A 109,399-nucleotide genomic window follows, 5' to 3' on the forward strand; every position below is an offset into this window, starting at 1 on the left:
CGAAGTCACCAACGACGCCTGGACCGACGGCGCCCAGAACCACCAGCCCGAGCTCGAGGGCGACTACGAGCTGCGCAAGGCCGCCGCCATCCGCGCCTATCACGAGTGGCTGCCCACCCGCGAGCAGCAGCCGCTGAACCAGATCTACCGGCGCTTCGAATTCGGCGACCTGCTGACGCTGCACATGATGGATACCCGCATCATCGCGCGCGAGCGCCAGCTGTCCTATGCCGATTACCTGCCCGCGCTGCTGGGCAATCCCGATCCGCAGGCGGGCCTGGCCGACTTCCTGGCCAGCTTCGCCGCCGACGCCGCCGCGCCCGCCCGCCAGCTGATCGGCCCGGCGCAGACCCAATGGCTGCAGGAAGGCCTGGCCGCCTCGGGCGCCACCTGGCAGGTGCTGGGCCAGCAAGTGCTGATGGCGCCGGTGCACCTGCCCCTGCCGGTGCTGCTGGGCCTGCTGGCCTCGGCGGGCGAGCTGGGCGGCGTGACGCCGCCGGCCGGCCTGGTCGTCGACCCGGCCACCTACGTCGCGCTGTTGCAACGCCAGATGCAGGGCGACCCGACCCTGACGCCGCGGGAACTGGCGCTGCTCTCGCTGCCCTGCCTGCCCTATAACCTGGATTCCTGGGACGGCTACTGGGCCGCCCGCGAGACCGTGCTGCGCATGGCCGCGGCGCTGGATCGCAACCTGGTGGTGCTGGCCGGCGACACGCACAATGCCTGGGCCAGCGACCTGCGCGATATCGCCGGCAATGCCGTGGGCGTGGAGCTGGCCACTTCCTCGGTTTCCTCGCCCGGCTTCGAGGAATACCTGGCCGGCGCCGGCACCCCGCAGGAGCTGTCCGCCCTGGTGCGCATGCTGTCCAACCTCAATACCCTGCCGGCGGCCCAGCGCTGGGCCGGCACGCTCAAGTACGCCGATACCAGCCAGCGCGGCTACATGGTGGTGACCGCCACCCACGCCGAGTTGCGCGCCGACTGGCACTACGTCAGCACGGTCAAGGACGAGCAGTACACGGCCACGCTGGGCCACAGCCTGCGCACGCTGCCGGGCGCCGGCCAGCGCACGCTGGTGCCGGCCTGAGGGCGCTGGCGGTCTGGCGCGGCGAAAACCGCGCAAACCAAGCTACAATTGCGGATTACGCGCGCGGCGGGCCATGCCTGCCCCGCGCGTCGTGCGAGGGTGGCGAAATTGGTAGACGCACCAGGTTTAGGTCCTGACGCCGTAACAGGTGTAGGGGTTCGAGTCCCCTCCCTCGCACCATCGCAATAGTTTGCTGATCTCGTTTCTAGGTTGTTCGGATGTGCGGCCCGTGTTAGACCACGCACATTGGAAGAGTTTGCGAGATCGCCGATGCTAGTTCTGAAAGACCGGTCGCCGACACGCCTAGTCTGCCTCTTTCTGCGCAATATCGGCTCGGGACGTTGCAGGTGGGAAATCTCGATACAGAAGACGGGCCCTGCGCGCGCCAGCGGCGAGCGTACCCAGTGGATCGTTTCCGAGCGCGTCTACAGCCTGCCTTCCGAAGCCCTGGCCGACGGTTTCCAACGATTCGACGAAGAAATCGCCAGGCAGCCCTAGCCCGGCGGGGCGCGCCGGCGCGCGCAAGGGGCGGCTTTGCGCAGCCCCGCGCCGGCGAATGCCCCCGGGGCCGGTCAGCCGCCCGAGCCGCTGCCCGACGTGCCCGTCCCGCCGCCCGTGCCGGCGCCGCCGCCCGTACCCGAACCGCCACCCGTACCGGAGCCGGCGCCCGAGCCCGACGCGCCGCTGCCTGCGCCACCGGTCGTGCCGGAGGTGCCCGCGCCCGTGCCGGAGCCGGAGGTGCCCGCGCCGGGACCCGAGGTCGTGCCGCCGGTCCCCGAGGTGTCGCCGCCCATGCCTGGCGTGCTGCCGCCGGTGCCGGTGCCGGTGCTGCCAGTCCCAGTGGTGCCTGTGCCAGTCCCAGTGGTGCCAGTCCCAGTGGTGCCTGTGCCAGTCCCAGTGGTGCCCGTGCCGGTAGCGCCCGTGCCGGTGCCGCCGCCGGTCGTGCCGGTCGAGCCATGGGTGCCCGTGTCGTTGCCGTGCGCACCTTGGCCGCTGGCGGAGGTCTCGCCCGTCCTGTCCTTGCCGGTGCCGCCCGCGAGGACCGGGCCTGCGCCGGCCAGCGCAAGCGCCGCGATGGCGCCAATGATTGCCTTGTTTGCTTTCATGTCGTGCTCCCTTGGGGCGAGGCGCCATCAGGCCGACCTCGCCAGTGCCGGGGCAGAGCAGGATGCTTTGCCCGAGACCCATGGTAGGAGCGCGGGCGCGCAACGGCATTTCGAGCGGTGTCCGCATCTTGCGGCAACTGCAGCCGCGCGGCCGCTCGCCGGGCCGGGGCCGGCGAACCCGATGGAATCGGCAATGACTTTTACAGCAAGGCTAGGCCTGGGCCTCGTAGCGGGCCCGGATCTGCACGGCCAGCTTCTCGCCGGCCTGCCGTGCGGCTTCGGGCGTGTCGAATTCGTCCGTGCGCAGGGCCTCGTCGCCGCTGTCCACTTCGTGGCGGGCGCCCATCACGTCAAGGCGGGCCTTGTACGTGCCGCCGGCGGTCGGTTCTACCGTTACTTTCACTTCCACGCTCATGGCCGTCTCCTATAGGTCTCTGCGGCCCCAATTTAGCCCGGGGCCGGCCCGCTGTCTGTTTCAGCACGCCCCGATGGTGTCAATTTGCTGCAGGCCTGGCAAGCCCCGGGCGGCGTCGGCGCCGCGCCGCACCGAGGCGGGCGGGGCGCGCTTGCGCCTGCATTCTGTTGCACGGCCCGCCAACGCCTCGCGCTACGATCCGTGCAAACAAGCCGGCTTATGCAACGAAGGGAGCACCGATGTTCGATTTCCAGGCCTGGGCGCGCGCGTATCTGCGACCCGTCTTCGGCGATCATGCCGAGATTTCCTTCACCGGCTCCTGCGAAGCCACCGTGGCATGGGCCGTCACCTACGAAAGCGGCGAGATGCGGCGCTACGAAGCCGTGCTGCGCCTGGACGAAACCCTTTACCAGCACCTGCAGCAGGCCGACGAGGACGAGCGCGCCACCCGGGGATTGGCCATCAACGCCTGGCTGCTGCGCGAGGGCATCGCGCCGGGGCATGTTCCGCAATCGGCCAGCAGGCTGGTCGTGATCGGCAAGGGCGCGGCCGGACTCTAGGCCCTGGCCGCGCGCGCCCTCAACTCTATACAATGGCGCCGCCAGGGACGGCGCGCCGCGCCTGTGCCTTGCGCCTTGCGACGGACCGACCATGAACCACCAGACTCTTCAGTACCGGACTTTTGTCTCCCTGCTGATCGCGGTGTCGCTGGGCCTGCTCTGGGTAGTGTGGCCCTTCATCGGCGCGGTGTTCTGGGGCGCCATCCTTGCCATCATCTTCGTGCCCCTGCACCGGCGCATGCTGCGCAGCTTCGGCCACCGCCGCAACCTGGCCGCGCTGGCCACGCTGCTGGTGGTCCTGCTGCTGGTGATACTGCCGGCCGCCCTGATCGCCGGCGCGCTGGTGCAGGAAGGCACCCAGGTCTACGCCCGCATCCGCTCGGGCGAGATCGATTTCGGCGCCTACTTCCAGCAGATCTACGAAGCCTTGCCCGGCCCGGCCCATGCGCTGCTCGAGCGGTTCGGCGTCACCGACCTGCCCACCATGCAGCAAGAGCTCTCGGCCCTGGCCGCCCAGGGCAGCCAGTTCATCGCGGCGCAGGCGCTCAGCATCGGGCAGAACACCGCCCAGTTCCTGGTCAGCTTCGGCGTGATGCTCTATCTGCTGTTTTTCCTGTTTCGCGACGGCGCGGGCTTGTCGCGCCGCATCAAGGACGCCGTGCCGCTGAGCGAGGAGCACAAGCGCCATCTGTTTCGCAAGTTCACGACCGTGGTGCGCGCCACCGTCAAGGGCAACGTGGTGGTCGCGGTCACGCAGGGCGCGCTGGGCGGGCTGATCTTCTGGATCATGGGCATCCAGGGCGCGCTGCTGTGGTCCGTGCTGATGGCTTTCCTGTCCTTGCTGCCGGCCGTGGGCGCCGGGCTGATCTGGGGGCCGGTGGCCATCTACTTCCTGGCTACCGGCGAGCTCGTGCAGGGCCTGGTGCTGATCGCCTACGGCGTGCTGGTCATCGGGCTGGTGGACAACATCCTGCGGCCGATCCTGGTGGGCAAGGACACCCAGATGCCCGATTACCTCGTGCTGATCACCACCCTGGGCGGCATGACCATCTTCGGCCTGACCGGCTTCGTGGTGGGCCCGCTGGTGGCGGCCTTGTTCATGGCGATCTGGGACCTGTTCGCCACCATGAACGAAAGCACCGAATAGGCGGCCAAGCGGCCGCCGGCTTGCAACCGGCGTGACAAGAGATTAAGCCTGCCGCCGGGCCGGCTCCGCGGTCCGCGGGGCGGGACTCATACGCCTACCCAATGACACCGTTTATCACAGGCCCGGCGCGGGCCCTTGGCTATCTTGGTAGCGCCGCTTTCGGCAAAACCAGGACGCAGGCGAGGGCACGCATGGATCTATCTGTTCGCGAGAGCGCCGGACGCAAGGCCGTGCTCAAGCTTTGCGCCCACCGGGGCAGCGGCTATTACTGGGAAGTGGACGTGACCGATGCGCGGCCCGGCGTGCCGGCCGAGCGGCTGCGCTCGTCCGACCGCTACGCCTCGGCGGCCAAGGCCGCCTCCGAGGGCTTCAAGGTTTTTAATTCGCTGGCGCGGGAGGCGGCCAACTCGCCGGCCGCGCCGGCGGGCCCGTTCGCAGCGTCCGCTGCATAATCCAAGAAGGAGCAGTCATGTTGAGAAAGGCCATACTCGCTATGCTGGTCGCCGCGTCGGCAGTCGCCGCCGGCTGCAACACCGTCGACGGCGCGGGGCGGGACATCGAGCGCGGGGGCGAAAAAATCCAGGGCGCGGCCAACCGCTAGGCCGCCGTCCGCGCGCGCGAAACGCCTGCCGGCCGCCTGGGCCGCCCCGATGCTCGGGCGCGGCCCAGGCGGCTTTCAGTTTCCGGTAAAATGACCTGTTACGCACCCGCGCATGCCGATTGCATAGGCCGTCCGCCTGTTTATTTTGCTGCGCCGCCGGCCGGGCGTGCCGGGCCAGGCGGCAGCGCGGGAGGCCACTTCCGCTGATCGTCGCGAAGTGGCGGTCTTATCAATCCTCGCGCAAGCGCGATCAATTCTGGGAATAGGTTTTTCATGCAGCCTGTGGTTGAAACTCTCTCCGGCCTCCAGCGCCGCGTTGATCTGGCCGTCTCGCTGGCCGATGTCGAAAAGGAAGTGCAGGCGCAGCTCAAGCGCGTGGCCAGCACCGCCAAGATCCAGGGCTTTCGCCCCGGCAAGGCGCCGCTGTCGCTGATCGAGCGCAGCCACGGCCCCGGCATCCGCTATGACGTGATCAACAGCCAGGTCGGCCGCGCTTTCGAGCAGGCCATCGATGCGTCCAAGCTGCGCGTGGCCGGCACGCCCAAGCTCGAGCCCAAGACCGAAGGCGTGCCCGAGGGCACCCTGGCGTTCTCGGCCGAGTTCGAGGTCTATCCCGAAGTGCAGCTGCCCGACCTGTCCACGCTGGAAGTCAAGCGCGCCGTGGCCGAAGTGGGCCCGGAAGAGGTCGAGCGCACGCTGGGCATCCTGCGCAAGCAGCGCGCCCAGTACGAGAGCCGCGCCGACCGCGCCGCCCAGGACGATGACCGCGTCACGCTGGACTTCGTCGGCACCCTGGACGGCGTGCCCTTCGAAGGCGGCAAGGCCGAGGACTTTCCCTTCGTGCTGGGCCAGGGCCGCATGCTGCCCGAGTTCGAGACCGCCGTGCGCGGCATGAAGGCCGGCGAGACCAAGACCTTCCCGCTGGCCTTCCCGGCCGACTATGCGGGCCAGGAAGTGGCCGGCAAGACCGCCGAGTTCGCCATCACCATCAAGGACGTGGCCGAACCCGTGCTGCCCGAGCTGGACGCCGAGTTCGCCAAGTCGCTGGGCCAGGCCGAGGGCGACATCGAGAAGCTGCGCGCCGACATCGCCGCCAACCTGCAGCGCGAGGTCAAGCAGCGCACCCAGGGCCGCACCAAGACCAGCGTGATGGACGCGCTGGCCCAGGCCAGCACCTTCGAGGTGCCCAAGGCGCTGGTCGAGAACGACACCCAAAGCCGCATCGCCTCGGCGCGCGAAGAGCTCAAGCAGCGCGGCGTGCCCAATGCCGAGTCGGTGCCCATCCCCGCCGAAGCCTTCGCCGGCGAATCCGAGCGCCGCGTGCGCCTGGGCCTGGTGGTCTCCGAACTGGTCAAGCAGGCCCAGCTGCAGGCCAAGCCCGAGCAGGTGCGGGCCCGCATCGAGGAATTCGCGCAAAGCTACGAGCAGCCCGCCCAGGTGGTGAGCTACTACCTGTCGGACCGCCAGCGCCGCGCCGAGATCGAGGCCGTGGTCCTCGAGGACAACGTGGTCGAGCACGTGCTGTCCAAGGCCAAGGTCACCGAGGAAAAAGTGCCGTTCGACCAACTGATGGGAACCGCCTGATGCGACGATTCACCGATTTCTATGCGTCCTTGTACGGTGGCGAGTCGGTGACGCCTACCGGCCTGGGCTACATTCCGATGGTCATCGAGCAGTCGGGGCGCGGCGAGCGCGCCTACGACATCTATTCGCGCCTGCTCAAGGAGCGGGTGATCTTCCTGGTCGGGCCGGTGCATGACAACTCGGCCAACCTGCTGGTGGCCCAGCTGCTGTTCCTGGAGTCCGAGAACCCCGAGAAGGACATCTCGTTCTACATCAACTCGCCGGGCGGTTCGGTCTATGCGGGCATGGCCATCTACGACACCATGCAGTTCATCCAGCCCGAGGTCTCCACGCTGTGCACCGGCCTGGCCGCCAGCATGGGCGCCTTCCTGCTGGCCGCCGGCCAGAAGGGCAAGCGCTTTGCGCTGCCCAATTCGCGCATCATGATCCACCAGCCCTCGGGCGGCGCCCAGGGCCAGGCCTCGGACATCCAGATCCAGGCGCGCGAGATTCTCGATCTGCGCGCCCGCCTGAACCGCATCCTTTCCGAGCGCACCGGCCAGCCCATCGAGCGCATCGAAGTCGATACCGAACGCGACAACTTCATGTCGGCGGAAGATGCGGTATCGTATGGATTGATCGACAAGATGCTCACCAGCCGGGCTCAGGAAACCTGATCCCGCGGTTGTCAACGCGGGCGGACCGCGGTCCGCGCCGCTCAACCCCATTTTTAGACGCATATGCCCGAAAAGAAAGGATCGGCCGACGCCAAGGTGCTGCATTGCTCTTTCTGCAACAAGAGCCAGCACGAGGTCCGCAAGCTGATCGCCGGCCCGTCGGTGTTCATCTGCGACGAGTGCATCGACCTTTGCAACGACATCATCCGCGAGGAAGCGCAGGCTTCGGCGCGGGCGGCCATACGTTCCGAGCTGCCCACCCCGGCCGAGATCAAGCGCTTCCTGGATCAGTACGTGATCGGGCAGGATGCGCCCAAGCGCATGCTGGCCGTGGCGGTGTACAACCACTACAAGCGCATCCGGCATGGCGAGATCAAGGGCGACGAGGTCGAGCTCTCCAAGAGCAACATCCTGCTGATCGGGCCCACCGGCTCGGGCAAGACGCTGCTGGCCCAGACGCTGGCCCGCCAGCTTAACGTGCCGTTCGTGATGGCCGACGCCACCACGCTGACCGAAGCCGGCTACGTGGGCGAGGACGTCGAGAACATCATCCAGAAGCTGCTGCAGAACTGCAACTACGATGTCGAGAAGGCCCAGCGGGCCATCGTGTACATCGACGAGATCGACAAGATCTCGCGCAAGGCGGACAACCCGTCCATTACCCGCGACGTCTCCGGCGAGGGGGTGCAGCAGGCACTGCTCAAGCTCATCGAGGGCACGGTGGCCTCGGTGCCGCCGCAGGGCGGGCGCAAGCATCCCAACCAGGACTTCGTCCAGGTCGACACCACCAACATCCTGTTCATCGTGGGCGGCGCCTTCGACGGGCTGGAGAAGGTCATCCGCGGCCGCACCGAAAAATCCGGCATCGGTTTCTCGGCCTCGGTCAGCACCAAGGCCGAGCGCTCGGTGGGCGAGATGTTCGCCGAAGTCGAGCCCGAGGACCTGATCAAGTTCGGCCTGATCCCCGAACTGGTCGGACGCCTGCCCGTGGTCGCCACCTTGCGCGAGCTGGACGAGGACGCCCTGGTCAGCATCCTGACCGAGCCCAAGAACGCCCTGGTCAAGCAGTTCCAGAAGCTGTTCGCCATGGAAGGGGCCGAACTGGACGTGCGCCCGCAGGCCCTGCGCGCCATCGCCCGCAAGGCGCTCAAGCGCAAGACCGGCGCGCGCGGCTTGCGCTCCATCCTTGAATCCGCGCTGCTGGACACCATGTACGAACTGCCCACCGTAGGCAACGTCAGCCGCGTCGTCCTGGAGGACAGCGCCATCGAAGGCAGCGGCAAGCCCTTGCTGATCTACGCCGACGAGGCTGCCGAGAAGGCGCCTGCCAAGGACGCCGGCCACGGCAAGGTGCGCGACGCGGCCGCCTGAGGCCTGCCCCGCCCGAGCCCCTGCCGCGGGCGGGCCCCGGCGCCGCCCGGGCCGGCGTGCCGGCGGCGTTTTCCATAATGCAAAAAGACCACAGCGGTGGGCCCGACAACCCTGCCTGCGGCAGGGTTGTTGGCCTGCGGCACAGCCCGGAACTTGTTTTTTGGGCTATCGTCTTCATATGGGACGTATGACCGGAATGCGGGCGTCGTCGCCCGGCCCCTCCCGCTTCCGAAACGCTGCAATTTCTTGAAGGAAGCCCATCATGTCTGCCAGCCAGACCCTGCCCTCCGAACCGATCGACCTTCCGCTGCTGCCGCTGCGGGACGTGGTCGTGTTCCCGCACATGGTCATTCCCCTGTTCGTCGGCCGTCCCCGGTCCATACGCGCGCTGGAAGCCGCCATGGAAGCCGGGAAAAGCATCATGCTGGTGGCCCAGAAGTCCGCCGGCAAGGATGACCCCACTCCCGAAGACGTCTACGAGATCGGCTGCGTCGCCGGCATCCTGCAGATGCTCAAGCTGCCCGACGGCACCGTCAAGGTGCTGGTCGAGGGCTCGCAGCGCGCGCGCATCACCCGCGTGGACGATGCCGAGTCGCATTTCAGCTGCGAGGTCGTGCCCATCGCGCCCGAAGCCCAGGCCGGCGCCGAGACCGAGGCCCTGCGCCGCGCGATCGTGGCCCAGTTCGAGCAATACGTAAAGCTCAACAAGAAGATCCCGCCCGAGATCCTGACCTCGCTGGCGGGCATCGACGATGCCGGCCGCCTGGCCGACACCATCGCCGCGCACCTGCCGCTCAAGCTCGAGGAAAAGCAGAAGATGCTCGAGGTGTTCGGCACGTCCGAACGCCTGGAAGCCCTGCTGGCCCAGCTCGAGACCGAGATCGACATCCTCCAGGTCGAAAAGCGCATCCGCGGCCGCGTCAAGAAGCAGATGGAAAAGAGCCAGCGCGACTACTACCTCAACGAGCAGGTCAAGGCCATCCAGAAGGAGCTTGGCGAGGGCGAGGAAGGCGCTGACATCGAAGAGCTGGAAAAGAAGATCCAGGCCGCCCAGCTGCCCAAGGAGGCGCGCAAGAAAGTCGATGCCGAGCTCAAGAAGCTCAAGCTGATGTCGCCCATGTCCGCCGAGGCGACCGTGGTGCGCAACTACATCGATACGGTCATCAATCTTCCCTGGAAGAAGAAGAGCAAGGTCAACAATTCCATCGCCAACGCCGAGAAGGTGCTGGACGACGACCACTATGGCCTGGAGAAGGTCAAGGAGCGCATCCTCGAATACCTGGCCGTGCAACAGCGCGTGGACAAGGTCAAGGCGCCCATCCTGTGCCTGGTCGGCCCTCCCGGCGTGGGCAAGACCTCGCTGGGCCAGTCCATCGCCCGCGCCACCAACCGCAAGTTCGTGCGCATGGCGCTGGGCGGCGTGCGCGACGAGGCCGAGATCCGCGGCCACCGGCGCACCTATATCGGCTCGATGCCGGGCAAGATCCTGCAGAACATGTCCAAGGTGGCCGTGCGCAACCCGCTGTTCCTGCTGGACGAGATCGACAAGCTGGGCATGGATTTCCGTGGCGACCCCGCCTCGGCCCTGCTGGAGGTGCTAGACCCCGAGCAGAACCACACCTTCCAGGACCACTACGTCGAGGTCGATTTCGACCTGTCCGACGTGATGTTCGTGGCCACCAGCAATACCCTTAACATCCCGCCGGCCTTGCTGGACCGGATGGAGGTGATCCGCCTGTCCGGCTATACCGAGGACGAGAAGGTGCACATCGCCCGCGAGCACCTGCTGCCCAAGCTGATGAAGAACAACGGCTTGAAGGAGCAGGAACTGGCGGTGGACGAATCGGCGATCCGAGACATCGTGCGCTACTACACCCGCGAGGCGGGCGTGCGCGCGCTGGAGCGCGAAATCGGCAAGATCTGCCGCAAGGTCGTCAAGCAGCTGCTCACGCAGTCGCAGACCACCGAAACCGGCGAGGTCCGCAAGGCCGAGACGCCCGTCAGCCAGGTGCTCGTGACCGGCGAGAACCTGCATGACTACCTGGGCGTGCGCCGCTACACCTTCGGCATGGCCGAAAAGGAAAACCAGGTGGGGCAGGTTACCGGCCTGGCCTGGACCGAGGTGGGCGGCGACCTGCTGACCATCGAGGTGGCCGACATGCCGGGCAAGGGCGTGATCCAGCGCACCGGCTCGCTGGGCGACGTCATGAAGGAATCGGTCGAGGCCGCGCGCAGCGTGGTCCGCGCCCGGGCCCGCCGGCTCGGGTTTGCCGACAGCGTGTTCGAGAAGCGCGACATGCACGTGCACGTGCCCGAGGGCGCCACGCCCAAGGACGGTCCTTCGGCCGGCATTGCCATCACCACGGCAATGGTCTCGGCGCTGTCGGGCATTCCGGTGCGTGCGGACGTGGCCATGACGGGCGAGATCACCCTGCGCGGCGAGGTGCTGGCGATCGGCGGCCTGAAGGAAAAGCTGCTGGCGGCGCACCGCGGCGGGATCAAGACGGTCCTCATTCCCGAGGAAAACGTCAAGGACCTGGCCGAGATCCCGGACAACGTCAAGAACCACCTGGAAATCGTGCCGGTGCGCTGGATCGACCAGGTGCTCGAGCGTGCCCTGGAGCGTGTGCCCGAGCCGCTGCCCGAGGAAGAGGTCAAGGCCGAACCGGTCGTGGCCGCCGCCAAGGGCAGTGGCGACACCGATACGGTGATCAAGCACTAGCGAGGCCGTCCAAGGCCGCCGGCAGCCGCTCCCCCCAAGGGGGCGGCTGCCGGCAGGCTGCGCGAAGGGTCGCCAGCCGCGCCGTCGGGCGCAGGCAGGAAAACATGGAACAGGAAGGTAGCGTCCGCCTGGACAAATGGTTGTGGGCGGCGCGATTTTTCAAGACGCGTTCGCTGGCGAGCGCAGCGGTGGAGGCAGGCCGGGTCCAGGCCAACGGCGCCCGGGCCAAGCCTTCGCGCGCGGTGCGGCCAGGTGATCGCCTGGCCATCGTGGGCGTGCAGGAGCAGTGGGAAGTGACGGTGACCGGGCTGGCCGACAAGCGCGGCTCGGCGACCGTGGCCCGTGGCCTGTACGAGGAAACGGCATCGAGCGTGGCTGCCCGGCAGCAGAGGGCGGAGCAGCGCCGGCTATGGAGCGAGCCGGCCCAGGGCCGGGCGGGCCGCCCGACCAAACGCGAGCGCCGCGACCTGGACCGCTACAGGCAAGGTTGAACCGCATCGCAGCAGTGCCGTTCAGGTGCAGGCTCAGTGCAGCGATTGGGTGCGAATCAGGCCCACCGCGATGCCCTCCAGGGCAAAATCCTGTCCGGGCCGGACCTCGATGGGCGAGAAGTCGGGGTTTTCGGCCAGCAGCTGCAGCTTGCCGCCTTGGCGGGACAGCCGCTTGACGGTGACTTCGTCGTCCAGCCGCGCCACCACGATCTGGCCGTTGCGCGCTTCGCTGGCGCGCTTGACGGCCAGCAGGTCGCCTTCGAGGATGCCGGCATCGCGCATGCTCAGGCCGCGCACCTTGAGCAGGTAGTCGGGCGGCTGGTCGAACAGGCCGGGATCGACGCCGATTTCGCGCTCGACGTGTTCGGTGGCCAGGATGGGGCTGCCCGCGGCCACGCGGCCGACCAGCGGCAGCATCAGTTGCGCCAGCGCCGGGTGGGGCAGCATGGCCTGCACCGGTTCGGGCCGCTCGGCGACCAGGCGGATGCCGCGCGAGGCGCCGGCGGTCAGCTCGATGGCGCCCTTGCGGGCCAAGGCCTTGAGGTGGTCTTCGGCCGCGTTGGCCGAGCGAAAGCCCAGCGCTTGCGCGATCTCGGCCCGCGTGGGCGGAAACCCGGTACGGGCCACGGCCTGGCGGATGAGATCGAGGATTTCCTGCTGTCGGGCAGTCAGTTTGGTAGCCATCGCGAATCGCACTGTATATGTATACAGGCTCGATTGTGACCGAGGCTGCCAGGCTTTGCAAGCCTTCGGTACCGGCGCGGCGGGCCGCCGCGCCGGGGCCGGGCCTACTGTTTCAGCACGGCGGCGATGGCCTTGGCCACCGCATCGATGTTGCCGCTGTTCAGGGCGGCCACGCAGATGCGGCCGGTGGGAATGGCGTAGACGCCGGACTCTTCGCGCATGCGGCCCACCTGCTCGGCGCTCAGGCCCGAGTAGGAGAACATGCCGCGCTGCTTGAGGACGAAGTCGAAATCCTGCGTGACGCCGTGCTCCTTGAGCTTGTCCACCAGCTGGCGGCGCATCAGCCGGATGCGCTCGCGCATGCCGGCCAGCTCTTCGTCCCACAGCTTGAACAGTTCGGGCGAGTTCAGCACCGCCGACACCACGCTGGCGCCGTGCGTGGGCGGGTTGGAGTAGTTGGTGCGGATGGTGCGCTTGAGCTGGCTGAGCACGCGGGCGGCTTCTTCCTGGCTGCCGGCGACCACCGTCAGCGCGCCGACGCGCTCGCCGTACAGCGAAAAGGACTTGGAGAAGGAGGAGCTGACCAGCATGGTCATGTCCTGGGCGGCCATCCTGCGCACCACCGCGGCGTCCTGTTCCAGCCCGTCGCCAAAGCCCTGGTAGGCGATGTCCAGGAAGGGCACCAGCTTGCGGGCCTTGACCGCCTCGATGATCTGGCCCCACTGGTCGAGGGTGGGATCCACCCCGGTGGGGTTGTGGCAGCAGGCATGCAGCACCACGATGCTGCCTTCGGGCAGGGCGCGCAAGCCTTGCAGCATGCCCTCGAAGTTCAGGCCCCGCGTGGCGGCGTCGTAGTACGGGTAGGTGACCACCTCGAAGCCGGCGCGCTCGAACAGCGCGCGGTGGTTCTCCCAGCTGGGGTCGCTGATGGCGACCTTGGCGCCGGGCATGATGCTGCGCAGGAAGTCGGCGCCGATCTTGAGCGCGCCCGTGCCGCCCAGCGCCTGGGTGGTCAGCACGCGGCCCTGCGCGGCCAGGGGGGAGTCCTTGCCCAGCAGCAGCGCCTGGGCGCCCTGGTTGTAGCCGCTGATGCCTTCGATCGGCAGGTAGCCGCGGGCCGAGGCCGACTCAAGGCGGGCCTGCTCGGCCCGGCGCACGCTTTGCAGCAGCGGGATGCGGCCCTGGTCGTCGTAGTACACGCCCACGCCCAGATTGACCTTGCCGGGGCGGGTATCTGCGTTGTATTGCTCGGTCAGGCCGAGAATGGGATCACGGGGGGCGAGTTCGACGGAGGCGAAAGGAGAGCTCATGAACGGGATGGAGGTGGACGCGTACAGGACGCAGGGGGATAATGAGGGGTTTACCCTTACGCAGTCTAGCATGAGCGATAGCCGATTCGTAGACTACCCGGGCAGCCCCTTTCACCTGTACCAGCCCTATCCGCCGGCGGGCGACCAGCCCGGCGCGATCGCCCGGCTGGTCGAGGGCGTGCGCGACGGCCTGATGTGCCAGACCCTGCTGGGGGTGACCGGTTCGGGCAAGACCTACACCATGGCCAACACCATCGCGCAGCTGGGCCGCCCGGCCCTGGTGCTGGCGCCCAACAAGACGCTGGCCGCGCAGCTGTATGCCGAGATGCGCGAGTTCTTCCCGCGCAACGCGGTCGAGTACTTCGTCTCTTATTACGACTACTACCAGCCCGAGGCCTACGTACCCACGCGCGACCTGTTCATCGAGAAGGACTCGTCCATCAACGAGCACATCGAGCAGATGCGGCTGTCGGCCACCAAGAGCCTGCTCGAGCGCCGCGACACCGTCATCGTGGGCACCGTCTCGTGCATCTACGGCATCGGCAACCCCGCCGACTACCATGCGATGGTGCTGATCCTGCGCGCGGGCGACCGCATCGGCCGGCGCGAGGTGCTCGCGCGCCTGGTGGCCATGCAATACACGCGCAACGATGCCGACTTCACCCGCGGCACTTTCCGGGTGCGCGGCGAGACCATCGACATCTTCCCGGCGGAAAACGCCGAGCTGGCCCTGCGGCTGACCCTGTTCGACGACGAGGTCGAATCCCTCGAGCTGTTCGACCCGCTGACCGGCAAGGTGCGCCAGAAGGTGCCGCGCTTTACCGTCTATCCGGGCTCGCATTACGTGACGCCGCGCGATACGGTGCTGCGCGCGATCGAATCGATCAAGCAAGAGCTGCGCGAGCGGCTGGATTTCTTCGTCAGCCAGGGCAAGCTGGTCGAGGCCCAGCGCCTTGAGCAGCGCACCCGCTTCGACCTGGAGATGCTGCAGGAGCTGGGCTTTTGCAAGGGCATCGAGAACTACTCGCGCCACCTTTCGGGCGCGGCCCCGGGCGAGCCGCCGCCCACGCTGATCGATTACCTGCCGGCCGACGCGCTGATGTTCATCGACGAGAGCCACGTCACCATCGGCCAGCTCGGCGCGATGTACCGGGGTGACCGCTCGCGCAAGGAAACCCTGGTGCAGTATGGTTTCCGGCTGCCCTCGGCGATGGATAACCGTCCGCTCAAGCTCGAGGAGTTCGAGGCGCGCATGCGCCAGTGCGTGTTCGTCTCGGCCACGCCGGCGGCCTACGAGCAGGAGCATTCGGACAACGTGGTCGAGCAGGTGGTCAGGCCCACCGGGCTGGTCGATCCGGTCGTGCAGGTACGGCCCGCGCGCACGCAGGTCGACGACCTGCTGGGCGAGATCAAGCTGCGCGTGGCGCAATCGGAGCGGGTGCTGGTCACCACGCTGACCAAGCGCATGGCCGAGGACCTGACCGACTTTCTCAGCGAGCATGCGGTCAAGGTGCGCTACCTGCATTCGGATATCGATACCGTCGAGCGCGTGGAGATCATCCGCGACCTGCGCCTGGGCGCGTTCGACGTGCTGGTGGGCATCAACCTGCTGCGCGAGGGGCTGGACATCCCCGAGGTGTCGCTGGTGGCCATCCTGGATGCCGACAAGGAAGGCTTCCTGCGTTCGGAGCGCAGCCTGATCCAGACCATCGGCAGGGCGGCGCGCAACCTGAACGGGCGCGCCATCCTGTACGCCGACCGGGTCACCGACTCGATGCGCCGGGCAATGGACGAGACGGCGCGCCGGCGCGAGAAGCAGCTGGCCTTCAACGAGGCGCACGGCATCGTGGCGCGCGGCGTCAGCAAGGCGGTGCGCGAGATGATCGACGGCATCGTGGCGCCTCACTCGGCCGCCGGCGAGCAGGCCGACCTGCCGCTGTCGCTGCTCAGCGACGAAAAGGCGCTGGCCCGCGAGATCAAGCGGCTGGAAAAGCAGATGCTGGATCACGCGCGCAACCTGGAGTTCGAGCAGGCGGCCGCCGCGCGCGATGCCCTGAACCGCCTGAAAGAGCAGGCGCTGCTGGGGCCGGGGGCGCAGGCTTCGGTGGAGTAGGGCCGCGTCTGTGCACAGAAATGGTGCATGTAACAGTCCGTGTGGTGCAGCAGGCTGCGGAAAGTGGGTTTTTGCACTGCACCGCGACGGCCCGCATCCTGGGCCGCAACGCGGCTTTTTTGCTTTATGAATTTTTTAAGTCACTTCCAAGTCCCTGTTTTTAATAGGATTTATGCTTATTCCAGGGTCGGGCCCCCTTTTTGCGCACCTGCAAAAAAAGCTTGCCTTGTTGCGGGTTTTCCCGCACACTTATGGACATGATGACCAAGGTTCTTTTCGTTTGCATGGGTAACATCTGTCGCTCGCCGAGCGCAGAGGGCGTGTTTCGCCATTTGGTTGCCGACGCCGGGCTTTCCGACGTCGTCAACGTCGATTCGGCAGGCACTCACGGCTTCCATGTCGGCGAGGCGCCGGATGCGCGCGCCCTGGCTGCCGCCCGCAAGCGCGGCTATGAAATGACGCGCCGCGAGGCGCGCCAGGTCCGCCCCGAGGACTTCCGGGAATTCGACCTGATCCTTGCCATGGACTGGGAAAACCTTGCCGCCTTGCAGCAGCAATGTCCCAAGCAGTACCAGCACAAGCTGATGCTGCTGATGCGCTTTGCCAACGAATTCGAAGAGGCCACCGTGCCCGACCCCTACTACGGCGGTCCGGAAGGCTTCGGCAAGGTGCTCGACTACCTGGAAGACGCCTGTCAGGGCGTGCTGGAGCTGGTCCGCAAGCGGGCCACCCAGTACCAAGCCGCCTGAACCAGCGGGCGGCCAGGGCGCCGGGTCTTCCGGCGTCCCGCCTCGAACGCGCTACGGCGCGTTTTTTATTGGCTGCGTACCCAAGCAAATTAGTCGGGAATTTGCTATACTTGAGTCAATTGCTCAGGTATTGGGCGGGCAGGGCGCGGAATCGTGCTCCTGCCGTTTGAAAGGAAAATCCCATGCGGCTGACCACGAAAGGGCGCTTCGCCGTTACTGCCATGATCGACCTGGCCCTGCGCCAGCACAGCGGGCCGGTCACGCTGGCGGCGATCAGTCAGCGCCAGAACATCTCCTTGTCCTATCTCGAACAGCTGTTCGGCAAGCTGCGCCGCCACGAGCTGGTGGAAAGCGTGCGCGGCCCCGGCGGCGGCTATTCGCTGGCCCGCCTGGCCCGCAACGTCACCGTGGCCGACATCATCTTCGCCGTGGACGAGCCCCTGGACGCCACCAGCTGTGGCGGCAAGCGGGACTGTACCAGCGGCAACGACGGCAAGCCGGGCAAGTGCATGACGCACGAGCTCTGGGCCACCCTGAACCGCAAGATGGTCGACTACCTGGATTCGGTTTCGCTGCAAGACCTGGTCGACCAGCAGCGCCTGCGCCAGCTGCAGGAAGCCAGCCAGGAGAAGGCCTGCTCGGTGCGCATGGACCGCATCGGCCCGGCCGCCGCCAATCCCTCTACTGCCGCCGAGCGCCCGCGCGCCGCGCGGGCGGCTGCCTGAGCGATACGGCCGCCGAATCGAAAAAGCTAGGAGCATGAACATGACGACTCGTCCCATCTATCTCGATTATTCGGCCACCACGCCGGTCGATCCGCGCGTGGTCGACAAGATGGTGCCGTGGCTGTTCGATAACTTCGGCAACCCTGCCTCGCGCAGCCATGCGCTGGGCTGGGCGGCCGAGGAAGCCGTCGAGCAGGCGCGCGCCGAGGTGGCCGCGCTGGTCAACGCCGATCCGCGCGAGATCATCTGGACCTCGGGCGCCACCGAGTCCGACAACCTGGCCCTTAAGGGCGCGGCCAATTTCTATGCCGAGCGCGGCAAGCACATCATCACGGTCAAGACCGAGCACAAGGCGGTGCTGGACACCTGTCGCGAACTCGAGCGCCAGGGCTTCGAGGTCACCTATCTCGACGTGCAGGAAAACGGCCTGCTGGACCTGGCCGCGTTCGAGGCGGCGCTGCGTCCGGATACCATCCTGGCCTCGGTGATGATGGTCAACAACGAGATCGGCGTCATCCAGGACATCGAGGCGATCGGGCAGATCTGCCGCGACAAGGGCGTGATCTTCCACGTTGATGCCGCCCAGGCCACCGGCAAGGTCGCCATCGACCTGCAAAAGCTCAAGGTCGACCTGATGGCCTTCAGCGCCCACAAGACCTACGGGCCCAAGGGTATCGGCGCGCTGTACGTGCGCCGCAAGCCGCGCGTGCGCATCGAGGCGCAGATCCACGGCGGTGGGCACGAGCGCGGCTTTCGTTCCGGCACGCTGGCCACGCACCAGATCGTGGGCATGGGCGAGGCCTTCCGCCTGGCCCGCGAAGAAATGGCCACCGAGAACGAGCGCATCCGCATGCTGCGCGACCGCCTGTGGCGGGGCCTGTCGGGCATCGAGGAAATCTACGTCAACGGCGATCTCGAGCACCGCGTGCCGCACAACCTGAACGTGAGCTTCAACTACGTCGAGGGCGAGTCGCTGATCATGGCGATCAAGGAGCTTGCCGTCTCCAGCGGTTCGGCCTGCACGTCGGCCAGCCTGGAGCCTTCGTACGTGCTGCGCGCCCTGGGCCGCAACGACGAGCTGGCGCACAGCTCCATCCGCTTTACCATCGGCCGGTTCACGACCGAGCAGGAGATCGATTTCGCCGCGCAGCTGCTTGCCAGCCGCGTGGGCAAGCTGCGCGAGATGTCGCCGCTGTGGGAAATGGCCCAGGAGGGCATCGATCTGAACTCGGTGCAGTGGGCCGCCCACTGACCGCGCGCACAAGGGCCGGCCGGCGCATCGCGCGGCCGGCCGCCACTCTGGCTTAGGAGAAACATCATGGCTTACAGCGAAAAAGTACTGGACCACTACGAGAACCCCCGCAACGTCGGCTCCTTCGACAAGAGCGAGGCCAATGTCGGCACCGGCATGGTCGGCGCCCCGGCCTGTGGCGACGTCATGAAGCTGCAGATCCGTGTCAACGACCAGGGCATCATCGAGGACGCGCGCTTCAAGACCTACGGCTGCGGTTCGGCCATCGCCTCCAGTTCCCTGGTCACCGAATGGGTCAAGGGCAAGACGCTGGAGCAGGCCATGGCCATCCGCAATACGCAGATCGCCGAAGAGCTGGCCCTGCCGCCCGTGAAGATCCACTGTTCCATCCTGGCCGAGGACGCCATCAAGGCGGCCGTCAAGGACTACCAGGACAAGCATGCGAGCTGAGCCATGGCTGTGACCCTTACCCAACAGGCGGCCGACCACGTGGGCCGCTACCTGCAAAAGCGCGGCAAGGGCCTGGGCCTGCGGCTGGGCGTGCGCACGACCGGGTGTTCGGGGCTGGCCTACAAGCTTGAATACGTCGATGCGCCCGACGAGCATGACCAGGTGTTCGAGAGCTTCGGCATCAAGGTGTTCGTCGATCCCAAGAGCCTGTCCTACCTGGACGGGACCGAACTGGACTACGCCCGCGAGGGGCTGAACGAAGGCTTCAAGTTCAGCAACCCCAACGAGAAGGCGCAGTGCGGCTGCGGCGAATCGTTTACGGTGTAGCCTCTTGGCCGACGACCATTTCAGCCTGTTCGGCCTGCCGGCCCGCTACGCCATCGACCCCGTTCGGCTCGAACAGGCATGGCGCGAAGTCAGCGCGCGCGTGCACCCGGACCGCTACGCCACGGCCAGCGCCGCCGAGAAGCGGGTCGCCATGCAATGGTCGGCGCGCGCCAACGAGGCCTACCGCGTCCTGCGCGACCCCCTGCAGCGCGCCCGCTACCTGTGCGAGACGCGCGGCGTGGACTTGCAGACCGAGAGCAACACGGCCATGGCGCCGGCTTTCCTGATGCAGCAGATGCAATGGCGCGAGGCGCTGGACGAGGCGCGGGACAGCGGCGATGCCGGCGCCCTGCGGGCGCTGCACGAGGACCTGCAAGGCGCCCAGGCGCAGATGCAGGCGCAGGTGGCCGAGCTGCTGGATGCGCAGGACGATCCCCGGCAGGCCGGCCAGCGGGTGCGCGAGTGGATGTTCCTCGAGCGCCTAGCCCAGGAACTGCGCCAGGTCCAGAACCAGAACGCATGATCGACGCGACGGCCCGCCAGCGGCCGCGCTAGCCGCGGAGGCGGCCGGCGCCCGGCAGGCCGTTGCGCTAGAGGAACTTTATGGCTTTTCTGCAGATTTCCGAACCGGGCGAATCGCCGGCTCCGCACCAGCGCAAGCTTGCCGTGGGCATAGACCTGGGCACCACGCATTCGCTGGTGGCGGCCGTGCGCAGCAGCGTGCCCGAAGTCCTGCCCGACGCGCAGGGCAGGGTGCTGCTGCCCTCGGCGGTGCGCTACCTGGCCGACGGGGACAGCCAGGTCGGCTACGAGGCCCTGCAGGGCCAGGCCGCCGATCCCCTGAACACCATCGTCTCGGCCAAGCGTTTCATGGGACGCTCGGCCCAGGACGCCCGCGCCAGCCGCGCTCCCTACGAGTTCGTCGACGGCCCGGGCATGGTCCGCCTGCGTACCGTGCAGGGCGAGAAGAGCCCGGTCGAGGTGGCCGCGCGCATCCTGGCCGAGTTGCGCGAGCGCGCCGAGGCGACGCTGGGCGACGAACTGGTGGGTGCGGTGATCACGGTGCCGGCGTACTTCGACGATGCCCAGCGCCAGGCCACGCGCGACGCCGCGCGGCTGGCCGGCCTGAACGTGCTGCGCCTGCTCAACGAGCCTACCGCCGCGGCCCTGGCCTATGGGCTGGACCACGGCTCCGAGGGCATCTACGCGGTCTACGACCTGGGCGGCGGCACTTTTGATATCTCCATCCTGCGCCTGTCCAAGGGCGTGTTCGAGGTGGCCGCCACGGCCGGCGACACGGCCCTGGGCGGGGACGATTTCGATGCGGCCATCGTCGATGCCTGGGTCGCCGAACATGCCGGGCTGCAGGACGCCATCGCCGATCCGCACGCCTACCGCCCGCTGCTGCGCGCCGCCCGCGCCGCCCGCGAGCGGCTTTCGCAAGCGCCGCAGACCGATTACGAAGCCAGCCTGCCCCAGGGAAGGCGCATCACCGGCACCTTGACGCGCCAGGCCTTCGAGGCCCTGGCCGAGCCGCTGGTGGCGCGCACGCTGGCCTGCGTAAACCGGACCTTGCGCGATGCCGGGCTGACGCCAGCCCAGGTCAAGGGCGTGGTCATGGTGGGCGGGGCGACCCGCATGCCGGTGGTGCAAGCCCGCGTGGGCGAGCTGTTCGGCCAGGCCCCGCTGACCGACCTGGATCCCGACCAGGTCGTGGCGCTGGGTGCGGCGGCGCAGGCCAACCTGCTGGCCGGCAACCGGGCGCCCGGCGAGGACTGGCTGCTGCTGGACGTGCTGCCGCTGTCGCTGGGACTGGAAACCATGGGCGGGCTGGTCGAGCGCATCGTGCCGCGCAACAGCACCATCCCCGTGGCGCGGGCGCAGGAGTTCACCACGTTCAAGGATGGGCAAAGCGCCATGAGCATCCATGTGGTGCAGGGCGAGCGCGAGCTGGTGTCCGATTGCCGCTCGCTGGCGCGCTTCGAGCTGCGCGGCATCCCGCCCATGGTGGCGGGGGCGGCGCGCATCCGCGTGACCTTCCAGGTCGATGCCGACGGATTGCTGGGGGTGACGGCGCGCGAACAGAGCACCGGCGTGGAGGCTTCGGTGACCGTCAAGCCTTCGTACGGCCTGAGCGACGAGGAGGTGGCGCGCATGCTGGCCGATAGCGTCAGCCAGGCCGACAGCGACGCCCGCGCGCGGATGCTGCGCGAGCAGCAGGTCCAGGCCCGGCAGCTGGTGCAGTCGGTGCAGGCCGCGCTGGCCGCCGACGGCGACCTGCTGTCCGAGGCCGAGCGCCTGCGCGTGGACCAGGCGCTGCAGGCCGCGGCCCAGGCCCAGGACGAGTCGGACGCCGAGCGCGTGCGCGCGCTGGTCAAGGCCTTGTCCGACGCCACCGAGGATTTCGCGGCGCGCCGCATGGATCGCAGCATCCGCGCCGCGCTTTCGGGCCGCAAGCTCGACGAACTAGGCTGAAGAACCATGCCCAAACTGACCGTACTGCCCCATCCCGAAATCTGCCCCGAGGGCGCCGTCATCCAGGACGCGCCCAGCGGCGAGTCGATCTGCCGCGTGCTGCTGGATAACCACATCGAAATCGAGCATGCCTGTGAGCTGTCCTGCGCCTGCACGACCTGCCACGTGATCGTGCGCGAGGGCTTCTCCTCGCTGGAGGAAGCCAGCGACAGCGAGGAAGACCTGCTGGACCGCGCGTGGGGGCTCAGTTCGACCTCGCGGCTGTCCTGCCAGGCGCGCATCGCCGACGCCGACCTGACGGTGGAGATACCCAAGTACACCATCAACCACGCCAAGGAGAACCACTGATGAAGTGGACCGACACCTATGCGATCGCGCAGGCCCTGGCCGAGGCGCATCCGGACGCGGACCCGGCGCAGGTGCGCTTTACCGACCTGCGCGCCTGGGTGCTGGCCTTGCCGGGCTTTTCGGACGATCCGGCGCGCTGCGGCGAGAAAATCCTGGAAGCCATCCAGATGGCCTGGATCGACGAGGCGGACTGAGCGGGCCGCGCCCGCAGGCGGTAGGCGGCTAATGCCACCGCGGCCCGCACGCACGGTATCATCGGGGCCTGCTTCCTTCCTGCCACCGACTACCGTGCGCCCATGACGACTCCTGCCTTGCGCTTTGGCCTGGCCGCCAACCGGCTGCATCACGAAACGCCCGACGCGGCCCTGTTCAAGTGGCTGCGTGCCTGTTCCGACACCATCCGCCAGCTGGGCATCCAGCTGCATACGGTGGGCCGCACCCATGACGCCATCGAGCGCGAGGGCATGCTGTCGGGCTACCCCGGCCTGATCCGCTATCCCTACGGCCGCGAAGGCGGGCTGATGAAGCTGGTCGCGCGGGTCACGCAAGGGCGCGAGGGCGTGGCGCCTTTCGACGGCGCCATCTACCTGATCGATCCGGTCGATCCTTCCTCGATATTTCCCGAGGCGCTGGCGCTCAAGCGCCAGTGCATCACGCACGGACGGCCTTTCATCTCCACGCTTGCCGGGGCCATCGAATGGATGGCGGTCGAGCGCATCCACGCGGGCCTGCCGCCCAGGGGGGCCGAGCAGGGCCTGTTCGATTTTTCCGGCCAGACACTGGCCTTGATCGCGCACGATGCCCTGAAGGCGCAGATGGTCGATTTCGCCGCCGATCATTTCGACCTGCTGTGCCGCTTCGAGCGGCGCGTGGCCACGGGCACCACCGGCGGCCTGCTCAACGACCTGGCCTGGTCGCGCGGCTGGCCGCGCGAGCGGCCCTGGGTGCAGCGCTACCTGAGCGGCCCGCTGGGCGGCGATGCGCAGATCGCCGAGCTGGTGCTCGAGCGGCAATGCCAGCGCGTCATCTTCTTCGAGGATCCGCACGTGGCGCGCCAGCACGAGGCCGACATCCAGTTGCTCGAACGGGCGGTGCGGGTGGTGACCGAGACCGCCACTTGCGCCACGTCGGTGGACGTGGCGCGGCGCTGGGCGCAGGCGGTGCAGAAGCATTCTTGCGCGCCGCGATGAGCGCCCGGACCCTGTACTGGCGCCGGCTGGATACCGAGGGCCTGGAGCGGGTGACGATCGCCTGCGATGGCGACGCGCTGCATGTCCAGGCCAGCATCATTGCGATCGAGGACGGGGGGTTCCAGCTGGACCATCAATGGGTGCTGTCACCCGACTGGTCGGTGCGCAGCCTGTCCGCCACGCGATGGGGCGGCAAGGGCCAGGCGTCGCTGCGCGTGCAAAGAACCGACGCGGGCTGGTCGGTCGATGGCCAGCCGCGGCCCGACCTGGACGGCGCCGAGCAGGTCGATTTGTCCGCGACGCCCTTGTGCAATACCTTTGCGCTGCGCCCGCTGATGCGCAGCGGCGAGCGCACGCGGGAGCTTGACGTGGCCTACGTCGATGCGGCCACGCTGCAGGTCACCCGCTCGCGCCAGGCCTATGACCGCCTGGACGACGGGCGTTTCCGCTATCGCGACCTGGGATTGTTCGCCGGCTTCCAGGCCGTCCTGCAAGTCCAGGACGAGGGCCTGGTCCGGCGTTACGAAGGCCTGTTCGAACAGGTGCTGTAGCAGGCCGGCCAGGCGCTCCCGCTTCATTCGACCTTGATGCCGGCCTCCTGGATCACGCGGGTCCACTTGGGCACTTCGGCTGCGACCAGCTCGAAAAAGGCCTCGGGCGTGCTGGCCACGACCTCGACGCCCTGGTCGCCGAACAGCTTGACCACGTCGGGCTGCCTGATCAGGCGCGCGATCTCGGCATTGAGCTTTTGCACCACGGGCGGCGGCGTCTTGCCCGGCGCCTGGATGCCGAACCAGACGTTCACCTCGTAGCCCGGCACCCCGGCCTCGGCCACGGTGGGCAGGTCGGGGAACAGCGGCGTGCGCCTGGACCCCGTGACCGCCAGGGCCTTGAGCTTGCCGCCCTTGATGTGCTGGCTCAGGTTGGGGATGTTGTCGAACAGCGCGTCGATCTCGCCGCCCAGCATGGCCACCACCGCCGGCGCGCTGCCCTTGTAGGGTACGTGCGTCATCTCGGTGCCCGTCATCTGCATGAACAGCTCCATGGACAGGTGGTTGGAAGAGCCCGAGCCGGTCGAGCCGTAGTTGAGCTTGCCAGGATGCTTCTTGGCATAGTCGATGAACGCCTGCACGCTGTCGATGCCCAGGCTTTCGCGCACCACCAGGATGTTCTGCGTGCTGCCGGCCCAGATCACCGGCGCGAAATCCTTGAGCGCGTCGTAGTTGAGCTTGCCGCCGTACAGCCCCGGCAGGGCGGAAAAGGGCAGCGGCGTGATCAGCAGGGTATGGCCGTCGGGCTGCGCGGCAGCCACCAGGTTGTTGCCGATCAGGGTGTTGCCGCCGGGGCGGTTGTCCACCACCGCGGAAATCTTCCAGCTTTTGGACAACCGGTCCGAGACGGTGCGCGCCAGTGTGTCGTTAAAGCCTCCCGGCGGATAGGGCACCACGAAGGTGATGGGCTTGCTGCCCGGGAAATCGGCCGCCGGGGCCTGGGCCTGCGCGGCGTTCGCCGCCAGCAGGGCCACGCCCGCCGCGGCCAGGGTGCTTGCCAGTTTGTGCCATGCCATCGCTTGTCTCCTTTGGGCCTGGAGGCCCTTTTTGCTTGTTCGGATGCGTGCAGGGCGCGCGCCCTGGCCTGACTTCAGAACTTCACGACATAGCCCGGCCCGTCGATGGCCGGGTATTGCTTGAAAAGGTCCTCGTCGATCTCCAGGCCGATGCCGGGTGCATCGGGCGCCTGTACGCAGCCGTCCTGGCCGACCTGGAAGGTGCTGCCGAACATGTCGCGGAAGGGATTGAAGTGCGAGACGCAGGCTTCGAAGTAGCCGGCGTTGTCGATGGCCGACAGGAAATGCAGCGTGGCCGCATGGTTCAGGCCGGTGGCCGAGCTGTGGGCGTTGAGCGGGATGCGCCAGGCCGAGGCGATGGCGGCGATGCGCAGGGCCTCGGTGATGCCGCCGGTCTTGGACAGGTCGGGCTGCCACACGCCCACGGCCCCGGCTTCCAGCATTTGCGCGAATTCGTAGCGGGTGTAGTGGTTCTCGCCGGCGGCCAGCGGCACCAGCGGCGTGATGCGCGCGGCCTCGCGGTACGAGGCGAAGTCGTTGCAGGGAAAAGGCTCCTCCAGCCAGCCGGCCTGGATCTCGGCCAGCACCGGCATGACGCGCCGCACGTCGGCCAGCGTATAGGCCGTATTGGCGTCGGTCAGGATGTCCACATCGGGCCCCAGTGCCTGGCGCACCGCCCGCACCCGCGCGATGTCCTGGGCCACGGTATCGCCCAGGCGCAGCTTGACGGCCCTGTAGCCCTGAGAGACGTATTGCCGGGCTTCCTCGGCCAGCGACTCGGCGGGCTGGTAGCCCAGGGCGATGCCGCCGGCGTAGGCGGGGATGCGCCGGCGGCTGCCGCCCAGCAGCTTGTACAGCGGCATGCCGGCGGCCTTGCCGCGGATGTCCCACAAGGCCATGTCTATGCCCGAGACCGCCAGCGCCGCCCCGGCGCCCAGGCCGTGGCTGGCCAGCTGCATGCGGTGCACCCGCTGCCAGGCGCCCACGCAATCGGTCGCTTCCATGCCTTCGAGCAGCGGCGCCAGGGTGCCCTGGATCAGCGCGACGATGGCCTTGGGGCTGCGTCCCGGGTGGGCTTCGCCGTAGCCGGTGATGCCTTCGTCGGTTTCCACCTTGACGACGATAGCGTCGCGCTTGAGCGTGCTGCCCACGCCCATGACCACCGTCTTGCCTTCGGGCAGCCGGTAGGACAGGGCGATGGCGGTGATGCGGGTGATTTTCATGCTGTCTCCTGGGTTGGGTCTTTTTGCTTTCGGTTCTTCCCGCCGGCCCGCGTCATCGATTCATCCGAACACCTCGGGATTGACGACGTTGTGCGGGCGTTCGCCGGCGACCAGGGCGAGCGCGGTCCGCACGGCCATCATTCCCATGGCCGCCTCGGATTCGCGCGTCACGCCCGCCAGGTGCGGCGTGAAGATGACGTTGGGCAGGCCGCGCAGGGGGCTGTCGGCCGGCAGCGGCTGGTGCGCAAAGACGTCCAGCACCGCGCCGCCCAGCCGTCCGCTGGACAGCGCCTGGGCCAGCGCCGCCTCGTCGACGACCGCGCCGCGCGCCACGTTGATCAGCAAGGGGCGGCGCGTGGCGCAGGCCAGCGCCTTGGCATCGACGAGATTGCGCGTGGCCTCGGTCAAGGGGCAGGCCAGCACGATGAAGTCGCTTTGCGCGAACAGCCCCGCCAGCGTCATGGCCTGCACGCTGTGCGGCAGCTTGCCCGGGCTGCGCGTGTGGGCGGCCACCCGCATGTCCAGGCCCAGCCGGGCCTTTTGCGCGACCCGCTCGCCGATGGCGCCGTAGCCGACGATGCCCACCGTCTTGCCGGCCAGTTCGAAGGTCTCCTGGCCGGCGCGCGAACGGGCCTCCCAGTTGCCTTCCCGCACCTGGCGGTCGTAGCGGTGCAGCCCGCGCGCATGGGCCAGCATGGCGGCCACGGCGTACTCGGCCACGGAGTTCGCATTGACCAGGGGGGTGCGGGCCACGGGAATGCCACGGCGGGTGGCCTGGGCCACGGGGATGAAGTCCAGGCCCACCCCGTGGCGCACGATGGCCTTGAGCGTGTGGGGCGAGTGGAGCAGGGTGTCGGGCAGCTTGCGCCGCACGATGAGCGCGTCGGCGCCGTCGATGTGCGCGCGCAGCCACGTTTCGGCGGCGGCCGCGTCGAGGCCGCGCGGGATGGTCTGCACCTGGGCATGCCGGGCCAGCTCGGCGTGGGCCTCGGCGTGGATGGGATCGGTCAGCAGCAGTTTCATGGCCCGGCCGTGGCGGCGGCTTTGTTGTTGTAATACCTATTTGTATTACGAATCTGCCGCGTGTGCGGCATTCCGCCCTCAGGGATTACCCGCGCAGTGCCGGCTGCGCGGGGTGGCCGGCGCCATGCCGCCAGGCCGGGGGCTCAGTCCTCGCGCCGCAGGTGCGGGAACAGGATCACGTCGCGGATGCTGGCGCTGTCGGTCAGCAGCATGACCAGGCGGTCGATGCCGATGCCGCAGCCGCCGGTGGGCGGCATGCCGTACTCCAGCGCACGGATGTAGTCGGCGTCGTAGTACATGGCTTCCTCGTCGCCGGCATCCTTGGCCTGCACCTGGGCGCGGAAACGTTCGGCCTGGTCTTGCGGATCGTTCAGCTCGGAGAAGCCGTTGGCGATCTCGCGGCCGGTGATGAACAGCTCGAAGCGCTCGGTGATGCCGGGCTGGGTGTCCGAGGCGCGGGCCAGCGGCGAGACCTCGAGCGGATAGTCGATGATGAAGGTGGGCTTCCAGAGCTGCGCTTCGGCGGTTTCCTCGAACAGCGCCAGCTGCAGGGCGCCCAGGCCGGCGCGCTTGAGCACCGGGCCTTCGACATCGGCGCCCAGGCGCTTGAGCTCGCCGCGCAGGAAGGCCTCGTCCTGGAGCTGCGCCGGCGCATAGGCCGGCGCGTACTTGAGGATGGCCTCGGTGATCGTGAGCCGGTCGAAAGGCGAGGCCAGGTCCAGCGCCTTGCCCTGGTAGGCCAGCTGCGCCGTGCCGGCCGCGGCGATGGCCGCCTTGCGGATCAGCGACTCGGTGAAGTCCATCAGCCAGCGGTAGTCCGCATAGGCCGCATAGAACTCCATCATGGTGAATTCGGGGTTGTGGCGCGGGCTGACGCCTTCGTTGCGGAAGTTGCGGTTGATCTCGAACACGCGCTCGAAGCCGCCCACGACCAGGCGCTTCAGATACAGCTCGGGCGCGATGCGCAGGAACATCTGCATGTCTAGCGCATTGTGGTGGGTGACGAAGGGCTTGGCCGCCGCGCCGCCCGGGATGGGATGCAGCATGGGCGTCTCGACCTCGAGAAAGCCGGCCTCCAGCATCTGCTGGCGGATGCCGCCGATGGCCTTGCTGCGCGCCTCGAAGGTGCGGCGCGTGTCCTCGGTCATGATGAGATCGACGTAGCGCTGCCGGTAGCGCAGCTCCTGGTCGGCCACGCCGTGGAACTTGTCCGGCAGCGGGCGCAGCGACTTGGCCAGCAGGCGCGCGCTGGCGGCGTGCACGGACAACTCGCCCTTGTTGGTCTTGAAGACGGTGCCCTCGACCGCGATGATGTCGCCGATGTCCCATTGCTTGAAGGCGGCATAGGGCTCCTCGCCCAGCGTGCCGCGCTCCAGGTAGATCTGGATCCGGCCGCTGCCGTCCTGCAGCGTGGCGAAGCTGGCCTTGCCCATCACGCGCTTGAGCATCATGCGCCCGGCGACCTTGACCGTCACCGGCTCGGCCGCCAGCGCCTCTTGCGCCTGCCCGCCGTAGCGCGCATGCAGCTCGGCCGCGTGCGCATCGGGCGTGAAGTCGTTGGGATAGGCCACGCCGGCTTCGCGCAGCTTGGCCAGTTTGGCGCGCCGCTCGGCGATCAGGCGGTTCTCGTCCTGGACAGGAGTCGGGGCGGGCGTCGGGTCGGTCATGATGTCGTGAACAAGGGAGAAGAAGAGGTCAATCGTAGTTGCGGATGTCGTCGATCTCGGCCTGGCCGAAGTCGTCGCGGCGCAGGTAGGCCGCGATGCGCGCGGCCACCTGGGCCGGCGCGCTGAGCTGGCCGCGCGCGTGCAGCTCGGCAAAGCGCGGCTGCACCGGCACGCGCGCCGGGTCGCTGTTGCGGATGCTGGCCTGCATGTCGGTGTCGACCACGCCCGGCGCCAGCGAGACGGCGCGCACGCCGTTGGCGCGCTGTTCGGCGTTCAGCACGCGGGTATACATGTCCAGCGCGGCCTTGGTAGCGCAATACACGCCCCATGAGGGCTGCGGATTGCGGCCCGCGCCGGAGGAAATGTTGAGGATGCGGCGGTTCCTGGCGCGGCCTTCGGTCGTGGCCAGAAAGCGCGCCGTCAGCAGGATCACCGCCGTGACGTTCAGGTTGAAGGCCGAGGCGATGGCCGGCCCGTCGGTCAGCTGCGGCGCCAGGGCCAGCGGCTGCACCATGCCGGCATTGTTGATCAAAGCGTAGCTGGACGCCGATTCGGGCAAGGCGGCGGCCACTTTCTCGGCGCCCACCACGGCCTTGAGCGGATCGGACAGGTCCGCCGCGATCTGCAGCAGCTGCGCGCCGCGCTCGCGCGCCAGCTTTTGCAGCGACTCGTTGGGCTTGCGCGAGACGGTCACCAGCAGCGTGTCGGCCGCGAGCAAAGCCTCGGCCAGCGCCGCGCCCAGTCCGCGCGATGCGCCCGTCAATACGATTACCTTGTCGGTCATGCTGTCCTCCGGAAGGGTCGTGATGCTCGTGTCCGGGCAGCCCGCGCAGGCGCGCCGCAGGGCGCGCGCCGCGGCGCGGCCGCTTCAGACGCCCTGTTTCAGGCTGGCCTGGATGAAGGCATCCAGGTCGCCGTCCAGCACCTTCTGGGTGTTGGAGATTTCGACGTTGGTGCGCAAGTCCTTGATGCGGCTCTGGTCCAGCACGTAGGAGCGGATCTGGTGGCCCCAGCCCACGTCGGTCTTGGCATCCTCGAGCTTTTGCTGCTCGGCCATGCGATTGCGCATTTCCAGCTCGTAGAGCTTGGACTTGAGCATCTGCATGGCCTCGGCGCGGTTGCGATGCTGCGAGCGGTCGTTCTGGCACTGCACCACGATGCCGGTGGGGATGTGCGTCAGGCGCACCGCCGAGTCGGTCTTGTTGATGTGCTGCCCGCCCGCGCCGCTGGCACGGTAGGTGTCCACGCGCAGGTCGGCGGGGTTGACCTCCACTTCGAAGGATTCGTCCACTTCGGGGTAGACGAAGACGCTGGCAAAGGAGGTGTGGCGCCCGCCCGAGGAGTCGAAGGGGCTCTTGCGCACCAGGCGGTGCACGCCGGTCTCGGTGCGCAGGAAGCCGAAGGCGTATTCGCCCTCCAGCTTGATGGTGGCGGACTTGATGCCGGCCACTTCGCCCTCGGATTCTTCCAGCACTTCGGCCTTGAAGCCCTTGCGCTCGGCGTACTTGAGGTACTGGCGCAGCAGCATGGAGGCCCAGTCCTGGGCCTCGGTGCCGCCGGCGCCGGCCTGGATGTCCACGAAGCAGTTCAGCGGGTCGGCCGGGTTGGAGAACATGCGGCGGAACTCCAGCGCCTCGAGCTTTTCCTGGAAGCCGTCGGCATCCTGCTCGATCGACAGCAGGGTGGCGTCGTCGCCGTCGGCCGAGGCCAGTTCGAACAGCTCCTGGGCGTCGGCGATGCCCGAGCCCAGCGCCTTGAGGGTCTGGACCACGTCCTCCAGGCTTTTTTTCTCGCGGCCCAGGTCCTGCGCGTGCTTGGGGTCGTTCCAGACGGCCGGGTCTTCGAGCTCGGCGTTTACGACCTGCAGGCGTTCGGTCTTGGCATCGTAGTCAAAGATACCTCCGCAGTTGCAGTTCGCGCTCGGCGTAGTCGCTCAAGCGGGCGGCGATCTGGTTCTGGCGTTCGGCTTCCATGAAAAAATCCTGTCTTTGCTTGTTTCGGGTCAACTGCGTAGTTTAGCGCGGGCAGGGCGCGCCTTACGCCGGCTGGGCGTGCTCGACCACCAGCTGGACCGACACGCGGCCGTTCCATTCGTTCTGGTCCAGCCGGTACGCCACCTGCAAGGATTCCGGCACGCCCTCGGCGCGACCGAACCAGATGGCGTCAAAGCGCTGGTGGCCGCGCTCGAGCGAGAGCTTCAGGTGTTTTTCGCCCACCAGGCGCTGGCCGCGGACGTAGAACTCGTCCAGGAACACCGGCGCGGCAAAGCCCGAGCCCCAGACCTGCTGCTGCAGCATGGCCGCCATCTCGACGTTGGCATAACCGGATTCGAGCGAGCCGTCGGTCTCGAGCACGGGCTCGAAGGTGCTGCGGCCGGTGAGCTCGCGCACCGCCGCCTCGAAGGCCGGCTCGAAGGCGGGCAGGTCGTGGCGGCCCAGCGTCAGGCCGGCCGCCATGGCATGGCCGCCGAACTTGCGGATCAGGCCGGGGTGGCGCTTGGACACGAGATCCAGGGCGTCGCGCAGGTGCACGTCGGGGATGGAGCGGCCCGAGCCGCGCAGCTCGTCCTCGCCGGCCGGGGCGAAGGCCAGCGTGGGCCGCCAGAATTTCTCCTTCAGCCGCGAGGCCACCAGCCCCACCACGCCCTGGTGCCAGCTCTGGTCGAAGACGCAGACCGTGGCGCCGTCCCTGCCGGCGGCCTGTTCCATGCTGGCCAGGGCCTGCTCGCGCATCACGGTCTCGATGCTGCGGCGCTCGCGGTTGATGGTGTCCAGCTCGCGCGCCATCGCCAGGGCCTGGGCCTCGTCGTCGGTGGTCAGGCAGGCGATGCCCAGGCTCATATCGGCCAGGCGCCCGGCCGCGTTCACGCGCGGGCCCAGCGCAAAGCCCAGGTCGAAGCCGCTGGCCGCGCGCGGCTCGCGGCCGGCCACGGCGAACAGGGCGCGGATGCCCGGCTGCATGCGGCCGGCGCGGATGCGGGCCAGGCCCTGGCTGACCAGCAGGCGGTTGTTGGCGTCGAGCTTGACCACGTCGGCCACGGTGCCCAGCGCCACCAGGTCGGCCAGCGCGTCCAGGCGCGGGCCGCCGTCGGGCGGGTAGACCCCGCGCCGGCGCAGTTCGGCGCGCAGGGCCAGCATCTGGTAGAAGATCACGCCCACCCCGGCCAGGTTCTTGGACGGAAAGCCGCAGCCCGGCTGGTTCGGATTGACGATGGCCAGCGCGCGCGGCAGGCGGTCGCCAGGCAGGTGGTGGTCGGTGACGATGACGTCGATGCCGGCCTGGGCGGCGGCCTGCACGCCCTCGACGCTGGCGATGCCGTTGTCCACGGTCACGATCAGGTCCGGCTTGCCGCTGGGGTGGCGGCAGGCCAGCTCCACCACGGCCGGGGACAGGCCATAGCCCGTCTCGAAGCGGTTGGGCACCAGGTAGTCGACCGTGGCGCCCATGGCGCGCAGGCCGCGCAGGGCCACGGCGCAGGCCGTGGCGCCATCGCAGTCGTAGTCGGCCACGATCAGCATGCGCTTGCCCGCGGCGATGGCATCGGCCAGCAGGCCGGCGGCGTGCTCGACCTGGGTCAGGCCCGAGGGCGGCAGCATGGCGTTCCAGCCGCTGAGCACATGGGCCGGATCGGTCAGGCCGCGGGCGACCCACAGGCGGGCCAGGAGGGGGTGTACGCCCGCAGCCGCCAGCCGGGCGCAAGCCTGGGCGTCGGCGGGGCGGACGGTCAATCGGGGAGAGACCACCAGCGATTCCAATTCTGTTTGCGTCGCGGCAGCCAGCGCAGCAGCGCCGGGCCATGCACGGGGGTGAGTTGCACGATGCGGCCGGCCCCGGACAGCACCAGCGGCTGGTCCGGGCCGGGGGGATGCTGGCCGCGCAGCGCGGCCTCGACCTGCGCCAGCGCGTCGAGCCAGGCGGCCCAGTCGCCGGCGCGGTGCGGCGCCTCCAGTTGCGCCAGCACCGGATCGTGCAGCGGCGCGAGCGGCCACGGCCGTGCGCCGCCGTAGAGCCACAGGCCGTTGACGGGCAGTTCGCCGCGCGCCTCGCGCGCCTGGTTGACCGGGTGTTCGTGCCAGGCCATCTGCACTGCGTTGAGCAGGCGCCGCCACGGGCGCATGGCGGCGTCCTGCGGCCACCAGTCGTGCACCGCGTCGGCGGCCACGGCGGCCGGGCTGGCGCTGGGCGGGGCCATGCCCTCGGGCAGGGCCATGCGCCAGCGCCCAGGCGCCAGCGGCTCGGCCCGGAACGGCGAATCGTCCAGCCAGGGCCGGGCGGCCTCGAACAAGGCCTGGTCTTCCTGGGGCGACAGGCGCATGGCGCAGGGATCGGCCAGGCGGGCACGGTCGGTGCCGATGGCCAGGTGAACCAGGTCAGCCAGCCAGACGGGCGCGTCGGCGTGCCCCTGGCCGGCGGCCCCTGCGCCGGCCTGCGGCGGGGCGGCCGCGGGGGAAGGGGGCCGGGCCTGCGCGCGCAAGGGGCCCAGGCCCGCGCCCAGACGCTGGCCGGCTTGCGGGGCAAAGCCTGCGCGCTCGAGTTGCCAGGCCTCGGCCGGCGTGCAGCCCAGCGCATGCGGATCCATGGCGCGCGTCTGGGCGCGGTAGCGCTCGAAGCAGTCGAGCAGGGTGGGGGCCAGGTCCGGCAGGCGCTTGGCCAGCTCGGGGGCGACCGGGGCAGGGGGCAGGGCTCCCGGGATGAATATAGGCATGGGGGCGATTGTAGTGCGGCCCGGGCCGGGCCTGTCGCACGCCGTTGCAAGCGGGGTGGGATCGGGCCGCAATGGCGGCCCGACTTGATGCCATAATGCGCCGGTGCTGAAAATACCTTTCGAATTCTGGATCGGGGCCCGCTACTCGGACCTCTCGCGCATCCTGCAGCTGCTGCTGCGCTGCACCGGCCTGGCCTGGCTGCTGCGCACGGCCGCCCGCGGCATTCCGGCCTTGCGCCGCTCCGGCCTGTCCGACTGGCTCGAGAGCATGCACGCGGCCCAGCTGGCCCGGCGCCAGCGCGACGGCTTCGTCTCCTTCATCGCGGTCAGTTCCATGGCCGGCATCGCCCTGGGCGTGGCGGCGCTGATCGTGGTGCTTTCGGTCATGAACGGTTTTCAGAAGGACGTGCGCGACCGCATGCTGTCGGTGCTGCCGCACATCGAGCTGTACGTGCCGGGCGCCGCGCCCGAGCACATCCTGGCGCAATGGCAGGCCCTGGGCGAGGCGGCCCGGCAGAATCCCTCGGTGCGGGCCGCCGCGCCCTTTGTCGCGGCCCAGGGCATGATCGTGCGCGGCCAGGCCCTGCGCGGCGTGCAGGTGCGCGGCATCGACCCGGCCACCGAAGGCGCCGTGTCGGACGTCACGCACCAAGTCCGCGCCGGCTCGCTCGATGCGCTCAAGCCCGGCAGCTTCAACGTGGCGCTGGGGCAGGACCTGGCCGCCGCGCTGGGCGTGTCGGTGGGCGATACCGTGATGCTGCTGGCGCCGCAGGGCACCGTCAGCCCGGCCGGCTTCGCGCCGCGCATGCGCCAGTTCACCGTGGGCGGGATCTTCTCCTCGGGCCATTACGAATACGACTCCAGCCTGGCTTTCGTGGACGCCCAGGACGCGGCCCGGGTGTTTCGCGACACCGGCACGGCGGGGGTAAGGCTGCGCGTGGCGGACATGCAGCGCGCGCCGCAGGTGGCGCGCGAGCTGGCCGGCGTGCTGCCCAACTACGTGATGGCGCGCGACTGGTCGCTGAACAACCAGACCTGGTTCGCCGCCGTGCAGACCGAAAAGCGCATGATGTTCCTGATCCTGGCGCTGATCGTGGCGGTGGCCGCCTTCAACCTGCTGTCTTCGCTGGTGATGGCGGTCAAGGACAAGCAGTCGGATATCGCCATCCTGCGCACCTACGGCGCCACGCCGGCCGAGGTGGCCCGCATCTTCCTGGTGCAGGGCGCCACCATCGGCGTGGTCGGCACCTTGCTGGGCGTGGGCGGGGGCATGGCCATCGCCTACAACATCGAAACCATCATTCCGGCCATCGAGCGCCTGCTGGGCATCAACTTCATCCCGCGCGAGATCTATTTCATCAGTTCCCTGCCCTCGGACCCGCGCCAGGGCGATATCGTCACCATCGGCGTGACCTCGCTGGCGCTGTCGCTGCTGGCTACCCTGTACCCGAGCTGGCGCGCCTCGCGCCTGGAACCGGCGCGCGTGCTGCGCTACGACTGAAGGCCGCTCCATGATCAAGAAGACCCGCGAGCCCGATCTTGCCGGCGTGCCCGGCGGCCCCGTGCTGCAGGCCTTGGGCGTACACAAGGTCTACGACGAGGGACCGGCCCGCGTGCGCGTCCTGGAGGACGTCAGCCTGGCGGTGCAGGCCGGCGAGATGCTGGCCATCGTCGGCGCATCGGGCTCGGGCAAGAGCACGCTGCTGCACGTGCTGGGATTGCTGGACCAGCCTACCTCGGGCTCGGTGCGGGTGGCCGGCGTCGAGGCGGCTGCCCTGTCCGAGTCGCAGAAAAGCGTGCTGCGCAACCGCAAGCTGGGCTTTGTCTACCAGTTCCATCACCTGCTGTCGGAGTTCACCGCGCTGGACAACGTGGCCATGCCGCTGATCGTGCGGCGCATGCCGCGCAGCCAGGCGCGCGAGCGCGCCCGCGAGGCCCTGGCCAAGGTAGGCCTGGCCGCCCGCGCGCTGCACGCGCCCGGCCAGCTCTCCGGCGGCGAGCGCCAGCGCGTGGCGCTGGCCCGCGCGCTGGTGGGCGAGCCGGCCTGCGTGCTCGCCGACGAGCCCACCGGCAACCTGGACCGCCACACCGCCCAGGGCATGTTCGACCTGCTGGTGCAGGTCAACCAGGAACTGGGCACGGCGTTCGTCATCGTGACCCATGACCTGGATCTGGCCGGACGGGCGGGCAGGAGGTTGACGATGGCCGACGGCAAGCTGGGCTGACGGCCTGGGGCGGGCTCCTGGGCCCCGCCCCTGAAATCTCCGGCCCCGCAAGATCTCTCCCCCAAGCCGGCGGGGCAGAAGGACGCAAGAACGGCCAGGCCCCGCCAATGCTATGGTGCCCGCATGCTCATCGACACCCACTGCCACCTGGACGCCGCCGAGTTCGACCCCGACCGCATGCAGGTGGTCCAAGCGGCCCGGCAGGCCGGCGTGGCCGCCATCGTGATTCCGGCCATCGCGGCCTGGAACTTCGATACCGTGCGCGAATTGGCGCACGCAGTCCCCGGCGGGGCCTATGCCCTGGGCATACATCCGCTGTTCGTGGCGCAGTCGCGCGACGAGGACTTGGAGACGCTGCGCCGCGCGATCCAGGCCAGCCTGGCCGACCCGCGCTTCGTGGCCATCGGCGAGATCGGGCTGGATTTTTTCGTGAAGGAGGTGGCCAGCGGTCCGGCGCGCGAGCGGCAGATCGCGTTCTATCAGGCCCAGCTGCGGATGGCCCAGGATTTCGGCCTGCCGGTGCTGCTGCACGTGCGCCGCTCGCAGGACATCCTGCTCAAGCACTTGCGCCGCATGCGCGTGCCCGGCGGTATCGCGCATGCCTTCAACGGCAGCGCGCAGCAGGCGCAGGCTTTCATCGACCACGGGTTCGCGCTGGGTATCGGCGGGGCCATGACCTTCGAGCGCGCCTTGCAGATACGCCGTCATGCCAGCGGTTTCGGCCTGGAGCACCTGGTGCTGGAGACCGACGCGCCGGACATTGCGCCAGCCTGGCTGCACGAGCCGCACCGGCGTAATACGCCGGGCCAGGTTGCCGGGGTGGCGCAGGCCCTGGCCGCCTTGCGGCAAGTGCCGCTCGAGACGGTGATCGCCGGCACGGGCGCCACCGCACGGCGCGTGCTGCCGCGCCTGGCCGGCGCGATCCGGGAGATGTGACCGGGCTGTCCATGCGTAGGTTTGCGCGGGATGGGCCGATCCGGCCTGCGCACCCGCGGGCCCCTGACTGGCCTAGCCTGTCCGCTATTTGGAGCGGATTTCATGGGATTGCGCCTTGCCCTGGCGGGCTTCGTGGCGGGCTGCGCCCTGGTGCAGACCCTGGGCCGGCTGCCCGCGCCTGGACCTTGGCTGGCGTTTGCCGCGGGGCTTGCCGGCGTGTGCTGCGGCGTCCGCGCGCGGGAGTTGCGCGGCGCGGCCTTGCTGGGCATGGGCGTGTCCCTGGGCCTGGCCTGGGCGGCGTGGCAGGCCCAGGCGCGCCTGGCCGATGCCTTGCCCGAGGACGACGCGGGCCGGGTCAGCCGCGTGCTCGTGCAGGTGGCCAGCCTGCCCCAGGGCGATGACTACGAAAGCCGCTTCCAGGCGCGGGTGCTGCATGCCCGGCCCGCCGGCGTGCCGGCGCGCATCCAGGTGAGCTGGTTCGCGCCCGGCGCGGCGCGCCTGCCGCAAGGCCGCGCCCCTGGCGCGGCCGGCGCACCGCTGCCGCGCATCGTGCCCGGACAGGTCTGGCAGATGTCGCTGGTCATGCGCCGGCCCGCCGGCCTGCGCAATCCCTCGGGTTTCGACTACGAGGCATGGGTGTTCCAGCGCGGCGTGCGCGCGCTGGGCACGGTGCGCGGCCAGCCGGTGCTGCGCGCCGATGCGCCGCTGGAATCGGCCGCCGTGGCCATCGAGCGCCTGCGCTGGCATCTGCGCGAATCGATGCGGCAGGCGCTGGGCGATGCACGCTACGGACCGGTGCTGATCGCGCTGGCCCTGGGCGACCAGGCCGGCGTGGCGCAGGCCGATTGGACCACCTTCAACCTGACCGGCATCACCCACCTGGTGTCGATCAGCGGCACGCATGTGACGCTGGTCTCGGCCTTCTGCGGCCTGCTCGCGCTGGGGGCATGGAAGCGCCTGCATTGGCGCGGGCGGGCCCCGGCGCAGCACGTTCCCGCGCAGGTGGCCGGCGCCTGCGCGGCCCTGCTGGCGGCCGGCGCCTATTGCCTGGTCGCCGGCTGGGGCATCCCGGCGCGGCGCACTTTCTTCATGCTGGCCGTGGTGGCGCTGGCGGCAATCGGGCGCGTGCCCATGACGCCCTGGCGCGTGCTGCCGGCGGCGGCGGCGCTGGTTTGCCTGCTCGACCCCTGGTCGCCCCTGGCGCCAGGATTCTGGCTGTCCTTCGGCGCGGTCGCCGTGTTGATGCAGGCCGGCGCACGCGCGGCCAGCGAGCCGGCCGCGCCGAGCCGGGCCGGCCGGCTGGCGCAGCGGCTGCGCGCGGCCGCGCGGCTGCAATGGCTCATCACGCTGGCGCTCACGCCGGTGCTGGCCTACCTGTTCCAGCAGGTGCCGCTGGTGTCGCCGCTGGCCAATGCCATGGCCATACCCGTGGTGGGCATGCTGGTCACGCCGCTGGCCTTGCTGGCGGCGCTGCTGCTGCCGCTGCCCGGGCTGGCCGTGCCGGGCGCCTGGGCCGCCTGGGCCGGCGAGCGCCTGTTCGCCGGGATGATGGTGCCGCTCCAATGGCTGGCGGACCTGGACTGGGCGAGCGTGCCGGTGGCCGCCGCGCCGTGGCCCTATCTGGCCCTGGCCTTGGCCGGCATCGCCTGGGCCTTGCGCGAGCCGGGCTGGCCCGCGCGGCCATTGGGCTGGGTGCTGGCCTTGCCCGTGCTGCTGTGGAGCCCGGCGCGCCCGGCGCCGGGAGAATGGCGCATCACGGCCGTGGACGTGGGGCAAGGCGCCGGCGTGCTGGTCGAGACGGCCACGCATGTCCTGCTGTACGACGCGGGGGTACGCTACGGCGTGGACAGCGACGCGGCGCAGCGCGCCATCGTGCCTTTGCTGCGGGCCCGCGGCATCGGCGCGCTGGACGTGCTGGCCGTCTCGCACGCCGACATGGACCATGCGGGCGGCGTGCGCAGCGTGCTGCAGGCCCTGCCGGTGCGCGCCCTGCACAGCTCCTTCGACGTGGGGGCCTATCTGCGGCGCGAGACCCGCCTGGGCCAGGCGCGGGATGCGCCCCCGCGCCTGCCGCCGGTCCAGCGCGAATGCCTGGCGGGCATGTCCTGGACGGTGGACGGCGTGGTGTTTTCCTACCTGCATCCGGCCGAACCGGCGGCGCAGCGGCGCGACCCGGACCGCAATGCCCAGAGCTGCGTGCTGCACGTGCAGGGGCGGCACCATTCGGCGCTGCTGACCGGCGACATTCCGGTGCGCCAGGAGGAGGCGCTGGTGGCGCGCGGGCTGGGCAAGGTCGATTGGGTGCTGGCCGCGCATCATGGGGCGGCGACTTCCTCGGGCGCGCGGCTGGTGCAGGCGGTGCAGGCCGCGCATGTCGTGGCCCAGGCCGGCGCGGGCAATCGTTTCGGGCATCCGGCCCGCGCGGTCGAGCTGCGCTGGCAGCGCGCCGGCGCGGTGTTCTGGCGCACCGACCGGCATGGCGCGGTGACCGCGCACTCGCGCGCCGGGGGGTTGGCCGTCAGCGCCGAGCGCCTGGCCAGGCCGCGCTACTGGCAGGGCCGCTAGGGCCGGTTGACAGGCCCTGGGGCCGATACAATCGCCGCAATAGCCCGAGCAAGGAAAGCCAGCGATGTCCGAACCCCGCCTGCACAGCGTCACCTGCGCCAGCCCTGCCGGCCTGCATCGCATGGCCTATTGGGAGTGGGGCGAGCCGGACAACGACCGCGTGCTGCTGTGCGTGCATGGGCTGACCCGCACGGGCCGGGATTTCGACGCCCTGGCGCGCCGCATGGCGCCGCATTTCCGTGTGGTGTGCCCGGACGTGGCGGGGCGGGGCCGTTCCGACCGGCTGCGCGAGCCCGCCTTCTATGCCGTGCCGCAATACGTGGCCGATATGGTGACGCTGCTGGCGCGCCTGAACCCGCGCCAGCTGGCCTGGGTGGGCACGTCCATGGGCGGGCTGGTCGGCATGGCGCTGGGCGGCTCGGCCGCGCTGGCGCGGCGCGATCCGCGGCCGGCGCCGCATCGCCCGGGCCCGGCGCTGGACGATGCGGGGCTGCGCGTGGACCGCATGGTCATCAACGACGTGGGGCCGAAGATGGAACTGGCGGCGCTGGGCCGCATCGGCCTGTACGTCGGCCAGCCCCTGGCGTTCGACAGCTTCGAGCAGGCGGTGGCCCATACGCGCGAGGTCTCGGCCGGGTTCGGGCCGCACACCGAGGCCCAATGGCGCGAACTGGCCGCCCACACCTATGTATCCGACGGGAGGCGCTGGCACAAGCACTACGACCTGGCGCTGGCGCGTCCCTTCGCCTTGCCCGACCCGGCCGGCGCCGTGGCCGGCGAGCTGCTGCTGTGGCGCTGCTACGAGGCGCTGGACTGCCCGGTGCTGCTGGTGCGCGGCGCCGAGTCCGACCTGCTGTCGGCGGCCACCGCCCGCCAGATGCTGGCCCGCAACCGGCGCGCGCGCCTGCTCGAGTTCGCCGGCGTGGGGCATGCGCCCACCTTCATGCAGGAAGACCAGCTGCAGGCCGTGAGCGCATTCCTGCTCGAACCTTAGCCGGCGCCGCCGGCCGCGCCTTGGCGCGCCAGAACCCATCCCCGGAGCCATCATGAACCTAGCCAGCGGCATTCCCGCCGGACTCCTGCAAACCTTGCAAAGCCGCCAGCCCACGCTGTGGTGCAATCCCGCCTACGAGACGCTGCCTTTCCCGGCCTTGCCGCCCGATGCCGGCTCGCCGGCCCAGGCCCAGGCGCGGCTGGCGCGCCACGCGCCCGTGCTGGGCCGCCTGTTCGCCGAGCTGGCCCAGGCGGGCGGCCGGATCGCCTCGCCCTTGCTGCCGGTGCCGCGCCTGCGCGAGGCCTTGCTGCCGGACGGCGCCGATGCGGGCGCGTGGTTCGTCAAGGCGGACCACGCCTTGCCGGTGGCCGGTTCGGTCAAGGCGCGGGGGGGCTTTCACGAGGTGCTGTGCCTGGCCGAGCGCCTGCTGCAAGAGGCCGCCGGCCCCGGCGGGCGCCTGCCGGCGCTGGACGAAGAGGCTGCCCGCACGCTGTTCGCCCGGCACACGGTGGCGGTGGGCAGCACCGGCAACCTGGGGTTGTCGATCGGCTTGATCGCGCGCGCCCTGGGTTTTCGCGCGGTGGTGCACATGTCGGCCGATGCCAAGCAATGGAAGAAGGACCGGCTGCGCGCCCGCGGCATCGAGGTCGTCGAGCATGGCGGCGATTATGCGCGCGCGGTGCAGGCCGGCCGCGAGCAGGCCCGCCGCGATCCCCATGGCTATTTCGTCGACGACGAGCATTCGGCGGCGCTGTTCATGGGCTATGCCGCCAGCGCCGGCGAGCTGGCCGCCCAGCTGGCCCAGGCCGGCAGGCCGGTCGATGCGGAGCATCCGCTGTTCGTCTATGTGCCCTGCGGCGTGGGCGGCGCGCCGGGCGGCATCACCTACGGCTTGAAGCAGCATTTCGGCGCACACGTGCATTGCTTCTTTGCCGAGCCGGCGGCCTCGCCATGCATGCTGGTGCAGCTGGCCAGCGGCGGCGACGCGCCGCTGTCGGTCTACGACATCGGCCTGGACAACCGCACCGAGGCCGACGGCCTGGCCGTGGGCCTGGCCTCGCCGCTGGTGGCGCCGCTGATGCGCGCGCTGGCGGCCGGCATCTTCACGGTGGCGGACGAGCGCCTGTTCGTGGACGCCGTGCGCCTGCACGACGCCCACGGCGTGCTGGTCGAACCGTCGGCGGCCGCCGGCTTCGGCGGGCCGGGCTGGCTGCTGCGCAGCCAGGCGGGTCGGGCCTTCGTGGCCGGACGGGGCCTGGAGCCGGCCCTGCCGCGCGCCACGCACGTGCTGTGGAGCACCGGCGGCTCGCTCGTGCCCGCGCCCGAGCACGAGCGCTTCCAGGCGCGCGGGCGGGCCTTGCTGCAGGCCGGCGCCGACGCGCAGTGACGCGCCGCCGCGCCGAAGGCCTACAATCGGGAGCATGCAAGATACCCGCGGCCTGATCTTCGACCTGCATTGCCACTCCACGGTGTCCGACGGCCTGCTCGCGCCCGAGGACGTGGCCGCGCGCGCCTGCGCCAACGGCGTGGACGTCTGGGCCCTGACCGACCATGACGAGGTGGGCGGCATCAAGCGCGCCGCCCGCGCCGCGCGCGAACTGGGCATGCGTTTTGTCAGCGGGGTGGAAATCTCCGTGACCTGGGCCAACCAGACGGTGCACATCGTCGGCCTGGGCCTGGACGAGGACGAGCCGCAGCTGGTGCAGGGCCTGGCCCAGACCCGCGCCGGGCGGGTGCGCCGGGCCCGGGAAATGGGCGAGCGCCTGGCTGCCATGGGCATGCCGGGGGCCTACGAGGGCGCCTTGCCCCTGGCGGGCAATCCCGACCTGATCAGCCGCACGCATTTCGCGCGCTACCTGGTGCTAGCCGGCTACGCGCCCGACGTGCAGACCGTTTTTAACAAGTACCTGGGCGATGATTGCGAGGGCCACGTGCCGGTGCGCTGGGCGTCGCTGGGCGATGCGCTGGGCTGGATCCACGGCGCCGGGGGGCGCGCCGTCATCGCCCATCCGGGCCGCTACAAGTACACGCCGGTGCAGTTCGCCGGGCTGTACGAAGAGTTCCGGCAGCGCGGCGGCGAGGGTATCGAGGTGGTCACCGGCAGCCACCGGCCCGAGCAGTACCGCGAATACGCCGGCGTGGCCCGGCACTACGGTTTCCTGGCCTCCTGCGGCTCGGATTTCCACGGCCCGCGCGAAAGCCGCCACGACCTGGGCAGCCTGCCGCCCTTGCCCGAAGGCCTCAAGCCGGTCTGGCACGACTGGTTCTAGGCACTGCCGCGCCGCCAGGCACGGCGGGCGAGCCCTTTCCCTACTCGATCACGACATGAACAAAGCATTTGTCAAGGAATCCGACCGCGAGGACGACGAGGACCTGCCCGAAGGGCTGGCCTTGCCGGCCGGCACGCGCAACTACATCACGCCCCAGGGCTACGAGCGCCTGCGCAGCGAGCTGGCGCACCTGATGAACGAGGAGCGGCCCAACGTGGTGCAGATCGTCTCGTGGGCCGCCTCCAATGGCGACCGCTCGGAAAACGGCGACTACCTGTACGGCAAGAAGCGCCTGCGCGAAATCGACCGGCGCATGCGCTTTCTGACCAAGCGCCTGGATATCGCCGAGGTGGTGGACGCCAGCCTGCAGCCCAACCGCGACCAGGTGTTCTTCGGCGCGACCGTGACCTACCTGGACCGCGCCGGCCAGGAGCACACCGTCACCATCGTGGGCGTGGACGAGGCCGAGCCCCTGGCCGGCAAGATCAGCTGGATATCTCCCGTGGCGCGCGCCCTGATCAAGGCCCGCGAGGGCGATACCGTGACCCTGCGCACGCCGGCCGGCATCGACGAGCTGGAAATCGTGCAGGTCAGCTACCCGGAGCCCGCCTCCGGCTGAGACGGCGCGCTCAAAGGCTCGCCCGCGGAACCCAGGAAGGGGGCCGCACGCCTGCGCGTGCGGCCCTTTTTTCGTCATACAACATGACGGGTAGACAATCAATACACGTATTCCATCAATATTATTGTCTGACAATAATACTAAAATGGGGCTGTTTCTTCTGCCTACGGAGTTCCCCGATGACACGCGAGTACGCCCCCAAGAATCCCCAGCTTTTCGAACAGGGCCTGGCCACGCGCCGGGAAGTGCTGGGCGGCGAGTATGTCGATGCCTCGATCAAGAACGCCACCGACTTCAACATCGACATGCAGGAGCTGGTCACGCAGTACTGCTGGGGCGACGTCTGGAACCGCCCGGGCCTGGACCGCAAGACCCGCTCGTTCCTGAACCTGGCCATGATCACCGCCCTGAACCGCCCCCACGAACTGAAGCTGCACGTGCGCGGCGCGCTGAACAACGGCCTGACCAAGGACGAGATCAAGGAAGTGTTCCTGCAGGCGGCCATTTATTGCGGCGTGCCGGCAGGCATCGATTCCTTCCGCGTGGCGGCCGAAGTCTTCAAGGAAATGGACGCCTGAGGCCAAGGAGCTTGCGATGAAGCGCATAGGAATGATCGGCCTGGGAATGATGGGCAATCCCATGGCGCACCTGCTGCACGAAGCCGGCTATGCCCTGGTCGTCAAGGACGCCAGCGCGCAGGCCGAGCAGGCGTTTCTGGCCGCGCACGCGGGGGCGCAGGCCGCGGCCGCCGAGCAGGCCTTCGCCGAGTGCGAGGCGGTGGTGACGATGCTGCCCAATTCGGACATCGTCGATGCCGTGGCGCAGTCGCTGATGCCGCAACTGCGGCGCGGCGCCTGCCTGATCGAGATGAGTTCGGCCGACCCGAACCGCACGCGCGCGCTGGCCGGCCGGCTGGCCGAGCGGGGCATCGACCTGATCGATGCGCCGGTCTCGGGCGGGGTCAAGAAGGCCCGTTCGGGCCAGCTGGCCATCATGGTCGGCGGCGATGCCGCGGTATTCGCCCGGCACCGCCCCCTGCTGGAGCGGCTGGGCACCTCGATCACGCACGTCGGGCCGGTCGGCGCCGGCCATGCCTTGAAGGCCTTGAACAACTACGTGTCCGCCGCCGCCATGATCGCGACCGCCGAGGCGATCCAGGCCGGCCAGGCCTTCGGCATCGACGCGGCCACCGTGGTGGACGTGATCAACGCCTCGACCGGCAGGAACAACACCACGGAGAACAAGGCGCATCAGTTCATGCTCAACGGCGCCTTCAATTCCGGCTTCTCGCTGGCGCTGCAGGCCAAGGACGTGGGCATTGCCGCCGCGCTCGGACCCAGCCTGGGCCTGCCCATGCACCTGGCGCAGAAGGTCGGGGCGATGACGGCCCAGGCCTCGGCCGAACTGGGCCCGGCCGCCGACCACACCGAACTCTACCGGTACGTCGGCAAGCCCTAGCCGCGGCGCGTTCCCACCATACCTACTACAAGGAGACACAGATGCGCATTTCCCTCAAGGCCTTCATGGCCGGCGTACTGGCGATGGCCTCGGCCGCCGCCTTCGCCTTTCCCACCCGGCCCGTGACCCTGGTCGTGCCTTATGCGCCGGGCGGCTCGACCGACGTGCTGGCGCGCGTGCTGGCCGAGGTGCTGGCCCAGGACCTGGGCCAGCCCGTGGTCGTGGAAAACGCCGCCGGCGCCGGCGGCACCATAGGCACCAGCAAGGTGGTGCGCTCGCCCAAGGACGGCCATACCGTGCTGCTGCACAACATGGCCGTGGCGACCGCGCCGGCCCTGTACAGCAACCTGACCTTCGATCCGGCCCGCGACCTGGAGCCGGTGGCCATGGCCGGTGACGTGCCCATGATCCTGGTGCGCAACAAGGACTTTCCGCCCTCCACGGTGCAGGAACTGATCCAGGCCATGAAGGACAAGCCCGGCCAGGTCAATTTTTCGCATGCGGGCATCGGCGCCACCTCGCACCTGTGCGCCATGCTGTTCACGCAGAGCACCGGCACCACGGCCACCATGGTGCCGTACCGCGGCACGGGCCCGGCCCTGCAGGACCTGATCGCGGGCAACGTGGACCTGATCTGCGATCAGCCCGTGGCCACCGGCCCGCACATCAAGGCAGGCGCCTTGCGGCCTTATGCCGTGGCCACGCGCGAGCGGCTGGACATCCTGCCCGAGGTGCCGACTTTTGCGCAGGCTGGCCTGCAGGGGTTCGAGCTGGCTGTCTGGCACGGGCTGTACGTGCCGCAAGGCACGCCGGCCGAGGCGGTCGAGCGCCTGAACCGGGCGGTGCGCGCGGCCTTCGGCAATGCGGCGCTGGTGCAGCGCCTGGGGGAAATGGGCGTGGTCGTGCCGCAAGGCGAGCGCCTGTCGGCGCAGTTCCTGCGCCAGCACACCCAGGCCGAGATCGCGCGCTGGAAGCCGATCATCGAGCAGGCGGGCGTGAAGGCCGAATGAGCGGGTGCAGGCCGGATGCGCGGCTGGCCGCCGGGTCGGACAGCGCAAAGCCGCCCTGGATCGAGGCCCAGGCGCCCAGCGTGCCGGTAAAGACCTTGCTGATCGAGCCGATTTCGAAGAGCGTGCCGTCGTCCACGGGCCGGCCGTCCAGCTTCGAGGCCAGGCCGTAGTTCAGCACGTGGGCCTGGCCATCGATGCTGACCGCCACCGCCATGCCGGGGATATCGTGCGCGGCCATGAGCGGGCGCACGACGCTGTCCACGGCGGCGCGCACGGCTTGCGGCGTGGCGCCGGCACAGGCCCCGGCGGCGGCGCAGAGCATGGCTGCGGCAAGGCCGGATCGCAAGGCGAGGGTCTTAAGGGCGGCCATGTTTTCAAGCGCCTGCGGGAGTTGGGGGTACACAAGCCGGGCCGGGTGCTGCCGGTCCGCCTGCACGACGCCTGTATTTTATATATCGATCGACATAAAATAATCGGCATGCAGAACGAGGCGCCGATGGGTTCACCGCGCAAAGCCGGCCAGGCATCGCCGGCCAAGGAGACCGCGGCTCGCCGCAGCCGGGGAAGGCCCCGTGCGTTCGACCGCCAGGCCGCGCTGTCGCAGGCCATGCGGCTGTTCTGGTGCAAGGGCTATGAAGCGACTTCCATCGCCGATCTCACCGAGGCGATGGGGATAGGCTCGCCCAGCCTGTATGCCGCCTTCGGCTCCAAGGAGGCGCTTTATGCGGAGGCCCTGGCGCATTACCGCGAAACCTACGAGCAGCTTGTGTGGGCCGGTTTTTTTTCGGCCGGTACCGCCCGCGACGCGGTCCGGGCCCTGCTCATGGATTCGGCCGCGGCCCTGACCGGCTGCCTTGCGGACATTCCGCGCGGCTGCATGGTGACGCTGGCCGCGGTAGGCGACCAGGATCACCCGGGACTGGGCGAGCAGGTGCGCGCGGCGCGGGCAGTGACGCTGGAGCGCCTGAAGGCGCGCCTGGGCGAGGCCGTGGCTGCTGGCGAGCTGGCGCCCCAGACCGATGTCCATGCCCTGGCCCGCTTCGTGCAGGCCCTGCAGAACGGCATGTCCATCCTGGCCCGGGACGGGGCGGGGCGGGCCGAGCTGCAGGCCGTGGCCGAACTGGCGATGCTGCGCTGGGATGCCCGCGCCGGCGGGCGGGGCCGACGGCCTGCCGCGGCGCGGGCGTGAAAGCCTGGCGGCGGCCAGGCCGGGGTCAGGTATTCAAGCCCCCGTCCACCGTGAGGATGGCGCCAGTGATCTGCCGCGCCGCGGGGCTGGCCAGGAAGACGACCGCCGCGGCCACGTCCTGCGGTTCGCCATAGCGGCCAAGCGGCATCAGGGCGCGCTGCAAGTCGGCGAACTCGCCCTGGGCGGGGTTCATATCCGTGTTGGTCGAACCGGGCTGGACCAGGTTCACGGTGATGCCGCGCGGCCCGAGCTCGCGGGCCAGGCCTCGCGTGAGCGACTGCAGCGCCGATTTGGTCGCGGCATACATCGTGGCGCCTTCCCCGACGATACGTTCGGCCAGGACCGAGCCGATGTGGATGATGCGCCCGCCTTCCTTCAGGTGCGCGATCGCGGCCTGCGAGGCGAGCACCGGCGAGCGCACGTTGACGGCCAGCAGCGCATCGATGTCGGCCACGCCGATGTCGGCGATCGCGCCATAGCGCGCGATACCGGCGTTGTTCACCAGTATGTCCAGGCCGCCCAGGCGCTGGGCGGCCTGCTCGACCGAATCCCTGGCCGCCGCCGGATCGGCGCCGTCGGCCTGGATGGCCAAGCCCTGGCGGCCTTTGTCCTGGATCGCGCGCACGACCTCGGCGGCACGGTCGGCCGAGCGTTCGTAGGTAATGGCCACATCCGCGCCCCGGTCGGCGAGCGCCACCGCGATTGCGGCGCCGATGCCGCGCGATGCGCCCGTCACAAGGGCGCGCTTTCCCTGCAGTTCATTCACGATGATTCCTTTTTTGTATCGAACGACACAGAAATGGTAGGGAAGGGAGACGCGGCGTGTCAACTATTTTTGTGTCGTTCGATATAAAAATATCCGGGACAAGCCCCAAGGCAAGGCCTCACGGTGCCGCCACCTGCACGATCAGCTTGCCGAAGTTCTTCCCTTCGAGCAGCCCGATGAAGGCCTGCGGCGCGTTCTCCAGGCCGTGCACCACGTCTTCGCGATAACGCAGCCTGCCTTCGGCGACCCACGGCGTTGCTTCTTTCAGGAAGTCTTCTTCCAGGCCGAAGTCGAATACGATGAAGCCCCGCACGGTCAGGCGCCGGCTCAGGATCTCGCGCATCGTCACGGGCAGCCTGTCCACGCCGCGTTGGGGCTCGTCATGGTCGTTGTAGTGCGCGATCAGGCCGCACACCGGCACGCGGGCGAAGTCGTTGAGCAGCGGAAACACCGCGTCCCAGACCTTGCCGCCGACGTTCTCGAAGTACACGTCGATGCCATCCGGGCAAGCGCGGGCCAGTTGCGCGGCGAAATCGGGGGCGCGGTGATCCAGCACCACGTCGAAACCCAGCTCGTTCTTCACGAATTCGGCTTTCTCTTTGCCGCCGACGATTCCTACCGCGCGCGCGCCCTGGATTCGGGCGATCTGCCCGACCGCCGAACCTACCGCGCCGCTGGCCGCGGCCACGACGACCGTCTCGCCCGCCTTGGGCTTGCCGATTTCGCGCAGGCCCGAATACGCCGTCAGGCCTGGCATGCCCAGCACGCCCAAGGCGGTGGAGGGCGGCGCGGCCTGCGGATCGAGCTTGCGCAGGCCCTGGCCGTCGGACACGGCATAGCGCTGCCAGCCGGCATACGCCGACACGAGCTCGCCCTCGCGCCACGAAGCATGCCGCGACTGGGCCACGCGCGAGACCGTGCCGCCCACGATGACATCGCCCAGCGCCAGCGAGGGTGCGTAGGACTTCAGTTCGCGCATGCGGCCGCGCATGTACGGATCGAGCGACAGGTACACGGTCTCCAGGAGCAGCTCGCCCTCCTTGAGCGCAGGCACCGGCACGGTTTCGATACGGAAGTCGCCGGGCTTGGGCGCGCCTTCGGGGCGTGCGGCAAGGACGATACGGGTATTGGTCTTGGCGGTCATGGGTGGCTCCTGTTTCTGGCTGGGCTGTGTGCGCGGAGAGTTTTTTCCGGCGATTCATCGTCATGGTAGGGAGGGCGCAGCCATATTGGTAGACTGATATCCAATATTTCAGACTTAATAGAATAATGATCTCCGAGGCTTTCGATCCGGCGCTGCTGCGTACCTTCGTCGCCGTGTGCAGGCACGGCAGTCTCAGCCGCGCAGCCCAGCAGTCCGGCCGTGCGCAGTCCGCGCTGAGCACGCAGATCCGCCGGCTGGAAGAGCGGGTGGGCAAGCGGCTGCTGCATCGCACCGGCCGCGGCGTGGTGCCGACGACGGAAGGGGAGATGCTCCTGGGCTATGCCCAGCGCATCCTCGCGCTGGGCGAAGCGGCGGCGGCCCGGCTGGGCGAGCGTGCCCTGCATGGCAACGTGCGCGTGGGCCTGTCCGAGGACGTCGCCATCGCCGCGCTGCCCGCTGCGCTGGCCCGCCTGCGCCGGTCTTGCCCGGACCTGCACCTGGAAATCGTGATCGACCACAGCGACGCGCTGGCCCAGGCCTGGCAGGACGGCGTCCTGGATATCGCGATCGGTGCCTGCTCGGCCTTCAGCGCCGACCCGGTGCAAGCCTGGATGGTCGATCTGCAGTGGGTCTGCGCCATCGACGAAGCGCCCGATCCGGCGCGGCCGATCGACCTGATCGTCTATGCCGAGCCCTGCGCCTGGCGGCGGCTGATGTTCCAGACGCTGGCGAGCGCGGGACGCGACTTTCGCGTGGCCCTGACCAGCCACAACATCGGCGCCATCTGCGCCGCGGTGGAGCTGGGCCTGGGCGTGGCGCTGCTGACGCCCGAAGCGGTGCGCCCGAACACCATGCGCGTGCTGCCCATTGCCGATGCGGACGGCCACGGCTTGAGCGTGCGATACGGCCTGTTTGCGGGCAAGCGTGCGACGCCCTGCAGCCGCGCGCTGCTGGCGCTGCTGCGCGAAAGCCTGCAAAGTATCGAGCCGGCATTCGTCCGGCAAGGCTGAGCCGGCCCGGCGGCAAAAAAAGACTCGCCGCAGCGAGTCTGCCCCCCCGGGGACGCCGGGCGCGTTGTCGATGCCGCGCCCTGGCCGTTGTGCCTGCCTATTTGCCGCGCGCGGCGATGTCCTTTTCGGCCTGCGCCACCAGCGCCTCGCCGATCTGCTTCTTCCATTTATCGTAGACCGGCTTGGTGGCGGCCACGAAGGCGGCGTGCTGCTCGGGGGTCAGTTCGGTGACCTGCACGCCGTTGCCGCGCGCCTCGTCCAGCAGCGAGGAGTCCTCGGCCGTCATGCCCTTGCGCGCGATCTGCACCTGTTGCCTGCCGGCGTCGATGGCGGCCTGGCGCACGATTTCGCGGTCCTGCTCGGACCAGGATTGCCAGACTTCCTTGTTGACCACGAAGATCAGCGGGTCGGCGACGTAGTTCCACATGGTCATGTATTTCTGGCCCACGGCATGGAGCTTGGCCGCGGCGATCACCGACATGGGGTTCTCCTGGCCGTCCACCGCGCCCGAGGCCAGCGCCGGCTGCGCGTCGGCCCAGCTCATCTGGGTGGGGTTGGCGCCCAGCGCCGTGAAGATGTCGATGAACAGCGGCGAGCCGACCACGCGCAGCTTCAGGCCCTTCATGTCGGCCGGCGAGGCGATGGGATGGCGCGAGTTGGTGACCTGGCGAAAGCCGTTCTCGCCCCAGGCCAGCGGCACCACGCCGGCCTTCTCGACGATGGCGAACAGCTGGCGGCCCACTTCGCCTTGCGTCAGCGCGTCGATGGCGGCATGGTCGGGCATCATGAAGGGCAGGGCGAACAGGTTGAGCGCGCGGATCTGCGGCGACCAGTTGATGGGCGAACCCACCGCCATGTCGATGACGCCTTGGCGGATGGCGGTCAGCTCGCGGGTCTGGTCGCCCTGGACCAGCGAGGTGCCGGGATACAGCTTGATGTTGATGCGCCCGTCGGTGCGCTCGCGCACCAGGTCGGACCAGATCTCGGCGCCCTTGCCCCAGGGGAACTGGGTGCCCAGCACGATGGAGAGCTTGTATTCGGATTTGTAGTTCTGCGCCTGGGCGGGGGCCGCCAGCAGCGCCGCGCCGGCGCACAAGGCGGCGCCAAGCAGGGATTTGAGCGTCTTCATGATGGGTGTCTCCTCTTTCTTTTGTCCAGCGTTCGTCGGTAGATGTCGTTCGGTTCAGTATCCCAGCGTGCGGGGCAGCCACAAGGCCAGCTGGGGAAAGGCCAGCACGGCGGCCAGCACGGCCAGCATGGAAAGCAGCAGCCAGCCCACCCAGCGGAAGGTCGATTCCATGGGTACCTGCGCGATGCGGCAGGACACCATCAGGTTGACCGCCAGCGGCGGGGTGAACTGCCCCAGCGCCACCTTCAGCGTCAGCACCACGCCGAACCATACCGGGTCCCAGCCGTAATGCTGGGCGATGGGCAGCAGCAGCGGCACGAAGATCAGGAAGATCGAGATGCCGTCCAGGACCATGCCCACAGCCATCAGCAGCAGGATCAGCAGGACCAGCACGCCCGTCTCGCCCAGGCCCGAGCCCACGATGGCGCGGGTGATGGGATCGATCAGGCTGAGCGTGGACAGCGACCAGGCGAAGACGCCGGCCAGGCCCACCACCAGCAGGATCACCGCCGAGAGCTCGGCCGATTCGCGCAGGATGACGTACAGGTCGCGCAGGCCGATGCTGCGGTAGACCACCATGCCCACGAACAGGCCGTAGAACACCGCCACCACCGCGGCCTCGGTGGGCGTGAACCAGCCCAGCCGCATGCCGCCCAGGATCAGCACCGGCGCGGCCAGCCCCCACGAGGCGGCCATCAGGCTGGGCCAGAAGGGCGGGCGCGGCAGGTTGCGCTCGAGCGCGCCCATGCCGTGCCGGCGCGAGAGCCAGACGGCCGGCACGATCAGCGCGATGCCGGCCAGGATGCCGGGCACCATGCCGGCGGCGAATAGCGCCGGGACCGAGGCCTGGGGCACCAGCACCGAGTAGACGATGAAGGCGACCGAGGGCGGGATGAGGATGTCGGTGGCCGCGCCGGCGGCCACCACGCTGGCCGAGAAGGGGCCCGGGTAGCCGGCGCGACGCATGGCCGCGATCATGACCCCGCCCACGGCCGCCGCGCAGGCCGGCCCCGAGCCCGAGATGCCGCCCAGGAACATGGCCACCGCGATCGATATCAGCGGCAGCATGCCCGAACCGCGGCCCACCACGGCGGTGGCGAAGTCCACCAGCCGGCGCGCCACCCCCGAGCGGTCGAAGATGGACCCGACCAGCACGAACATCGGGATGGCCAGCAGCGGGTATTTGGCCACGCCGGCATAGAAGTTCTGCGGCACGGCCAGCAGCCCGAACCATTGCACGTCGTGGTTGGCGATGGCGATGGCCAGCGCGCCGGCCGCGCCCAGCGAGACGGCCACCGGCACGCCGATGAGCATCAGCCCCACGAAGGCCGCGAACAGCAGCGCGCCGATCATGGCCGGGCCCGCAGCAGGCGGCGCAGCGAGCCCAGCGTGCGCAGCGCGATGGCGGCCGACAGCGCCGGCAGCCAGATCGAGTACCACCAGGTCGGCACGCCGATGGCCGGGCTGGTTTCCTCGTAGATGTATTCGTCCCAGACCAGCCGCGCCGACAGCACGGCCAGCAGCACGAAGAAGGCCAGCACCACGGCCTGGCTGGTCACCGCCAGGCGGCGCCGGCGCGCATCGCTGCCGCCGTCGGCCAGGGCCTCGATGCGGATGTGCTGGTTGCGCACGAAGGCCGAGCAGGCGCCCACCATGGTGACCACGATCATCAGGAAGATCGATACTTCCTCGGTCCAGGCGAACGAGCGGCTGCTGAAGTAGCGCACCAGCACGTTGGCGAAGGTGATCAGGGCCAGGGCGGCCATCGCGGCCACGGCCAGCACGTCCTCGATGGCCAGCGGCACGGAAACCTTGGGTTCGGGGCGCGCGGGCGCGGCGGTGTCTTGCGCCCGGTCCTGGGCAGGCGGGGGTGGGGGCATGGGCGGGTACGGCGTCTGTCTCGGTGCTTCTTGTCGGCTTTATGGCGCGCGGGCGGGCGATGCGCCCGGCGTGCCAGCATGCTAACGCCGGGCACCGTCCGCGCGCCCCCGTGTTTTCCCGCAGGCAGGCTAAAATCACTGGTTTCTCCTTCCCCTGCCTGCGCGCGCCCATCGTGTCCGTCTCCATCCTGCATCTTCCCGGTTCTTCCGTCCTGTCGCCTTTTCGCCGCGCGCGCCTGCTGGCCAGCCTGCAAGGGGCCGGCCTGCCCGTGGCCGACATCGCCGCGCGCCACGAGCATTTCGTCTGGACCGACGGCGAGCTGGCGCCGGCCGAGCGCGAGCGGCTGCAAGGCCTGCTGGACTACGGCACGCCCTACCAGGCGCACGAGCGCGAGGACCAGGCCCTGGTGCTGCGGGTGATCCCGCGCCTGGGCACGATCTCGCCGTGGGCCAGCAAGGCCACGGACATCGCGCGCAATTGCGGGCTGGCGCGGGTGCGGCGCATCGAGCGCGGCGTGCGCTACGTGCTCATCGCGCAGCGCGGGCTGCTGGGCGGGGCCAAGCCGCTGGACGCCCAGCAGCTGGCCCGCGCGGCCGGCCTGCTGCACGATCGCATGACCGAGACCGTGGTGGACGCGGCCTTCGACGGCCGCGCCCTGTTCGAGCCGCTGGCCGGCAAGCCCATGCGCACCGTCGACGTGCAGGCGCAGGGCCGCCAGGCGCTGGTGCAGGCCAACCTGAGCCTGGGCCTTGCGCTGTCCGAGGACGAGATCGACTACCTGGCCCAGGCCTTCGGCGAGCTGGGCCGCGATCCCACCGACGTCGAGCTGATGATGTTCGCCCAGGCCAACAGCGAACACTGCCGGCACAAGATCTTCAACGCCCAGTGGGTGATCGACGGCCAGGACCAGCCGCACACCCTGTTCGGCATGATCCGCCAGACCCACGCGGCCCAGCCCGCCGGCACGGTGGTGGCCTATTCCGACAACGCCGCCATCATGGAGGGCGGCCCGGCCCAGCGCTTCTACGCGCAGCCGCCGCAGGCCGGCCAGGCGCCGCGCTATGGCCGGCGCGAGGCCACCGTGCACACCTTGATGAAGGTCGAGACGCACAACCACCCGACCGCCATCGCGCCGTTTCCGGGCGCCTCCACGGGGGCCGGCGGCGAGATCCGCGACGAGGGCGCCACCGGCCGCGGCTCCAAGCCCAAGGCCGGCCTGACGGGCTTTACCGTCTCGCACCTGCGCCTGCCCGGCGACGTGCAACCCTGGGAGGCCGACCACCACGGCCTGCCCGAGCGCATCGCCACGCCGCTGTCCATCATGATCGACGGCCCGCTGGGCGGGGCCGCCTTCAACAACGAGTTCGGCCGACCCAACCTGCTGGGCTATTTCCGCACCTTCGAGCAGACCGCGGGCGGCACCCGCTGGGGCTATCACAAGCCCATCATGATCGCCGGCGGCCTGGGCAGCATCGATGCGGGCCTGACCCACAAGAAGCGCATTCCGCCCGGCGCCTTGCTGATCCAGCTGGGCGGGCCGGGCCTGCGCATCGGCATGGGCGGGGGCGCGGCCTCGAGCATGGGCGTGGGCAGCAACACCGCCGAGCTGGATTTTGATTCGGTGCAGCGCGGCAACCCCGAGATCGAGCGGCGCGCGCAAGAGGTCATCGACCGCTGCTGGCAGCAGGGCGAGGACAATCCCATCCTGGCCATCCACGACGTGGGCGCGGGCGGCTTGTCCAACGCCTTCCCCGAGCTGGTCAACGATGCCGAGCGCGGCGCGGTCTTCGACCTCAAGCGCGTGCCGCTGGAAGAGTCGGGCCTGTCGCCGGCCGAGATCTGGAGCAACGAGTCGCAAGAGCGCTACGTGCTGGCCATCGCGCCCCAGGACCTGGCCCGCTTTCATGCGCTGGCCGCGCGCGAGCGCTGTCCCTACGCCGTGGTGGGCATCGCCACCGAGGCGCGCCAGCTGCGCGTGCTCAACGGCGCGGCCGGCGCCGACGCCAAGCTTTTTGCCGCGGTCGATGCCGAACTGGCCCGCCTGGGCGCCACGCCGGCCGGGCAGCCGCCCGGCGCCCAGGGCGGCGCGCCCGGCCATCCGGTCGACGTGCCCATGAACGTCATCCTGGGCAAGGCCCCGCGCATGACGCGCGACGTCAGCCGCGCCCCGGGCGCGGGCGCGCCCCTGGACCTGACCGTCATTTCGCTGGACGAGGCGGCCCGGCGGGTGCTGCGCCATCCCACCGTGGCCAACAAGACCTTCCTGATCACCATCGGCGACCGCACCGTGGGCGGGCTGTGCAGCCGCGACCAGATGGTCGGCCCCTGGCAGGTGCCGGTGGCCGATTGCGCCGTGACGCTGGCCGACTACGACGGCTTCAGGGGCGAGGCCATGGCCATGGGCGAGCGCACGCCGCTGGCGGTGCTCGATGCGCCGGCCTCGGGCCGCATGGCGCTGGCCGAGGCGCTGACCAACCTGGCGGCCGCCGACGTGGCGCGCATCGAGGACATCAAGCTGTCGGCCAACTGGATGGCCGCCTGCGGCGTCAGCGGACAGGACGCGGCGCTGTACGACACCGTGTCGGCCGTCAGCCAGCTGTGCCAGCAGGTCGGCCTGTCCATCCCGGTGGGCAAGGATTCGCTGTCGATGCGCACCTCCTGGCAGCAGCAGGGCGAGCAGCGCCAGGTGATCGCGCCGGTCTCGCTGGTCGTCACCGCCTTCGCGCCGGTGGCCGACGCGCGCGCCAGCCTGACGCCGCAGCTGCGCACCGACCAGGGCGAGACCGTGCTCATCCTGATCGACCTGGGCCGCGGCCGCCACCGCATGGGCGGCTCGATCCTGGCGCAGGCCTTCAACCAGGTCGGCCAGACGGTGCCCGACATCGACGCACCCGACGAATTGCGCGCCTTTTTCGTCACCATCCGCGCGCTGGCCGAGCAGGGCGTCATCCTGGCCTACCACGACCGTTCGGACGGCGGGCTGTATGCCACCGTTTGCGAAATGGCCTTTGCCGGCCACACCGGCGTGTCGGTCAACCTGGACATGCTGACCTTCGATGCGCAAAGCGCCGATTGGGGCGACTACAAGATCCGCCCCGAGCAGGTGGCGGTGCAGCGGGCCGAGGCCACGCTGCGCGCCTTGTTCTGCGAAGAGGCCGGCGCGGTCATCCAGGTGCCGGCGGCCGAGCGCGACGCGGTCATGCAGGTGCTGCGCGCCGCCGGCCTGTCGGCGCACTCGCACGTCATCGGCGGCCTGAACGAGCGCGACGAGATCGAGTTCTACCGCGACGGCCACAAGATCTGGGGCCAGCCGCGCGCCGAGCTGGGCCGCATCTGGAGCCAGGTCAGCCACGGCATCATGGCCGCGCGCGACAACCCCGACTGCGCCCAGGCCGAACTGGACGTCTGGAACGACCGCGACGACCCGGGCCTGAGCCCGCGCGTGCCCTTCGATCCGCAAGAGGACATCGCCGCGCCCTACATCGCCAGCGGCGCGCGCCCGCGCGTGGCCATCCTGCGCGAGCAGGGCTGCAACAGCCAGGTCGAGATGGCCTGGGCCTTCGACACCGCCGGCTTCGAGGCCTGGGACGTGCACATGACCGACCTGCTGGCCGGCCGCGTCGACCTGGCCGACGTGCAGGGCCTGGTGGCCGTGGGCGGATTCAGCTATGGCGACGTGCTGGGCGCGGGCGAGGGCTGGGCGCGCACCATCCGCTTCAACGAGCGGCTGGCCGAGCAGTTCGCGGCGTATTTCGCGCGGCGCGACACCTTCGCCCTGGGCGTATGCAACGGCTGCCAGATGATGGCCGCGCTGGCGCCCATGATTCCCGGCGCCGAGCACTGGCCGCGTTTCACGCACAACCAGTCGGCCAAGTACGAGGCGCGCCTGTCCATGGTCGAGATCGCCCAGTCGCCCTCGCTGTTCTTTGACGGCATGCAGGGCGCCCACATCCCCGTGGCCGTGGCCCATGGCGAGGGCTATGCCGATTTCTCGCAGCAGGGCGATCCCGGGCGCGTGCTGGCCGCGGCCCGCTATGTCGATAACCGGGGCGCGGCCACCGAGGCCTATCCCTACAACCCCAACGGCAGCCCGGGCGGACTGACCGCGGTCACCACCGCCGACGGCCGCTTCACGGTGATGATGCCGCACCCCGAGCGGGTCACGCGCAACGTGATGATGTCCTGGGCGCCGGCCCGCTGGGGCCAGGCCGACAGCGGCGGCCCCTATTCGCCGTGGATGCGCATGTTCCGCAATGCGCGGGTGTGGCTGAAATAGCAGGGTAGCCCGCCCCAGGCGCCCACGCGCCGTAACGGTGCGGGCATGCCCGTCATCATGCACCGCTGGCGTGCGCAATGCGCGCCAGCTTTGTTTTTTCCCCTTGTGCCGCGTTGGCATGCAAATTGCTTGGCTTTTATGCAAGTGACTTGCATGCATTGCATGTCGCTTGTGCTGCCGGCGCCGCCGGTACGCCATCCATCGCACAAGGGGAAACATCATGAGCTTGTCTCGTCGCGTCGCAGGCGTGCTGGCCGCGCTGCTGGCGGCATTGCTGCCGGCCGTGCCGGCCCAGGCCGCCGACCTGCTGGAATCGATCAAGAGCAAGAAGGAAATCGTCGTCGGAACCGAGGCGCAGTTCGCGCCCTTCGAGTTCGTGCAGGACGGCAAGATCGTGGGCTATGGCCCGGACCTGATGAACCTGATCCTGCAGGACTTGCCCGGCGTGAGGGTCAGGCAGATGGATGTGCCCTTCCAGGGGATCCTGCCGGGCCTTGCCACGCGGCGTTTCGATTTTGTCGTCACCTCGGTGACCATGACCAAGGATCGCGCCGCCAAGTTCGCCTTCACGCTGCCCATCGCCGACGCCACCACCGCGCTGGTCAAGCGCCAGGGCGATGACACGATCCAGGCCGCGCCGGACATCGCCGGCAAGACGGTGGGCTCGCAGGCCGGGTCGGCCCAGCTCAAGGCGCTGCAGGAGTATGCGGCCAAGCTCAAGGCGCAGGGCAAGCCGGCGGTCAACATCCGCGAGTACGTCAGTTTCGACGAAGCCTATGCCGACCTGGGCGCCGGCCGCGTGCAGGCCGTGGCGCAGTCCCTGGCCAACCTGGCCACGCTGGTCAAGTCGCGTGGCGACGTCTACGCGGTGATCGACACGCCCATCGGCCCGAAAACCTATTTCGGCTGGGTGGGCAGGCAGGACGCCGATAGCGCCTCGCTGGTGAAGTTCTTCAGCGACGGCATCGCCAAGGCCAGCCGCGACGGCACACTGCAGGCGCTGCAGAAAAAGTGGTTCGGCTTCACCATGGACGTGCCCGTGGACGCCGTGCCCGAGCCCCAGATCTGAGCCCCGGGCCGGAGCGAACGCGACATGAACGCCGCCACGCTTGCCGAAAGGCTGTCCGCCTACCTGCCAGTGCTGCTGCACGGCGCGGGCATGACGCTGCTGGTCTCGGCGGCCGCCATCCTCATCGGGTTCGCGCTGGGCGCGGCCCTGCTGGGCTTGTCGCTGTCCGGCGCCGGGCGCGGGCTGGCGCGCGCGGCGGTGGCGGCCTACGTCAGCTTTTTCCGCGGCACGCCGCTGCTGGTGCAACTGCTGATGGCGTTCTACCTGCCCAGCGCCTTTGGCTTGGACCTGCCGCCGCTGCTGGTGGCCATCGCGGTGATGGGCCTGAACTCGGCGGCGTTCCAGTGCGAGATCCTGCGGGCCGGCCTGGCCGCGGTGCCGGCCGGACAGATCGAGGCGGCGCTGAGCTTCGGCATTGCCCCGCGCCGCGTGTTCCGCCATGTGCAGTTGCCGCAAATGGCGCGCGCGGTATGGCCGGCCGTGATATCGGAGGCCATCGACGTGGTCAAGAATTCGGCCATCGTCTCGGTGATCGCGGTGGCGGAGCTGGCGCGCGGCGCCCGCCAGATCGCGGCCGCCAACTTCCGCGCCCTGGAGGTCTACCTGGCCGCGGGCTTGACCTACCTGGTGCTGACCGGCGCGATCTTCCTGCTGGGCGCCTGGCTCGGCCGGCGCCTGTGGGGCGGGCCGCGCGCGGCCTCGCGCATGCTGCCGCACGAAGCGGGAGGCCGGCCATGATGGACCTTGCACTGCTGGTCGATTTCCTGCCGCTGTTCGGCCAGGCGGCGCTGCGCACCGCGGGGCTGGTGGCGGTCGGCCTGGCCGGGGGGCTGCTGATCGGCTTTGCCATGAACCTGGCCCGCGAAACCGGCTGGCTGCCGCTGCGGGCGCTGTACTGGGGCTATACCGCCATCTGGCGCGGCACGCCCTTCCTGATCCACCTGTTCATCGTGTATTTCGGGCTGCCGGGCGTCGGCGTGCGGCTCGATCCTTTCGCGGCGGCGGCCTGCACGCTGGCGGTCTATGGCGGCGCCTACTTCGCCGAGATATTCCGCGCCTGCTGGCAGGCCGTGCCGCGCGGACAGATCGAGGCGGCGCAGGTCATGGGCCTGAGCCGGCGGCAGGTCTTCCTGCACATCGAATGCCCCCAGGCGCTGCGCGCGAGCGTGCCGCTGGTCGTGAACCAGACCGTGCTGTTGATGAAGGAGTCCGCGCTGGCCTCGGTCATCACCTATCCCGAACTGACCTTGACCGCCGGCAGGATCGTGTCCGAGCAGTTCGTCTACCTGGAGCCGTATCTGCTGCTTGCGCTGAGCTACTGGCTGATGGCGGTGGCCATCGGCGCGCTGGGCGAGCGGCTGCGCAAGCGCGTGGCGCTTGCTGGAGGAAAGCTATGAATCGAGGCAATGCCGTGCCCATGGTTTCGCTGCGCGGCGTGGGCAAGTCCTTCGATGGCCATCGCGTGCTGGCCGGGGTGGACCTGGACGTGCATGCCGGCGAAGTGGTCTCGCTGATCGGCCCTTCGGGCTCGGGCAAGACCACGCTGCTGCGCTGCATGAACTTCCTGGAGGCCTATGACGAAGGCGAGGTGCGCATCCGCGGCGCGCTGCTGGGCTATCGGCTGGCGCAAGGCCGGCGCGAGCGCGAAAGCGAGCGCATCATCGCCGAGGTGCGCGCGCCGGTTGCCATGGTCTTCCAGCAGTTCAACCTGTGGCCGCACATGACGGTGCTGGCCAACGTGATGGCGCCGCTCACGCTGGCCAAGCGCATGCACGAGGCGCGCGCCCGCGAGCTGGCCGGCCAGGCGCTGGCGCGCGTGGGCATGTCCGGCAAGGCCGATGCGCTGCCCGGCCAGCTCAGCGGCGGACAGCAGCAGCGCGTGGGCATCGCGCGCGCGCTGGCCGTGCATCCGGAAGTGATGCTGCTGGACGAGCCGACTTCGGCGCTCGATCCCGAACTGGTCGACGAGGTGCTGGAAGTCATCAAGTCCCTGTCGCGCGACGGCATGACCATGGTGATGGTTACGCACGAGATGAGTTTCGCCGCCGACGTTTCGGACCGCATCGTTTTCATGGAAAAAGGCCGCATCGTGGCGCTGGGCCCGCCCGATGACATGGTGCGCCGGCCCACCCATCCGAGGCTGCAGGCCTTCCTGCAGCCGTGGATCCGCCGCAGCCTCGCCCCGGCGCCCGGCGGCGCCGGCCTGCCTGCCCGTTCTTCGCAACCCTGATCGCCAGCACAAAGGAGCTGTCATGCAAGAGTCCCTGTCGTCCCCCGCCGGCTTGCCGGACAACGGCGAGCCGGTCGGCGTCAACGCCACCGTCCATGAACCGATTTCCGCCGACGGCGTGCCCGAGCTGGGCCGCCGCTACGAGGTGCCGGCCCGCCAAGGGCGCGCGGTGCGCCTGGCCCGGGGCCAGGTCATTCGCATCATCAACACCCACGGCAGCCAGGTGTGCGACACCTGGGCGTTCAAGGCGGACGACCTGAGCGAGTTCATGTCCATGGAGCACGCGCGCGCCTATATCGACCGCATCATCCCCAAGCCGGGCGATCCGCTGGCCACCAACCGCCGCCGCCCGATCATGACCCTGCTGCAGGACACCTCGCCGGGGGTGCACGATACGCTGATGGCCGCGTGCGACGCGTACCGCTATCGCAACCTGGGGGTGCAGCACTACCACGATAACTGCGCCGACAACATGCGGCTGGCGCTCAAGGCCATCGGCCTGCGTTCGCGCGAGGTGCCCCAGCCGCTGAACCTGTGGATGAACATCCCGGTGGGCGCGGACCATGGCGTGCAATGGCTGGCGCCCGTCTCCAAGGCCGGCGATTACGTCACGCTGCGGGCCGAGATGGATTGCGTGGTGGTCATGTCGGCCTGCCCGCAGGACATCATCCCCATCAACGACAATCGTCCGGTCGAAGTCCATTTCGTCGTCGAGGCCGGCGCCTGAGCCGGCCGCAATGACAAGCCGAGGCAGACCGATGGCCAGACGCCACGACAGCGGACAGCCACCCGAGCCGGCGCATGCGTTGCCGTCGCTGGGCCCGCGCATCAAGCACGCCCGCATGGTGCGCGGCATGACGCTCAAGGCGCTGGCCGACGCGGCCCGGTGCTCGGAAAGCCTGCTCTCGCGCGTGGAGCGAGGCCAGGCCATGCCCTCGCTCGCCACGCTGCACAGGCTGGCCCAATCGCTGGGGACCAACGTGGCCGAACTGGCTGCTGCCCATGCGCCGCCGGTCTCGCCCGTGACCCGGGCCGACCAGCGTCCCGTCCTGGAGTTCAACAGCCACCGCCGCAGCCGGCAGGGCGTCAAGCTCGAGCGGGTGATCGTGCCCATGCGCGGCCAGCTGTTGCAGGCCGACGTGCACGTGCTCGAACCCGGCGCCGAGAGCCTGGAGCAGATCGCCCACGTCGGCGAGGAGGTGGGCTATGTGCTGGAAGGCCAGTTCGAGCTGCGCCTGGGCCAGGACGTGCACCTGCTGCAGGCCGGCGATTCCTTTTACTTCGCCAGCGACACGCCCCACAGCTATCGCAATCCCGGCAATACCGTGACACGGGTCATGTGGGTGAACACGCCGGCCACGTTCTGAGCAGAAAATGCCAAGCACCGACACTTCCCGCCAAAGCCAGCCGCGCTACAGCGGCATTCCCACGTTCATGCGGGTGCCTTGCGCCGCCAGTCCCCAGGAGGTGGACATCGCCATCGCCGGCGTGCCCTTCGACGGCGGCGTCTCGGCCCGTCCCGGCGCGCGCTACGGCCCGCGGGAGATGCGCAACCTGTCCTCCATGACGCGCGCCATCCATCCCGTGACGCGCTTCGATCCCTTTGCCGCATGCCGGGTCGGGGATATCGGCGACGTGCCGTTCTCCAGCGTCTACGAGCTCGAACGCGCGCATGAGGACATCCGCCGCTTCCTGGCGCCGTACTACGCCGCCGGCAAGAAGGTGCTGGCCGCCGGCGGGGACCATTCGATCAGCTTTCCGATCCTGCAGGCGATCGCGCCGCGCCGGCCCCTGGGCATGGTGCATATCGATGCGCATACCGATACCTGGGATGCCTTCAGCGGCTCCAAGTTCAGCCACGGCTCGCCGTTTCGCCGCGCCGTCGAGGCAGGGTTGATCGACCCCCGGCGCTGCATCCAGATCGGTATCCGCGGCGCGCAGAATTCCGACGAAGGCTGGCGCTATTCGCTGGAGCAGGGCATGCGGGTGGTTTTCATGGACGAGTTCGATGCGCTGGGCGCGGCGGCCGTGGCCGCCGAAGCGAGGCGGGTGATAGGCAGCGGGCCGGCCTACCTGACGGTGGACGTGGACGGCCTGGACCCGGCCTATGCCCCCGGCACCGGCACGCCCGAAATCGGCGGGCTGACCACCCGGGAGGCCCTGGCGCTGCTGCGTGGGCTGGACGGGCTGGACCTGGTGGGCGCGGACGTGGTGGAAGTGGCGCCGCCCTATGATCCCAGCGGCAACACTGCGCTGGTGGGCGCCACGCTCATGTACGAATGCCTGTGCCTGCTGGCTCGGGGCGCGGCGGGCCAGCGGCCGGATGCGCAATGCGCTGCGGCGGCGGGCTAGCTGCCGGGCGCTTTAGCCGCCGGCCCGGGGCGGCGCGCACGATTCCCGGATCACCAGCTCGGTCGGGATCTCGACCCGGGCCTGCAGCGGCGCCTGCGCCTGGTCGAGCCGGCGCAGCAGCAGCAAGGCGGCTTCGCGGCCCAGCGCATAGCCGTCGTAGCGGATCACGCTGACGGCCGGGGTTACCAGCTGGGCCAGCGGGCTGTCGTTCGAGGCGATCAGCGAGATGTCGCGCGGCACCGACAGGCCCTTGATGCGCAGGGCCTGCAGCACGCCTTGCAGCAGGTGCATGCCGGCGGCCACGATGGCCGTGGGCGGGGCGGGCAGCTCCAGCAGCAGCTGCACTTCGCGAAAGGCGTAGTCCGAGGCAAAGCTGTCCAGCCGCAGCAAGGCCGGGTCCAGCGGCAGGCCGGCGCGCTCGTGCGCCTGCGCAAGGCCCGCCAGGCGGTCGCGGCCCACCCGGTTGTTGCGCCCGCCGCTGACCAGCGCGATGCGGCGATGGCCCAGCCCGACCAGGTATTCGGTGGCCTGGCGCGTGCCGTTCAGGTGGTCGGCGCCGACCGCGCCCAGGGCCACGCTCATCTCGCGTTCGAGCAGCACCACCGGAAAGCCGGCCTGCTGCACGGCGCGCACCACGTCCGGATCGTCCTCGCGCTCGACCGCGAACAGCAGGCCGTCGGCCCGGCGCCGGCGAAACAGGTCCAGCAAGGCCAGCTCGCGCTCGTGGCGCCCGTCGCTGCTGGCGGTCACCAGCAGGTAGCCGTGCTCGCTGAGCACGTCTTCGGCGCCCTTGATCATGGAGGCGTACAGCGGGTTGCGCACGTCAGAAAAGATGAAGCCGACCATGCGGCTGGCCACCCCGCGCATGGCGCGGGCCGCCACGCTGGGCGTCCAGCCCAGCAGGGCGATGGCGCGCTCGACGCGCGCGCGCACCTGCGGCTTGACGGTGGGCGCGCCGTTGACCACGCGCGAGACGGTGCCGATGGCCACGCCGGCCTCGCGCGCGACGTCGTGCACGGTAATGCGCTTGGCAGGGCGCGGGGCGGAATCGGGAGCGTTCAAGACGGATGAGGGGCGGATGGGGGCGGGCGCATAAGCCGTCATTCTAGAGGCGTTAGAGGCGTGCCGGCCATCGTGCCCACCGGCTAGGGACGGCGCCGGCAGGCCCGGGCCAAGCCGCCCGCCGGCGCCGGGCGTCAATAGGCCAGTTCGAACAGCTGCCTGAAATCGGCCGTGCTGGTGTGGCGCGGGTTCCAGCGGTTGTAGCCGGCCTGGCTGCATAGCTGGGCCATTTCGTCGAAGCGGGCGGGATCGGCCCCCACCTCGCGCAGCCGCGCCGGGATGCCCAGGTCTCGGCACAGCGTCTCGATGGCATCGACCGCGGCCTGGGCCGCATCGCGCTCGGGCAGGCCGCGCACCGGACGGTCCATGGCCTCGGCCACGCGGGCGAACTTGGCCGGGTTGGCAGGCAGGTTAAAGCGCGCCACGTGCGGCAGGCATACCGCGTTGGACAGGCCGTGCGACAGGTGGAAATACGCGCCCACGAAACGCGCCATGCAGTGCACGTTGCCCAGGCCGGTCTGGCCGAAGGTGATACCGGCCAGCGCCGAGCCGCACAGCATGTTCAGGCCGGCCTGCAGGTTTTCGCGGTTGGCCACGAACTGGCGGATGTTGCCCGAGAGCAGCGCCAGCGCCTGCAGGTTCAGCGCGTCGGTCAGGATGTTGGCCTGGCGCGACACGTAGGACTCGAAGGCGTGCACGAAGGCGTCCATGCCCGAGTGCGCGGCCACGTGGGCCGGCACCGTGCGCAGCGCCAGCGGGTCCAGGATGGCCACGGCCGCCGGGTTCAGCGCGGCATGTCGGATGGACATCTTCAGCTGCCTGTCGGTGTCCGTGATCACGCAGGAGCCCGACACTTCCGAGCCGGTGCCCGCCGTGGTGGGCACGGCGATCAGCGGCAAGGGCGGCGTCTTGAACTTCTCTATCCCTTCGTAATCGTGGATGCGTCCGCCGTTGGTGGCCAGGATGCCCACCGCCTTGGCCACGTCCATGGTGCTGCCCCCGCCGATGGCCAGCAGCAGCGTGGCGCCGTGCGCCTGGCAGGCCTCGAAGGCCTTGGCCACGGTGTGCGCGCTGGGGTCGGGCTCGATCTCGGAGAAGCTGGCGTGGGCCACGCCGGCCTCATCCAGCAGCTTGCAGACATCGGCATGGAAGGCGGTCTCGCGCAAGGCCGCGTCGATGGCGATGAACAGGCGCTTGCAGTCGTACTGGCGCACCAGCTCGCCGAGCTTGCGATAGGCGCCGGCGCCCATGTACAGCCGGGTGGGGCAGAGAAAGGAAGTGATGTCCGAGGGGTTCATGCGAAGTCCGGTACGTGGCGGTTCAGTTTTCGGTCCATTGCCCGGCCAGCTCGGCCCAGCGGCGGGTTTCCTGCTCGACGAAGGCCTGGAACTCGTCGGTGGGCATGCCGCCGGGCTCGGCGGCCATGCCTTCGAGCGCGCGCTGCATGGCCGGATCCTGCAGACCGTCGACCACGGCCTGGCGGATGCGGGCCACGATGTCCTCGGGCAGGCCCTTGGGCGCGGCCAGGCTGTACCAGGTGGTCATCTGGTAGCCCGGCACGCCGGATTCGTCCAGCGTCGGCACGTCCGGCAGGAACTTGGTGCGTTCCAGGCCGGTTACCGCCAGCGGCTTGACGCCGCCGCCGGCGATCTGGGTGGCGGCCGAGGCGGCCGAGTCCACGGCAAAGGTCAGGCGCCCGGCGATCAGGTCCGTCATCATGGGCGCGGCGCCCTTGAAGGGCACGTGCACGGCTTGCAGGCCGGTTTCCTTCTTGAGCAGTTCGGCCGACAGGTGCTGGGTGGTGCCGATGCCGGCCGAGCCGTAGTCGATCCGGCCGGGGTTGGCCTTGGCATATTCCAGCAGGCCCTTGACGTCGTCCACGGGCAGCGTCTTGGGCACGACCAGCACGTTGGGCACGTTGGCCACCGTGGTGATCTGCGTCATGTCGCGCACGAAGTCATACGGCAGGTTCTTGTACAGCACGGCCGCGGCCGTGTGGCCCACGTTGGCCAGCAGCAGGGTGTAGCCGTCGGGCTTGGCGCGCGCCACGATGCCCGCGCCCAGCGTGCCGCCGGCGCCGGGCTTGTTCTCGACCACCACGGTCTGGCCCAGCTGCTTTTGCAGCTGCAGCGCCACGGCGCGCGCCACGATGTCGGTGGTGCCGCCCGGGGTGAAGGGCGCAACCAGCGTGATGGGCCGCTCGGGCCAGGATTGCGCCGCGGCGGGCGCGGCAAGGGTACAGGCGATGGTGGCCGCGGCCGCCAGGCCGCGCAGCAGTCCCAGTCTGGACATGGTGTCTCTCTCCGGTGGGGAAATGGAAAAAATAGGCGCGGCCGGCTCGCGCCCCGCCGGGGGCGCACGGCCTCGCGCAAGGGAAAGGTCAGGGATTGAAGATCAGCAGGCGTTCCTCGGTCATCTCGCGGATCGCGTAGGCCGGGCCTTCCTTGCCGAAGCCGCTGTCCTTGACGCCGCCAAAGGGCATGACGTCGGAGCGGGCGCTGGAGGTTTCGTTGATTTGCACGGTGCCGAAGCGCAGGGTGCGCGCGGCCTTGAGCGCGCGGTCGATGTCCTGCGTGAACACGCCGGCCGACAGGCCGAAGGGCGTGTCGTTGGCCCCGGCCAGCGCGGCGTCGAAGTCGTCGAAGGGCTTGATCGCCAGCAAGGGCGCGAAGGCTTCCTGGCACCAGACCTTGCCGTCCTGCGGCACGTCGGCCAGCACGGCGGGCGTGACCACCGAGCCGGTGCGCTGCCCGCCGCACAGCAGGCGCGCGCCGCCCTGCACGGCCTGCTGCAGCCATTGCTCGGCGCGCCGGGCCGCCTCTTCGCTGATGAGCGGACCCACGCGGGTGGCCGGGTCGCGCGGATCGCCCGCGCGCAAGGTGCCGGCGTATTCGACCAGGCGCCGGGTGACTTCCTCGGCGATGGGGCGTTCGACATACAGGCGCTGCACCGAGGTGCAGACCTGCCCGGCCTTGCGCAGGGCCGCGTTGGCGATGCGAGGGATGGCGCGCTCCAGGTCGGCGTCCGCGCACACCAGCGTGCTGGCGATGCTGCCCAGCTCCATCTGCGTGCGGCGCAGCCCGGCCGCCTGCTGGATGATCCGTCCCACCCGGGTGCTGCCGGTGAAGGTATAGAAGGCGATGTCCTGTTCTTCCAGCAGCCAGGCGCCCACCGAGTCGCCTTCGCCCTGCACGATGGCCAGGAACTCGGCCGGCATGCCGGCCTCGAGCAGCACCTCGCCCAGCAAGGCCGAGGTCAGGGGCGTGAAGGCCGAAGGCTTGAGCACGACCGCATTGCCGCCGGCATAGGCCGGGGCCACCTTGTGCAGCACCGTATTCAGCGGCGAATTGAAGGGCGTGATGGCACAGACCACCCCCACCGGAAAGCGCTGGGTCAGGCCCATGCGGCGATGCGCGCCCGGGCTGGCGCCGAAGGGCACCACTTCGCCGACCAGGCGCACGGCCTCGTCGGCCGACAGTTCCAGCGTGACCATGGCGCGGTCGATCTCGCCGTTGGCGTCGGCCAGCGTGAAGCCGGCCTCGGCCACCATCACGTCCACGAAACGCTGGCGATGCGTCTGCAGCACCAGGGCGGCGCGGCGCAGCTGCCGGGCCCGGTCGTGCGGAGGCGGGGCGCCGGCGTCGGCCGCCTTTTTCGCCGTGCGCACGGCCAGCGCAACCTGGTCGCGGCTGGCCTCGGTCACGTGGGCGATGGGGCGCCCGCTGTACTTGTCCAGCACGGCGAAGGGCCGCGCGCCCTCCACCCAGAGGCCGGCGATCAGGTTGCCGGTGGGCGGCAGGCCAGGGATGCTAAGCAGATCGGTCATGAAGGACGATATCCTATGTCTTGAGCGAGATCGGTGAAACGTTGTCTTAATGAGCGGGAGCGCAATAACAAGCCACGGCCATGATTATCATGGTTGTTATGGCGGGAGGAAGCTGTCTCCGCGGCCGTGTTCGGCCTCAATTAATGAAACGTTATTTTCGGTATTATCAGCCCGGCTCCAGCTGGATGGAAGCCGGTTTTGCTGAAGAGGTGTTCACCGATGCTTAACGCGCCGGGCGCGGCAGGCCCGCGCGGGGAATGCCGCGGAGCCGGCCAGGCGGTGCGCCGGCGTCGCCGCCTTGAGGGGCTAGGGCTTGAGCACGACCTTGATGCAGCCGTCGCGCTTGTCGCGGAAGGTCTCGTACATGGCCGGGCCCTGGTCCAGGCCCACCGTATGGGTCACGACGAAAGACGTGTCGATCTGGCCGTCCTGGATCCGGCGCAGCAGGTCGTCGGTCCAGCGCTTGACGTGGGTCTGCCCCATGCGCCAGGTCAGGCCCTTGTTCATGGCCGCCCCGAAGGGGATCTTGTCGATCAGGCCGCCGTACACGCCAGGAATGGACAGGATGCCGGCGGGCCGGCACACGTAGATCATCTCGCGCAGCACGTGCGGGCGGTCGGTTTCCAGCATGACGGCCTGCTTGACCCGGTCGTAGATCGCATCGAAGGAACGCGTGGCATGCGATTCCATGCCCACCGCGTCGATGCACTTTTCGGGCCCTTTGCCGCCGGTCAGCTCGCCCAGCCGTTCCAGCACGCTTTCCTCCTCGAAGTTGATGGGGATGGCGCCGCCCTGGGCGGCCATCGCCAGGCGCTCGGGCACGCGGTCGATGACCACGACCTGGCGCGCGCCCAGCAGCACCGCGCTGCGCACGGCCATCTGGCCCACGGGGCCGGCCCCCCAGATGGCGACCGTGTCGGTGGGCTCGATCTCGCATTGCACGGCGGCCTGCCAGCCGGTGGGCAGGATATCGCCCAGGAACAGCACCTGCTCGTCGGTCAGGCCGTCGGGCACTTTCACGTGGGTCTGGTCGGCAAAGGGCACGCGCACGTATTCGGCTTGCCCGCCCGGGTAGCCGCCGGTCAGGTGGGTGTAGCCGAACAGGCCGGCGGTGGTGTGGCCGAACATCTTGTCGGCCTTGTCCTTGTTGCGGTTGGTCCGCTCGCACACCGAGAAATTGCCCCGGCGGCACTGGTCGCATTCGCCGCAGGTGATGGTAAAGGGCACCACCACGCGGTCGCCGACCTTCAGCGCGCGGTTTTCCTTGCCCGTCTCGACCACCTCGCCCATGAACTCGTGGCCCATGATGTCGCCGTGCTTCATGCCCGGCATGAAGCCGTCGAACAGGTGCAGGTCCGAGCCGCAGATGGCGCAGGAAGATACCTTGACGATCGCGTCGCGTGGATGCTCGATCACCGGATCGGGAACGGTGTCATAGCGCAGGTCCTTCTTGCCGTGCCAGCACAGGGCTTTCATGGGGCGTCTCCGTCGATGCGCGCCGCCGGCGGCGGCGCCGGTAGGTGGAGCATCCATCGTAGCGGCGCGGCCCGCGCCGCCCATGTTCGAACGCTACAAACCGCAACGTCCGATCAGCGCCGCAGGCGCCGGCGGGGCGCGCCGCGCGCCGCGGCCAGGGCGGGCCGGCAGCATGCGCGGCTGCGCGGGGAAACGGACTTTTACGCCGCGCCGGCAAGGCGCCGCCCGGTCCGCGCGCCGGGCAGGGGGGCGTATAGGGGATTGCCCTAGCATACTTACGGCACAAGCGTATAATCTTGCTTTGCGCCCGGAGTTTCCCATGCGTCTCATCAAAAAAGCGCTCACCTTCGACGACGTGTTGTTGGTGCCTGCGTATTCCGACGTGCTGCCGCGCAACACGTCCCTGGCCACCCGCCTGACCCGCAACATCCAACTGAACATCCCGCTCGTGTCCGCCGCCATGGACACCGTGACCGAGGCGCGCCTGGCCATCGCCATGGCGCAAGAGGGCGGGATCGGCATCATCCACAAGAACCTGTCGGCCGACCAGCAGGCCGCCGAGGTCTCGCGCGTCAAGCGCCACGAGTTCGGCATCGTGATCGACCCGGTCACCGTCACCCCCGACATGAAGGTGCGCGACGCCATCGCGCTGCAGCGCAAGCACGGCATCTCGGGCCTGCCGGTGGTGCAGGACGGCAAGCTGGCCGGCATCGTCACCAACCGCGACCTGCGCTTCGAAACCCGCCTGGACGTGCCGCTGCGCGACGTCATGACCCCGCGCGATCGCCTGATCACCATGGACGAGAGCGGCACGCTGGACCAGGCGCAGGAGCTCATGCACAAGCACCGCCTGGAGCGCGTGCTGATCGTGAACGACGCCTTCGAGCTGCGCGGCCTGGCCACGGTCAAGGACATCGTCAAGAACACCGAGCATCCCAACGCCTGCAAGGACGCGCACGGCCAGCTGCGCGTGGGCGCGGCGGTGGGCGTGGGCGAGGGCACCGAAGAGCGCGTGGCCAAGCTGGTGGCCGCCGGGGTGGACGTGATCGTGGTCGACACCGCCCACGGCCATTCCTCGGGCGTGCTCGAGCGCGTGCGCTGGGTCAAGCAGAACTATCCCAAGGTCGATGTCATCGGCGGCAACATCGCCACGGCCGCCGCCGCCCGCGCGCTGGTCGAGGCCGGCGCCGACGGCGTCAAGGTCGGCATCGGCCCGGGCTCCATCTGCACCACCCGCGTGGTGGCCGGCGTGGGCGTGCCGCAGATCACCGCCATCTCCGACGTGGCCCAGGCGCTGGAAGGCACCGGCGTGCCGCTGATCGCCGACGGCGGCATCCGCTACTCGGGCGACGTGGCCAAGGCCCTGTCGGCCGGCGCCTCGGCCGTCATGATGGGCGGCATGTTCGCCGGCACCGAAGAGGCGCCCGGCGAGGTCGTGCTGTACCAGGGCCGCTCGTACAAGTCGTATCGCGGCATGGGCAGCCTGGGCGCCATGACCGACGGCTCGGCCGACCGCTACTTCCAGGATCCGTCCAACAACGCCGACAAGCTGGTGCCCGAAGGCATCGAAGGCCGCGTGCCCTACAAGGGCAGCGTCCTGGCCATCATCTTCCAGCTGGTGGGCGGCGTGCGCGCCTCCATGGGCTATTGCGGCTGCGCCAACATCGAAGAGATGCGCACCAAGTCCGAGTTCGTCGAGATCACCTCGGCGGGGTTCCGCGAATCGCACGTGCACGACGTGCAGATCACCAAGGAAGCGCCCAACTACCGCGCCGACTGACGCCGCCGTCGCAGGCAGCGGCGCCGCCGGCCCCGCGCCGCGCCTGCAGTATCCCGCACCGGACGAAGCGATTCGCCGGTGCGCTTTCATATCCTCCGACAGAGTTCCTCATGCACCAGCGCATCCTCATCCTCGATTACGGTTCCCAAGTCACCCAACTGATCGCGCGGCGCGTGCGCGAGGCCGGCGTCTACTGCGAGATCCATCCGGGCGACGTGAGCCCGGAATTCGTCGCCGGGCAGGTCGGGCAGGGCGCCAAGGGCATCATCCTGTCCGGCAGCCATGCCTCGGCCTATGCCGAGGATTCGCTGCGCGTGCCGGCCAACGTGTTCGAGCTGGGCGTGCCGGTGCTGGGCATCTGCTACGGCATGCAGTCGATGGCCCAGCAGCTGGGCGGGCAGGTCAGCTTCTCGGACCACCGCGAATTCGGCTATGCCGAGGTGCGCGCCCACGGCCACACCCGCCTGCTCGAAGGCATCGAGGACTTCCGCACGGCCGAAGGCCACGGCATGCTCAAGGTCTGGATGAGCCACGGCGACAAGGTCACCGCGCTGCCGCCCGGCTTTACGCTCATGGCCTCCACGCCCTCGTGCCCCATCGCCGGCATGGCCGACGAGACGCGCGGGTTCTATGGCGTGCAGTTCCATCCCGAGGTCACCCACACGCTGCAGGGCCAGGCGCTGCTCTCGCGCTTCGTGCACGAGATCTGCGGCTGCACCGGCGACTGGAACATGCCCGACTACGTCGAGGAAGCCGTGGCCCGCATCCGCGAGCAGGTCGGCCAGGAAGAGGTCATCCTGGGCCTGTCGGGCGGGGTGGACTCCTCGGTGGCCGCGGCCCTGATCCACAAGGCCATCGGCGACCAGCTGACCTGCGTGTTTGTGGACCACGGCCTGCTGCGCCTGAACGAGGCCGAGCAGGTCATGCAAACCTTCGCCGGCGCCATGGGCATCAAGATCATCCACGTGGACGCCAGCGAGCAGTTCCTGGGCAAGCTGGCCGGCGTCGAGGACCCCGAGGCCAAGCGCAAGATCATCGGCCGCGAGTTCGTCGAGGTGTTCCAGTCCGAGGCCGCCAAGCTCAAGAACGCCAAGTGGCTGGCCCAGGGCACCATCTATCCCGACGTGATCGAGTCGGCCGGCGGCAAGACCGGCAAGGCCGTGTCCATCAAGTCGCACCACAACGTGGGCGGCCTGCCCGATACCTTGAACCTGAAGCTGCTGGAACCTTTGCGCGAACTATTCAAGGACGAGGTGCGCAAGCTGGGCGTGGCCCTGGGCCTGCCCCCGGCCATGGTGTATCGCCATCCCTTCCCGGGCCCGGGCCTGGGCGTGCGGATCCTGGGCGAGGTCAAGCGCGAGTATGCGGACCTGCTGCGGCGCGCGGATGCGATCTTTATCGAGGAGCTGCGCGGCACGATCGATACCGTCAGCCAGCAGACCTGGTACGACCTGACCTCGCAGGCGTTCGCGGTGTTCCTGCCGGTGAAGTCGGTGGGCGTGATGGGCGATGGGCGCACATACGACTACGTGGTGGCGCTGCGGGCGGTGCAGACCAGTGACTTCATGACCGCGGATTGGGCGCAGTTGCCGTATTCGCTGTTGGCGAAGGTGTCGGGGCGGATTATTAATGAAGTGCGGGGGATCAATCGGGTGGTTTATGACGTGAGTAGCAAGCCGCCTGCGACGATTGAGTGGGAGTGAGGGGGGTTATAAGTTATTGATTTAAATGTTGGAATTTAATTTCAATAACTATGTCTTCCACATCATCAATGGTCTTTTTCATGGTACGTGGAGGGTGTACCAAGGGAAAAACGCCGGTACCATGCATTGGGACACAATTCCAACATGGTATCGAGACCCGCCTTAGCATTGACTTCGTTTTTCACGGCGCGCGATGGTTCAATCCATCACTTCTTGCTGTGTCCATTTCGTTCGAACGTCTTGCGCCACGTTATCCATGGTGGGCATGAGTGCAGATCGGGATATATTCTCACGGCGAAGAATCTCTATTAAGTCGGCTAAATGCTCATGTGCCAATCTAAGCTTCCTAAGTACCGTGATGGCCGGGTTGGCCTCAGAAACAAACTCCGCAATGCCAGGCCGTTTACCACCTGATTTCATAAAATAAATGCCAGACCTGCTAATGGTCGTGAACAGCCCAGCCTGAGCAGCTAAGAACGGGTTGTCGCGAGTAGATGGCCTGACGACTGCGATGGTGGGATCAAATCGTGGGGCGCCATTTGGTGCATTGGGGAAGCTGACTCCTTCGATAGAAACTCTCTGTGCATGGCTCTTGTGCAATGCCCAAACGACCAGATGTGCTCCAGCGTTTGCAACCCGCAATGGCTCAACGGCAAAGAATGCGGCGGCCATCGGATCTCGTGTCCAGTCAAGAAGACGCGTAGGTATCCCATGATGCTGTGCGAGAGCCAAGGCAGCCGGCAAATCTGAGAAGCGCAAGAATTCGTCGCCAAATATCGGATTGTGAGGATCCGCCAACCAATCTGGATTGGTAGTTGGATCCGGTCCGAGATTTGTCATCGGTACCGGCATTCCCAGTTCATCACACCTGCTGATGAAGTCCCACACTGGCAAATACTCGGCAGTGGTTTGGATTGTTAGGAGCCTACTAAGCTCGGCATCGCGTGGGCCAAATGCAGCGGAACCGGACCAGTAGTTGGGATGCCAAAACCAGTTGAGATTTTGCGTCGGCTGCACAGCGTCAAAGCGGCGCGTCGCTTCAGTAATACTGTTGTTCAAGATGGTATTCGACGGGCGCCAAGCCGAAGGTAATAACTGCCATTCCTCGTATGCGTGGCCCCGAAAAACCCACGGGCAAGATGCACCTTCCCACCAATGGGAATTGGATGGACGAAGAGCGTCAATAAATTCCTGAGCCGTTGCTGCCACCGCTACTTCGATGCCTCCAGAGGCATTTGTCCAATCAATAGCCAACTCAATTCTCTCCAATTTGACAGGTTTCCCATTCTTCGGCTACGGCAGGCGCCTGATGGGCAGCGTTGAGCTGCGATGTTAGAGAATGGAGCAATAGGTCGCTAAGGCTTTGGTCGTCTGAACCAGTCCTTGCCGAAATAGGATCTCTGTATTGACCCAGCAGAACCTGCTCAAGTTAAGCGGCTAATGCAAATGCCTCAGCCGGGGTCTTCATGCCAAGCGCCTGGTGCGGGCGTCGGCCGTTGTAGAAGCGTATCCAATCGCCGATCACGCGGCTGGCGTGTTGGATCGTCTCGAAGCGGTGCCGATGCACGCACTGTTCCTTGAGCGTGCGGATCACCCGTTCGATCATGCCGTTCTGCTGAGGGCAGTGCGGCGTGATGAACTCCTGGCGCAAGCCGTAGCTGCGCGAGGTAAAAACCAAGCCGATCACCAGCGCCAGCGTTGCCCAGCCGTCCCGTCTGGCCCACACGCGACACAGGTCCGTAGACCAACGTTCATTGGGCATCGTCGCTACCGATGGCAGAGCCTGGATGCGGGGCCTGAAGCCTATGGGCCGCTTGCGAACCTGCCAGCCCATCAGTTGGAACACGCGCTGCACGGTGTTCTTGTTGAACCCCAGCAGGTGCGCCACCGTCCGGTACCCGAACGACGGCGATTCCTCGATCATCGCCTTGATCGGCACGGCGAACTTGGGATCAACCTTGGGCGCGGACTTCACCGGCTTGTAGTACACCGTGCGGCGCGGCACGCCGAACCAGCGGCACAGCTTGGCGATCGAGACGGTGATGCCGTCGGCTTGCAGTCCCTGGCGGATCGTCTCGATCACTTCTCGTCCTCGCCCAGCAGGGACTGCAATTTTTTTCTGGCTCGCAGCTCCAGCATCGCTTCGCCATAGGCCTCTTGCAGGTCCTTGAGCTGGCGTTCGTACTGTTCGCGCACGTCCTGCGGATTGGCGCGCAGGGCGTTCTCCATGCCCCGCTTGCCGTCATCGACCCACTGCTCGACTTCCGAGGGCGACAGGTCGTACTGACGGCTCGCCTCGGCCACGGTGGTCTTGCCCTGAATAATGTCCAGCACCAGCGCACTCTTGCGCTTGGCCGTCCAGCGTTTGATGTCTTCTTCCATCTTCGTGCTCAACGTCGTTTCCTCGATTATGACGTGAGCAGGATTTCACTGGGTCAATACAGATCCGGGCGCTGCTCGATGCTGGAAACGTGGTCCTCTGTCGAAACATGGGGAAGCCACGCATCTCCTAACCTAAAAGGGATGGACGACAGGGCAGGGGAAGGCTATAGTAGCGTGAGGTATTACCTTTTGCTACGGAGGCCACATGGCTACGGCAACATCCATCAAGCTCGATGACGAACTGAAAGGGCGCGTCCAGCACCTGGCCGAAGCCCGCCGCCGCACGTCGCACTGGATCATGCGAGAAGCCATCGCGCAGTACGTCGAGCGCGAGGAAAAGCGCGAAGCGTTCAAACAGGATGCGCTCCGTGCCTGGGAAGACTATCAGCGCACCGGCCTGCATCTGACACTTGAGGAAGCCGACGCCTGGCTGGCGAAGCTGGAAGCCGGCGAGGATGCGGAGTTGCCTAAGTGCCACGTCTGACCTGGACGCCGCCGGCACTGGCTGATGTACAGCGGCTCTACCGCTTCCTTGCGCCCAAGGATGCCGACGCGGCGCAACGCGCGGTGAAGGCGATCCGGGCCGGGGTCAAGATTCTGGCCCATCAGCCACACATCGGTCGGCCGGTCGAGGACATGGAACCTGAGTTTCGGGAATGGCGGATCGACTTCAGCAACAGCGGCTATGTCGCCCTCTATCGTTTCGACGGGGAGAACATCGTCATTCTTGCCGTTCGGCACCAGAAAGAGGCGGGCTACTGATGGGCAGGAAAGAAACCGCGAAAGCAATAGCCGATGCCAGGGCCCGGCCGCGTGACACCGTTTGACCCGGCGAAATGACGGAACGCCGGCTGGCCGATGCCCGCATGGCCGACAGCACCCGGGCGATGCGCAAGCACATCCCGACCTTGGCTACTCGCTTTCATGGGAGCGCTCATGATGTTCTTGAAAGCGTAAATTGGCGCCATGTCGAGAGGCTCATGTCGTCAAGAACGACATGAACTCCGTACGTGTCGCAATTTTGTGGAAATAAGAACATGAGCCGTTGACGTGTCGCCAGCAGCGACGTAAGCTGGGAACGTGTCGTCAAAATGGCATTTTTACATCATGAGTGATGTTGCACTTGCCTGGCATCCGGAGCGTCCCCACAACCAGCTCCCGGCGTTGCCACCTGCGCAGGAGTTGGAGACCCGGCCCGTGCTCAAGGCCTGCATCGAGGCCCGTGCCGCGTTGGCCGAACTCAAGCAGGCGGCCGAGCTGATTCCCAACCAGGCGATGCTGATCAACACCATTCCGTTGCTGGAGGCCAAAGACAGCTCGGAAATCGAGAACATCGTTACGACGACCGACCAACTGTTCCAGTACGCGCAGGGCCACGGCAACGCCGATCCCGCCACCAAGGAGGCGCTGCGTTACCGCACCGCGCTGCACCAAGGCTTTCAGTCGCTCAAGATCCGGCCGTTGTGTACTGCCACCGCCGTGGATGTCTGTCGCACCCTCAAAGGAGTGGACATGGACATCCGCCGCACCCCGGGGACTCAGCTCGCCAACGATCGCACGGGGGACGTGGTCTACACCCCGCCCGAAGGCGAGGCCCGCTTGCGTGACATGCTGGCCAACTGGGAGCGCTTCCTGCACAACGAGGTCGACCTGGATCCGCTGATCCGCATGGCCGTGGGCCACTACCAGTTCGAGGCCATACACCCATTCACCGATGGTAACGGCCGTACCGGCCGCGTGCTCAACATCCTCTACCTCATCCAGGAAGAGCTGCTGAATCTGCCAATCCTGTATCTCAGTCGCCATGTGATTGCCCACAAGGCCGACTACTACCGCCTGCTGCTCAGTGTGACGCGAGATGGCGCCTGGGAGCCCTGGCTGCTGTTCATGCTGCAGGCCGTCGCCGACACGTCCAAATGGACCACAGGGAAGATCGCTGCCATCCGCGGGCTGGCCGAACACACCACCGAGTACGTGCGCACACGCCTGCCCAAGATCTACACCCGCGAATTGGTGGATGTCATCTTTGAACAGCCCTATTGCCGCATCGGCAACCTGGTGGACAAAGGGATTGCCCAACGCCAGGCCGCCTCGCGCTACCTGCACGACTTGGCCAGCCTGGGTGTGCTGCGCGAAATGCCGGTTGGCAAGGAAAAGCTCTTCATACATCCCAGGCTGATGCAATTGATCAGCCGGGACACCAACGACTTCCAGCCTTACGCCTGAAAGTGCCGGGAATCAGCAGGGCTTGGACGACAACGAGCGGCGCTTTCTGCTGTCATTGGCTGCCGGTACGCCGCAGTGGTCGCTATTGGGCATCGCACACCTCGAACAGCTGCCGGGCATACACCACCAGCCGCAGATGCCGGTCTTCGTCCACCGTCAACGAGGTGTGCTCGAACGGCTCGGCTTGGCCGTCAACGACCAGCTTGCGCACGCCGTTGCAGGCCGCATGGACATCGTGCTGCCGCCACCAGGCCTTGAACTCCGGCGAGACCCGTTCCAACTCGTCCACCAGCTGGTGAATGTCGGCGTCCTGCGCGGCGCGGGCGAAGTCGCGGCGAAAGCTCGACAGCATCAGCGGGGCTTGTTCGTCCCAGGCGTCCACGCGTTCATGCAACAACGGATCGGTGAACAGTAGCCAGAGCAGGTTGCGCCGCTCGGGCGCGTGCTTGCCAAAACCGAAAAGCGCGTCCGCCGGCGCGTTGAAGCCCAGCACATCCCAGCGCAGGTTGAGCACGAAGGCCGGGTGCGGCAGGTCGTGCATCAGGCGCCGCACCAGCGGCGGCAGCACGCACCAGGTCTTGCCCGGTTCGGCGGGCGGGCGTTCGTGGGCCAGAAGGAACAGGTGGCGGCGCTCGGCGGCATCCAGTTTCAGCACCCGCGCCAGGTTGTCCAGGAAGGTGGCCGACACGCCGATGTTGCGCCCTTGTTCCAGCCAGGTGTACCAGGTCAGGCCAACGCCGGCGAGCGCAGCCACTTCCTCGCGCCGAAGCCCCGGCGTGCGGCGGCGGCCGCCGCTGGGCAAACCCACGTCGGCAGGTGAAAGACGCTCGCGGTGCGCCCGCAGGAAGGCCGCCAGGTCGGAGCGGGTTCGTTCCATGGTCCGCATGGCTTATCTCGTTGTTTTTAGTAATAGCATAAATGGTTAAATTGTAATTGTTTAAAGAGGGTTTGAGAATGCTTGCGTCTTTACCGTGGATACGCAAGATGAACTCGAATTCCTGCTTTCCGGCGCCGCTGGTGCGCGCCGTCAATGGCCCGCCGTGGCTCGGCTTGTCCGTGTTGCTGCTGGCCGGTTTTGTCACGATCTTCGACCTGTTCGTGGTCAATGTCGCCATTCCCAGCATGCAGGCCGGGCTGGACGCGAGCTTTGCCCAGATCGGTTTCATCGTGGCCGGCTACGAACTGGCTTTTGGTGTCCTGCTCATTACCGGCGGACGGCTGGGCGATTTGTTCGGCCGCTGTCGGATGTTCATCGTCGGCATGGCGGGCTTTACCGCGGCTTCGGCCTTGTGCGGGCTGGCGCCGGGCGCGGGCTTGCTGATCGGTGCCCGGGTGTTGCAAGGGCTGGCGGCGGCCTTGCTGTTCCCCCAGGTCTATGCGTCGATCCGCGTCAACTTCGATGGCCAGGACAGCCGCCGCGCCTTCGGCCTGCTGGGGATGGTGCTGGGCCTGGCTGCCATCGCCGGGCAGGTGCTGGGCGGCTGGCTGGTGCATGCCGACCTGTTCGGGCTGGGCTGGCGCAGCATTTTCCTGATCAATGTGCCTATCGGGCTGTTTGCGATCGCGGCGGCGCGCTATATCCCCGAATCCCGCGCGTCGCAGCGCCCGGCACTGGACTGGACGGGCGTGGGACTGGTCAGCGCCGGGCTGGCGCTGCTGCTGGTGCCGCTGATCGAGGGACCGGGGCAAGGCTGGCCGGCTTGGAGCCTATGGTCGCTGGCCGTGGCGGTGGTGCTGCTTGCGCTGTTCCATCGGCAGCAGGAGCGCCAGCGCATGGCCGGCGGATGGCCGTTGGTGGACATGCGGCTGCTGGCGCAGCGCCGTTTCGCGCTCGGGGCGATGCTGGTGCTGCTGGTCTATTCCACGTCCAGTTCTTTCTTCTTGTGCTTTGCCTTGCTGGTGCAGACAGGGCTGGGCCTTGACCCTTTCATGGCGGGCAGCCTCTTCGCGCCATGCAGCGTGGGTTTCGTTCTGGCATCGCTGGCAGCGCCGCGGCTGGTGGCGCGCTGGGGCACGCGCGCCATTGTGTGGGGTTCACTGGTCTATGCGGTTTCCATCGGGCTGCTGATCGCGCAAGTACAGGCGGCGGGCCCGGAGCTGGCGCCCACGCGGCTGATCCCTGTTCTGGTGGTGGTCGGTGCCGGGCAGGGGTTGATCATGACACCGCTGCTGAATCTGGTGCTGGGCTTTGTCGATGAAGCACAGGCCGGCATGGCGTCAGGCGTCATTTCCACCGTGCAGCAGGTGGGTGCGGCGCTGGGCGTGGCGGCGGTCGGCCTCCTGTTCAGCACGGCACTGGCCGCTGTCGATGGCGCGGCAGCGCAAGCGGGTCAGTACGTCACAGCCTTCGTGGCGGGAATGCTTTACAACCTGGGCGCGGCCCTGCTGGCCTGCGTACTGTTGCTGATGCTGGCAAGAACGCAGCGCTTGGCCGACTGACGCGGGAAGGCGAAGTACACCACCATCCTCAAGTGCCGGTGCTCGTCCACCACCAGGGTTTCGTGATGAAAATCCTGCTGTTGCCCCTGGGCATTGAGTATTGAACGGATGCCACGCTGGGCGACCGCATTGCCTGGCGTGTCCCACTCGCGGCGAAAGCCGGGGGATAGCGCCTTCATCTCCTCGATCAACGCCAACATGGCGGGGTCTTGCGGGGCGACGGCAGCGTCATAACGAAACTGCGCCAGCAATCGAGGCGCATCGTCGCGCCAGGCGCATAGACGCCGTCGCATCACGGGGTCGGCGAACGTCATGCGCAGCAGGTTGCGGTCTTGCCGCGACTTGGCCTGCAGTTCAAGCAGCGCATCCGCCGCCGCATTCCATGCCACTACATCCCAGTGCAGGTTTTGCACATAGGCGGGCCTGGGGAGCTCATCGAGCAGTTGCTGGATGCGGGGAGTCACCGATTCCCATTGATACGCTTCGGGCGGCGGCGGGCGCCTGTGTGCCAGGAGAAACAGATGACTGCATTGGGCATCGTCGAGTTTGAGCGCGTAGGCCACGCGCAATAGGAACTGCTCTGACACCTTGACGTCGCGGCCCTGCTCGAACCAGGTATACCAGGTCAGCCCCACCCCCGCCAGGGCGGCTACCTCTTCCCGGCGTAGTCCGGGCGTGCGCCGTCGTGCGGTCGCAGGTAAGCCGACATCGGCCGGAGTCAGCTTCTTGCGGTGGCGAATCAGAAACTCGGACAGCTCGTGTCGCGTGCGGCTGAGGCTGCGTTCTCGCCTTGCTGTTGTCATTGATAATAGGATAGATGCTTAGATTGTCATGTGACTATATTGCGGGGACGATGCGGTTTTCGCAAACGAATAGCGCGAGGATCAGCCGCCCATGACACACCTGCAAGCCCCTGGGGCTTCTGTCCCTATCCCCCCGGCAACAAGTCAAAAAGAAATCGGGCGCGCTGGACCCCGCGCCTGGGCCGGGCTTGCCCTTCTGTCTTTGCCGACAGTCATGCTCGGCTTGGATCTGACGCTGCTGCATCTGACCCTGCCGGCACTGGCTGCCGACCTGCGGCCCACCAGTTCGCAGGCGCTGTGGATCATGGACGCCTACGGCTTTCTGATCGCGGGCTTTCTCATCACGATGGGAACGCTGGGCGACCGGATTGGCCGTCGCAAACTGCTGCTGATCGGTTCGGCCGCGTTTGCCGCAGCTTCTGTGCTTGCCGCTTTCTCGACCAGCGCCAACATGCTGATCGCGGCACGGGCGGCGCTCGGTGTGGCCGGCGCCACACTGATGCCGTCCACGCTGGCGCTGATCAGCAATCTATTCACCGACCCGCGCCAGCGGGCGCTTGGCATCGGCATCTGGGCAACGATGTGGGGAATCGGCTATGCGTTGGGGCCGGTGGTAGGCGGACTGCTGCTGGAGTGGTTCTGGTGGGGGGCTGCGTTCCTGATAGCCGTTCCTGTGGTGATCCTGCTGCTGTTGCTCGCGCCATTGTTGTTGCCCGAATACCGCGCGCCAGAGGCCGGGCGGCTGGATTTGCCCAGCGTATTGCTGTCGCTGGCTGCCATGTTGCCGTTCGTCTATGGCATCAAGCAGATCGCCAAATCCAGTCTCGGGCTTGACGTCATCGCTTCCATCCTGTTCGGCATGCTGTCCGCCTGGATATTCATCAGGCGTCAGCGGCGCTTGGCCGATCCCTTGCTGGATCCGAGCCTGTTCTCCAACCGGGCATTCTCGGTTGCGCTGATCGTGCTGTTGTTCGGCCTTGTTGCGGTAGGCGGCACGATGCTGTTGGTCGCCCAGTACCTGCAGTTGGTGGCGGGCCATTCTCCTGCAAGCGCGGGATTGTGGATGGGCCTGGCGGCCTTGGCCATGATCATTGGCGGCACGGGTGCGCCGCTTGTGGCCCGGGTTATCCGGCCCGGGTTCGTTGTCGCGGGTTCATTGGCGTTGTCGGTGGCGGGCTACCTGATGCTGACGCAGACGACGCCCGACCCGCAAGGCGTGACGTTGGCCGTTGCCGCACTGGCCTTGGCTTATCTGGGCAATGGCACTATCGCGGCGTTGGGAACCGATCTGGCGGTCGGCTCTGCCCCCGCGGAAAAAGCAGGATCGGCCTCGGCAATGACCGAGATGGTGCAGGACTTGGGCATTTCCTTGGGCATCGCTTTGCTAGGGAGCATTGCCAGTGCGGTGTATCGCCGCTCGATGTCGAGCCATTTGCCCAGCGACCTGGAAGCGGGCACGCGCCAAGCCGTCATTGACAGTTTGTGGGCGGCCTCTTCACTCGCGCCGGAGCTGCCGGTTGGCGTGATGACGCAGGCTCAGGCGGCGTTCGTGGCAGGACTACATGGCGCCGCCTTTTTCAGCGCGGCAAGTGTTGCTGTGTTGACCGTGCTATCGGCCGTGGCGTTGCGCCATGTTGGCTCGGTCACGCCAAGATAAGGGGCGTGACCGGGCGTAACGACGTCATCTGCGCTGTTTCCCGCTACATCGCGGGCGTGCCCGATCCGGGCCGGATCGCACCGGCGTGGCCGGTGGGCAATTGAACAATGGCGTCGAAGATCCATGTGAACAGGAAGGTGTAGGCCAGGAAGAATAGGAGGATTGCCGCCTCCATCTTCATGGCCTCCCACAGTCCTACCCCATACCAGGACATATAGAGCGGTATGATCAACAGACACAAGCCCGTTTCGAAGCCGAACGCGTGTGCGGCTCGGATCCGCACTGTTCGTCCTGGTGCTTTGCGGCGCCGCTCCCAAGCCTCAAAAAGCAAGTTGTACGTGTAGTTCCACGCCACTGCGATCACCGATACGGCTACCGCAACGGGAAGCGAGCCTTTTGCGTCGCCTCCGGCCAACGACACCAGCAAAGCCGTCGACAGCGCGATCGCGAAGAGTTCGAAAGTCAGCACATAGACGATGCGCCGAGTGAGCGGTTTCAGAGAGATCATTTCCTCGACTCCACGGGCCTGCACGGCCCTTGCTTGAAGAGCCGGTCCGTCCCGGTCGTTTTTGGAAACGCTGGCGCTGGGAAACGCCATGCGTGGCTACGGTTTCTGCCAGCGCGAGGCGGATTATACGGGCTGCAATGGGGGCATCAAGCAAGGCGCGTCCGGACGAAGTCGGATGCCGGTATGATTCAGGCAGTACGTTGGCCGGCAGGGCGCCGTGGCGGCCCCGGACCTTGGTTCCGTCTCGCTGGTCCGGTGGATCGGCAAGCAGTCTCCTGAGGAGATGCAGCATGGACCGGCTTCGCAATTCCCTCTCGCTGTTGCGCAGGCAGCTGTGGACCTTGCCCATCATGTGCGCGGCAGGCGGCATTGTCCTTGCCTTCGTGTTGCTCAACTATGGACAGCGGATCGTTCCGGCGGGCAACATCTGGTGGCTGTTCAGCGGCGATGCTGGCGCGGCGCGAGACTTGCTCGGCAGCCTGCTTTCCGGGCTGATGACGATGATTTCGCTCGTCATTTCGGTCACCTTCGTAATTCTGACGCTTGCCGCGAACCAACTGGGGCCGCGGCTCATCTCCATCTTCATGGCCGATCGGCAGATACAGGCGGTCCTGGGCCTTTTCATCGGGACGATCATTTACGTCATCCTGGTGCTCAGGACGCTGGACGATACGCTCGGCGCACAGGGCGTGCCGCATCTTGCCGTCACGGCGGCAAGTGTCCTGACGATACTTTGCCTGCTGGCGCTTCTCTTCTACGTCCACAAGGTCGCGCGCTCGATCATTGCGGACAATGTGGTGGAAGCGGTGTGGCAGGAGTTCCGAAAGACGCTGCGCGATATTCTTGCCAGCGGGCAAGGCCGGCAAGACCGTTCGGCCGCCTTCGATGGGCCGCACTGGCAGCTGGGTGTCGGCAAGGTGGGCTACGTGCAGGTGATCGACTACGACCGGCTGGTAACGCTCGCAGCCGAGGCGGGTGTGCGGATCGTCGTGAGGGTCCGAGCGGGACACTACGTCCTGCAGGACGGCAGACATCTGACGGTCTATGGTGAAACGCCGCCCTCTGACGAGCTGCGCCATCGTGTGCGCGCCGCTATCACGGTCGGACCGTTGCGCACGCCGGCCCAGGATCCCGAGCATGGCATCCGTCAACTGGTGGAGATTGCGACCCGGGCGCTTTCTCCCGGTATCAATGATTTCTTTACTGCGCTGGCTGTGATCGACAGGCTGGGCGCGGCGCTCGAATGTGTCTTCCAATGCGAACTGCAGCCGTGCGTATTGCGCGACGCTAGCGCAGAGCAAAGGGTGATCGCCGACCGCAGCGATATCGACGGCATCATGGGCGCCGCGTTCCATCCGATCAGGCAGGCCGGCGCTAACAATCCCGCGGTTTTGATACGCATGGCGGAAGTGATCGCGGATCTTTCCTGCGTGGCGCGAAAACCGGCGCACCGGCTGGCACTGGAGGATCACATCGAGCGGATTGCCGCGACCGTGGCGATTGCCGAACTGATCGAGCCAGACCGGCGGGATGTCGAGACGGCCCTGGCGCGCGCCAGGCGGACTCTGGATACCGCCGCCTTGCCCGCCGATTCCGAGACGATCATGAATACGCCTGCTGGACCTGCGCCTTGGCATAGCCGATGAAGGCCGCGACTTGCGGCAATCGATCGCCCAGGTCGTCGGGCGCCTGCCCCAGGTATGCCGCCCTGGCGGCCCGAAGCACGGGCCGATGCGGCGGCGGCAGCCGGCGCAGCACCCACGCCGCGGCGGCATCCTTGGACGCGATCCGGCCCGTGGACAAGCTGTACCAAATGCGCGCCAGCGTCAGGACGATGTTTCGCTCATCGCCCAGCCAGTCCGCCTCTTCGTTCCACAGATCCACCGTTTCGGCCAGCGCCCGGACCAGCCCGGCGGGCGGAACCGGATCAAAAAGCGCCGCGGCCGGCGCGCCGTGCAGGCAGACGCTGTGCTGCCTGGCCTGGGTAAGCAATATCGCCAGGTCGGCATCGGGCATCGCCGGCTCGACGCGTCCCTGCGACAGCTCCTCGCGCAGCCATTCGCCGAACTGCAGTTCGCGCATGGGCGCATAACGCCAGGGAACCACCTCGTCCTTGACGACGACCGTGACTTCCAGCGGACGCAGCGCCGGGGTCGGCGGCCAGGCCGAGACGGCGAGCAGGCTTTTCATCAGCCCGAGCCGCTGGCTCCCGCTCAAGGGGGCCTGCACCGTGGCCAGCAGGTCGATGTCGCTATGGGGCCGCAACCCCGCATCGACCGCCGAGCCGAACAAGTGCAGCGCAAGCAGCGACGTCCCCAGCTGCTCATGCAGCACGGCCTGGGCGGCCGATAACTGGTGCGAGATTTCCGCGGGCGGCGATGGTGTCATGGTTGTTGATTGAGCACGGCATTGGCGCGCAGGCGCGCGACCGCCAGGTCGACGAAGGCGCGGACCTTGGCGGGCGCGCGGCGGCCCTCCGGATAGAGCACGTGGATGGGCAGCGGCGGCTCTTCATGGTCTTGCAGCGCGATCTGCAGTTCGCCTTCGAGCAGCGCCGGGCCGATCTGGTAGTGCAGCACCCTGGTCAATCCCCAGCCGGCGCGCGCGGCCGCGATCACCGCTTCGTTGGTATTGCATCGGAGGGTGGGCTGCACGGCCACCCGCTGGTTGCGGGCAAAGCGCCATTCGGACGCGGCCCAGGCGCCGGTGGGCGCGGCGATGCGGTGGTCCTTGAGGTCGGCCGGCGTGGCCGGGACGCCGTGATGCGCGAAATACCCCGGCGAGCCGCACACCACGTGGCGGACCGCGCCGACCTGGATGGCCGTAAAGCCCGAATCGGGCAGGTGGCCGATGCGCACGGCAACGTCGATGCCTTCCTCGACGATGTTGACCGGCCGGTCGATGAAGAAGGTGCTGGCGCGCATGGCCGGGAAGGCGTCCAGGTATTCGGTGACGATGGGCAGCACGTACATCTGCCCGAACAGCGTGGAGGCCGTCACGGACAGCAGGCCCGACGGCGTGGCATACGAGCCGGCGGCGGCGGCCTCGGCGTCGGCGATTTCCGCCAGGATCCTGCGGCAGTCGTCGAAATAGCGCGCGCCCGCCTCGGTCATCCTGACCGAGCGGGTGGTGCGCACGAACAGGCGCGCGCCGATCTGCCGTTCCAGGGCGGCCACCGCCCGGGTGACGGCCGGCGCGCTCATGTGCAGCTGGCGCGCGGCCTTGGCAAAGCTCTGCGTTTCGCCGACCCTTACAAAAATCCGCATTGCCTGCCAACGATCCATGGATTCCCCGCTTCCGGCACCGCCAAGGCCTCTACTATATTTCGCGGCAAGCGCTATAGCGCCAGCCGGATGCGGGCCGCGCTGTCGCCGGCCGGCCCCAGGGCCGGAACCGCGCAGCACAGCAGCACCTGGCCTTGCGGCGGCATGGCGGCCGGCGCCTTGGCGTAGGCGACGGCGCCTTCGAGCAGGCCGGTGCTGCACGTGCCGCAGGTGCCCGCGCGGCAGCCGAACCCGGGGGCCAGTCCGCTTTGTTCCGCGAGCGCCAGCAGCGTGCCGGCTTGCGGCGTCCATTGCGCCTGCCGGCCCGCCTGGGCGAAGACGACCTGCACCGGCCCGGTGGCGGCTGCCGGCGGGGCGGGCGCGGCGGGGGCGGTGTCAGGCCTGCGTTGCAGGGACGAGGGGCCGAAGGCTTCGGCATGGATCCTGGCGTCGGTGACGCCGTAGTCGCGCAAGCCGTCGTAGATCGACTGCGTGAAGGGGGCCGGGCCGCACAGGTAGAAGTCGTAGTCGCCAAAGGGCAGGAAGCGGCCCAGCAAGGCCATGTCGATGCGGTCCGCCGCGTCGTAGTCGATGCCTGCGCGGGCATCGCGGACATCGCCGAGCACCCGGATGCGCTTGAGCGCGCCGCCGGCAGCGGCCACCAGGCCGTCCAGCTCCTGGTCGAAGGCCCGTTCCTGCCTGGTGCGCGCCGCATGAAAAAGCATGGCCGGGCGCATGCGCTGGGTGCGCAGCCCTTCGTGGACCAGGTGGCGCAGCATGGACAGCAGCGGCGTGATCCCGACCCCGCCGGCCAGCAGCACGGCCGTGCGCCTTGTTCCGGCGTCGATGACGAAGCGGCCGGCGGGCGCGCGCGCCAGTATCGCGTCATTGACGCGCAGCCCGTGCAGGTATTGCGACACCCGCCCGTCGCGCTTGACGCTGATGCGATAGCTGCCGTCCGAAGGCGCGCTCGATAGCGTGTAGGTCCGCACCAGGGGCCGGTCCGAGCCGGGGAGGGTGACGCGGATGGGCAGGTGCTGGCCGGCCTGGTAGGGTGCGAGCCCCGCGCCGTCGTCGGGCCGCAGATGCAGCGAGCGGATCGAGGCGCTTTCCTGGACGATACGCTCGACCTTGAACCTGCGCCAGTGCGAGGCGAGCCGGGCCGATTGCAGCCGCTCGGCGGCCTGCCGCCAGTCGCCCGTCATCAGCGCATGGGGCGATTGGCCGTCTGGCCGCGCGCGCCAGCGCAGCGCAAGGGCGCCGCGCCTGCGCACGGCCCGGTGCGTGCGGAAGGTCCACAGGCGCTCGGCGCCCTCGAACGCGGCGATTTCCGGCGATTCCAGGACGAGTTCGGCCTGGCCCGTCAGCTGCAGCATGTCGCCCGTGTCGAAGTCGACAAAGAGCAGGCCGGCCTTGCCGTTGAGCAGGATGTTGCCCAGCGTCGCGAAGAACAGGTTGCCGTTGAAGTCGGGGATGGTCAGCGTGCCGTCTTCGGCCACGCGCACGAAGCCCGGCTTGCCGCCGCGATACGAGACGTCCACCTGGCGGCGCTGCGGGCGGTCGGCATAGGAGGCGACAAAAAAGGCGTCCGCTTGCCCTATCATGGCCCGGGCCGCGGCATCGAGCGCGGGCATGTCTTCGGGCGCGCTTGCGCCGGCCTGTCCGGGCTCGCGCGCGAAAGCGGCGTCGCGCAGACGGATGTAGCGCGGGCAGTTGCCGAAGCTCTGGTCGACCTGCACGCCGAAGCCCTGCGGCCGGGCCAGCAGCGTGCCGTTCATGCGGTTGCGCCGGCGCGTGTGCATTTCGATGCCCAGCAGGCCGACGGCCGAGCCTGCGGCCATGCCTGCGCGCGCGGGGTCGGCGGGGGCAGGCCATGCAGCGATGTCGAGCATGGTGGGCGCAGGGGAGGAGATGAAACCCGGCCGGCCTTCGATGAAGGTGGCCCAGGCCTTGCCTTGCGCGTCCACGGCGCCCAGCACGATGAAGGGCAGCTGCGCGTAGAAGCCGCGATGCTGCTCGGGCATGTGGTCGCGCACGACCCGCTGGCCCACCGGCTCCATGCGCTGGGCAACACCCAGTCTTTCCTGGAGGATCTTTTCGCCTTCGTGCCAGGTCGGCAGCCTGGCCTGTCTTGCGTCCATGGTCTTTCCTTCGCGCAGGCGCGCGCCCTCAAGAGGCGAGCGGCCCGGGATTCATGCCCGCGTCAGGCCTGCCGGCGTCTGCGCGAAGGCAACGAAGCCCGGCAGCGCCTCGATCCGGCGCAGGAAGGCCTGGACCGCGGGATAGGGCGCAAGGTCGACATTGCCTTCGGGCGCCCGGGCGACATAGCTGTAGATCGCGATATCGGCGATGGTCGGGCCCGCGCCGGCCAGCCAGTCCTGGCTGCCCAGCCGCTGCTCGAGCCGGGCTAGCAGGACATGCGAGCGTTCGATCACTTCCTGGGGATCGAACCTGGCGCCGAACACGGTGACCAGCCTTGCCGCGCAAGGTCCGTAGGCCAGCTCGCCGGCCGCCACCGAGAGCCAGCGTTGCACCGCCGCGGCGCCGGCCGGATCTTCCGGCAGCCAGCTGCCGTCGGCGGCCTTCTTGGCCAGGTAGACAAGGATGGCGTTCGCGTCCGCGACGACGGTGCCGCCGTCCTCCAGGACGGGCACCTGCCCGAAGGGGTTGAGCGCCAGGAATTCGGGGCGCTTGTGGGCGCCCGCGGCGAGGTCGACCTCGACCAGTTCGTGCGGCAGGCCCAGCAGCGACAGGAAGAGGCGGGCACGGTGGGCATGGCCCGACAGTGGATGGTGATAGAGCTTCATCGTTCTGTTCCTCGGTGTGCGGCCGGGGCTATTCCCGATCCGTGCCGCCAGTTTGAGGCGCAAGGCTTGCGAGGAGAATCGGTGCGCTGGGCATTTCATCATTGCGGCAGGTGGAATAATCGTGCCGCGCCTGCCTGGCTGCCGCGTCCGGGCGCAGGCGGCTTATCGGGCGCCTGCGGACTTGCTGCGCCTGACCATGGCCAGGATGGTGTGCCGCAGTTCGTGGCGCGCCTGCGCTTCGGTGATGTTGCCGGCGGCGGCGGCCTCCGACAGCGCATCGGCCGCGCCCAGCATTGCCCACAGGCTGGCCGGGGACAGGCCTTGGGGCCCGGCATACGGCGCCAGGATGGCCGCGCATTTTTCGATGTAGGCCTGCTGGTATTGCCGTTTCACCGCCGACAGTTCGGGCGAGCCGCTAAGCGCGGCCAGCACGTCCTGGATTTCGCGTCCTTGCGTCAGCACGCAGTCGACATAGCTCGATGCGATGACACGCGCCTTTTCGGACAAGGTCGGCCTGGCCGCCTCGATGGCGGCGTCCATGAGCGCGGTCTGCCGCGCGTCGTAGTCCTGGTAGAGCGCGGCCAGCAGGCCGTTGCGCGAGCCGAAATGGTCGTACACCACCGGCTTGGTCACGCCCGCCGCCTCGGCCAGCCGCCCCAGCGTCAGCGCGTCCGTACCCGCCTGGCCGATCAGCGCCCATGACACATCCAGGAGCTGGCGCGTGCGCGCTTCGCGCGGCAGGCGGTGGCGTGTCGGGGGGTGGGCAGGCGAGGCCATGGCAGGGTCGTCGGTTCAGGGCTGGGGCCGGGAGTCGAACAGGCCGCGGCCGATGGCCTGCGCCGACTCGAGATGGGCGCCAGGGTACCCCGCATCCGAGGCCAGCAGCAAGTGCGAGCCCGTCACGCGCGCGCCGCAGTAGCCAAAGATGCCGTGGTCGATCTGCGTCTTCATCGCGCTCTCGTAGCCGTGCCGGTGCACCGTTGCCTGGTCGGCCCCGCCCAGGGCGACCAGGTGCACCTGAAGGCGCTGCAGCTTTTTCACCAGCTTGCCGTCCTCGTTGTCCTCGTAGGCCCAGCCCTGGGTGAACACCCGGTCGATCCAGCCCTTGAGCAGGGCGGGGAAGGACCACCAATAGACCGGATACACCAGCACGAGGGCGTCGGCGCGCGCCAGCCGCGCGTGCTCGGCGGCCACGTCGGCCGGCGGGGCGGCCTGTTTCAGGTGCAAGGCGATGTCGGCCTGGCCGAACCTGGGGTCGAAGCCCTCGGCCGACAGGTCCGCCAGCTCGAAGCTGTGCCGCGGCCCGCTTTCGGCGATGCCTGCGGCTACCCGGGCGGCGACGGCATGCGTGAGCGATAGACGGTCGGGATGGGCGATGACGATGAGCGCGTGCATGGTATTGCTCCGGTGGGTCGTTGACCTACTAAAGGTAACTTACCTTTGGTAGGTTTGCAATGCATGCCCGGAATCCCTTAGCCTTGGGCCCGCATCGCCTGCGAGCCCCCGCAGGCGGCATCACGGGAAACATCATGCGCAGCGAGCAAGTCAAGGCCATCTTCGATCAACAGGCGTCGAGCTACGACGAGCGCTGGGCGAAAACGGCACCTATCCGGGACGCCTTGCACCTGCACGTGGCGGCGGTATTTGCCGGCCTGCCTGCCGATGCCCGACTGCTTTGCGTGGGCGCGGGCACGGGCGAAGAAATCGCTTACCTGGCCAGCCGGAACCCGGGCTGGAGCTTCGCAGCGGTGGATCCTTCCGGCGCCATGCTGGAGGTTTGCCGCAAGAAGGCCGAAGAGGGCGGCTTTGCGCACCGCTGCCGCTTCTACGAGGGATACGTCGAGTCGCTGTCCGGCCAGGAGCCGTTCGATGCGGCGACCTGCTTTCTGGTCTCGCAGTTCATCCTGGATCCGCAGGCCCGCGCCGGCTTGTTCGGCGCCATCGCGGCCAGGCTTAAGCCGGGCGGCCTATTGGCCAGTTCGGACCTGGCGGCCGATACGGCCTTGCCCGAGTACGAAGCGCTGCTGGGCGTCTGGCTGGACATGATGCGGGCCGCCGGTATCCCGGCGAGCGGGCTCGAACAGATGCGCGCAGCCTACGCCAAGGACGTGGCGATACTGCCCCCCGGGCAGGTGGCCGGCATCATCCAGGCCGGCGGCTTCGGCGAGCCGGTGGCGTTCTATCAGGCGGGGCTGATCCGCGCCTGGTTTTCAAGACGCCTCTGAAGCGGCGGATATCGTCATCGACAAGCCGGGCGCCTCGTTGCGGGCGGACAGCGTCCAGCCGTGCGCCAGGGCGATCTCCTGGCAGATCGCCAAGCCCAGGCCGGCGCCCCGGTCGCGCCGGTGCGCGCCGCGCCAGAACCTGGAGAACATCAGGGACAGCTGTCCGGGCTCGACCCCCGGCCCCTGGTCGCGCACCCGGATGGCGTGCGGGCCGACTTCCACCCGGACCTGCGTGCCGGGCGGGGCGTGCTCGATGGCGTTTTCGACCAGATTCTTGCCTGCCGCAGGGTTTTTCTTCGGCTGCCGTCAACTAGTAATAAATAACTGACATGAGTCAATAAAAGTTGACTATTTGGCGGCGGGCCGATAGCATTTCCGGCATGCGACAGGAGCGGTTCTTGAACGAGGCCCAGGGCGAGCGATTGCTCGAGATGCTGGCTGCGCTGGCGAATCCGCATCGCCTGCGGATCGTCGCGGCCCTGCATGAAGGCGGGCGCGTCTACGTCAGCCAGCTGGCGCGCGAGCTGGGGATCAGCCGGCCGCTGCTGCATCTGCACCTGAAAAAGCTGCAGGAGGCCGGCCTGGTCACGAGCAGGCACGAGCTGTCCGCGGACGGCAAGGCCCTGAACTTCTTCGAAGCGGCCGCCTTCGACATCGCCCTGACTCCGGCGTCCATCGCCTCGGCCGCGCAGTCGCTGAACGCATCGCACAAAACGTCCAAGCCCTGAAAAGGAAAAACGAACATGGCTCAAAGCGGTTCCGCATTCTTGCTCGTCACGATTCTCATGCTGGCCACGGTGCTGGCCATCTTCGCGATGAAGTACTTCGTGTCGGCCCGCCAGGCCCGTCTGCGTCTGGCCGACGAGACAGCCTATCGCGAGCTTGCCGGGCAATCGGCCCGGGCGCTGCGCGAGCAGGCGCAATCGCTGGACGCGCTGCGCGAAGGCCTGGCCGAGGCCAACGCCCGGCTGGCGCGCGTGGAAAAGGTCCTCAAGGAGGTCGAATGATGCCCGCGGCCGGCCATGCCGAAGAAGTGGCGCGGCTGCGCCGCATGCGCCACGTCTCGCTGCTGGAGGGCACGACGCTTTTGCTGCTGGTGCTGGTCGCCGTGCCGCTCAAGCATTTGTGGGGCATGCCGCAGGCCACCGCCGTGATGGGACCGGTCCACGGCATGGCCTTTCTGCTTTATGTGTGGATGCTGGTGCAAACCGTAAGCGCGGGCGGCTGGCCGCGGAAGCAGGTCCTTTGCATGCTGGCCGCCGCCTTGGTGCCCTTCGGCGCCTTCGTCAACGAACGCGCGCTGGCGCGGCGCCAGAAGGCGCTGGCAGCCTAGCGGGCGGGGGCGGACATGGACTATCTCTGGCTCAAGTGCCTGCATATCGCGGCGGTGCTGGCCTGGGCCGGCGGCTTGCTGGCTGCCTTGCTGGCCCTGGCCGCCGCGGCCGGGGGCCAGGGCGGCCAGCTGTCTTCGGGCCGCCTGCGCCGGCTGGCCCATGCGCAGGAGGCGTCCTTGCCCGGGACTTTGCCTTACGCGCCCGCGGCGGCGCTGGGCCTGGTGTGCGCCGTGGTCGTGCTGGTGGTGCTCAAGCCGTTCTAGGCGGCCGGCCCGTCGCGGGACGGGCCGGCCGCTTCTTCGCCGCAGGCGGCCGGGGCAAAGCGCAGGCCGACGCCCGGCTCGGTCACGATCCAGCGCGGCTGCGCCGCGTCGTCGCCCAGCTTCTGGCGCAGCTTGCCGACCAGGACGCGCACGTAGTGCGTATCTTCGGTGTGGGTCGCGCCCCATATCTCCCGGAGTATGTGCGGCTGGGTGACGACACGTCCGCTGTGCCGCAGCAGCAGCGCCAGCAGCGCGTATTCCTTGCGTCCCAGCGCCAGCTGTTCTCCATGCAGGCGGACCTCGCGCCGCGCCAGGTCGATGCGCAGGCGCCCGTCGTCAAAGACGGCGGGCTCGGCAGCCTGCTCGCCGTGGCGGCGCAGCAGCGCGCGGATGCGCGCCATCAGCTCCTGCGTGCCGAACGGCTTGGTGACGTAATCGTTGGCGCCGGCGTCCAGCGCGGCCACTTTTTCGCTTTCGCCGGCGCGCACCGTCAACATGATGACCGGCACCCCGGACCAGCCGCGCAGCGCGCGCAGCACCTCGTGGCCGTCCATGTCGGGCAGGCCGATGTCCAGCACGACCAGGTCGGCGCGCTGGCTTGCCAGCAGCTCCAGGCCGGCCTTGCCGCTTGCGGCCAGCGCGACCTGGTAGCCCTGCGCCCGCAGGCTGATGTCCAGAAACCGGCGGATCTGCGGTTCATCGTCTATCACCACGATATGCGCGGCGGGCGGGAGATGTTCAGTCGGCATCCGGCGCTTTCGGCAAGGAAGAAGGGGCCAGCAACGCAAGCGTAACGCGGATCAGCGTGCCGCGCCCGTCCGGGCCCGGCAGGGCCTGCACGCTGCCGCCGTGCGCGCCCACCATGCCTTGCACGATGGCCAGCCCCAGGCCCGTGCCCTGGCCGCCCCGGTCGCCGCGCTCGACGCTGTAGAACATGTCGAAGATCCTGCGGCGCTCGGCCTCGGGAATGCCCGGGCCGCGGTCGAGCACGTCCAGCTGCAGCTGTCCGTCGGCCAGCCGCGCCGAGATGTCGATGGCCTGGCCGGGCGGCGAGAACTTGGCGGCGTTCTCCAGCACGTTGAACAGCGCCTGCTCGATCAGCGCCGGGTGCACCCATATCGGCGGCAGGTCCGGCGCCAGGTTCCATCGCAGCACCGCATCGGGCTGGTAGCGGCGCAGGCGGCTGGCGGCCGAGCCGACCAGCTCGTCCACCCCGATCCAGTCGCGGTTCAGCTTCAGGCCGGCATGGCCCAGCCGGGTCATGTCCAGCAGGTTCTGGATGTAGCGGTCCAGGCGGTCTCCTTCGAGCAGGATGGCGTCCAGCAGGCTGGCGCGGTCCTGTTCGCTCATTGCGTGGCCGTAGCTGGCCAGGCTGCTGGCCGATCCGACCATGGCGGCCAGCGGCGAGCGCAGGTCATGCGAAACCGAGGACAGCAGCGCCGAGCGCAGGCGCTCGGTTTCGGTGGCCACCCGGGCGCTTTGCAGGTCGGCCACCAGGCGGGTGCGCAGGCAGGCCTGGGCGATGTCCTCGGCCATCGCTTCGGCCAGGCGGCGCAGCGGCGTGCTCAGGCGCCCGGGGCCGGCGTCCAGCAGCAGTCCCATTACGCCGACGGTGTCCTGGCCGTCGCGCAAGGGCAGGAACCACCAGCTTGCCCCGGCCAGCGTGTCGGTATGGCGTCCGGCCGGCTGGCCATGCGCCAGCGTCCAGTCCGCCGCGGCCTGGTCGATCTGCGCCAGCGGCGCGCCGGTCGAGGCCTGCAGGGCCTGGTCCACGCGCAGCCAGGCTTGCGCGCCCAGGTAGCGCTCCAGCGCGGCGCAGCCCGACTTGAGCACCTGCTGCAGGTCGGCAGCCGCCGCGAGCTGCCGGCCCAGGCCTTGCAGCGCCGTGGCCTGGGTGTTGGCCGCGCGCAGCGCCAGCACCTGCATGCGCAGCTGCGAGGCCAGGCGGCCGGCGGCCAGCGCCGCAAGCAGGAACAGCATCACGGTGACCACGCCCTGGCGCGCGCCGATGAACAAGGTGTAGCGCGGCTCGATGAAGAACACGTTATAGGCCAGGAAGCACAGGACCGCGGCCAGCACGGCGGCGGCCATGCGGGTGCGCGAGGCCACCAGCACGACGGCGACGATGAACACCATCGAGAGGTCTTGCAGGCCCATCCAGCGTTCGGCCAGCCACGCCAGCGCCACCGACGCGGCCGTGGCGCCCAGGGCCAGCAGCGCCTCGCCGCGTCCCGGCTTGTGCGCCAGGCCCGGCGCGCGCCGGCGCGCGCGCGCCCTGGCCTGGGGCGCGCTGACGATCACCAGTTCGTAGTGCGCCCCGCGCTGCAGCAACTGCTGGGTCAGGGTGCGGTTGAGCATGCGCGCGAACGGCCTTTCGCGGGTGCGCCCCACGACGATGGTGGACACCCCGTCGCGGCCGGCGTGATCCAGCAAGGCATCGGCCACACGCGGGCCGTGCAGGATCTCGGTGTCCGCGCCCAGGCTGCGCGCCAGCGAGAAGGCGCGATCCAGCTCGGCCTGCCGTTGGGCATCGGGCGGGCCCCCGGCCTGCACGGTGACCACGCTCCAGGGGGCGTCCCGGCGCTCGGCGAGGCGGCGGCCGGTGCGCACCAGGTATTCGGATGCGCCCAGGCCGTCGATGGCGATCAGCACGCGCCGGCGCAGCGCGATGCCCGGCAGGCCCAGGGCGGCCTGCGTCTGGCGCAGGTCCTCGCCGATATGGTCGGCGGCGGTCTGCATGGCCAGCTCGCGCAGCGCCGCCAGGTTCGAGGGCGAGAAGAACGATTGCAAGGCGCGCTCGGCCTGCTCGGGCAGATAGACCTTGCCCTGGCGCAGCCGTTCTATCAGTTCGCGCGGCGGCAGGTCCACCAGGCGGATGTCGCGCAGCCGGTCCAATACCGCATCGGGCACGGTTTCGCTTACCCGCACGCCGGTAATGCGGTGCACGATGTCGTTCAGGCTTTCAAGGTGCTGGATGTTGACCGTGGTATAGACGTCGATACCGGCATCGAGCAGCTCGACCACATCCTGCCAGCGCCGCTCGTGGCGGCTTCCCGGCACGTTGCGGTGCGCCAGCTCGTCGACCAGCGCCACGCGCGGCGCACGGGCCAGCACGGCGTCGATGTCCATTTCCTCGAACAGGCGGCCGTGGTGGTCGATGCGCCTGCGCGGCACGACTTCCAGCCCGTCGAGCAAGGCCGCCGTCTCGCTGCGGCCGTGGGTCTCGACGATGCCGGCCACGGTATCGATGCCCTGGCGCTGCAGCTCGCGGCCGCGCGCGAGCATGGCATAGGTCTTGCCCACGCCCGGGGCCGCGCCCAGGAACACGGTCAGGCGGCCGCTGTCCTGGCGGCGCAGCCCGCTGGCCAGGGCATCGGCCTTCGCGTCGCGGCGCCCGCCCTCTGTCATGGACGGTGCGCGCCCGCTTGCGGCAGGGCGTCCAGCGCCAGGTTCAAGGCCAGCACGTTGACCCGCGGCTGCCCCAGCAAGCCCAGCTGCGGGCCTTCGATGTGGCGGGCAAGCACCGCCTCGATGCGTTCGGGCGCCAGCTGGCGGGCCCGGGCCACGCGGGCCAGCTGGATGCGCGCGGCCTGCGGGCTGATGTGCGGATCCAGGGCGCTGGCCGATTGCGTGAGCAGCTCTGGCGGCACGGCTTGCGGCGCGATCCCTTCCCGGGCCGCGGCCTGCGCCCGCGCCTGCGCGATGCGCTGGCGCAGGGCCGGGTTGCTGCGGGCCTGGTTGCTGCCGGCCAAGGCCATCGGGTCGTAATCCGAAGCCGAAGGGCGCGGATGGAAGTAGCGGTCCGCCGCGAAGGGCTGCGCCACCAGCAGCGAGCCCACGGCTTTGCCCTCGCGCCAGGCCATGCTGCCCTGGGCCTCGTGCGGGAACAGGGCGTGGCCCAGGCCGGTGGCCGCCAGCGAATAGCCCAGGCCGAACACCAGCAGCGTGACCGCCGCCAGGCCCAGGCTGGGCCGCAGCAGGCCGGCGCCAGGGCCACGCGTGCGCGCTGCCAGGGGGGAGTCGTCGGTGATCATGGAAATCTCCTCAGGCGCCGGCGGCGGCCAGCAGCATGTCGATCAGCTTGATGGCCGGGAAGGGCAGCAGCAGGCCGCCTACGCCATATACCATCATATTGCGCCGCAGCAGCGCGGTGGCGCTGGCCGGGCGAAAGCGCACGCCGCGCAGGGCCAGCGGGATCAGCAGCGGGATGATGGCGGCGTTGAAGATCAGCGCGGCCAGCACCGCGTTGGCGGGGCTGGACAGGCGCATGAGGTCCAGCGAGGCCATCGAGGGGACCGTGCCGGCGAACATCGCCGGCAGGATGGCGAAGTACTTGGACACGTCGTTGGCCAGCGAGAACGTGGTCAGCGCGCCGCGCGTGACCAGCTGCTGCTTGCCGATCTCCACCACCGCCAGCAGCTTGGCCGGGTCGGAATCCAGGTCGACCATGTTGCCGGCCTCCTTGGCGGCCTGCGTGCCCGAGTTCATCGCCAGCCCCACGTCGGCCTGGGCCAGCGCCGGCGCGTCGTTGGTGCCGTCGCCCACCATCGCCACCAGGTGGCCGCCGGCCTGTTCCCGGCGGATGCGCGCCAGCTTGTCCTCGGGCCTGGCCTGGGCGATGTAGTCGTCCACGCCGGCCTGGGCCGCGATCGCGGCGGCGGTCAGCGGGTTGTCGCCGGTGATCATGACTGTCCTGATGCCCATCGCGCGCAGCCGCGCGAACTTTTCCTTGATGCCGTGCTTGACCACGTCCGAGAGCGCCACGACGCCCAGCACGTGGCGGCCGCTGGCCACCACCAGCGGCGTGGCCCCGGTGCGCGCCACCTGCTCGACCCGGCTTTGCAGCTCGGCCGGGACCTGGCCGCCCTGCGCCTTGACGTGGCGGACGATGGCGTCCAAGGCGCCCTTGCGGATGGCGCGGCCATCGGTCAGGTCCACGCCGGACATGCGGGTCTGCGCGCTGAAGGCAATGAAGCGCGCGCCGGCGGGCTCGTCGATGGCGGCGCCGGGCAGGCGCGCCAGCTGGACGATGGACTTGCCTTCCGGGGTGGGATCGGCCAGCGACGACAGCAGGGCGGCTTCACGCAGGCGGCCGGGATCGACGCCGGCCAGCGGATGCAGTGCCGTGGCCTGGCGGTCGCCGTGGGTGATGGTGCCTGTCTTATCGAGCAGCAGCACGTCCACGTCGCCGGCCACTTCCACTGCCTTGCCCGATTTGGCCAGCACGTTGGCCGAGAGCGCGCGGTTCATGCCGGCGATGCCGATGGCCGGCAGCAGCCCGCCGATGGTGGTGGGAATCAGGCATACCAGCAACGCCACCAGCTGCAAGGGGTCGATCGGGATGCCCACGAAGCCGGCGATGGCGGGCAAGGTGCCGACCACGATCAGGAAGGTCAGCGTCATCGTGCCCAGCAGCAGGCCCAGCGCAATTTCGTTGGGCGTTTTCTGCCTGCTGGCGCCCTCGACCAGCGCAATCATCCGATCGAGGAAACTGTCGCCGGGCAGCGAGGTGACGCGCACCACGATCTCGTCGGATAGCACCTTGGTGCCGCCTATCACCCCGGAGCGGTCGGTGCCGGCTTCGCGCAGCACGGGCGCGGACTCGCCGGTGACGGCCGACTCGTTGATGGTGGCCAGGCCGCGCACGATCTCGCCATCGGCCGGCACGATCTCGCCGGCGGCCACGCGTACCAGGTCGCCGGGTTGCAATCGGGCCGCGGCGACCGTCTGCGTCTCGTGCACGCCGGCCGCGTCGATGACGACGCGGCGCGCGACCAGGTCCTTGCGGGCGCGGCGCAGCGTAGCGGCCTGGCCGCGTCCACGCGCCTCGGCCAGCGCCTCGGCGAAGTTGGCGAACAGCAAGGTCGCCAGCAGCACCACGGTCACGCTCCAGCCGGCGGCTGGCGCGGTCCTGCCCAGCAGGGCAAGCACGGCGCAGCACAGCGTGCCCAGCCAGACCACGGCCATGACGGGGTTCTTGAAGGCGTGCCAGGGCGCGAGCCGGGCGCAAGCCTGCAAGGCGGCGGTTTTCAGGCCGGCGCGGCCGGCCAGCGCCGGGCGATGGCCGGCCGTGGCGAAGAAGGATGTTTCGTCCATGGCATTGCCTTCAGGAAGCGGCCAGCGCCAGGTGCTCGGCCACCGGGCCGAGCACCAGCGCGGGCAGGAATTGCAGTACGGCCAGGATCGCGATGACCGCGATCAGGGTCAGGGCAAAGGTCGGGGTTTCGATGTCCAAGGTGCCGGGACCCTGGGGCGCGGCGCGCTTGCGCGCCAGCATCGCGGCGATGGCCAGCGGCAGGATCAGGGCCGGATAGCGGCCAAGCGCCAGCGCGGCGGCGCAGCTCAGGTTCCACCAATGGCTCGCGTCGGCCAGCCCCTCGAAGCCCGAGCCGTTGTTGGCCAAGGCCGAGGCGTATTCGTAGAGCACCTGGCTGACGCCATGAAAGCCGGGGTTGGAGTTGCCGGCCAGCGAGGGGACGGCCAGGCTGGTCGCCGTCAGGCCCAGCAGCACCAGCGGCGGCAGCAGCACCAGCACGGCCAGCAGCCTGACCTCGGGCGCCTCGATCCTGCGCCCGCACAGGGCGGGCGTGCGTCCGGTCATCAGGCCGGCAAGAAACACGCCCAGCAACAGGTAGACCATGAACTGCTGCAATCCGCTGCCGATCCCGCCCCAGATGGCGTTGACCAGCATGTTGACCAGCGCCACCAGGCCGGTCAGCGGGGCGAGCGAATCGTGCATGGCGTTGACCGAGCCGTTGCTGGTCTGCGTGGTCAGCGCCGCCCATAGGGCCGAGGCCTGCGCGCCCAGGCGCACCTCCTTGCCTTCCATCAGGGCGGGATCGGCGCTCGATGGCGAATAGGCCTCGGACCACACCGCCAGGCTTGCCGAGGCCACCGACAGCGTCGCCATGCAGCCCAGGATCAGGGCGGCGAGCCGCTTGCGGCCGGTCAGCGCGCCGGCCATGAAGACCACGGCCACCGGCAGCAGGACGATAGCCAGCGTTTGCATCAGGTTCGACAGCGGCGTGGGGTTCTCCAATGGCACGGCGCTGTTCGAACCGTACCAGCCCCCGCCGTTGGTGCCCAGCTGCTTGACGGCGACCATCGCCGCGACCGGCCCGAGCGGGATCTTCTGTCCGGCCATGGGCGCGCTGGCGTCCAGTGGCGTGGCCACCGGCCCGCCCTGCAAGGTGGCGGGCACGCCCTGGCTGGTCAGCAGCAGCGAGAACAGCAGGCACAGCGGCAGCAGGACGCGCACCGCCGGACGGATGATGTCGGCCCAGTAGTTGCCCAGGCCGGCCCGGGCGCCGCGTTCATCGCCCGGGCCGATCGGCGCGCCGGGGACGCCGAACAGGCCGCGCAGCGTCGCCGCCGCCAGGGCCAGGCCCATCATCGGGGTGATGACCTGCAGCCCGACCAGGCCGGTCATTTGCGACAGGTGCGACAGCTGGGCCTGGCCCGAATAGTGTTGCTGGTTGGTGTTGGTCAGGAACGAAACCGCCGTGTGCAGCGCCAGGTCCCAGCGCATGTTCGGGGCCTGGTTGGGATTGAGCGGCAGCCAGGCCTGGGTCATGAACAGCACCCAGGCAATCCCCCCGAGCACGAGGTTGCTCAGCAGGAAGGCCCGCGCATACTCCTGCCAGCCCATGCTGCGCGCCGGATCCACGCCCAGCAGGCGGTACAGCGGGCGCTCGATCAACCCGAAGGCGCGGTCGCCGCGCATCGGCGCGCCCCGCATCACCGCCGCCAGGTAGCGGCCCAGCGGCCAGCCCAGCGCCAGGGCCAGCGCGATAACGATAAGGAACTCGGTCATGGGACGGGTCCTGCAAGCCGGATCGGCAACGGCTGCATTCTCGATCCGGCCCCCGTAAAGTCTCCATGCCTGTTGCCGCGCGGGCGCGTCAATTCTTCGTAAATTCCTGCGCCGATTCGGCCGCCGCCTGCAGGTCGGCGGCGTGGACCATCAGTTCGCGCACCTGGCGCAGCGTGGGATATTGCCAAAGCACGGCATGCCAGCGGGGCGAGGCCAGCAGGTCACGCCAGACGGGCTCGAGCAGCGCCGGGTCGGCGGGCTGGCCCTGTGCCAGCGTACTGGCGTAGTCCAGGCTGGCCGGCGCGGACAGCAGCTGCATGCGGCTGGCCGCGCCCAGCAGGCGCGGGGTGGAATCTGCCGGCGCATCGCAGCAATAAAGCACGGTGCCGGCCAGCGCATGCGCCTGCGTGGGCAGGGCCGCGAGCGATGCCCCGCGCAGGGGCACGGTTCCTTGCCGCGCCGCGAAGGGATAGACCTGGTCGGGCCGGGCCAGCGCGAGCAAGGCCAGGCCCCGCAGCAGGCGGGGAAAGTCGGTCGTGGCCGCGTCCACCGAGGCCTTGGCTTCCAGTACCAGGCAGACGTCCCAGGCCGGCTGCGAGCCCGGCGCCTGGCGCAGCACCACCGCGTCCCATTCCGTCTTGGCACGCTTGGCGCGGCCCGCCAGCGCGGCCGGCACGCGCAAGGACGTGACGACCCGATGGATGGCGCCGCCGCCGGCCTGGTCCAGGCGCATGGCCAGCGTCTCCAAGGCCTGCTCGGCCAGGGCTTCGACGGCCGCCCCGCGCCGCTGGCCGGCCGTGCCCCGGGCGGTCGCGCCGGCGCTGCCCGGCGCCGGTCCATGCCGCGCCCACAGCTGGCGGTACTGCCGTACTTGTTCGTGCTGCCCCAGGCTGTCCATGCGCAGCAGGTGCTGCAGCTCGGGGCCGGCCAGCAGGCGCGTCAGGCTGCGCGCCAGCGGCGCCTGGGCGGCGGCCTGCGGGGTGCGCAGCAGTGCGCTGGCTGTATCGGCCAGTTCGGCCCAGGCGTGCCGGCTGGCCGATTCGTGCAGCCGGGCCAGCGCCCCGCATAGCGGGTCTGCGCCGTGGCGCCGCAGCCTGGCCGGATGGGCGATGGCATGGACGGTGCCGAGCACCCGGCGCAGGTCCTGCGCGGCCCGGGCCGCCAGCCCGGCATATTCGCGCACGGGCGGCGCATGATGCCGCAGCACCATGGCCTGCAACGCCGGATCGCCGGACCCGGGCCGCATCGCATCCCGGATCAGGCGCGCCAGCGCATCGGTGAACTGCCGTGCCAGCGCCGCATCCGGCGATTGCGCCTGCGTCACGGCAAGACGGGCCTGCTCGATGGCCAAGGCCAGGGCCGTGGCGGGATCGTCCGCCTGCGCCCGCATGGCGCAGGCAGGCATGGCCGGCAGGCGATAGCGGCGCGCGGCGTGCTCGAGCATCATGCCCGTCAGCTTAGCGCATCCCCCAGGCAGCGCAGCCGCTTGACGTCGCGCAGCGGCGGCAGCCCGTACAGGCGGCTGTACTCGCGGCTGAACTGCGAGGCGCTTTCATAGCCCACCCGGTGCGCGGCCGCGCCGGCGTCCAGGGGTTCGGCCAGCATCAGGCGGCGGGCTTCGCGCAGGCGCAGCTGCTTCTGGTATTGCAGCGGGCTCATGGCGGTGATGGCCTTGAAATGATGGTGCAGGGACGACGGGCTCATGTTCACCGCCTGGGCCAGCGTCTCGATGCGCAGCGGCTGGGCGTAGTGGCGCTGGAGCCAATCGATGGCGCGGCTGATCTGGTGGGCCGGCCCGGCCGCCAGGCGGCGCAGGCGCGGACCCAGTTCGCCGGTGACCAGGCGATAGAGGATTTCGCGTTCGGCCAGCGGTCCCAGCGCGCGCAGGTCGGCCGGGTGGTCGAGCAGGCGCAGCAGCCGCAGCAGCGGTTCGAGCAGGTCGGCATCGACCGGGGCCAGGGCCACCCCGCGCATCGGCGGGGCGTCGGCCGGGGCGGGCGGGCCGATCTCGCCCAGCACTTCGCCCAGCCGTTCGGCATTGATGTCCAGCACCACGCACAGGTAGGGCTGGCGCGGCGTGGCATGGGTGATGCGGGCCAGGACCGGCAGGTCGAAGGCGGTCACCAGGTAATTGGCCGGGCCGTACTCGAAGACCTCCTCGCCCAGCTGTACCTGCTTGGCGCCCTGCACCGCGATGGCCAGCGAAGGGCGGCTCTGGGCGCAGCCCAGGTCGGCCGGACTGGCATAGCGCACCAGCGCCAGCCCGGGGTAGGGGGTCTGCTGCAAGCCGTCGTCCGGCATCCGGGCGGCCACCCGCCGGGCAATCTCGGCGCGGTATTGCGCCAGGCGCCGCGCCTGGACCAGGGCGGGCCCGGCGATGGCCGCTGGCGTGCCCTTCATGCGGGAACCCGCAGGGGCGTGCGTATGGGCAGCGTGCGCACCCGGGTGCCCACCGCATCGAAGATCGCATTGGCCAGGGCCGGCGCCAGCGGCGGCACGCCAGGCTCGCCCACGCCCGTGGGCGGCTGCGCGGAAGAAACAATGTGCACCTGCACCTGGGGCATCTCGTTCATGCGCAGCGCCGGATAGTCGTGGAAGTTGCTTTGCTCGACCACGCCGTCGGCCAGCGTGATGGCGCCATGCAGCGCGGCCGACAGCGCAAAGCCGATGCCGCCTTCCATCTGGGCGCGCACCACGTCCGGGTTGATGGCGATGCCGCAATCGACGGCGCACACCACCCGGTCGACCTTGAGCGCGCCGGCCTGGTCCACCGTGATCTCGACCACCTGCGCCACGACCGACTGGAACGATTCGTGCACCGCCACGCCCCGGCCGCGCCGCGTGCCGGCGGCGCCGCTTGCCAGGGGCTGGTCCCAGCCGGCCTGCCGCGCGGCCAGCTCCAGCACGCCCAGGTGGCGGGGATGGCCGGCCAGCAGGGCGCGCCGGTAGGCCACCGGGTCGTTGCCGCCGGCGCGGGCAGCCTCGTCGATCAGGGTCTCGGCGGTGAAGGCCGTGTGCGTGTGGCCCACCGAGCGGAACCACAGCACGGGCACGCGCGAGTCGCTGGGCGAATGCAGCTCGACCCGCAGGTTGGGCACCCCATAGCTCAGGTCGGACAGGCCCTCGACCGAGGTGGTGTCCACGCCGTCCTTGATCATGAAGTCCGCGAAAGGCGTGCCCGCGATGATGGACTGGCCCACCACGCGCACCTGCCAGGCGGTGACCTGGCCCTGGGCGTCCAGGCCGACGCGGGCCCGGTGCAGGTACAGCGGCCGGTAGTAGCCGGCGCGGGTGTCGTCCTCGCGGGTCCAGACCAGCTTGACGGGCGCATCCAGTCCTTGCCGGCGCGCCGCCCGGGCAATGGCCACGGCTTCGAGCAGGTAGTCGGCGCTGGAACTGGCGCGCCGGCCGAAACTGCCGCCGGCATAAAGCTGGTGGATCGATACGCGCTCGGGCGGCAGGCCCAGGTAGGCGCTGACGGCCTGCTGGTCGGCGGTCTGGAACTGCTCGCCGTTCCAGATTTCGCATTCGTCCTCGCCCAGGCGCACCACGCAATTGAGCGGCTCCATGCTGGCATGGGCCAGGTAGGGAAACTCGAAGTCGGCCTCGATCACCTGGGCGGCCGAGGCCAGCGCGGCCTGCACGTCGCCGCGCTCGGCCGCGAGCGTGCCGGCGGTGCCGGCCAGCTCGCGGTAGCGGGCCAGCAGCGTGTCGCTGCCGCCGCGATAGGCCTGGCTTTCGTCCCAGTCGATGGCCAGCAGGTCGCGGCCGCTGCGGGCCGCCCAGGTATTGTCGGCCAGCACCGCCACGCCGGCCGAGCGCGTGGCCGAGCCCTCGAACTGCACGACCGCGCGCACGCCGGGCACGGCCTTGGCCTGTCCGGCCTCGACGCCGCGCACCGTGGCGCCGAAGCGCGGCGCGTGCGCGGCCACCGCCACCAGCATGCCGGGCAGCTGGACATCCTGGGTGTAGAGGGCGCGCGCACGGACCTTCTCGGCGCTGTCGGTGCGGCGCAGGTCCTGCTTGCCGATCAGGGTATAGCGTTCGGGCGATTTCAGCGCGATGCCGGCCGGCAGCGGCTGGCGCGCGGCCGCCTCGGCCAGCTCGCCGAAGCCGGCGCTGCGGCCCGAGGCGGCGTGGCTGACCGTGCCTTGCGCGACGTCGATCTCGCCGGCGGGAACCTGCCAGCGTTCGGCGGCCGCCGCTACCAGCATGGCGCGCGCCGCGGCTCCGGCCTGGCGCATCTGCTCGAAGGAGTTGGCCATGGCGGTGCTGCCGCCGGTGCCCTGGATGCCCAGGGCCAGGTTCTTGTAGAGCTCGGTGTTTACCGGGGCGCCCTCGACCCGGACCTGTTCCCAGGCGGCGTCCAGTTCCTCGGCGGCCAGGGTGGCCAGGCCGGTGTAGGCGCCCTGGCCCATTTCTATGTGCTTGGCATAGACGGTGACGATGCCCCGGGTATCGATGCGCAGGAAGGCGTTGGGAGCGAAGGCGGCCGGCTGCGCGGCGCCGGCCTGCGGGCCGGCGGCGGCGCGCAGCGGGGCCAGGTGCAGGCCCAGGACCAGCCCGGCGCCGGCTTGCAGCACGCGGCGCCGGGCCGGGTTGGCGGGGTAGGGGCCGCCGTGGGCGGCATCTTGCGACAGGGTGCGGTAGGCCATGTGGGCTCCTTCAGGCGAGCGCGCGGGCGGCGTGGTGGATGGCCGCGCGGATGCGCACGTAGGTGGCGCAGCGGCACAGGTTGCCGCTCATGGCATCGTCGATGTCCTGGTCGGTGGGGCGGGGATTGCCGCGCAGCAGGGCGGCTGCCGACATCATCTGGCCGGGCTGGCAGTAGCCGCACTGCACCACGTCCAGCGCCTCCCAGGCGGCCTGCACGGCCTGGCCGACGCGATCGGCGCCCAGGCCTTCGATGGTCGTGATCTTCTGGCCCGCCAGCGCCGAGACCGGCATGACGCAGGCGCGGATGGGGTTGCCGTCGGCATGCACCGTACAGGCGCCGCACAAGGCCATGCCGCAGCCGTATTTGGTGCCCGTCAGTTTTGCCACATCCCGCAAGGCCCAGAGCAGGGGCATTTCGCCGGGGGCGTCCAGGGCCGTATCGGCGCCGTTGATGTTCAGGGTGATGGTCATGGGTTCCCCCCAGTGCAGAAGGCGCGCGTGGCCGCGCGGAAGCTGCAAGCTTAAGGAAGGCGCCAGCCTGGCGGCAATGCCGATTACTGCGAGATTCTTGCCTGATCCTGCGCAGGCGGGCCGGCGGACAGATTTGTGGGCCGGCTGTGTAAGTTGGCTACGACGTGAAACGGCCGCATCCCGGGCCCGACGGGCTTGCGCAGTCGGCGCGCCCGGCCGCCGGGCGCCGGCGCGAGCGTTCCGTGAAACGCGGACACTGGGCGATACAACTGCGCCGGCCGAGTGCTCTACGGTGATGCTTTCGAAGACACCGATGTCTTCGGGGAACTCAACCCCTATACCGCAATGGAGAGAGAAATGGCTGTCAAGACGCTGGAAGACCTGTTCATCCACGAACTTTCGGATATCAGCAGTGCCGAGAAACAACTGGCCAAGGCGCTGCCGCGGTTGGCACGGGCGGTGGAGAATCCCGAACTGCGCCAGGCCTTCGAGACGCACCTGGAAGAGACGCAGGGGCAGATCGAGCGCATCGACGAGATCGTCGAACTCACCGGCTTTCGCCTCAAGCGCATCAAGTGCGCGGCCATGGAAGGCCTGGTCGAGGAGGGCAAGGAGGTGATCGAGGAAGTGGAAAAAGGCCCGGTGCGCGACGCCGCGCTGATCGGCGGCGCGCAGAAGGTCGAGCACTACGAGATCGCCAGCTACGGCACCTTGTGCGCCCTGGCCAAGCAGCTCGGCCTGAATGACGTGATCAAGCTGCTGCAGGCGACGCTGGAGGAAGAGAAGGCCACCGACCAGAAGCTGACCCTGATCGCCGAGGGCGGCGGCAACCAGAAGGCCGCGAGCAAATAACCCGCTGTTTTGCAGCCACGCAACTTTCGAGGAAAAGGTGAACGCAATGACGACCAACGAAGACCGAGCGAAGGAACACCTGCTGGATTGGCTGCGCGATGCGCACGCCATGGAAGAGCAGGCCGAAACCATGCTCAAGGGCATGGCGGGCCGGCTCGAGCATTATCCGGTGCTGCGCCAGCGCATCGAGCAGCACATCGTCGAGACCCAGGGGCAGGCCCGCCAGGTCGCCAGCTGCCTGGAGCGCATCGGCGGCAGCAACTCGGCGCTCAAGGATACCGGCGGCAAGATGATGGCCGCGGCCCAGAATTTCTCGGGCATGTTCGCCAGCGACGAAGTGGTCAAGGGGGCCTTGTTCAGCTATGCCTTCGAGCACATGGAGATCGCGTCCTACCGCAGCCTCGTGGCCGCCGCGCGGCTGGTCGGGGACCAGGCCACCGCCGATATCTGCGCCGGCATCCTGGCCGAGGAGGAAGCGATGGCCAAGTGGCTCGAAGAGCACATGGACCAGCTGACCGCCGAGTTCCTGCAGCGCTCGCGCCAAGGCGAGCCGGCCAAGCGCTAGCCATCGCGGGCCGCCGCCTGGGCGGCCTTGCTCTCGACACGCAAGGGAAACCCCATGTTCATCCACAACAAACGATTGCAATACACCGTGCGGGTGGCCCGGCCCAATCCGGGCCTTGCCAACCTGCTGCTCGAGCAGTTCGGCGGCCCCCAGGGCGAACTGGCGGCGGCCTGTCGCTACTTCGCCCAGGGGCTGGGCGAGGACGACCCGGGCCGCAAGGACATGCTGATGGACATCGCCACCGAAGAGCTCAGCCACCTGGAGGTGATCGGTTCGCTGATCGCCATGCTGAACAAGGGCGCCAAGGGCCAGCTGGCCGAAGCCACGCAAAGCGAGGCCGAGCTGTACCGTTCGCTGAACGGCCCGGGCAACGATTCGCACGTGACGCAGCTGCTGTATGGCGGCGGCCCGGCGCTGATCAATTCGGCCGGCCAGCTCTGGACGGCGGGCTACATCGAGAACGTGGGCGATCCGTCGGCCGACCTGCGCACCAACATCGCCGCGGAGGCGCGCGCCAAGATCATCTATGAAAGGCTGATCAACGTGACCGACGATCCCGACGTCAAGGACGCGCTGGGCTTCCTGATGACGCGCGAAGTGGCGCACCAGCAGTCGTTCGAGAAGGCGCTGTATTCCATGCAGGCGAATTTCCCGCCGGGCAAGCTGCCGGGCATGCCGGCCTTTGCCAACACCTACTTCAATATGTCGCAGGGCGAAGGAGACATGCGCGGCTCGTGGAACAGCGACGAGAATTTCGAGTACGTCTCGGACCGGGACAAGCAGCACAGCGTGGACGGCGGCGACGGCTCGGCCAGCGTGCAGCAGTTGGACCAGGCCGAACTGGCGGACTTGCAGGCGCTGGTCAGCCGCACGGCTTCCGATCCCCTGGCCGATCCGCAGACCGGCGTGGACCTGGGCGCCGGCGCCCCGCCGGCGCGCTAAGCCGCGGCGTGCGCGCGCGGCGCGCTACTGGCCGCGCGCCGCCTGCGGCAGGATGTCCAGCACCGCTTCGGGCGGGCGGCATAGCCGCGCGCCCAGGGGCGTGTCCACGATGGGGCGGTTGATCAGGATGGGGTGCTCGAGCATGAATCCGATCAGCTGCTCGTCGGTCCATCGGGGCTCGCCCAGGCCCAGTTCCTCGTAGGGCGTGCCCTTGCTGCGCAGCACCTCGCGCACGGGCACGCCCATTTTTTTGATCAGCGCCGTCAGCGTCTGGCGGTCGGGCGGGTCCTTCAGGTACTGGACGACGGTGGGCTGGACGCCGCTGTCGCGGATCATGTCCAGCACCTTGCGCGAGGTGCCGCAATTGGGGTTGTGGTAGATGGTGACGTCCGGCATGGGGTCTTCCTTGTAGATCGTTGTGCCCCGGCAAGTATAGATTTCCGGGGCCCGGCTGCGCAGGCCGGCGCCTCGCGCCATAATGCGTGCCGGGCCAGCGGCCGGGACCGGGAGATCTGCCATGGACGAATTGCGCGCCATATCGACATTCATCAGGGCTGCCGAACTGGGCAGCTTCAACCGCGCCGCCCTGGCGCAGGGCACCACCGCCCAGGCCGTGAGCAAGGCGGTGCGCCAGCTCGAGGCGCACCTGGGCGTGCGCCTGTTTCACCGCAGCACGCGCAAGAGCGCGCTAACCGAGGAAGGCCAGCGCCTGTTCGATTCGGCCCGGGACAGCCTGCAGGCGCTGACCGAGGCGCTGCAAGGCGCGCGCAGCGCCGCGCGGCAGGAAGAAGGGCTGATACGGATCAGCGCGGCTGGCGCGGTCGGGCGCAAGGTGCTGATGCCCTTGCTGGCGGCCTTCGGCCAGCGCTATCCGGGCATCCGTTTCGACCTGACGCTGGAGGACCGGGCCACCGACGTCGTGGGAGAGCGCATCGACGTGGGTTTCCGCTCGGGCAACCCGCCGGACGCGCAGGTGGTGGCGCGGCGCCTGTTCCCCATCCAGCTGATCCTGTGCGCCTCGCCGGGCTACCTGGCCGAGCACGGCGCGCCGGCGCGCCTGCAGGACCTGGCCCGCCACCGTTGCGTGGGCTATCGCCAGCCGGGCACGAGCCGCCCGGTGCCCTGGGAGTTCAAGGTCAAGGGCGAGACGGTGTTCCAGTGCGTGCCGGCCGTGGTGTGCTGCAGCGATCCCGAGGCCGAGATGCAGGCCGTGCTGCAGGGCATGGGCATCGGGCAGATCGACAGCATCAACGCGGCCGCGCCGCTGCGCAGCGGCGCGCTGGTGCCGCTGCTGGCGCGCCACGTTAGCGACCGCATGGGCTTGTTCCTGTACTACGCCCAGCGCAGGGACATGCCGCTGCGGGTGCGCCGCTTCATCGATTTTGCCGCCGAGCAGCTCCAGGGCGGCGAGCGCTACTGGCTGGGGGCCGCCGAGCTGCGGCCGCGCACGCCCGCCGCGCGCCACGCGCCGATAGACAACTGACGGTTGCTACTGATGGCGCCGCACGCCGTCTACCGGCGATCGGCGCCGGCTTCTAGAGTTCGGGCTGTCGGATTTCGACGAACCTGAACCCCAAGGAGCCCACCATGACGACTTCCCAAGACCTTGCCGGCCGCGTTGCGGTCATCACCGGCGCTTCCAGCGGCATCGGCCAGGCCAGCGCGCTGCTGCTGG

General features: G+C 68.9%; 108 protein-coding genes and 1 tRNA gene (2 of these 109 running past the window's edge). 63 read left to right on the top strand and 46 right to left on the bottom strand.

Features of this window, described 5'->3' with window-relative positions; genetic code table 11:
- From V8Z80_RS02515 to V8Z80_RS02525, 3 genes are all read left to right on the top strand, one after another.
- On the top strand, positions 1-1,087 hold the 3' portion of the coding sequence (locus V8Z80_RS02515; protein WP_336060891.1) for an alkaline phosphatase D family protein. The gene continues 743 nt to the left of window position 1, outside the view; 1,087 of the gene's 1,830 nt are visible here — the last part of the coding sequence; its start codon lies beyond the left edge, outside the window; it ends in the stop codon at positions 1,085-1,087.
- 93 nt (positions 1,088-1,180) lie between these two features.
- Positions 1,181-1,267 (top strand) — tRNA-Leu (locus tag V8Z80_RS02520).
- A gap of 90 nt (positions 1,268-1,357) precedes the next feature.
- Positions 1,358-1,585 carry a hypothetical protein gene (locus tag V8Z80_RS02525; protein ID WP_336060892.1) on the top strand — a complete coding sequence of 76 codons (228 nt, stop codon included), beginning with the start codon at positions 1,358-1,360 and terminating at the stop codon, positions 1,583-1,585.
- Between the two features lie 74 nt (positions 1,586-1,659).
- Here the strand turns inward: V8Z80_RS02525 and V8Z80_RS02530 are convergent, their stop codons facing one another.
- Together V8Z80_RS02530 and V8Z80_RS02535 are read right to left on the bottom strand one after the other, a co-directional pair.
- A complete protein-coding gene (locus V8Z80_RS02530) occupies positions 1,660-2,193 on the bottom strand; it encodes a hypothetical protein (RefSeq protein WP_336060893.1) in 534 nt (177 codons plus the stop codon).
- Between the two features lie 211 nt (positions 2,194-2,404).
- Positions 2,405-2,608, bottom strand: a complete 204-nt coding sequence (locus tag V8Z80_RS02535; protein WP_155193548.1) for a hypothetical protein — start codon at positions 2,606-2,608, stop codon at positions 2,405-2,407.
- Positions 2,609-2,847: 239 nt separating this feature from the next.
- On the opposite strand from V8Z80_RS02535, the gene V8Z80_RS02540 reads away from it, so the two are divergent.
- From V8Z80_RS02540 to V8Z80_RS02580, 9 genes are all read left to right on the top strand, one after another.
- Positions 2,848-3,168 (top strand): hypothetical protein, encoded by a 321-nt coding sequence (locus V8Z80_RS02540; RefSeq protein ID WP_336060894.1) that lies wholly within the window; start codon positions 2,848-2,850, stop codon positions 3,166-3,168.
- A 91-nt stretch (positions 3,169-3,259) separates the two neighbouring features.
- On the top strand, positions 3,260-4,315 hold the full coding sequence (locus V8Z80_RS02545; protein ID WP_155193545.1) for an AI-2E family transporter: 1,056 nt from the start codon (positions 3,260-3,262) through the stop codon (positions 4,313-4,315).
- Positions 4,316-4,506: 191 nt separating this feature from the next.
- Positions 4,507-4,767 carry a hypothetical protein gene (locus V8Z80_RS02550; protein WP_155193543.1) on the top strand — a complete coding sequence of 87 codons (261 nt, stop codon included), beginning with the start codon at positions 4,507-4,509 and terminating at the stop codon, positions 4,765-4,767.
- A gap of 17 nt (positions 4,768-4,784) precedes the next feature.
- Complete coding sequence (locus tag V8Z80_RS02555) at positions 4,785-4,916, top strand: entericidin A/B family lipoprotein (RefSeq protein WP_155193541.1); 132 nt, start codon at positions 4,785-4,787, stop codon at positions 4,914-4,916.
- A 273-nt stretch (positions 4,917-5,189) separates the two neighbouring features.
- The gene (gene tig / locus V8Z80_RS02560; RefSeq protein ID WP_155193539.1) at positions 5,190-6,500 is read left to right on the top strand and encodes a trigger factor; all 1,311 of its coding nucleotides are present in this window, start codon (positions 5,190-5,192) and stop codon (positions 6,498-6,500) included.
- Positions 6,500-7,156 carry an ATP-dependent Clp endopeptidase proteolytic subunit ClpP gene (gene clpP, locus V8Z80_RS02565; RefSeq protein ID WP_155193537.1) on the top strand — a complete coding sequence of 219 codons (657 nt, stop codon included), beginning with the start codon at positions 6,500-6,502 and terminating at the stop codon, positions 7,154-7,156. The genes tig and clpP overlap by 1 nt, the downstream gene beginning before the upstream one ends.
- Before the next feature lie 63 nt (positions 7,157-7,219).
- Entirely contained in the window at positions 7,220-8,527 is a 1,308-nt protein-coding gene (gene clpX, locus V8Z80_RS02570; protein ID WP_155193535.1) for an ATP-dependent Clp protease ATP-binding subunit ClpX, read from the top strand.
- Between the two features lie 262 nt (positions 8,528-8,789).
- Positions 8,790-11,249 (top strand): endopeptidase La, encoded by a 2,460-nt coding sequence (lon, locus tag V8Z80_RS02575; RefSeq protein WP_336060896.1) that lies wholly within the window; start codon positions 8,790-8,792, stop codon positions 11,247-11,249.
- Positions 11,250-11,353: 104 nt separating this feature from the next.
- Complete coding sequence (locus V8Z80_RS02580) at positions 11,354-11,740, top strand: S4 domain-containing protein (protein WP_155193531.1); 387 nt, start codon at positions 11,354-11,356, stop codon at positions 11,738-11,740.
- A gap of 33 nt (positions 11,741-11,773) precedes the next feature.
- Here the strand turns inward: V8Z80_RS02580 and lexA are convergent, their stop codons facing one another.
- The gene (lexA, locus tag V8Z80_RS02585) at positions 11,774-12,424 is read right to left on the bottom strand and encodes a transcriptional repressor LexA (RefSeq protein ID WP_336060897.1); all 651 of its coding nucleotides are present in this window, start codon (positions 12,422-12,424) and stop codon (positions 11,774-11,776) included.
- A 104-nt stretch (positions 12,425-12,528) separates the two neighbouring features.
- Entirely contained in the window at positions 12,529-13,734 is a 1,206-nt protein-coding gene (locus tag V8Z80_RS02590; protein WP_155193528.1) for an amino acid aminotransferase, read from the bottom strand.
- A 70-nt stretch (positions 13,735-13,804) separates the two neighbouring features.
- Here V8Z80_RS02590 and uvrB point away from each other — a divergent pair, with 70 nt between their 5' ends.
- From uvrB to V8Z80_RS02650, 12 genes are all read left to right on the top strand, one after another.
- Positions 13,805-15,847, top strand: coding sequence for an excinuclease ABC subunit UvrB (uvrB, locus tag V8Z80_RS02595; protein ID WP_155193526.1), 2,043 nt, complete (start codon positions 13,805-13,807; stop codon positions 15,845-15,847).
- A gap of 257 nt (positions 15,848-16,104) precedes the next feature.
- Positions 16,105-16,596, top strand: coding sequence for a low molecular weight protein-tyrosine-phosphatase (locus V8Z80_RS02600; RefSeq protein WP_155193524.1), 492 nt, complete (start codon positions 16,105-16,107; stop codon positions 16,594-16,596).
- A 182-nt stretch (positions 16,597-16,778) separates the two neighbouring features.
- Complete coding sequence (iscR, locus tag V8Z80_RS02605) at positions 16,779-17,321, top strand: Fe-S cluster assembly transcriptional regulator IscR (RefSeq protein ID WP_155193522.1); 543 nt, start codon at positions 16,779-16,781, stop codon at positions 17,319-17,321.
- A 40-nt stretch (positions 17,322-17,361) separates the two neighbouring features.
- A complete protein-coding gene (locus tag V8Z80_RS02610; RefSeq protein ID WP_155193520.1) occupies positions 17,362-18,573 on the top strand; it encodes an IscS subfamily cysteine desulfurase in 1,212 nt (403 codons plus the stop codon).
- A 66-nt stretch (positions 18,574-18,639) separates the two neighbouring features.
- Entirely contained in the window at positions 18,640-19,023 is a 384-nt protein-coding gene (gene iscU / locus V8Z80_RS02615) for a Fe-S cluster assembly scaffold IscU (RefSeq protein WP_155193518.1), read from the top strand.
- Positions 19,024-19,026: 3 nt separating this feature from the next.
- Positions 19,027-19,350 carry an iron-sulfur cluster assembly protein IscA gene (gene iscA, locus V8Z80_RS02620; protein ID WP_155193516.1) on the top strand — a complete coding sequence of 108 codons (324 nt, stop codon included), beginning with the start codon at positions 19,027-19,029 and terminating at the stop codon, positions 19,348-19,350.
- A gap of 4 nt (positions 19,351-19,354) precedes the next feature.
- Positions 19,355-19,873, top strand: a complete 519-nt coding sequence (gene hscB, locus V8Z80_RS02625) for a Fe-S protein assembly co-chaperone HscB (RefSeq protein ID WP_336060898.1) — start codon at positions 19,355-19,357, stop codon at positions 19,871-19,873.
- A gap of 80 nt (positions 19,874-19,953) precedes the next feature.
- Positions 19,954-21,825, top strand: coding sequence for a Fe-S protein assembly chaperone HscA (hscA, locus tag V8Z80_RS02630; protein ID WP_336060899.1), 1,872 nt, complete (start codon positions 19,954-19,956; stop codon positions 21,823-21,825).
- Between the two features lie 6 nt (positions 21,826-21,831).
- On the top strand, positions 21,832-22,173 hold the full coding sequence (gene fdx, locus V8Z80_RS02635; protein ID WP_155193511.1) for an ISC system 2Fe-2S type ferredoxin: 342 nt from the start codon (positions 21,832-21,834) through the stop codon (positions 22,171-22,173).
- Entirely contained in the window at positions 22,173-22,367 is a 195-nt protein-coding gene (iscX, locus tag V8Z80_RS02640; protein WP_155193498.1) for a Fe-S cluster assembly protein IscX, read from the top strand. Before fdx ends, iscX begins: the two co-directional genes overlap by 1 nt.
- Positions 22,368-22,469: 102 nt before the next feature.
- Positions 22,470-23,363 carry a methylglyoxal synthase gene (locus V8Z80_RS02645; protein WP_336060900.1) on the top strand — a complete coding sequence of 298 codons (894 nt, stop codon included), beginning with the start codon at positions 22,470-22,472 and terminating at the stop codon, positions 23,361-23,363.
- Positions 23,360-23,914, top strand: coding sequence for a putative glycolipid-binding domain-containing protein (locus V8Z80_RS02650; RefSeq protein ID WP_336060901.1), 555 nt, complete (start codon positions 23,360-23,362; stop codon positions 23,912-23,914). Before V8Z80_RS02645 ends, V8Z80_RS02650 begins: the two co-directional genes overlap by 4 nt.
- A gap of 23 nt (positions 23,915-23,937) precedes the next feature.
- Here V8Z80_RS02650 and V8Z80_RS02655 read toward each other — a convergent pair whose 3' ends face one another.
- The 8 genes from V8Z80_RS02655 to V8Z80_RS02690 all read right to left on the bottom strand — a co-directional run bounded on the left by V8Z80_RS02655 (position 23,938) and on the right by V8Z80_RS02690 (position 33,548).
- The gene (locus V8Z80_RS02655) at positions 23,938-24,930 is read right to left on the bottom strand and encodes a tripartite tricarboxylate transporter substrate binding protein (RefSeq protein WP_336060902.1); all 993 of its coding nucleotides are present in this window, start codon (positions 24,928-24,930) and stop codon (positions 23,938-23,940) included.
- Positions 24,931-25,004: 74 nt separating this feature from the next.
- On the bottom strand, positions 25,005-26,153 hold the full coding sequence (locus V8Z80_RS02660) for a mandelate racemase/muconate lactonizing enzyme family protein (RefSeq protein WP_155193491.1): 1,149 nt from the start codon (positions 26,151-26,153) through the stop codon (positions 25,005-25,007).
- A 60-nt stretch (positions 26,154-26,213) separates the two neighbouring features.
- Positions 26,214-27,176 carry a hydroxyacid dehydrogenase gene (locus V8Z80_RS02665; protein ID WP_336060903.1) on the bottom strand — a complete coding sequence of 321 codons (963 nt, stop codon included), beginning with the start codon at positions 27,174-27,176 and terminating at the stop codon, positions 26,214-26,216.
- A gap of 143 nt (positions 27,177-27,319) precedes the next feature.
- Complete coding sequence (gene lysS, locus V8Z80_RS02670; protein ID WP_336060904.1) at positions 27,320-28,843, bottom strand: lysine--tRNA ligase; 1,524 nt, start codon at positions 28,841-28,843, stop codon at positions 27,320-27,322.
- A 28-nt stretch (positions 28,844-28,871) separates the two neighbouring features.
- Entirely contained in the window at positions 28,872-29,627 is a 756-nt protein-coding gene (locus tag V8Z80_RS02675) for an SDR family NAD(P)-dependent oxidoreductase (protein WP_336060905.1), read from the bottom strand.
- Between the two features lie 84 nt (positions 29,628-29,711).
- Positions 29,712-30,816, bottom strand: a protein-coding gene (prfB, locus tag V8Z80_RS02680; protein WP_336060906.1) for a peptide chain release factor 2 whose coding sequence is annotated in 2 segments (ribosomal slippage) — positions 29,712-30,734 and positions 30,736-30,816 — 1,104 coding nt in all. Because the reading frame shifts where the segments join, the coding sequence is not laid out codon by codon here.
- A gap of 63 nt (positions 30,817-30,879) precedes the next feature.
- Complete coding sequence (recJ, locus tag V8Z80_RS02685) at positions 30,880-32,586, bottom strand: single-stranded-DNA-specific exonuclease RecJ (RefSeq protein WP_336060907.1); 1,707 nt, start codon at positions 32,584-32,586, stop codon at positions 30,880-30,882.
- Positions 32,568-33,548 carry a hypothetical protein gene (locus V8Z80_RS02690; protein ID WP_336060908.1) on the bottom strand — a complete coding sequence of 327 codons (981 nt, stop codon included), beginning with the start codon at positions 33,546-33,548 and terminating at the stop codon, positions 32,568-32,570. The genes recJ and V8Z80_RS02690 overlap by 19 nt, the downstream gene beginning before the upstream one ends.
- Positions 33,549-33,651: 103 nt before the next feature.
- On the opposite strand from V8Z80_RS02690, the gene V8Z80_RS02695 reads away from it, so the two are divergent.
- The 11 genes from V8Z80_RS02695 (at position 33,652) to V8Z80_RS02745 (ending at position 45,625) form a co-directional block, all read left to right on the top strand.
- The gene (locus V8Z80_RS02695; RefSeq protein ID WP_442951924.1) at positions 33,652-35,049 is read left to right on the top strand and encodes a lipoprotein-releasing ABC transporter permease subunit; all 1,398 of its coding nucleotides are present in this window, start codon (positions 33,652-33,654) and stop codon (positions 35,047-35,049) included.
- A gap of 10 nt (positions 35,050-35,059) precedes the next feature.
- Positions 35,060-35,773 carry an ABC transporter ATP-binding protein gene (locus V8Z80_RS02700; RefSeq protein WP_336060909.1) on the top strand — a complete coding sequence of 238 codons (714 nt, stop codon included), beginning with the start codon at positions 35,060-35,062 and terminating at the stop codon, positions 35,771-35,773.
- 123 nt (positions 35,774-35,896) lie between these two features.
- Entirely contained in the window at positions 35,897-36,709 is an 813-nt protein-coding gene (locus V8Z80_RS02705) for a TatD family hydrolase (RefSeq protein WP_155193477.1), read from the top strand.
- Between the two features lie 102 nt (positions 36,710-36,811).
- Positions 36,812-39,274 (top strand): DNA internalization-related competence protein ComEC/Rec2, encoded by a 2,463-nt coding sequence (locus V8Z80_RS02710; protein WP_336060910.1) that lies wholly within the window; start codon positions 36,812-36,814, stop codon positions 39,272-39,274.
- 64 nt (positions 39,275-39,338) lie between these two features.
- Complete coding sequence (locus V8Z80_RS02715) at positions 39,339-40,268, top strand: alpha/beta fold hydrolase (protein ID WP_155193474.1); 930 nt, start codon at positions 39,339-39,341, stop codon at positions 40,266-40,268.
- 52 nt (positions 40,269-40,320) lie between these two features.
- The gene (locus V8Z80_RS02720) at positions 40,321-41,655 is read left to right on the top strand and encodes a D-serine ammonia-lyase (RefSeq protein WP_336060911.1); all 1,335 of its coding nucleotides are present in this window, start codon (positions 40,321-40,323) and stop codon (positions 41,653-41,655) included.
- Between the two features lie 34 nt (positions 41,656-41,689).
- A complete protein-coding gene (locus V8Z80_RS02725) occupies positions 41,690-42,538 on the top strand; it encodes a 3',5'-nucleoside bisphosphate phosphatase (RefSeq protein WP_336060912.1) in 849 nt (282 codons plus the stop codon).
- A 55-nt stretch (positions 42,539-42,593) separates the two neighbouring features.
- Complete coding sequence (gene greB / locus V8Z80_RS02730) at positions 42,594-43,157, top strand: transcription elongation factor GreB (protein ID WP_155193468.1); 564 nt, start codon at positions 42,594-42,596, stop codon at positions 43,155-43,157.
- Between the two features lie 179 nt (positions 43,158-43,336).
- On the top strand, positions 43,337-43,735 hold the full coding sequence (locus tag V8Z80_RS02735; RefSeq protein WP_155193466.1) for a carboxymuconolactone decarboxylase family protein: 399 nt from the start codon (positions 43,337-43,339) through the stop codon (positions 43,733-43,735).
- 16 nt (positions 43,736-43,751) lie between these two features.
- Positions 43,752-44,615 (top strand): NAD(P)-dependent oxidoreductase, encoded by an 864-nt coding sequence (locus V8Z80_RS02740; RefSeq protein WP_155193464.1) that lies wholly within the window; start codon positions 43,752-43,754, stop codon positions 44,613-44,615.
- Positions 44,616-44,656: 41 nt separating this feature from the next.
- On the top strand, positions 44,657-45,625 hold the full coding sequence (locus tag V8Z80_RS02745; protein ID WP_336060914.1) for a tripartite tricarboxylate transporter substrate-binding protein: 969 nt from the start codon (positions 44,657-44,659) through the stop codon (positions 45,623-45,625).
- Here V8Z80_RS02745 and V8Z80_RS02750 read toward each other — a convergent pair.
- On the bottom strand, positions 45,594-45,995 hold the full coding sequence (locus tag V8Z80_RS02750) for a serine hydrolase (protein WP_336060915.1): 402 nt from the start codon (positions 45,993-45,995) through the stop codon (positions 45,594-45,596). The two genes, V8Z80_RS02745 and V8Z80_RS02750, sit on opposite strands and share 32 nt — an antisense overlap.
- 126 nt (positions 45,996-46,121) lie before the next feature.
- Here V8Z80_RS02750 and V8Z80_RS02755 point away from each other — a divergent pair, with 126 nt between their 5' ends.
- On the top strand, positions 46,122-46,814 hold the full coding sequence (locus V8Z80_RS02755) for a TetR/AcrR family transcriptional regulator (RefSeq protein WP_336060916.1): 693 nt from the start codon (positions 46,122-46,124) through the stop codon (positions 46,812-46,814).
- Between the two features lie 25 nt (positions 46,815-46,839).
- On the opposite strand, the gene V8Z80_RS02760 is transcribed toward V8Z80_RS02755, so the two are convergent.
- The gene (locus tag V8Z80_RS02760) at positions 46,840-47,580 is read right to left on the bottom strand and encodes an SDR family NAD(P)-dependent oxidoreductase (protein WP_336060917.1); all 741 of its coding nucleotides are present in this window, start codon (positions 47,578-47,580) and stop codon (positions 46,840-46,842) included.
- Positions 47,581-47,698: 118 nt separating this feature from the next.
- A complete protein-coding gene (locus V8Z80_RS02765; protein WP_336060918.1) occupies positions 47,699-48,724 on the bottom strand; it encodes an NADP-dependent oxidoreductase in 1,026 nt (341 codons plus the stop codon).
- 125 nt (positions 48,725-48,849) lie between these two features.
- On the opposite strand from V8Z80_RS02765, the gene V8Z80_RS02770 reads away from it, so the two are divergent.
- A complete protein-coding gene (locus V8Z80_RS02770; protein WP_336060919.1) occupies positions 48,850-49,734 on the top strand; it encodes a LysR family transcriptional regulator in 885 nt (294 codons plus the stop codon).
- A 97-nt stretch (positions 49,735-49,831) separates the two neighbouring features.
- Here the strand turns inward: V8Z80_RS02770 and V8Z80_RS02775 are convergent, their stop codons facing one another.
- The 3 genes from V8Z80_RS02775 to V8Z80_RS02785 are packed head-to-tail and all read right to left on the bottom strand — an operon-like array spanning position 49,832 to position 52,743.
- Positions 49,832-50,863: a DctP family TRAP transporter solute-binding subunit gene (locus V8Z80_RS02775; RefSeq protein ID WP_336060920.1), complete on the bottom strand. Its 1,032-nt coding sequence runs from the start codon at positions 50,861-50,863 to the stop codon at positions 49,832-49,834.
- A 54-nt stretch (positions 50,864-50,917) separates the two neighbouring features.
- A complete protein-coding gene (locus V8Z80_RS02780) occupies positions 50,918-52,216 on the bottom strand; it encodes a TRAP transporter large permease (RefSeq protein WP_336060921.1) in 1,299 nt (432 codons plus the stop codon).
- Positions 52,213-52,743 (bottom strand): TRAP transporter small permease, encoded by a 531-nt coding sequence (locus V8Z80_RS02785; RefSeq protein WP_155193450.1) that lies wholly within the window; start codon positions 52,741-52,743, stop codon positions 52,213-52,215. The genes V8Z80_RS02780 and V8Z80_RS02785 overlap by 4 nt, the downstream gene beginning before the upstream one ends.
- A 41-nt stretch (positions 52,744-52,784) precedes the next feature.
- Here V8Z80_RS02785 and purL point away from each other — a divergent pair, with 41 nt between their 5' ends.
- The 8 genes from purL to speB all read left to right on the top strand — a co-directional run bounded on the left by purL (position 52,785) and on the right by speB (position 62,671).
- Positions 52,785-57,020, top strand: coding sequence for a phosphoribosylformylglycinamidine synthase (purL, locus tag V8Z80_RS02790; RefSeq protein WP_442951925.1), 4,236 nt, complete (start codon positions 52,785-52,787; stop codon positions 57,018-57,020).
- Positions 57,021-57,240: 220 nt separating this feature from the next.
- Positions 57,241-58,089 (top strand): transporter substrate-binding domain-containing protein, encoded by an 849-nt coding sequence (locus V8Z80_RS02795; protein ID WP_155193446.1) that lies wholly within the window; start codon positions 57,241-57,243, stop codon positions 58,087-58,089.
- 24 nt (positions 58,090-58,113) lie between these two features.
- Positions 58,114-58,827, top strand: a complete 714-nt coding sequence (locus V8Z80_RS02800) for an amino acid ABC transporter permease (RefSeq protein WP_155193444.1) — start codon at positions 58,114-58,116, stop codon at positions 58,825-58,827.
- Positions 58,824-59,486: an amino acid ABC transporter permease gene (locus V8Z80_RS02805; protein ID WP_155193442.1), complete on the top strand. Its 663-nt coding sequence runs from the start codon at positions 58,824-58,826 to the stop codon at positions 59,484-59,486. The genes V8Z80_RS02800 and V8Z80_RS02805 overlap by 4 nt, the downstream gene beginning before the upstream one ends.
- Positions 59,483-60,319 (top strand): amino acid ABC transporter ATP-binding protein, encoded by an 837-nt coding sequence (locus V8Z80_RS02810; RefSeq protein ID WP_155193440.1) that lies wholly within the window; start codon positions 59,483-59,485, stop codon positions 60,317-60,319. The genes V8Z80_RS02805 and V8Z80_RS02810 overlap by 4 nt, the downstream gene beginning before the upstream one ends.
- A 22-nt stretch (positions 60,320-60,341) precedes the next feature.
- Entirely contained in the window at positions 60,342-61,046 is a 705-nt protein-coding gene (locus tag V8Z80_RS02815) for a DUF1989 domain-containing protein (RefSeq protein ID WP_155193438.1), read from the top strand.
- Positions 61,047-61,077: 31 nt separating this feature from the next.
- Positions 61,078-61,686: a cupin domain-containing protein gene (locus V8Z80_RS02820; RefSeq protein WP_155193436.1), complete on the top strand. Its 609-nt coding sequence runs from the start codon at positions 61,078-61,080 to the stop codon at positions 61,684-61,686.
- A 7-nt stretch (positions 61,687-61,693) separates the two neighbouring features.
- Complete coding sequence (gene speB / locus V8Z80_RS02825; protein ID WP_336060923.1) at positions 61,694-62,671, top strand: agmatinase; 978 nt, start codon at positions 61,694-61,696, stop codon at positions 62,669-62,671.
- Between the two features lie 12 nt (positions 62,672-62,683).
- On the opposite strand, the gene V8Z80_RS02830 is transcribed toward speB, so the two are convergent.
- The 5 genes from V8Z80_RS02830 to V8Z80_RS02850 form a co-directional block, all read right to left on the bottom strand.
- Entirely contained in the window at positions 62,684-63,733 is a 1,050-nt protein-coding gene (locus V8Z80_RS02830) for a LacI family DNA-binding transcriptional regulator (protein WP_336060924.1), read from the bottom strand.
- A gap of 134 nt (positions 63,734-63,867) precedes the next feature.
- Positions 63,868-65,031 (bottom strand): iron-containing alcohol dehydrogenase, encoded by a 1,164-nt coding sequence (locus V8Z80_RS02835; RefSeq protein ID WP_336060925.1) that lies wholly within the window; start codon positions 65,029-65,031, stop codon positions 63,868-63,870.
- Between the two features lie 22 nt (positions 65,032-65,053).
- Positions 65,054-66,025: a Bug family tripartite tricarboxylate transporter substrate binding protein gene (locus V8Z80_RS02840; protein ID WP_336060926.1), complete on the bottom strand. Its 972-nt coding sequence runs from the start codon at positions 66,023-66,025 to the stop codon at positions 65,054-65,056.
- Positions 66,026-66,113: 88 nt separating this feature from the next.
- Positions 66,114-67,559 carry an aldehyde dehydrogenase family protein gene (locus tag V8Z80_RS02845; protein WP_336060927.1) on the bottom strand — a complete coding sequence of 482 codons (1,446 nt, stop codon included), beginning with the start codon at positions 67,557-67,559 and terminating at the stop codon, positions 66,114-66,116.
- Positions 67,560-67,865: 306 nt separating this feature from the next.
- Entirely contained in the window at positions 67,866-69,035 is a 1,170-nt protein-coding gene (locus V8Z80_RS02850; RefSeq protein WP_336060928.1) for a zinc-dependent alcohol dehydrogenase, read from the bottom strand.
- 319 nt (positions 69,036-69,354) lie between these two features.
- On the opposite strand from V8Z80_RS02850, the gene guaB reads away from it, so the two are divergent.
- Together guaB and guaA are read left to right on the top strand one after the other, a co-directional pair.
- Positions 69,355-70,815 carry an IMP dehydrogenase gene (gene guaB, locus V8Z80_RS02855; RefSeq protein ID WP_336060929.1) on the top strand — a complete coding sequence of 487 codons (1,461 nt, stop codon included), beginning with the start codon at positions 69,355-69,357 and terminating at the stop codon, positions 70,813-70,815.
- Between the two features lie 110 nt (positions 70,816-70,925).
- On the top strand, positions 70,926-72,518 hold the full coding sequence (gene guaA, locus V8Z80_RS02860; protein ID WP_336060930.1) for a glutamine-hydrolyzing GMP synthase: 1,593 nt from the start codon (positions 70,926-70,928) through the stop codon (positions 72,516-72,518).
- 198 nt (positions 72,519-72,716) lie between these two features.
- On the opposite strand, the gene V8Z80_RS02865 is transcribed toward guaA, so the two are convergent.
- The 3 genes from V8Z80_RS02865 to V8Z80_RS02875 form a co-directional block, all read right to left on the bottom strand.
- Positions 72,717-73,577, bottom strand: coding sequence for an FRG domain-containing protein (locus tag V8Z80_RS02865; RefSeq protein ID WP_336060931.1), 861 nt, complete (start codon positions 73,575-73,577; stop codon positions 72,717-72,719).
- Positions 73,578-73,947: 370 nt separating this feature from the next.
- Entirely contained in the window at positions 73,948-74,601 is a 654-nt protein-coding gene (locus V8Z80_RS02870) for an integrase core domain-containing protein (protein WP_336060932.1), read from the bottom strand.
- Complete coding sequence (locus tag V8Z80_RS02875; RefSeq protein WP_032955731.1) at positions 74,598-74,912, bottom strand: DUF1153 domain-containing protein; 315 nt, start codon at positions 74,910-74,912, stop codon at positions 74,598-74,600. Before V8Z80_RS02875 ends, V8Z80_RS02870 begins: the two co-directional genes overlap by 4 nt.
- 193 nt (positions 74,913-75,105) lie before the next feature.
- Between V8Z80_RS02875 and V8Z80_RS02880 the strand changes: the two genes are divergently transcribed.
- The 3 genes from V8Z80_RS02880 (at position 75,106) to fic (ending at position 77,126) form a co-directional block, all read left to right on the top strand.
- Positions 75,106-75,384 carry a CopG family ribbon-helix-helix protein gene (locus V8Z80_RS02880; RefSeq protein ID WP_132963706.1) on the top strand — a complete coding sequence of 93 codons (279 nt, stop codon included), beginning with the start codon at positions 75,106-75,108 and terminating at the stop codon, positions 75,382-75,384.
- On the top strand, positions 75,372-75,662 hold the full coding sequence (locus tag V8Z80_RS02885; protein ID WP_336060933.1) for a type II toxin-antitoxin system RelE/ParE family toxin: 291 nt from the start codon (positions 75,372-75,374) through the stop codon (positions 75,660-75,662). The genes V8Z80_RS02880 and V8Z80_RS02885 overlap by 13 nt, the downstream gene beginning before the upstream one ends.
- Before the next feature lie 345 nt (positions 75,663-76,007).
- Positions 76,008-77,126, top strand: a complete 1,119-nt coding sequence (gene fic, locus V8Z80_RS02890) for a protein adenylyltransferase Fic (protein WP_155196074.1) — start codon at positions 76,008-76,010, stop codon at positions 77,124-77,126.
- Between the two features lie 82 nt (positions 77,127-77,208).
- Here fic and V8Z80_RS02900 read toward each other — a convergent pair whose 3' ends face one another.
- Entirely contained in the window at positions 77,209-78,003 is a 795-nt protein-coding gene (locus tag V8Z80_RS02900) for a helix-turn-helix transcriptional regulator (RefSeq protein WP_442951926.1), read from the bottom strand.
- A 107-nt stretch (positions 78,004-78,110) separates the two neighbouring features.
- Here V8Z80_RS02900 and V8Z80_RS02905 point away from each other — a divergent pair, with 107 nt between their 5' ends.
- Positions 78,111-79,565, top strand: coding sequence for an MFS transporter (locus tag V8Z80_RS02905; RefSeq protein ID WP_336060935.1), 1,455 nt, complete (start codon positions 78,111-78,113; stop codon positions 79,563-79,565).
- On the opposite strand, the gene V8Z80_RS02910 is transcribed toward V8Z80_RS02905, so the two are convergent.
- Positions 79,490-80,368 carry a helix-turn-helix transcriptional regulator gene (locus V8Z80_RS02910; RefSeq protein WP_336060936.1) on the bottom strand — a complete coding sequence of 293 codons (879 nt, stop codon included), beginning with the start codon at positions 80,366-80,368 and terminating at the stop codon, positions 79,490-79,492. The two genes, V8Z80_RS02905 and V8Z80_RS02910, sit on opposite strands and share 76 nt — an antisense overlap.
- 214 nt (positions 80,369-80,582) lie before the next feature.
- Between V8Z80_RS02910 and V8Z80_RS02915 the strand changes: the two genes are divergently transcribed.
- Positions 80,583-82,025, top strand: coding sequence for an MFS transporter (locus V8Z80_RS02915; RefSeq protein ID WP_336060937.1), 1,443 nt, complete (start codon positions 80,583-80,585; stop codon positions 82,023-82,025).
- 43 nt (positions 82,026-82,068) lie between these two features.
- On the opposite strand, the gene V8Z80_RS02920 is transcribed toward V8Z80_RS02915, so the two are convergent.
- Positions 82,069-82,623 carry a PACE efflux transporter gene (locus V8Z80_RS02920; protein ID WP_336060938.1) on the bottom strand — a complete coding sequence of 185 codons (555 nt, stop codon included), beginning with the start codon at positions 82,621-82,623 and terminating at the stop codon, positions 82,069-82,071.
- A 200-nt stretch (positions 82,624-82,823) separates the two neighbouring features.
- On the opposite strand from V8Z80_RS02920, the gene V8Z80_RS02925 reads away from it, so the two are divergent.
- On the top strand, positions 82,824-84,179 hold the full coding sequence (locus V8Z80_RS02925) for a DUF2254 domain-containing protein (RefSeq protein WP_336060939.1): 1,356 nt from the start codon (positions 82,824-82,826) through the stop codon (positions 84,177-84,179).
- Here the strand turns inward: V8Z80_RS02925 and V8Z80_RS02930 are convergent.
- The 6 genes from V8Z80_RS02930 to V8Z80_RS02955 form a co-directional block, all read right to left on the bottom strand.
- Entirely contained in the window at positions 84,136-84,921 is a 786-nt protein-coding gene (locus V8Z80_RS02930; RefSeq protein WP_336060940.1) for an aminoglycoside adenylyltransferase family protein, read from the bottom strand. The genes V8Z80_RS02925 and V8Z80_RS02930 overlap by 44 nt on opposite strands.
- The gene (locus tag V8Z80_RS02935; protein WP_336060941.1) at positions 84,918-85,817 is read right to left on the bottom strand and encodes a LysR family transcriptional regulator; all 900 of its coding nucleotides are present in this window, start codon (positions 85,815-85,817) and stop codon (positions 84,918-84,920) included. The genes V8Z80_RS02930 and V8Z80_RS02935 overlap by 4 nt, the downstream gene beginning before the upstream one ends.
- A gap of 53 nt (positions 85,818-85,870) precedes the next feature.
- Positions 85,871-87,937, bottom strand: coding sequence for an FAD-binding oxidoreductase (locus V8Z80_RS02940; protein WP_336060942.1), 2,067 nt, complete (start codon positions 87,935-87,937; stop codon positions 85,871-85,873).
- A gap of 51 nt (positions 87,938-87,988) precedes the next feature.
- Positions 87,989-88,603, bottom strand: a complete 615-nt coding sequence (locus tag V8Z80_RS02945) for a glutathione S-transferase family protein (RefSeq protein WP_336060943.1) — start codon at positions 88,601-88,603, stop codon at positions 87,989-87,991.
- Between the two features lie 162 nt (positions 88,604-88,765).
- On the bottom strand, positions 88,766-89,380 hold the full coding sequence (locus tag V8Z80_RS02950; protein WP_336060944.1) for a TetR/AcrR family transcriptional regulator: 615 nt from the start codon (positions 89,378-89,380) through the stop codon (positions 88,766-88,768).
- Positions 89,381-89,395: 15 nt separating this feature from the next.
- The gene (locus V8Z80_RS02955) at positions 89,396-89,998 is read right to left on the bottom strand and encodes an NAD(P)H-dependent oxidoreductase (protein ID WP_336060945.1); all 603 of its coding nucleotides are present in this window, start codon (positions 89,996-89,998) and stop codon (positions 89,396-89,398) included.
- Between the two features lie 134 nt (positions 89,999-90,132).
- On the opposite strand from V8Z80_RS02955, the gene V8Z80_RS02960 reads away from it, so the two are divergent.
- Positions 90,133-90,828: a class I SAM-dependent methyltransferase gene (locus V8Z80_RS02960; RefSeq protein ID WP_336060946.1), complete on the top strand. Its 696-nt coding sequence runs from the start codon at positions 90,133-90,135 to the stop codon at positions 90,826-90,828.
- On the opposite strand, the gene V8Z80_RS02965 is transcribed toward V8Z80_RS02960, so the two are convergent.
- A complete protein-coding gene (locus V8Z80_RS02965; protein ID WP_336061002.1) occupies positions 90,814-91,098 on the bottom strand; it encodes a sensor histidine kinase in 285 nt (94 codons plus the stop codon). The genes V8Z80_RS02960 and V8Z80_RS02965 overlap by 15 nt on opposite strands.
- Positions 91,099-91,226: 128 nt before the next feature.
- Here V8Z80_RS02965 and V8Z80_RS02970 point away from each other — a divergent pair, with 128 nt between their 5' ends.
- The 4 genes from V8Z80_RS02970 to V8Z80_RS02985 are packed head-to-tail and all read left to right on the top strand — an operon-like array spanning position 91,227 to position 92,425.
- Positions 91,227-91,556, top strand: coding sequence for an ArsR/SmtB family transcription factor (locus V8Z80_RS02970; RefSeq protein ID WP_336060947.1), 330 nt, complete (start codon positions 91,227-91,229; stop codon positions 91,554-91,556).
- Positions 91,557-91,571: 15 nt separating this feature from the next.
- Positions 91,572-91,835, top strand: a complete 264-nt coding sequence (locus V8Z80_RS02975) for a hypothetical protein (RefSeq protein WP_155196046.1) — start codon at positions 91,572-91,574, stop codon at positions 91,833-91,835.
- Positions 91,832-92,161 (top strand): DUF3817 domain-containing protein, encoded by a 330-nt coding sequence (locus tag V8Z80_RS02980; RefSeq protein ID WP_336060948.1) that lies wholly within the window; start codon positions 91,832-91,834, stop codon positions 92,159-92,161. The genes V8Z80_RS02975 and V8Z80_RS02980 overlap by 4 nt, the downstream gene beginning before the upstream one ends.
- A gap of 15 nt (positions 92,162-92,176) precedes the next feature.
- Entirely contained in the window at positions 92,177-92,425 is a 249-nt protein-coding gene (locus V8Z80_RS02985) for a hypothetical protein (RefSeq protein WP_155196044.1), read from the top strand.
- Here the strand turns inward: V8Z80_RS02985 and V8Z80_RS02990 are convergent.
- The 9 genes from V8Z80_RS02990 to V8Z80_RS03030 form a co-directional block, all read right to left on the bottom strand.
- Positions 92,422-93,174, bottom strand: coding sequence for a response regulator transcription factor (locus V8Z80_RS02990; RefSeq protein WP_336060949.1), 753 nt, complete (start codon positions 93,172-93,174; stop codon positions 92,422-92,424). The genes V8Z80_RS02985 and V8Z80_RS02990 overlap by 4 nt on opposite strands.
- Positions 93,164-95,833: a sensor histidine kinase KdpD gene (locus V8Z80_RS02995; RefSeq protein WP_336060950.1), complete on the bottom strand. Its 2,670-nt coding sequence runs from the start codon at positions 95,831-95,833 to the stop codon at positions 93,164-93,166. Before V8Z80_RS02995 ends, V8Z80_RS02990 begins: the two co-directional genes overlap by 11 nt.
- Positions 95,830-96,459: a potassium-transporting ATPase subunit KdpC gene (kdpC, locus tag V8Z80_RS03000; RefSeq protein WP_336060951.1), complete on the bottom strand. Its 630-nt coding sequence runs from the start codon at positions 96,457-96,459 to the stop codon at positions 95,830-95,832. Before kdpC ends, V8Z80_RS02995 begins: the two co-directional genes overlap by 4 nt.
- Before the next feature lie 10 nt (positions 96,460-96,469).
- Positions 96,470-98,521: a potassium-transporting ATPase subunit KdpB gene (gene kdpB / locus V8Z80_RS03005; RefSeq protein ID WP_336060952.1), complete on the bottom strand. Its 2,052-nt coding sequence runs from the start codon at positions 98,519-98,521 to the stop codon at positions 96,470-96,472.
- A gap of 10 nt (positions 98,522-98,531) precedes the next feature.
- Complete coding sequence (gene kdpA, locus V8Z80_RS03010; RefSeq protein WP_336060953.1) at positions 98,532-100,238, bottom strand: potassium-transporting ATPase subunit KdpA; 1,707 nt, start codon at positions 100,236-100,238, stop codon at positions 98,532-98,534.
- Between the two features lie 88 nt (positions 100,239-100,326).
- A complete protein-coding gene (locus tag V8Z80_RS03015) occupies positions 100,327-101,685 on the bottom strand; it encodes a 3-deoxy-D-arabino-heptulosonate 7-phosphate synthase (RefSeq protein ID WP_336060954.1) in 1,359 nt (452 codons plus the stop codon).
- Positions 101,686-101,690: 5 nt separating this feature from the next.
- On the bottom strand, positions 101,691-102,638 hold the full coding sequence (locus V8Z80_RS03020) for an AraC family transcriptional regulator (protein WP_336060955.1): 948 nt from the start codon (positions 102,636-102,638) through the stop codon (positions 101,691-101,693).
- Positions 102,635-104,893, bottom strand: a complete 2,259-nt coding sequence (locus V8Z80_RS03025; protein WP_336060956.1) for a xanthine dehydrogenase family protein molybdopterin-binding subunit — start codon at positions 104,891-104,893, stop codon at positions 102,635-102,637. The genes V8Z80_RS03020 and V8Z80_RS03025 overlap by 4 nt, the downstream gene beginning before the upstream one ends.
- A gap of 10 nt (positions 104,894-104,903) precedes the next feature.
- Positions 104,904-105,365 carry a (2Fe-2S)-binding protein gene (locus V8Z80_RS03030; protein ID WP_336060957.1) on the bottom strand — a complete coding sequence of 154 codons (462 nt, stop codon included), beginning with the start codon at positions 105,363-105,365 and terminating at the stop codon, positions 104,904-104,906.
- A 357-nt stretch (positions 105,366-105,722) separates the two neighbouring features.
- Here V8Z80_RS03030 and V8Z80_RS03035 point away from each other — a divergent pair, with 357 nt between their 5' ends.
- From V8Z80_RS03035 to V8Z80_RS03045, 3 genes are read left to right on the top strand one after another with little or no spacing between them, the layout of a single operon-like run.
- A complete protein-coding gene (locus tag V8Z80_RS03035; protein ID WP_336060958.1) occupies positions 105,723-106,217 on the top strand; it encodes a YciE/YciF ferroxidase family protein in 495 nt (164 codons plus the stop codon).
- 46 nt (positions 106,218-106,263) lie between these two features.
- Positions 106,264-106,782: a ferritin-like domain-containing protein gene (locus tag V8Z80_RS03040; RefSeq protein WP_155196031.1), complete on the top strand. Its 519-nt coding sequence runs from the start codon at positions 106,264-106,266 to the stop codon at positions 106,780-106,782.
- A 54-nt stretch (positions 106,783-106,836) separates the two neighbouring features.
- Complete coding sequence (locus V8Z80_RS03045; protein ID WP_336060959.1) at positions 106,837-107,724, top strand: manganese catalase family protein; 888 nt, start codon at positions 106,837-106,839, stop codon at positions 107,722-107,724.
- 24 nt (positions 107,725-107,748) lie between these two features.
- On the opposite strand, the gene arsC is transcribed toward V8Z80_RS03045, so the two are convergent.
- The gene (gene arsC, locus V8Z80_RS03050) at positions 107,749-108,120 is read right to left on the bottom strand and encodes an arsenate reductase (glutaredoxin) (RefSeq protein WP_155196027.1); all 372 of its coding nucleotides are present in this window, start codon (positions 108,118-108,120) and stop codon (positions 107,749-107,751) included.
- 121 nt (positions 108,121-108,241) lie between these two features.
- Here arsC and V8Z80_RS03055 point away from each other — a divergent pair, with 121 nt between their 5' ends.
- The gene (locus V8Z80_RS03055) at positions 108,242-109,207 is read left to right on the top strand and encodes a LysR family transcriptional regulator (protein WP_336060960.1); all 966 of its coding nucleotides are present in this window, start codon (positions 108,242-108,244) and stop codon (positions 109,205-109,207) included.
- Between the two features lie 104 nt (positions 109,208-109,311).
- Positions 109,312-109,399: the 5' portion of an SDR family oxidoreductase gene (locus tag V8Z80_RS03060; protein WP_336060961.1), read on the top strand. It continues 680 nt past the right edge of the window; only the first 88 of its 768 coding nucleotides appear in the window; its start codon is at positions 109,312-109,314; its stop codon lies beyond the right edge, outside the window.

The sequence above is a fragment of the Orrella sp. JC864 genome (genome assembly GCF_037026685.1).
Taxonomy (GTDB): Bacteria; Pseudomonadota; Gammaproteobacteria; order Burkholderiales; family Burkholderiaceae_B; genus Orrella.

What these genes read in the sequence shown, in the direction of transcription:
- V8Z80_RS02525 (WP_336060892.1), top strand. Translation starts at nt 1,358, where the DNA reads ATGCTAGTTCTGAAAGACCGGTCGCCGACACGCCTAGTCTGCCTCTTT.
- V8Z80_RS02530 (WP_336060893.1), bottom strand. Translation starts at nt 2,193, where the DNA reads ATGAAAGCAAACAAGGCAATCATTGGCGCCATCGCGGCGCTTGCGCTG.
- V8Z80_RS02535 (WP_155193548.1), bottom strand. Translation starts at nt 2,608, where the DNA reads ATGAGCGTGGAAGTGAAAGTAACGGTAGAACCGACCGCCGGCGGCACG.
- V8Z80_RS02540 (WP_336060894.1), top strand. Translation starts at nt 2,848, where the DNA reads ATGTTCGATTTCCAGGCCTGGGCGCGCGCGTATCTGCGACCCGTCTTC.
- V8Z80_RS02545 (WP_155193545.1), top strand. Translation starts at nt 3,260, where the DNA reads ATGAACCACCAGACTCTTCAGTACCGGACTTTTGTCTCCCTGCTGATC.
- V8Z80_RS02550 (WP_155193543.1), top strand. Translation starts at nt 4,507, where the DNA reads ATGGATCTATCTGTTCGCGAGAGCGCCGGACGCAAGGCCGTGCTCAAG.
- V8Z80_RS02555 (WP_155193541.1), top strand. Translation starts at nt 4,785, where the DNA reads ATGTTGAGAAAGGCCATACTCGCTATGCTGGTCGCCGCGTCGGCAGTC.
- tig (WP_155193539.1), top strand. Translation starts at nt 5,190, where the DNA reads ATGCAGCCTGTGGTTGAAACTCTCTCCGGCCTCCAGCGCCGCGTTGAT.
- clpP (WP_155193537.1), top strand. Translation starts at nt 6,500, where the DNA reads ATGCGACGATTCACCGATTTCTATGCGTCCTTGTACGGTGGCGAGTCG.
- clpX (WP_155193535.1), top strand. Translation starts at nt 7,220, where the DNA reads ATGCCCGAAAAGAAAGGATCGGCCGACGCCAAGGTGCTGCATTGCTCT.
- lon (WP_336060896.1), top strand. Translation starts at nt 8,790, where the DNA reads ATGTCTGCCAGCCAGACCCTGCCCTCCGAACCGATCGACCTTCCGCTG.
- V8Z80_RS02580 (WP_155193531.1), top strand. Translation starts at nt 11,354, where the DNA reads ATGGAACAGGAAGGTAGCGTCCGCCTGGACAAATGGTTGTGGGCGGCG.
- lexA (WP_336060897.1), bottom strand. Translation starts at nt 12,424, where the DNA reads ATGGCTACCAAACTGACTGCCCGACAGCAGGAAATCCTCGATCTCATC.
- V8Z80_RS02590 (WP_155193528.1), bottom strand. Translation starts at nt 13,734, where the DNA reads ATGAGCTCTCCTTTCGCCTCCGTCGAACTCGCCCCCCGTGATCCCATT.
- uvrB (WP_155193526.1), top strand. Translation starts at nt 13,805, where the DNA reads ATGAGCGATAGCCGATTCGTAGACTACCCGGGCAGCCCCTTTCACCTG.
- V8Z80_RS02600 (WP_155193524.1), top strand. Translation starts at nt 16,105, where the DNA reads ATGATGACCAAGGTTCTTTTCGTTTGCATGGGTAACATCTGTCGCTCG.
- iscR (WP_155193522.1), top strand. Translation starts at nt 16,779, where the DNA reads ATGCGGCTGACCACGAAAGGGCGCTTCGCCGTTACTGCCATGATCGAC.
- V8Z80_RS02610 (WP_155193520.1), top strand. Translation starts at nt 17,362, where the DNA reads ATGACGACTCGTCCCATCTATCTCGATTATTCGGCCACCACGCCGGTC.
- iscU (WP_155193518.1), top strand. Translation starts at nt 18,640, where the DNA reads ATGGCTTACAGCGAAAAAGTACTGGACCACTACGAGAACCCCCGCAAC.
- iscA (WP_155193516.1), top strand. Translation starts at nt 19,027, where the DNA reads ATGGCTGTGACCCTTACCCAACAGGCGGCCGACCACGTGGGCCGCTAC.
- hscA (WP_336060899.1), top strand. Translation starts at nt 19,954, where the DNA reads ATGGCTTTTCTGCAGATTTCCGAACCGGGCGAATCGCCGGCTCCGCAC.
- fdx (WP_155193511.1), top strand. Translation starts at nt 21,832, where the DNA reads ATGCCCAAACTGACCGTACTGCCCCATCCCGAAATCTGCCCCGAGGGC.
- iscX (WP_155193498.1), top strand. Translation starts at nt 22,173, where the DNA reads ATGAAGTGGACCGACACCTATGCGATCGCGCAGGCCCTGGCCGAGGCG.
- V8Z80_RS02645 (WP_336060900.1), top strand. Translation starts at nt 22,470, where the DNA reads ATGACGACTCCTGCCTTGCGCTTTGGCCTGGCCGCCAACCGGCTGCAT.
- V8Z80_RS02650 (WP_336060901.1), top strand. Translation starts at nt 23,360, where the DNA reads ATGAGCGCCCGGACCCTGTACTGGCGCCGGCTGGATACCGAGGGCCTG.
- V8Z80_RS02655 (WP_336060902.1), bottom strand. Translation starts at nt 24,930, where the DNA reads ATGGCATGGCACAAACTGGCAAGCACCCTGGCCGCGGCGGGCGTGGCC.
- V8Z80_RS02660 (WP_155193491.1), bottom strand. Translation starts at nt 26,153, where the DNA reads ATGAAAATCACCCGCATCACCGCCATCGCCCTGTCCTACCGGCTGCCC.
- V8Z80_RS02665 (WP_336060903.1), bottom strand. Translation starts at nt 27,176, where the DNA reads ATGAAACTGCTGCTGACCGATCCCATCCACGCCGAGGCCCACGCCGAG.
- lysS (WP_336060904.1), bottom strand. Translation starts at nt 28,843, where the DNA reads ATGACCGACCCGACGCCCGCCCCGACTCCTGTCCAGGACGAGAACCGC.
- V8Z80_RS02675 (WP_336060905.1), bottom strand. Translation starts at nt 29,627, where the DNA reads ATGACCGACAAGGTAATCGTATTGACGGGCGCATCGCGCGGACTGGGC.
- V8Z80_RS02690 (WP_336060908.1), bottom strand. Translation starts at nt 33,548, where the DNA reads ATGCCTATATTCATCCCGGGAGCCCTGCCCCCTGCCCCGGTCGCCCCC.
- V8Z80_RS02700 (WP_336060909.1), top strand. Translation starts at nt 35,060, where the DNA reads ATGATCAAGAAGACCCGCGAGCCCGATCTTGCCGGCGTGCCCGGCGGC.
- V8Z80_RS02705 (WP_155193477.1), top strand. Translation starts at nt 35,897, where the DNA reads ATGCTCATCGACACCCACTGCCACCTGGACGCCGCCGAGTTCGACCCC.
- V8Z80_RS02710 (WP_336060910.1), top strand. Translation starts at nt 36,812, where the DNA reads ATGGGATTGCGCCTTGCCCTGGCGGGCTTCGTGGCGGGCTGCGCCCTG.
- V8Z80_RS02715 (WP_155193474.1), top strand. Translation starts at nt 39,339, where the DNA reads ATGTCCGAACCCCGCCTGCACAGCGTCACCTGCGCCAGCCCTGCCGGC.
- V8Z80_RS02720 (WP_336060911.1), top strand. Translation starts at nt 40,321, where the DNA reads ATGAACCTAGCCAGCGGCATTCCCGCCGGACTCCTGCAAACCTTGCAA.
- V8Z80_RS02725 (WP_336060912.1), top strand. Translation starts at nt 41,690, where the DNA reads ATGCAAGATACCCGCGGCCTGATCTTCGACCTGCATTGCCACTCCACG.
- greB (WP_155193468.1), top strand. Translation starts at nt 42,594, where the DNA reads ATGAACAAAGCATTTGTCAAGGAATCCGACCGCGAGGACGACGAGGAC.
- V8Z80_RS02735 (WP_155193466.1), top strand. Translation starts at nt 43,337, where the DNA reads ATGACACGCGAGTACGCCCCCAAGAATCCCCAGCTTTTCGAACAGGGC.
- V8Z80_RS02740 (WP_155193464.1), top strand. Translation starts at nt 43,752, where the DNA reads ATGAAGCGCATAGGAATGATCGGCCTGGGAATGATGGGCAATCCCATG.
- V8Z80_RS02745 (WP_336060914.1), top strand. Translation starts at nt 44,657, where the DNA reads ATGCGCATTTCCCTCAAGGCCTTCATGGCCGGCGTACTGGCGATGGCC.
- V8Z80_RS02750 (WP_336060915.1), bottom strand. Translation starts at nt 45,995, where the DNA reads ATGGCCGCCCTTAAGACCCTCGCCTTGCGATCCGGCCTTGCCGCAGCC.
- V8Z80_RS02755 (WP_336060916.1), top strand. Translation starts at nt 46,122, where the DNA reads ATGGGTTCACCGCGCAAAGCCGGCCAGGCATCGCCGGCCAAGGAGACC.
- V8Z80_RS02765 (WP_336060918.1), bottom strand. Translation starts at nt 48,724, where the DNA reads ATGACCGCCAAGACCAATACCCGTATCGTCCTTGCCGCACGCCCCGAA.
- V8Z80_RS02770 (WP_336060919.1), top strand. Translation starts at nt 48,850, where the DNA reads ATGATCTCCGAGGCTTTCGATCCGGCGCTGCTGCGTACCTTCGTCGCC.
- V8Z80_RS02775 (WP_336060920.1), bottom strand. Translation starts at nt 50,863, where the DNA reads ATGAAGACGCTCAAATCCCTGCTTGGCGCCGCCTTGTGCGCCGGCGCG.
- V8Z80_RS02780 (WP_336060921.1), bottom strand. Translation starts at nt 52,216, where the DNA reads ATGATCGGCGCGCTGCTGTTCGCGGCCTTCGTGGGGCTGATGCTCATC.
- V8Z80_RS02785 (WP_155193450.1), bottom strand. Translation starts at nt 52,743, where the DNA reads ATGCCCCCACCCCCGCCTGCCCAGGACCGGGCGCAAGACACCGCCGCG.
- purL (WP_442951925.1), top strand. Translation starts at nt 52,785, where the DNA reads ATGGCGCGCGGGCGGGCGATGCGCCCGGCGTGCCAGCATGCTAACGCC.
- V8Z80_RS02795 (WP_155193446.1), top strand. Translation starts at nt 57,241, where the DNA reads ATGAGCTTGTCTCGTCGCGTCGCAGGCGTGCTGGCCGCGCTGCTGGCG.
- V8Z80_RS02800 (WP_155193444.1), top strand. Translation starts at nt 58,114, where the DNA reads ATGAACGCCGCCACGCTTGCCGAAAGGCTGTCCGCCTACCTGCCAGTG.
- V8Z80_RS02805 (WP_155193442.1), top strand. Translation starts at nt 58,824, where the DNA reads ATGATGGACCTTGCACTGCTGGTCGATTTCCTGCCGCTGTTCGGCCAG.
- V8Z80_RS02810 (WP_155193440.1), top strand. Translation starts at nt 59,483, where the DNA reads ATGAATCGAGGCAATGCCGTGCCCATGGTTTCGCTGCGCGGCGTGGGC.
- V8Z80_RS02815 (WP_155193438.1), top strand. Translation starts at nt 60,342, where the DNA reads ATGCAAGAGTCCCTGTCGTCCCCCGCCGGCTTGCCGGACAACGGCGAG.
- V8Z80_RS02820 (WP_155193436.1), top strand. Translation starts at nt 61,078, where the DNA reads ATGGCCAGACGCCACGACAGCGGACAGCCACCCGAGCCGGCGCATGCG.
- speB (WP_336060923.1), top strand. Translation starts at nt 61,694, where the DNA reads ATGCCAAGCACCGACACTTCCCGCCAAAGCCAGCCGCGCTACAGCGGC.
- V8Z80_RS02835 (WP_336060925.1), bottom strand. Translation starts at nt 65,031, where the DNA reads ATGAACCCCTCGGACATCACTTCCTTTCTCTGCCCCACCCGGCTGTAC.
- V8Z80_RS02840 (WP_336060926.1), bottom strand. Translation starts at nt 66,025, where the DNA reads ATGTCCAGACTGGGACTGCTGCGCGGCCTGGCGGCCGCGGCCACCATC.
- V8Z80_RS02845 (WP_336060927.1), bottom strand. Translation starts at nt 67,559, where the DNA reads ATGACCGATCTGCTTAGCATCCCTGGCCTGCCGCCCACCGGCAACCTG.
- V8Z80_RS02850 (WP_336060928.1), bottom strand. Translation starts at nt 69,035, where the DNA reads ATGAAAGCCCTGTGCTGGCACGGCAAGAAGGACCTGCGCTATGACACC.
- guaB (WP_336060929.1), top strand. Translation starts at nt 69,355, where the DNA reads ATGCGTCTCATCAAAAAAGCGCTCACCTTCGACGACGTGTTGTTGGTG.
- guaA (WP_336060930.1), top strand. Translation starts at nt 70,926, where the DNA reads ATGCACCAGCGCATCCTCATCCTCGATTACGGTTCCCAAGTCACCCAA.
- V8Z80_RS02880 (WP_132963706.1), top strand. Translation starts at nt 75,106, where the DNA reads ATGGCTACGGCAACATCCATCAAGCTCGATGACGAACTGAAAGGGCGC.
- fic (WP_155196074.1), top strand. Translation starts at nt 76,008, where the DNA reads ATGAGTGATGTTGCACTTGCCTGGCATCCGGAGCGTCCCCACAACCAG.
- V8Z80_RS02900 (WP_442951926.1), bottom strand. Translation starts at nt 78,003, where the DNA reads ATGGAACGAACCCGCTCCGACCTGGCGGCCTTCCTGCGGGCGCACCGC.
- V8Z80_RS02905 (WP_336060935.1), top strand. Translation starts at nt 78,111, where the DNA reads ATGAACTCGAATTCCTGCTTTCCGGCGCCGCTGGTGCGCGCCGTCAAT.
- V8Z80_RS02910 (WP_336060936.1), bottom strand. Translation starts at nt 80,368, where the DNA reads ATGACAACAGCAAGGCGAGAACGCAGCCTCAGCCGCACGCGACACGAG.
- V8Z80_RS02915 (WP_336060937.1), top strand. Translation starts at nt 80,583, where the DNA reads ATGCTCGGCTTGGATCTGACGCTGCTGCATCTGACCCTGCCGGCACTG.
- V8Z80_RS02920 (WP_336060938.1), bottom strand. Translation starts at nt 82,623, where the DNA reads ATGGCGTTTCCCAGCGCCAGCGTTTCCAAAAACGACCGGGACGGACCG.
- V8Z80_RS02925 (WP_336060939.1), top strand. Translation starts at nt 82,824, where the DNA reads ATGGACCGGCTTCGCAATTCCCTCTCGCTGTTGCGCAGGCAGCTGTGG.
- V8Z80_RS02930 (WP_336060940.1), bottom strand. Translation starts at nt 84,921, where the DNA reads ATGACACCATCGCCGCCCGCGGAAATCTCGCACCAGTTATCGGCCGCC.
- V8Z80_RS02935 (WP_336060941.1), bottom strand. Translation starts at nt 85,817, where the DNA reads ATGGATCGTTGGCAGGCAATGCGGATTTTTGTAAGGGTCGGCGAAACG.
- V8Z80_RS02940 (WP_336060942.1), bottom strand. Translation starts at nt 87,937, where the DNA reads ATGGACGCAAGACAGGCCAGGCTGCCGACCTGGCACGAAGGCGAAAAG.
- V8Z80_RS02945 (WP_336060943.1), bottom strand. Translation starts at nt 88,603, where the DNA reads ATGAAGCTCTATCACCATCCACTGTCGGGCCATGCCCACCGTGCCCGC.
- V8Z80_RS02950 (WP_336060944.1), bottom strand. Translation starts at nt 89,380, where the DNA reads ATGGCCTCGCCTGCCCACCCCCCGACACGCCACCGCCTGCCGCGCGAA.
- V8Z80_RS02955 (WP_336060945.1), bottom strand. Translation starts at nt 89,998, where the DNA reads ATGCACGCGCTCATCGTCATCGCCCATCCCGACCGTCTATCGCTCACG.
- V8Z80_RS02960 (WP_336060946.1), top strand. Translation starts at nt 90,133, where the DNA reads ATGCGCAGCGAGCAAGTCAAGGCCATCTTCGATCAACAGGCGTCGAGC.
- V8Z80_RS02975 (WP_155196046.1), top strand. Translation starts at nt 91,572, where the DNA reads ATGGCTCAAAGCGGTTCCGCATTCTTGCTCGTCACGATTCTCATGCTG.
- V8Z80_RS02980 (WP_336060948.1), top strand. Translation starts at nt 91,832, where the DNA reads ATGATGCCCGCGGCCGGCCATGCCGAAGAAGTGGCGCGGCTGCGCCGC.
- V8Z80_RS02985 (WP_155196044.1), top strand. Translation starts at nt 92,177, where the DNA reads ATGGACTATCTCTGGCTCAAGTGCCTGCATATCGCGGCGGTGCTGGCC.
- V8Z80_RS02990 (WP_336060949.1), bottom strand. Translation starts at nt 93,174, where the DNA reads ATGCCGACTGAACATCTCCCGCCCGCCGCGCATATCGTGGTGATAGAC.
- V8Z80_RS02995 (WP_336060950.1), bottom strand. Translation starts at nt 95,833, where the DNA reads ATGACAGAGGGCGGGCGCCGCGACGCGAAGGCCGATGCCCTGGCCAGC.
- kdpC (WP_336060951.1), bottom strand. Translation starts at nt 96,459, where the DNA reads ATGATCACCGACGACTCCCCCCTGGCAGCGCGCACGCGTGGCCCTGGC.
- kdpB (WP_336060952.1), bottom strand. Translation starts at nt 98,521, where the DNA reads ATGGACGAAACATCCTTCTTCGCCACGGCCGGCCATCGCCCGGCGCTG.
- kdpA (WP_336060953.1), bottom strand. Translation starts at nt 100,238, where the DNA reads ATGACCGAGTTCCTTATCGTTATCGCGCTGGCCCTGGCGCTGGGCTGG.
- V8Z80_RS03015 (WP_336060954.1), bottom strand. Translation starts at nt 101,685, where the DNA reads ATGATGCTCGAGCACGCCGCGCGCCGCTATCGCCTGCCGGCCATGCCT.
- V8Z80_RS03020 (WP_336060955.1), bottom strand. Translation starts at nt 102,638, where the DNA reads ATGAAGGGCACGCCAGCGGCCATCGCCGGGCCCGCCCTGGTCCAGGCG.
- V8Z80_RS03025 (WP_336060956.1), bottom strand. Translation starts at nt 104,893, where the DNA reads ATGGCCTACCGCACCCTGTCGCAAGATGCCGCCCACGGCGGCCCCTAC.
- V8Z80_RS03030 (WP_336060957.1), bottom strand. Translation starts at nt 105,365, where the DNA reads ATGACCATCACCCTGAACATCAACGGCGCCGATACGGCCCTGGACGCC.
- V8Z80_RS03035 (WP_336060958.1), top strand. Translation starts at nt 105,723, where the DNA reads ATGGCTGTCAAGACGCTGGAAGACCTGTTCATCCACGAACTTTCGGAT.
- V8Z80_RS03040 (WP_155196031.1), top strand. Translation starts at nt 106,264, where the DNA reads ATGACGACCAACGAAGACCGAGCGAAGGAACACCTGCTGGATTGGCTG.
- V8Z80_RS03045 (WP_336060959.1), top strand. Translation starts at nt 106,837, where the DNA reads ATGTTCATCCACAACAAACGATTGCAATACACCGTGCGGGTGGCCCGG.
- arsC (WP_155196027.1), bottom strand. Translation starts at nt 108,120, where the DNA reads ATGCCGGACGTCACCATCTACCACAACCCCAATTGCGGCACCTCGCGC.
- V8Z80_RS03055 (WP_336060960.1), top strand. Translation starts at nt 108,242, where the DNA reads ATGGACGAATTGCGCGCCATATCGACATTCATCAGGGCTGCCGAACTG.